Origin of the sequence: Bacillus sp. FJAT-22090, from assembly GCF_007676755.1 — a bacterium.
In the GTDB taxonomy this organism is placed as follows: Bacteria; Bacillota; Bacilli; order Bacillales_A; family Planococcaceae; genus Psychrobacillus.
Map to the genome: position 1 here is coordinate 115,344 of NZ_VEBK01000004.1, position 115,343 is coordinate 230,686.

Annotated in this window: 125 protein-coding genes, 1 riboswitch and 3 other annotated features (2 of these 129 cut by a window edge); of the genes, 40 read left to right on the forward strand and 85 right to left on the reverse strand. The window is 36.0% G+C overall.

The window, feature by feature from the left end:
- A protein-coding gene (abc-f, locus tag FS486_RS07595; protein WP_144510736.1) for a ribosomal protection-like ABC-F family protein crosses the window boundary here: on the forward strand, positions 1–1,312 show its 3' portion. It extends 344 nt beyond the left edge of the window; the window shows 1,312 of its 1,656 coding nt (coding positions 345–1,656); the start codon falls outside the window, past its left edge; the stop codon is at positions 1,310–1,312.
- Positions 1,313–1,397: 85 nt separating this feature from the next.
- Here the strand turns inward: abc-f and FS486_RS07600 are convergent, their stop codons facing one another.
- Positions 1,398–2,027 carry a nitroreductase family protein gene (locus FS486_RS07600; protein WP_144510737.1) on the reverse strand — a complete coding sequence of 210 codons (630 nt, stop codon included), beginning with the start codon at positions 2,025–2,027 and terminating at the stop codon, positions 1,398–1,400.
- A gap of 130 nt (positions 2,028–2,157) precedes the next feature.
- Between FS486_RS07600 and FS486_RS07605 the strand changes: the two genes are divergently transcribed.
- On the forward strand, positions 2,158–2,502 hold the full coding sequence (locus FS486_RS07605; RefSeq protein ID WP_144510738.1) for a winged helix-turn-helix transcriptional regulator: 345 nt from the start codon (positions 2,158–2,160) through the stop codon (positions 2,500–2,502).
- Between the two features lie 166 nt (positions 2,503–2,668).
- Here FS486_RS07605 and FS486_RS07610 read toward each other — a convergent pair whose 3' ends face one another.
- The 8 genes from FS486_RS07610 to FS486_RS07645 all read right to left on the reverse strand — a co-directional run bounded on the left by FS486_RS07610 (position 2,669) and on the right by FS486_RS07645 (position 8,630).
- Positions 2,669–3,130, reverse strand: a complete 462-nt coding sequence (locus FS486_RS07610; RefSeq protein ID WP_144510858.1) for an NUDIX hydrolase — start codon at positions 3,128–3,130, stop codon at positions 2,669–2,671.
- A 6-nt stretch (positions 3,131–3,136) separates the two neighbouring features.
- Positions 3,137–3,589, reverse strand: a complete 453-nt coding sequence (locus FS486_RS20095; RefSeq protein WP_186321388.1) for a hypothetical protein — start codon at positions 3,587–3,589, stop codon at positions 3,137–3,139.
- Between the two features lie 236 nt (positions 3,590–3,825).
- A complete protein-coding gene (locus tag FS486_RS07620; protein ID WP_144510739.1) occupies positions 3,826–4,545 on the reverse strand; it encodes a YebC/PmpR family DNA-binding transcriptional regulator in 720 nt (239 codons plus the stop codon).
- Between the two features lie 78 nt (positions 4,546–4,623).
- Positions 4,624–5,028 (reverse strand): DUF1801 domain-containing protein, encoded by a 405-nt coding sequence (locus FS486_RS07625; RefSeq protein ID WP_144510859.1) that lies wholly within the window; start codon positions 5,026–5,028, stop codon positions 4,624–4,626.
- Positions 5,029–5,173: 145 nt separating this feature from the next.
- Positions 5,174–5,686: a DUF2179 domain-containing protein gene (locus tag FS486_RS07630; protein WP_144510740.1), complete on the reverse strand. Its 513-nt coding sequence runs from the start codon at positions 5,684–5,686 to the stop codon at positions 5,174–5,176.
- A gap of 181 nt (positions 5,687–5,867) precedes the next feature.
- On the reverse strand, positions 5,868–6,302 hold the full coding sequence (locus tag FS486_RS07635) for a GNAT family N-acetyltransferase (protein WP_144510741.1): 435 nt from the start codon (positions 6,300–6,302) through the stop codon (positions 5,868–5,870).
- 58 nt (positions 6,303–6,360) lie between these two features.
- A complete protein-coding gene (locus FS486_RS07640) occupies positions 6,361–7,014 on the reverse strand; it encodes a metallophosphoesterase family protein (RefSeq protein WP_144510742.1) in 654 nt (217 codons plus the stop codon).
- The gene (locus tag FS486_RS07645) at positions 7,011–8,630 is read right to left on the reverse strand and encodes a DUF2339 domain-containing protein (protein WP_144510743.1); all 1,620 of its coding nucleotides are present in this window, start codon (positions 8,628–8,630) and stop codon (positions 7,011–7,013) included. The genes FS486_RS07640 and FS486_RS07645 overlap by 4 nt, the downstream gene beginning before the upstream one ends.
- A gap of 264 nt (positions 8,631–8,894) precedes the next feature.
- Here FS486_RS07645 and FS486_RS07650 point away from each other — a divergent pair, with 264 nt between their 5' ends.
- Both FS486_RS07650 and FS486_RS07655 read left to right on the forward strand, forming a co-directional pair.
- A complete protein-coding gene (locus FS486_RS07650) occupies positions 8,895–9,275 on the forward strand; it encodes an NUDIX hydrolase (protein ID WP_144510744.1) in 381 nt (126 codons plus the stop codon).
- A gap of 84 nt (positions 9,276–9,359) precedes the next feature.
- Positions 9,360–10,223, forward strand: a complete 864-nt coding sequence (locus FS486_RS07655; protein WP_144510745.1) for an AraC family transcriptional regulator — start codon at positions 9,360–9,362, stop codon at positions 10,221–10,223.
- A gap of 52 nt (positions 10,224–10,275) precedes the next feature.
- Here FS486_RS07655 and FS486_RS07660 read toward each other — a convergent pair whose 3' ends face one another.
- Positions 10,276–10,668 (reverse strand): VOC family protein, encoded by a 393-nt coding sequence (locus FS486_RS07660; RefSeq protein ID WP_144510746.1) that lies wholly within the window; start codon positions 10,666–10,668, stop codon positions 10,276–10,278.
- Between the two features lie 98 nt (positions 10,669–10,766).
- Here FS486_RS07660 and FS486_RS07665 point away from each other — a divergent pair, with 98 nt between their 5' ends.
- On the forward strand, positions 10,767–11,240 hold the full coding sequence (locus tag FS486_RS07665) for a VanZ family protein (RefSeq protein ID WP_144510747.1): 474 nt from the start codon (positions 10,767–10,769) through the stop codon (positions 11,238–11,240).
- A gap of 20 nt (positions 11,241–11,260) precedes the next feature.
- Here the strand turns inward: FS486_RS07665 and FS486_RS07670 are convergent, their stop codons facing one another.
- From FS486_RS07670 to metG, 8 genes are all read right to left on the reverse strand, one after another.
- Entirely contained in the window at positions 11,261–12,382 is a 1,122-nt protein-coding gene (locus tag FS486_RS07670; protein ID WP_186321389.1) for a DUF2812 domain-containing protein, read from the reverse strand.
- Positions 12,375–12,707 carry a PadR family transcriptional regulator gene (locus FS486_RS07675; RefSeq protein WP_186321390.1) on the reverse strand — a complete coding sequence of 111 codons (333 nt, stop codon included), beginning with the start codon at positions 12,705–12,707 and terminating at the stop codon, positions 12,375–12,377. The genes FS486_RS07670 and FS486_RS07675 overlap by 8 nt, the downstream gene beginning before the upstream one ends.
- A 152-nt stretch (positions 12,708–12,859) precedes the next feature.
- Positions 12,860–13,243, reverse strand: coding sequence for a spore germination protein GerW family protein (locus tag FS486_RS07680; protein WP_144510750.1), 384 nt, complete (start codon positions 13,241–13,243; stop codon positions 12,860–12,862).
- Positions 13,244–13,304: 61 nt separating this feature from the next.
- Positions 13,305–13,808, reverse strand: a complete 504-nt coding sequence (locus FS486_RS07685) for a GNAT family N-acetyltransferase (RefSeq protein ID WP_144510751.1) — start codon at positions 13,806–13,808, stop codon at positions 13,305–13,307.
- Positions 13,809–13,811: 3 nt separating this feature from the next.
- Positions 13,812–14,609 carry a nucleotidyltransferase domain-containing protein gene (locus tag FS486_RS07690; protein WP_144510752.1) on the reverse strand — a complete coding sequence of 266 codons (798 nt, stop codon included), beginning with the start codon at positions 14,607–14,609 and terminating at the stop codon, positions 13,812–13,814.
- Positions 14,606–15,160 (reverse strand): GNAT family N-acetyltransferase, encoded by a 555-nt coding sequence (locus tag FS486_RS07695; RefSeq protein WP_144510753.1) that lies wholly within the window; start codon positions 15,158–15,160, stop codon positions 14,606–14,608. Before FS486_RS07695 ends, FS486_RS07690 begins: the two co-directional genes overlap by 4 nt.
- Before the next feature lie 76 nt (positions 15,161–15,236).
- Positions 15,237–16,439, reverse strand: coding sequence for a threonine--tRNA ligase (thrS, locus tag FS486_RS07700; RefSeq protein ID WP_144510754.1), 1,203 nt, complete (start codon positions 16,437–16,439; stop codon positions 15,237–15,239).
- Positions 16,440–16,495: 56 nt separating this feature from the next.
- Positions 16,496–16,720, reverse strand: a binding site (T-box leader).
- Positions 16,721–16,759: 39 nt separating this feature from the next.
- Positions 16,760–16,989 (reverse strand) — a binding site (T-box leader).
- A gap of 78 nt (positions 16,990–17,067) precedes the next feature.
- A complete protein-coding gene (metG, locus tag FS486_RS07705) occupies positions 17,068–18,705 on the reverse strand; it encodes a methionine--tRNA ligase (RefSeq protein ID WP_144510755.1) in 1,638 nt (545 codons plus the stop codon).
- A 46-nt stretch (positions 18,706–18,751) separates the two neighbouring features.
- Positions 18,752–18,996, reverse strand: a binding site (T-box leader).
- 107 nt (positions 18,997–19,103) lie between these two features.
- Here metG and FS486_RS07710 point away from each other — a divergent pair.
- Entirely contained in the window at positions 19,104–19,652 is a 549-nt protein-coding gene (locus FS486_RS07710) for a hypothetical protein (RefSeq protein WP_144510860.1), read from the forward strand.
- 44 nt (positions 19,653–19,696) lie between these two features.
- Here FS486_RS07710 and FS486_RS07715 read toward each other — a convergent pair whose 3' ends face one another.
- The 3 genes from FS486_RS07715 to fabI all read right to left on the reverse strand — a co-directional run bounded on the left by FS486_RS07715 (position 19,697) and on the right by fabI (position 22,856).
- Positions 19,697–21,733, reverse strand: coding sequence for a catalase (locus tag FS486_RS07715; protein ID WP_144510756.1), 2,037 nt, complete (start codon positions 21,731–21,733; stop codon positions 19,697–19,699).
- A 147-nt stretch (positions 21,734–21,880) separates the two neighbouring features.
- Entirely contained in the window at positions 21,881–22,072 is a 192-nt protein-coding gene (locus FS486_RS07720) for a helix-hairpin-helix domain-containing protein (protein WP_144510757.1), read from the reverse strand.
- 4 nt (positions 22,073–22,076) lie between these two features.
- Complete coding sequence (fabI, locus tag FS486_RS07725) at positions 22,077–22,856, reverse strand: enoyl-ACP reductase FabI (protein WP_144510758.1); 780 nt, start codon at positions 22,854–22,856, stop codon at positions 22,077–22,079.
- A gap of 194 nt (positions 22,857–23,050) precedes the next feature.
- Between fabI and FS486_RS07730 the strand changes: the two genes are divergently transcribed.
- The 5 genes from FS486_RS07730 to FS486_RS07750 all read left to right on the forward strand — a co-directional run bounded on the left by FS486_RS07730 (position 23,051) and on the right by FS486_RS07750 (position 28,218).
- Positions 23,051–23,734: a response regulator transcription factor gene (locus FS486_RS07730; RefSeq protein ID WP_144510759.1), complete on the forward strand. Its 684-nt coding sequence runs from the start codon at positions 23,051–23,053 to the stop codon at positions 23,732–23,734.
- Positions 23,727–24,956, forward strand: a complete 1,230-nt coding sequence (locus FS486_RS07735; RefSeq protein WP_144510760.1) for a sensor histidine kinase — start codon at positions 23,727–23,729, stop codon at positions 24,954–24,956. The genes FS486_RS07730 and FS486_RS07735 overlap by 8 nt, the downstream gene beginning before the upstream one ends.
- Positions 24,957–25,087: 131 nt before the next feature.
- Positions 25,088–25,765, forward strand: a complete 678-nt coding sequence (locus tag FS486_RS07740; RefSeq protein ID WP_144510761.1) for a polyphosphate polymerase domain-containing protein — start codon at positions 25,088–25,090, stop codon at positions 25,763–25,765.
- An 18-nt stretch (positions 25,766–25,783) separates the two neighbouring features.
- The gene (locus FS486_RS07745; protein WP_144510762.1) at positions 25,784–26,467 is read left to right on the forward strand and encodes a DUF4956 domain-containing protein; all 684 of its coding nucleotides are present in this window, start codon (positions 25,784–25,786) and stop codon (positions 26,465–26,467) included.
- 14 nt (positions 26,468–26,481) lie between these two features.
- A complete protein-coding gene (locus tag FS486_RS07750) occupies positions 26,482–28,218 on the forward strand; it encodes a CotH kinase family protein (protein WP_144510763.1) in 1,737 nt (578 codons plus the stop codon).
- A 110-nt stretch (positions 28,219–28,328) separates the two neighbouring features.
- Here FS486_RS07750 and tatA read toward each other — a convergent pair whose 3' ends face one another.
- Positions 28,329–28,526, reverse strand: coding sequence for a twin-arginine translocase TatA/TatE family subunit (gene tatA, locus FS486_RS07755; RefSeq protein WP_144510764.1), 198 nt, complete (start codon positions 28,524–28,526; stop codon positions 28,329–28,331).
- 407 nt (positions 28,527–28,933) lie between these two features.
- Between tatA and FS486_RS07760 the strand changes: the two genes are divergently transcribed.
- From FS486_RS07760 to FS486_RS07770, 3 genes are all read left to right on the forward strand, one after another.
- Positions 28,934–29,704, forward strand: a complete 771-nt coding sequence (locus FS486_RS07760) for a gluconate 2-dehydrogenase subunit 3 family protein (protein WP_144510765.1) — start codon at positions 28,934–28,936, stop codon at positions 29,702–29,704.
- Between the two features lie 21 nt (positions 29,705–29,725).
- Positions 29,726–31,441, forward strand: a complete 1,716-nt coding sequence (locus FS486_RS07765; protein WP_144510766.1) for a GMC family oxidoreductase — start codon at positions 29,726–29,728, stop codon at positions 31,439–31,441.
- Between the two features lie 196 nt (positions 31,442–31,637).
- Positions 31,638–32,828 carry an aminotransferase class I/II-fold pyridoxal phosphate-dependent enzyme gene (locus FS486_RS07770; RefSeq protein ID WP_144510767.1) on the forward strand — a complete coding sequence of 397 codons (1,191 nt, stop codon included), beginning with the start codon at positions 31,638–31,640 and terminating at the stop codon, positions 32,826–32,828.
- Between the two features lie 183 nt (positions 32,829–33,011).
- Here the strand turns inward: FS486_RS07770 and FS486_RS07775 are convergent, their stop codons facing one another.
- The 14 genes from FS486_RS07775 to FS486_RS07840 form a co-directional block, all read right to left on the reverse strand.
- On the reverse strand, positions 33,012–34,394 hold the full coding sequence (locus FS486_RS07775; protein WP_260858057.1) for an MATE family efflux transporter: 1,383 nt from the start codon (positions 34,392–34,394) through the stop codon (positions 33,012–33,014).
- A 154-nt stretch (positions 34,395–34,548) separates the two neighbouring features.
- Positions 34,549–35,823, reverse strand: a complete 1,275-nt coding sequence (locus tag FS486_RS07780; protein WP_144510769.1) for an Nramp family divalent metal transporter — start codon at positions 35,821–35,823, stop codon at positions 34,549–34,551.
- A 160-nt stretch (positions 35,824–35,983) separates the two neighbouring features.
- Complete coding sequence (locus tag FS486_RS07785) at positions 35,984–36,361, reverse strand: hypothetical protein (RefSeq protein ID WP_144510770.1); 378 nt, start codon at positions 36,359–36,361, stop codon at positions 35,984–35,986.
- Positions 36,362–36,416: 55 nt separating this feature from the next.
- A complete protein-coding gene (locus FS486_RS07790; RefSeq protein ID WP_144510771.1) occupies positions 36,417–37,295 on the reverse strand; it encodes a DMT family transporter in 879 nt (292 codons plus the stop codon).
- A gap of 110 nt (positions 37,296–37,405) precedes the next feature.
- The gene (locus FS486_RS07795) at positions 37,406–38,074 is read right to left on the reverse strand and encodes a response regulator transcription factor (protein ID WP_144510772.1); all 669 of its coding nucleotides are present in this window, start codon (positions 38,072–38,074) and stop codon (positions 37,406–37,408) included.
- Between the two features lie 2 nt (positions 38,075–38,076).
- A complete protein-coding gene (locus FS486_RS07800) occupies positions 38,077–40,386 on the reverse strand; it encodes a sensor histidine kinase (RefSeq protein WP_144510773.1) in 2,310 nt (769 codons plus the stop codon).
- Between the two features lie 32 nt (positions 40,387–40,418).
- Entirely contained in the window at positions 40,419–40,577 is a 159-nt protein-coding gene (comX, locus tag FS486_RS07805; RefSeq protein ID WP_144510774.1) for a competence pheromone ComX, read from the reverse strand.
- A gap of 10 nt (positions 40,578–40,587) precedes the next feature.
- Positions 40,588–41,493, reverse strand: a complete 906-nt coding sequence (locus FS486_RS07810) for a polyprenyl synthetase family protein (RefSeq protein ID WP_144510775.1) — start codon at positions 41,491–41,493, stop codon at positions 40,588–40,590.
- A 189-nt stretch (positions 41,494–41,682) separates the two neighbouring features.
- Complete coding sequence (locus FS486_RS07815; RefSeq protein ID WP_144510776.1) at positions 41,683–42,204, reverse strand: tubby C-terminal domain-like protein; 522 nt, start codon at positions 42,202–42,204, stop codon at positions 41,683–41,685.
- Positions 42,205–42,262: 58 nt separating this feature from the next.
- Complete coding sequence (locus FS486_RS07820) at positions 42,263–43,168, reverse strand: NAD-dependent epimerase/dehydratase family protein (RefSeq protein WP_144510777.1); 906 nt, start codon at positions 43,166–43,168, stop codon at positions 42,263–42,265.
- Positions 43,158–44,087, reverse strand: a complete 930-nt coding sequence (locus FS486_RS07825) for an NAD-dependent epimerase/dehydratase family protein (protein WP_144510778.1) — start codon at positions 44,085–44,087, stop codon at positions 43,158–43,160. The genes FS486_RS07820 and FS486_RS07825 overlap by 11 nt, the downstream gene beginning before the upstream one ends.
- Positions 44,088–44,254: 167 nt before the next feature.
- A complete protein-coding gene (locus FS486_RS07830; protein ID WP_144510779.1) occupies positions 44,255–44,875 on the reverse strand; it encodes a hypothetical protein in 621 nt (206 codons plus the stop codon).
- Positions 44,859–46,112, reverse strand: coding sequence for a glycosyltransferase family 4 protein (locus FS486_RS07835; protein WP_144510780.1), 1,254 nt, complete (start codon positions 46,110–46,112; stop codon positions 44,859–44,861). The genes FS486_RS07830 and FS486_RS07835 overlap by 17 nt, the downstream gene beginning before the upstream one ends.
- An 80-nt stretch (positions 46,113–46,192) precedes the next feature.
- A complete protein-coding gene (locus FS486_RS07840; protein WP_144510781.1) occupies positions 46,193–46,561 on the reverse strand; it encodes a DUF4183 domain-containing protein in 369 nt (122 codons plus the stop codon).
- A gap of 166 nt (positions 46,562–46,727) precedes the next feature.
- On the opposite strand from FS486_RS07840, the gene FS486_RS07845 reads away from it, so the two are divergent.
- From FS486_RS07845 to FS486_RS07855, 3 genes are all read left to right on the forward strand, one after another.
- A complete protein-coding gene (locus tag FS486_RS07845; protein WP_260858058.1) occupies positions 46,728–47,099 on the forward strand; it encodes a DUF4183 domain-containing protein in 372 nt (123 codons plus the stop codon).
- 219 nt (positions 47,100–47,318) lie between these two features.
- Entirely contained in the window at positions 47,319–47,942 is a 624-nt protein-coding gene (locus tag FS486_RS07850; RefSeq protein ID WP_144510783.1) for a DUF1796 family putative cysteine peptidase, read from the forward strand.
- Between the two features lie 32 nt (positions 47,943–47,974).
- Positions 47,975–48,940 (forward strand): polysaccharide biosynthesis protein, encoded by a 966-nt coding sequence (locus tag FS486_RS07855; RefSeq protein ID WP_144510861.1) that lies wholly within the window; start codon positions 47,975–47,977, stop codon positions 48,938–48,940.
- A 93-nt stretch (positions 48,941–49,033) separates the two neighbouring features.
- Here FS486_RS07855 and FS486_RS07860 read toward each other — a convergent pair whose 3' ends face one another.
- The 4 genes from FS486_RS07860 to FS486_RS07875 are packed head-to-tail and all read right to left on the reverse strand — an operon-like array spanning position 49,034 to position 52,665.
- On the reverse strand, positions 49,034–49,777 hold the full coding sequence (locus FS486_RS07860; RefSeq protein WP_144510862.1) for an IucA/IucC family C-terminal-domain containing protein: 744 nt from the start codon (positions 49,775–49,777) through the stop codon (positions 49,034–49,036).
- Positions 49,778–50,590 (reverse strand): ABC transporter ATP-binding protein, encoded by an 813-nt coding sequence (locus FS486_RS07865; RefSeq protein WP_144510784.1) that lies wholly within the window; start codon positions 50,588–50,590, stop codon positions 49,778–49,780. It abuts the gene before it with no gap.
- 18 nt (positions 50,591–50,608) lie between these two features.
- Positions 50,609–51,664, reverse strand: coding sequence for a FecCD family ABC transporter permease (locus tag FS486_RS07870; RefSeq protein ID WP_144510785.1), 1,056 nt, complete (start codon positions 51,662–51,664; stop codon positions 50,609–50,611).
- Positions 51,661–52,665, reverse strand: a complete 1,005-nt coding sequence (locus FS486_RS07875) for a FecCD family ABC transporter permease (protein WP_144510786.1) — start codon at positions 52,663–52,665, stop codon at positions 51,661–51,663. The genes FS486_RS07870 and FS486_RS07875 overlap by 4 nt, the downstream gene beginning before the upstream one ends.
- A 194-nt stretch (positions 52,666–52,859) precedes the next feature.
- On the opposite strand from FS486_RS07875, the gene FS486_RS07880 reads away from it, so the two are divergent.
- Positions 52,860–53,849: an ABC transporter substrate-binding protein gene (locus FS486_RS07880; RefSeq protein ID WP_144510787.1), complete on the forward strand. Its 990-nt coding sequence runs from the start codon at positions 52,860–52,862 to the stop codon at positions 53,847–53,849.
- Positions 53,850–53,899: 50 nt separating this feature from the next.
- Here FS486_RS07880 and FS486_RS07885 read toward each other — a convergent pair whose 3' ends face one another.
- The 9 genes from FS486_RS07885 to FS486_RS07920 all read right to left on the reverse strand — a co-directional run bounded on the left by FS486_RS07885 (position 53,900) and on the right by FS486_RS07920 (position 61,446).
- Positions 53,900–54,787 carry a DMT family transporter gene (locus tag FS486_RS07885; protein WP_144510788.1) on the reverse strand — a complete coding sequence of 296 codons (888 nt, stop codon included), beginning with the start codon at positions 54,785–54,787 and terminating at the stop codon, positions 53,900–53,902.
- Positions 54,788–54,895: 108 nt separating this feature from the next.
- Positions 54,896–56,344, reverse strand: coding sequence for a magnesium transporter CorA family protein (locus tag FS486_RS07890; protein ID WP_144510789.1), 1,449 nt, complete (start codon positions 56,342–56,344; stop codon positions 54,896–54,898).
- Between the two features lie 120 nt (positions 56,345–56,464).
- Positions 56,465–56,641: a hypothetical protein gene (locus FS486_RS20100; protein WP_186321391.1), complete on the reverse strand. Its 177-nt coding sequence runs from the start codon at positions 56,639–56,641 to the stop codon at positions 56,465–56,467.
- Positions 56,642–56,706: 65 nt separating this feature from the next.
- On the reverse strand, positions 56,707–57,207 hold the full coding sequence (locus FS486_RS07895) for a YndM family protein (protein ID WP_144510790.1): 501 nt from the start codon (positions 57,205–57,207) through the stop codon (positions 56,707–56,709).
- A gap of 30 nt (positions 57,208–57,237) precedes the next feature.
- Positions 57,238–57,411, reverse strand: coding sequence for a hypothetical protein (locus tag FS486_RS07900; RefSeq protein ID WP_144510791.1), 174 nt, complete (start codon positions 57,409–57,411; stop codon positions 57,238–57,240).
- A 15-nt stretch (positions 57,412–57,426) separates the two neighbouring features.
- Positions 57,427–58,224 carry a cytochrome c oxidase assembly protein gene (locus FS486_RS07905; protein WP_144510792.1) on the reverse strand — a complete coding sequence of 266 codons (798 nt, stop codon included), beginning with the start codon at positions 58,222–58,224 and terminating at the stop codon, positions 57,427–57,429.
- A 19-nt stretch (positions 58,225–58,243) separates the two neighbouring features.
- Entirely contained in the window at positions 58,244–58,723 is a 480-nt protein-coding gene (locus tag FS486_RS07910) for a DUF2243 domain-containing protein (RefSeq protein ID WP_144510793.1), read from the reverse strand.
- 168 nt (positions 58,724–58,891) lie between these two features.
- Complete coding sequence (locus FS486_RS07915) at positions 58,892–59,929, reverse strand: ATP synthase beta subunit C-terminal domain-containing protein (protein ID WP_144510863.1); 1,038 nt, start codon at positions 59,927–59,929, stop codon at positions 58,892–58,894.
- A gap of 767 nt (positions 59,930–60,696) precedes the next feature.
- A complete protein-coding gene (locus tag FS486_RS07920; RefSeq protein WP_260858059.1) occupies positions 60,697–61,446 on the reverse strand; it encodes a MerR family transcriptional regulator in 750 nt (249 codons plus the stop codon).
- Between the two features lie 91 nt (positions 61,447–61,537).
- Between FS486_RS07920 and FS486_RS07925 the strand changes: the two genes are divergently transcribed.
- On the forward strand, positions 61,538–62,233 hold the full coding sequence (locus tag FS486_RS07925; RefSeq protein WP_144510795.1) for a CPBP family intramembrane glutamic endopeptidase: 696 nt from the start codon (positions 61,538–61,540) through the stop codon (positions 62,231–62,233).
- A 101-nt stretch (positions 62,234–62,334) separates the two neighbouring features.
- On the opposite strand, the gene FS486_RS07930 is transcribed toward FS486_RS07925, so the two are convergent.
- From FS486_RS07930 to FS486_RS07960, 7 genes are all read right to left on the reverse strand, one after another.
- Positions 62,335–63,285, reverse strand: a complete 951-nt coding sequence (locus tag FS486_RS07930; protein WP_144510796.1) for a hypothetical protein — start codon at positions 63,283–63,285, stop codon at positions 62,335–62,337.
- Positions 63,286–63,360: 75 nt separating this feature from the next.
- Complete coding sequence (locus FS486_RS07935; protein ID WP_144510797.1) at positions 63,361–64,128, reverse strand: hypothetical protein; 768 nt, start codon at positions 64,126–64,128, stop codon at positions 63,361–63,363.
- A 61-nt stretch (positions 64,129–64,189) separates the two neighbouring features.
- A complete protein-coding gene (locus FS486_RS07940; protein WP_144510798.1) occupies positions 64,190–64,969 on the reverse strand; it encodes a hypothetical protein in 780 nt (259 codons plus the stop codon).
- Between the two features lie 60 nt (positions 64,970–65,029).
- Entirely contained in the window at positions 65,030–65,452 is a 423-nt protein-coding gene (locus FS486_RS07945) for a hypothetical protein (RefSeq protein ID WP_144510799.1), read from the reverse strand.
- Positions 65,453–66,218: 766 nt separating this feature from the next.
- Positions 66,219–66,794 carry an ATP-dependent Clp endopeptidase proteolytic subunit ClpP gene (gene clpP, locus FS486_RS07950; RefSeq protein WP_144510800.1) on the reverse strand — a complete coding sequence of 192 codons (576 nt, stop codon included), beginning with the start codon at positions 66,792–66,794 and terminating at the stop codon, positions 66,219–66,221.
- 15 nt (positions 66,795–66,809) lie between these two features.
- Entirely contained in the window at positions 66,810–67,625 is an 816-nt protein-coding gene (locus FS486_RS07955) for an RNA polymerase sigma factor (RefSeq protein ID WP_144510801.1), read from the reverse strand.
- Between the two features lie 86 nt (positions 67,626–67,711).
- Entirely contained in the window at positions 67,712–68,269 is a 558-nt protein-coding gene (locus FS486_RS07960) for a cysteine hydrolase family protein (RefSeq protein WP_144510802.1), read from the reverse strand.
- Between the two features lie 192 nt (positions 68,270–68,461).
- Here FS486_RS07960 and FS486_RS07965 point away from each other — a divergent pair, with 192 nt between their 5' ends.
- Positions 68,462–69,118, forward strand: coding sequence for a nucleoside/nucleotide kinase family protein (locus FS486_RS07965; protein ID WP_144510803.1), 657 nt, complete (start codon positions 68,462–68,464; stop codon positions 69,116–69,118).
- A gap of 97 nt (positions 69,119–69,215) precedes the next feature.
- On the opposite strand, the gene FS486_RS07970 is transcribed toward FS486_RS07965, so the two are convergent.
- The 3 genes from FS486_RS07970 to FS486_RS07980 are packed head-to-tail and all read right to left on the reverse strand — an operon-like array spanning position 69,216 to position 71,145.
- Positions 69,216–70,004: an ABC transporter permease gene (locus FS486_RS07970; RefSeq protein ID WP_144510804.1), complete on the reverse strand. Its 789-nt coding sequence runs from the start codon at positions 70,002–70,004 to the stop codon at positions 69,216–69,218.
- Positions 70,001–70,909, reverse strand: coding sequence for an ABC transporter ATP-binding protein (locus FS486_RS07975; protein WP_144510805.1), 909 nt, complete (start codon positions 70,907–70,909; stop codon positions 70,001–70,003). Before FS486_RS07975 ends, FS486_RS07970 begins: the two co-directional genes overlap by 4 nt.
- Entirely contained in the window at positions 70,906–71,145 is a 240-nt protein-coding gene (locus FS486_RS07980) for a PLD nuclease N-terminal domain-containing protein (RefSeq protein WP_144510806.1), read from the reverse strand. Before FS486_RS07980 ends, FS486_RS07975 begins: the two co-directional genes overlap by 4 nt.
- A 137-nt stretch (positions 71,146–71,282) precedes the next feature.
- On the opposite strand from FS486_RS07980, the gene FS486_RS07985 reads away from it, so the two are divergent.
- Positions 71,283–71,822: a helix-turn-helix domain-containing protein gene (locus tag FS486_RS07985; protein WP_144510807.1), complete on the forward strand. Its 540-nt coding sequence runs from the start codon at positions 71,283–71,285 to the stop codon at positions 71,820–71,822.
- A gap of 98 nt (positions 71,823–71,920) precedes the next feature.
- Here FS486_RS07985 and FS486_RS07990 read toward each other — a convergent pair whose 3' ends face one another.
- From FS486_RS07990 to FS486_RS08000, 3 genes are all read right to left on the reverse strand, one after another.
- Complete coding sequence (locus FS486_RS07990; RefSeq protein ID WP_144510808.1) at positions 71,921–72,538, reverse strand: AAA family ATPase; 618 nt, start codon at positions 72,536–72,538, stop codon at positions 71,921–71,923.
- A 43-nt stretch (positions 72,539–72,581) separates the two neighbouring features.
- Positions 72,582–73,376: a GNAT family N-acetyltransferase gene (locus FS486_RS07995; protein WP_144510809.1), complete on the reverse strand. Its 795-nt coding sequence runs from the start codon at positions 73,374–73,376 to the stop codon at positions 72,582–72,584.
- A gap of 192 nt (positions 73,377–73,568) precedes the next feature.
- Complete coding sequence (locus FS486_RS08000) at positions 73,569–74,762, reverse strand: NupC/NupG family nucleoside CNT transporter (protein WP_144510810.1); 1,194 nt, start codon at positions 74,760–74,762, stop codon at positions 73,569–73,571.
- 129 nt (positions 74,763–74,891) lie between these two features.
- Positions 74,892–74,993: riboswitch (purine riboswitch) on the reverse strand.
- Positions 74,994–75,202: 209 nt separating this feature from the next.
- On the opposite strand from FS486_RS08000, the gene FS486_RS08005 reads away from it, so the two are divergent.
- Positions 75,203–75,685, forward strand: coding sequence for a nucleoside 2-deoxyribosyltransferase (locus FS486_RS08005; protein WP_260858060.1), 483 nt, complete (start codon positions 75,203–75,205; stop codon positions 75,683–75,685).
- Between the two features lie 62 nt (positions 75,686–75,747).
- Here FS486_RS08005 and FS486_RS08010 read toward each other — a convergent pair whose 3' ends face one another.
- A complete protein-coding gene (locus FS486_RS08010; protein ID WP_144510812.1) occupies positions 75,748–76,125 on the reverse strand; it encodes a nuclear transport factor 2 family protein in 378 nt (125 codons plus the stop codon).
- A 198-nt stretch (positions 76,126–76,323) separates the two neighbouring features.
- On the opposite strand from FS486_RS08010, the gene FS486_RS08015 reads away from it, so the two are divergent.
- The 3 genes from FS486_RS08015 (at position 76,324) to FS486_RS20105 (ending at position 77,667) form a co-directional block, all read left to right on the forward strand.
- Positions 76,324–76,884: a GNAT family N-acetyltransferase gene (locus tag FS486_RS08015; RefSeq protein WP_144510813.1), complete on the forward strand. Its 561-nt coding sequence runs from the start codon at positions 76,324–76,326 to the stop codon at positions 76,882–76,884.
- Positions 76,885–77,008: 124 nt separating this feature from the next.
- Positions 77,009–77,368: an ion channel gene (locus FS486_RS08020; protein ID WP_144510814.1), complete on the forward strand. Its 360-nt coding sequence runs from the start codon at positions 77,009–77,011 to the stop codon at positions 77,366–77,368.
- A gap of 149 nt (positions 77,369–77,517) precedes the next feature.
- A complete protein-coding gene (locus FS486_RS20105; RefSeq protein WP_186321392.1) occupies positions 77,518–77,667 on the forward strand; it encodes a hypothetical protein in 150 nt (49 codons plus the stop codon).
- Between the two features lie 331 nt (positions 77,668–77,998).
- On the opposite strand, the gene FS486_RS08025 is transcribed toward FS486_RS20105, so the two are convergent.
- On the reverse strand, positions 77,999–78,901 hold the full coding sequence (locus tag FS486_RS08025; protein ID WP_144510815.1) for a TetR/AcrR family transcriptional regulator: 903 nt from the start codon (positions 78,899–78,901) through the stop codon (positions 77,999–78,001).
- Between the two features lie 190 nt (positions 78,902–79,091).
- Between FS486_RS08025 and FS486_RS08030 the strand changes: the two genes are divergently transcribed.
- A complete protein-coding gene (locus tag FS486_RS08030) occupies positions 79,092–80,567 on the forward strand; it encodes a DHA2 family efflux MFS transporter permease subunit (RefSeq protein ID WP_144510816.1) in 1,476 nt (491 codons plus the stop codon).
- 142 nt (positions 80,568–80,709) lie between these two features.
- Positions 80,710–81,489, forward strand: coding sequence for an ABC transporter substrate-binding protein (locus tag FS486_RS08035; RefSeq protein WP_144510817.1), 780 nt, complete (start codon positions 80,710–80,712; stop codon positions 81,487–81,489).
- Between the two features lie 73 nt (positions 81,490–81,562).
- On the opposite strand, the gene FS486_RS08040 is transcribed toward FS486_RS08035, so the two are convergent.
- The 6 genes from FS486_RS08040 to FS486_RS08065 form a co-directional block, all read right to left on the reverse strand.
- Positions 81,563–82,183: an NUDIX hydrolase gene (locus FS486_RS08040; protein ID WP_144510818.1), complete on the reverse strand. Its 621-nt coding sequence runs from the start codon at positions 82,181–82,183 to the stop codon at positions 81,563–81,565.
- A 79-nt stretch (positions 82,184–82,262) separates the two neighbouring features.
- On the reverse strand, positions 82,263–82,802 hold the full coding sequence (locus FS486_RS08045) for a DUF2812 domain-containing protein (protein ID WP_144510819.1): 540 nt from the start codon (positions 82,800–82,802) through the stop codon (positions 82,263–82,265).
- On the reverse strand, positions 82,799–83,119 hold the full coding sequence (locus FS486_RS08050; protein WP_144510820.1) for a PadR family transcriptional regulator: 321 nt from the start codon (positions 83,117–83,119) through the stop codon (positions 82,799–82,801). Before FS486_RS08050 ends, FS486_RS08045 begins: the two co-directional genes overlap by 4 nt.
- Positions 83,120–83,287: 168 nt before the next feature.
- Positions 83,288–83,557, reverse strand: coding sequence for a YqhV family protein (locus FS486_RS08055; protein WP_395940843.1), 270 nt, complete (start codon positions 83,555–83,557; stop codon positions 83,288–83,290).
- A 117-nt stretch (positions 83,558–83,674) separates the two neighbouring features.
- Complete coding sequence (locus tag FS486_RS08060; protein WP_144510821.1) at positions 83,675–84,625, reverse strand: coiled-coil domain-containing protein; 951 nt, start codon at positions 84,623–84,625, stop codon at positions 83,675–83,677.
- Between the two features lie 295 nt (positions 84,626–84,920).
- Positions 84,921–88,007, reverse strand: a complete 3,087-nt coding sequence (locus FS486_RS08065; protein WP_144510822.1) for an efflux RND transporter permease subunit — start codon at positions 88,005–88,007, stop codon at positions 84,921–84,923.
- Positions 88,008–88,105: 98 nt separating this feature from the next.
- Between FS486_RS08065 and FS486_RS08070 the strand changes: the two genes are divergently transcribed.
- The 6 genes from FS486_RS08070 (at position 88,106) to FS486_RS08095 (ending at position 93,582) form a co-directional block, all read left to right on the forward strand.
- A complete protein-coding gene (locus FS486_RS08070) occupies positions 88,106–88,942 on the forward strand; it encodes a TetR/AcrR family transcriptional regulator (RefSeq protein WP_144510823.1) in 837 nt (278 codons plus the stop codon).
- Positions 88,943–89,114: 172 nt separating this feature from the next.
- The gene (locus FS486_RS08075) at positions 89,115–89,450 is read left to right on the forward strand and encodes an ArsR/SmtB family transcription factor (RefSeq protein WP_144510824.1); all 336 of its coding nucleotides are present in this window, start codon (positions 89,115–89,117) and stop codon (positions 89,448–89,450) included.
- Positions 89,451–89,485: 35 nt separating this feature from the next.
- Entirely contained in the window at positions 89,486–90,421 is a 936-nt protein-coding gene (locus FS486_RS08080) for a cation diffusion facilitator family transporter (protein ID WP_144510825.1), read from the forward strand.
- 122 nt (positions 90,422–90,543) lie between these two features.
- Complete coding sequence (locus FS486_RS08085; RefSeq protein WP_144510826.1) at positions 90,544–90,867, forward strand: metal-sensing transcriptional repressor; 324 nt, start codon at positions 90,544–90,546, stop codon at positions 90,865–90,867.
- 20 nt (positions 90,868–90,887) lie between these two features.
- Positions 90,888–91,094 (forward strand): copper chaperone CopZ, encoded by a 207-nt coding sequence (gene copZ, locus FS486_RS08090; protein ID WP_144510827.1) that lies wholly within the window; start codon positions 90,888–90,890, stop codon positions 91,092–91,094.
- Between the two features lie 76 nt (positions 91,095–91,170).
- Complete coding sequence (locus FS486_RS08095; RefSeq protein WP_144510828.1) at positions 91,171–93,582, forward strand: heavy metal translocating P-type ATPase; 2,412 nt, start codon at positions 91,171–91,173, stop codon at positions 93,580–93,582.
- Positions 93,583–93,643: 61 nt separating this feature from the next.
- Here the strand turns inward: FS486_RS08095 and FS486_RS08100 are convergent, their stop codons facing one another.
- Positions 93,644–95,251: a thiamine pyrophosphate-binding protein gene (locus FS486_RS08100; RefSeq protein ID WP_144510829.1), complete on the reverse strand. Its 1,608-nt coding sequence runs from the start codon at positions 95,249–95,251 to the stop codon at positions 93,644–93,646.
- Positions 95,252–95,392: 141 nt separating this feature from the next.
- Positions 95,393–96,025, reverse strand: coding sequence for an FMN-dependent NADH-azoreductase (locus tag FS486_RS08105; protein WP_144510830.1), 633 nt, complete (start codon positions 96,023–96,025; stop codon positions 95,393–95,395).
- A 185-nt stretch (positions 96,026–96,210) separates the two neighbouring features.
- Here FS486_RS08105 and FS486_RS08110 point away from each other — a divergent pair, with 185 nt between their 5' ends.
- Together FS486_RS08110 and FS486_RS08115 are read left to right on the forward strand one after the other, a co-directional pair.
- Positions 96,211–96,915 carry a response regulator transcription factor gene (locus FS486_RS08110; RefSeq protein WP_144510831.1) on the forward strand — a complete coding sequence of 235 codons (705 nt, stop codon included), beginning with the start codon at positions 96,211–96,213 and terminating at the stop codon, positions 96,913–96,915.
- Positions 96,916–96,921: 6 nt separating this feature from the next.
- On the forward strand, positions 96,922–98,358 hold the full coding sequence (locus FS486_RS08115; RefSeq protein ID WP_144510832.1) for a sensor histidine kinase: 1,437 nt from the start codon (positions 96,922–96,924) through the stop codon (positions 98,356–98,358).
- A gap of 38 nt (positions 98,359–98,396) precedes the next feature.
- Here the strand turns inward: FS486_RS08115 and FS486_RS08120 are convergent, their stop codons facing one another.
- Genes FS486_RS08120 through FS486_RS08130 form a run of 3 tightly spaced genes read right to left on the reverse strand, consistent with a single transcriptional unit; the run spans position 98,397 to position 101,429 of the window.
- Positions 98,397–98,756 (reverse strand): YxeA family protein, encoded by a 360-nt coding sequence (locus FS486_RS08120; protein ID WP_144510833.1) that lies wholly within the window; start codon positions 98,754–98,756, stop codon positions 98,397–98,399.
- Between the two features lie 5 nt (positions 98,757–98,761).
- Positions 98,762–100,675, reverse strand: coding sequence for an ABC transporter permease (locus tag FS486_RS08125; RefSeq protein ID WP_144510834.1), 1,914 nt, complete (start codon positions 100,673–100,675; stop codon positions 98,762–98,764).
- Positions 100,662–101,429, reverse strand: coding sequence for an ABC transporter ATP-binding protein (locus FS486_RS08130; RefSeq protein ID WP_144510835.1), 768 nt, complete (start codon positions 101,427–101,429; stop codon positions 100,662–100,664). The genes FS486_RS08125 and FS486_RS08130 overlap by 14 nt, the downstream gene beginning before the upstream one ends.
- 225 nt (positions 101,430–101,654) lie before the next feature.
- Here FS486_RS08130 and FS486_RS08135 point away from each other — a divergent pair, with 225 nt between their 5' ends.
- Positions 101,655–102,899, forward strand: coding sequence for an aminopeptidase (locus FS486_RS08135; RefSeq protein ID WP_144510836.1), 1,245 nt, complete (start codon positions 101,655–101,657; stop codon positions 102,897–102,899).
- A gap of 71 nt (positions 102,900–102,970) precedes the next feature.
- On the opposite strand, the gene FS486_RS08140 is transcribed toward FS486_RS08135, so the two are convergent.
- Together FS486_RS08140 and FS486_RS08145 are read right to left on the reverse strand one after the other, a co-directional pair.
- Entirely contained in the window at positions 102,971–104,143 is a 1,173-nt protein-coding gene (locus tag FS486_RS08140) for a sensor histidine kinase (RefSeq protein ID WP_144510837.1), read from the reverse strand.
- Positions 104,133–104,828, reverse strand: coding sequence for a response regulator transcription factor (locus FS486_RS08145; RefSeq protein WP_144510838.1), 696 nt, complete (start codon positions 104,826–104,828; stop codon positions 104,133–104,135). Before FS486_RS08145 ends, FS486_RS08140 begins: the two co-directional genes overlap by 11 nt.
- 178 nt (positions 104,829–105,006) lie before the next feature.
- On the opposite strand from FS486_RS08145, the gene FS486_RS08150 reads away from it, so the two are divergent.
- Positions 105,007–105,960 (forward strand): D-alanyl-D-alanine carboxypeptidase family protein, encoded by a 954-nt coding sequence (locus tag FS486_RS08150; protein ID WP_186321393.1) that lies wholly within the window; start codon positions 105,007–105,009, stop codon positions 105,958–105,960.
- 309 nt (positions 105,961–106,269) lie between these two features.
- Here FS486_RS08150 and FS486_RS08155 read toward each other — a convergent pair whose 3' ends face one another.
- The 3 genes from FS486_RS08155 to FS486_RS08165 form a co-directional block, all read right to left on the reverse strand.
- The gene (locus tag FS486_RS08155; protein ID WP_144510840.1) at positions 106,270–106,890 is read right to left on the reverse strand and encodes an FMN-binding negative transcriptional regulator; all 621 of its coding nucleotides are present in this window, start codon (positions 106,888–106,890) and stop codon (positions 106,270–106,272) included.
- Between the two features lie 175 nt (positions 106,891–107,065).
- Positions 107,066–107,392, reverse strand: coding sequence for a four-helix bundle copper-binding protein (locus FS486_RS08160; protein ID WP_144510841.1), 327 nt, complete (start codon positions 107,390–107,392; stop codon positions 107,066–107,068).
- A gap of 68 nt (positions 107,393–107,460) precedes the next feature.
- Positions 107,461–108,042: a DUF1541 domain-containing protein gene (locus tag FS486_RS08165; RefSeq protein ID WP_483861231.1), complete on the reverse strand. Its 582-nt coding sequence runs from the start codon at positions 108,040–108,042 to the stop codon at positions 107,461–107,463.
- 305 nt (positions 108,043–108,347) lie between these two features.
- Here FS486_RS08165 and FS486_RS08170 point away from each other — a divergent pair, with 305 nt between their 5' ends.
- On the forward strand, positions 108,348–108,851 hold the full coding sequence (locus tag FS486_RS08170) for a DUF2798 domain-containing protein (protein ID WP_144510843.1): 504 nt from the start codon (positions 108,348–108,350) through the stop codon (positions 108,849–108,851).
- Positions 108,852–108,939: 88 nt separating this feature from the next.
- Here FS486_RS08170 and FS486_RS08175 read toward each other — a convergent pair whose 3' ends face one another.
- Together FS486_RS08175 and FS486_RS08180 are read right to left on the reverse strand one after the other, a co-directional pair.
- Entirely contained in the window at positions 108,940–109,683 is a 744-nt protein-coding gene (locus tag FS486_RS08175; protein WP_144510844.1) for an SDR family NAD(P)-dependent oxidoreductase, read from the reverse strand.
- A 113-nt stretch (positions 109,684–109,796) separates the two neighbouring features.
- Positions 109,797–111,029 carry a helix-turn-helix domain-containing protein gene (locus FS486_RS08180; RefSeq protein WP_144510845.1) on the reverse strand — a complete coding sequence of 411 codons (1,233 nt, stop codon included), beginning with the start codon at positions 111,027–111,029 and terminating at the stop codon, positions 109,797–109,799.
- A 147-nt stretch (positions 111,030–111,176) separates the two neighbouring features.
- On the opposite strand from FS486_RS08180, the gene FS486_RS08185 reads away from it, so the two are divergent.
- Complete coding sequence (locus tag FS486_RS08185) at positions 111,177–111,935, forward strand: SDR family NAD(P)-dependent oxidoreductase (protein ID WP_144510846.1); 759 nt, start codon at positions 111,177–111,179, stop codon at positions 111,933–111,935.
- Between the two features lie 137 nt (positions 111,936–112,072).
- Here FS486_RS08185 and FS486_RS08190 read toward each other — a convergent pair whose 3' ends face one another.
- The 3 genes from FS486_RS08190 to FS486_RS08200 all read right to left on the reverse strand — a co-directional run bounded on the left by FS486_RS08190 (position 112,073) and on the right by FS486_RS08200 (position 113,367).
- Complete coding sequence (locus FS486_RS08190) at positions 112,073–112,360, reverse strand: spore coat protein (protein WP_144510847.1); 288 nt, start codon at positions 112,358–112,360, stop codon at positions 112,073–112,075.
- 20 nt (positions 112,361–112,380) lie between these two features.
- The gene (locus tag FS486_RS08195) at positions 112,381–112,584 is read right to left on the reverse strand and encodes a hypothetical protein (protein WP_144510848.1); all 204 of its coding nucleotides are present in this window, start codon (positions 112,582–112,584) and stop codon (positions 112,381–112,383) included.
- Between the two features lie 405 nt (positions 112,585–112,989).
- Complete coding sequence (locus tag FS486_RS08200) at positions 112,990–113,367, reverse strand: SET domain-containing protein (RefSeq protein ID WP_144510849.1); 378 nt, start codon at positions 113,365–113,367, stop codon at positions 112,990–112,992.
- A 253-nt stretch (positions 113,368–113,620) separates the two neighbouring features.
- Here FS486_RS08200 and ltaS point away from each other — a divergent pair, with 253 nt between their 5' ends.
- Positions 113,621–115,343, forward strand: the 5' portion of a protein-coding gene (ltaS, locus tag FS486_RS08205) for a lipoteichoic acid synthase (protein ID WP_186321394.1). The gene runs 242 nt beyond the window's last position; only the first 1,723 of its 1,965 coding nucleotides appear in the window; its start codon is at positions 113,621–113,623; its stop codon lies beyond the right edge, outside the window.

Here is a 115,343-nt window from a genome sequence, read left to right on the forward strand (position 1 = left end):
GCGACTGTCAAGTGTCTTTACCGAAAAATCTCAACTACTTCTGCTAGATGAACCAACCAATCATTTAGACCAGGAAAGTCTGTCATTCCTAAAACAACAAATACGCACCTACCCCGGAACCATTATTTTAGTATCTCATGATCGTTACTTCCTAGATGAAGTAGCTAGTTGGATTTGGGAAGTAGAAAATAAGAAACTAACCGTCTACGCTGGGAATTACACTGCGTATCGGCAAAAGAAAGAAGAGTCACGTCTAACACAACAAAGGCTTTATGATGCACAACAATCTAAAATCCAACAAGTCGAGAAACAAATATCTGAGCTTCGAAACTGGTCATCCAAAGCTCATGCAGACTCCACAAAGCATGAATTTAATAAAGAATATTACCGTGTGAAGGCAAAGAAAATGGATGTTCAAATCCGTTCTAAAAAGAAACGATTGGAACTCGAACTTTCCAAAAACTCAATTGAAAAACCAGGGGACGAAAAGGAAATCGCGTTTTCCATTGAAGGAAGCAAGAAAAAAGGGAAGCGTGTAATCGAAGCTAAAAAAGTTAGTAAAAGTTTTGACGATCAACCACTTTTCCAAAATGCATCCTTTACTATCCAATCTCAAGAAAGAATTGGAATCTTAGGATCTAACGGAAGCGGGAAATCGACATTTTTCCGTATGTTATTGGGAGAAGAAAGTACCCAAGGAGAGCTTTGGAAGTCCGAAGCAATGAATATCGGCTACTTACGTCAAACCGTCTTCGATTTGCCTGAAGAAAAAACACCTTATGAGTTTTTTGGACCGACAGATTATGAAACTCGCGGTTTAATACAAACTCTTATGATTAATTTAGGTTTTTCAAAGGAGCACTGGTCTCGTCCTATCTGTACAATGAGCATGGGTGAACGGGTAAAGCTAAAGCTAATGGAATTTATGTTAGAACAAAAAGACGTTTTGCTGCTGGATGAACCTACAAATCATTTAGACCTCCCATCACGTGAACAATTGGAGAAAACCCTGTCTACTTTTCCTGGCACCATTTTGTTAGTTACGCATGATCGTTATTTTTTAGAAAAGCTAACGAATAAACTGCTTATCTTCGAAAACAAAACCATTCGGAAAGTGGAAATGGGATACAATGAATGGATGCATAAGGACGATGAGTCCATTATTGAAAAAGAACTATTAAGCTTAGAAACCGAGCGACAAGCAGTATTAGGTAAATTAAGCTACTTGCAAAAAAACCATCCTAACTACAGCGATTTAGATCAACAATTTTTATCGCTGACAAAACAGATTAATGAACTAAAGAAAAAATAAATAGAAAACAGCTATCCAAGGAAGGATAGCTGTTTTTATCGATTTTTGTCAATTTCCCGGGAAATATAGGGAAGATTGTTTTCTCTTAAATAAATTGAACAATATCTTTTACTGGAAGACGAGATGAACCATATGCCGGGGCAGCAGCCTTACCTAAAGCGATAAGTGCTATTGGAAAAATATGATCAGGTAAATCAAATCTTTCCGCAAATTTCACCTTATCGAAGCCGCCCATCGTTACGGTGTCTAACCCTTTTTCTTTTGCCACTAACATCAATTGCATTGCAATAAGGCCAGCATCAAAAGTAGCAATATTCTTTCTGGCTTCCAGTGGGGCGAACGGATAAGTTCGATTAGTGTTGTTAATCATTATATCCTTAGTAGCTTCGTCCATATAGCCCTCTGCTACATTTTGAGTATAAATTTGTTCAACGTTTTTATACATTTCCGCATTTCCTAACACTGCTATAACAGCTGAAGATGTTTCCACCTGTTCCTGATTATTCGCAATCTCACGAAGCTCTATTTTTGTTTGATCGTCTTGTATGACAAGAAATTTCCATGCTTGTAGATTACTAGAGGAAGGTGCAGTTGTTGCTTCCGTAATAATCTCCTCTATTTCTTTTTGTGAAATTTTAAAATTAGGATCATACACTCTCACTGACTTTCTTGCATGCATGATGGAATATAAATTTGAATCTCTTTCTGTTGGCATAATAATTCCTCCTGTAACTTACTATTAGTAAGTTTAGTAACAAAAAGAATCTTACCATTAGTAAGTTTATGAGTCAATAATAAAAGCTTTTATGATACAATAAAAGAAATTGATCAATGGAGGTTTTTTGATGGCCAAACCAAATGATTTCAATACATGCAGTAGCTATTGCAGTAACTATCATCAAGCAATTGAATTCATAGGTAAACGCTGGATGGGAGTGATTATTTACACATTACTATCCGGTCCAAAACGCTATAACGAAATCCTTACCAATATCTCTGGTATTTCTGACCGTTTACTTACCGAAAGACTAAATGATTTAGTTAATGCTAAACTAGTCACGAAGAAGCTACTTGAATCCTCTACAAAAAAAGTAGAGTATGAACTAACAGCGAGCGGTATTGCTTTCCAGGAAGTGATCGTTTCTTTACAGAAATGGATTGATGTTTGTGAATTTGAGAAGGAATCTTAAAAATATAAATGACAGTCTGCTACTTTATTTTCACAATATACATTGGTTAAATTCCCACTTAATGAAAAAAAGCCTTCGATGAAAGGCTTTTTTATGATATTCTCTATTTTACCAATCTAATATAGCCATTTCTTCTGAATCATGTGTACGATAACGAGCGTGGTAACTAATATTCCATTCTACCTAGTAAATTATAGGGTTCTACTTCCCAAGACTCGTAAGGGACAAAGTTTACCGACCGCATTGCATCTAATGTACGAGATTTCATATGTGGGCGTGTGATATATTGGTCAATATTTTCCTCAGTCAACTGGATAAACTGTGCTTCTTTTATTTCCTCTGGTTGCAGTTTCAACGAACCGCTAATATAGATCGCTTTAAAAACAACAGATAAGATATGTCTTGTTGTATTATAGTAAACACCGGTTATTCCTAAAGGACGTATAACAATTCCCGTCTCTTCTAGTATTTCTCTAACCACTGCCTTATCTAAGGGTTCTCCGATTTCTACCTGGCCACCAGGGGCTTCCCAAGTGTCTAAACGCCAATGTGTTTTAACTAGTAAAGCCTCATCTTTTTCATTTGTGATATAGGCAGAAACGGCAATTATATGTTTCGGATGTTCGATCATTATTCAATTTCTCCTTTTACCATTTAAGTGAATACATAAAAAAACGACAGCGAACAATATGAAAATCCATGCGAATATAGAAGTGAAACTCATACTAAAAACATTGTTCTTTACACCAGCATACTCCCCGTCACGTTTAGCTTTTAAATAGTTTCCAGTATCAACTTCCACAGCTATCGCTTCATCTGTACTAATTTCTTTTATTGAATAATACCTAGTCCCTTTTGGATAAGTATTTGAAAAGTTTCCAGAATACGTCCCCTCCCTATCGGAATACTTCGTCACATGACCAATTTTTTTATCTACGTTATTTACTACTTCATTCGTCATGACATACACATATCCGTCCCATACCACAAATGCATATGCCCATGACGCGAGCGACTTAACTGGAAATAAAATTGAAAAACCGAGCAAAAAAACAATAGCATACGAAATCAAGTGATTAGTTTTCAAGCCATTCACTCCTCTTTAAATAATGGACGTTTTATAGTAAATTCTGTTCCATTTTTCACTAATACTGGATGATAAAAAATATGTTTCCAACTAAATACGTGAAATTTACAAGTTAACGATCAATTAGTACAACTAAATGCCCCCATTTTACAACTAACTAGAAAGCTTCTGCTCAAAATAAAAAAAGGTCACCTGCAAGTAGAAACTCTACTCACAAGGCAACCTTTTCTTCTCTTTTATTCTCCTAAGTCTACGTTATGGTAAACTTGTTGCACATCTTCCAAATCTTCTAATGCATCAATCATTTTTTCAAATTGTGCTTGTGCATCCGCATCTAAAGTGATGTCATTTTGGGCAAGCATTGTTAGCTCTGCTACAGTAAATTCTGTTACGCCAGCTGTTCGTAATGCTTCCTGTACTGCATGGAATTGATCAGGTTCAGCGTAAACGATCACTGAACCGTCCTCTTCTAAAATATCACGAGCGTCTACATCCGCTTCCATTAATAGTTCAAGTACTTCGTCACCAGTTTTTCCTTCCAAGCCGATAACAGCAGTTGCATCGAACATATAGGCAACAGAACCACTCACACCCATGTTTCCACCATTTTTCCCGAACGCTGCACGCACATCAGAAGCAGTACGGTTTACATTATTAGTTAGCGCATCCACGATGACCATGGAACCGCTTGGACCAAAGCCTTCATAGCGAAGTTCATCATAGCTTTCTTCAGATCCACCTTTAGCTTTTTCAATTGCTTTATCAATAATATGCTTTGGTACACTGTATGTTTTAGCACGTTCCAATACTACTTTTAATGCTTGGTTTGAAGTAGGATCAGGCTCACCTTGTCTTGCTGCTACGTATATTTCACGACCAAACTTTGCGTAAATACGACTAGTATTAGCATCTTTGGAAGCTTTCTTTTCTTTAATATTGTTCCATTTACGACCCATAAGTCCCACTCTCTTTCGATTCATTTTCTACTTTTAGTATTATACATTAAATTCTTCTCTTCTAGCAAAAGAAATACATTAACTTCCATATGTTTCTTGTAAAAATGCGATAGACTTTTCAATTAATTCCCTTAGCACCTCAACATCAATATCCGCTACTTTATTAATATATACACATGCTTTTCCAGAAGTATGCTTGCCGAATCTTTCTAGGATGACGTCGCGCTCTGTATCTCCCGTAGCAAAATATAAACTGATCTTTGCTTTACGTGGAGAAAAGCCAACAAGGGGTGCATCACCTTCATGTCCAGTAGCATATTTATAATGATAGGAACCAAAACCGATTATACTCGGTCCCCACATTTTGGCTTCATAACCTGAGGTTTCACTGAAAATCTCTAATAGTTTATATGCGTCCTCTCTCTTTTTAGGACTATCCACATTCTCAATAAATTCAATAACACTACGATCCGTTTCTTTCATCTTTTGCTCGTATTTTGCCAAGTCATTGTCACTCCCATGCAATCCTTTCTTTCTATTTTACAGATACTTTTCCTTTTTTACGAATAAGTATATAACATATTTAAAAAGAACCTTTCCCGATTTCTCGGAAATGGCTCCTCTGTTACTATTTTGATGGTCTTATCAAGAAACCACCATTAAATCTCGTTGGCTCATAAGAGATGATAAAAGCTTTAGGTGACAATGACAATATATAGTCTCTAAGTTTTAATTCGTTTTTCCGTTTTGCCAATACTTTCATACAAAGTCGTTTTCCATCTTTTCCGTCCGCGACCCATGACGTAACACCATAGCCTTTCGAACGAATATGAATAGGTATTTCAATTTCCAATGAGTCTACGATTACGTCAAATACAACATAGCCAAGTGCCAAACGACCTTCAATAATACTTCCGCAATATACTCCAAGTCCCCAACCTACGCAGTATGCAGCGATATTTATCGGGTTATCTAAATTATCTAAAACCATCGTCAATCCCATTAGATATATAAATACTTCCGCCATGGACAAAAATGAAGCTACTACTCTGTAGCCTTTGATCACTAAAATTAGTCTTAATGTAGTTAAAGTCATGTAGGCAACATTAATAATTATAATAAGTAAAATGATAGAACTCATATGTACTTCCACCTTTCTTCCGTGATGCCCTGGCTTCCTTCAAGTTTTGCACTCATTATACATGATATCATTTAAAATACGATTGACTTCCCTTTAACAGTATTCTCCATGCCATTAGTAGAAAAAAACTTACATGTAGATTTAGACATGTAAGTTCCTCTTTATTATTCTTTTATCTTCCCTATAATTCTTTTTCTAAAACAATTTTATGTGTTCCTTTTTCGCTTATAAAAGTTTCTATGACATCAAAACCAAATTTAATATTCAGCAGCAGCATCTCTCGTCTTTTATTTCGAGAAATAGTTCGAACTTTAGTGTACCCCAAAGATTTTAGGAGATTATGTTGCCGGCGCATAAGTTCTAAAGCAATCTTTTTTCCACGAAAATCGGAATGGACACCACCTAACCAACTATAAAATGAATGCTCACTAAATGAATAGCCAATTTTAAAGCCCACAATATGTTCATCTTTCTTTGCCACGAGGATTAGCAAATTCTTTTTCTCTGCCAACTCTTCTATAGTTAGTATTGCACCTTCAAAAACATGTTTATGGAGCTCGAGGATGCCAGTTAATATATCTTTCTTTGGTATTTCATGAAAGTACAAGTATTCCATCTTATCTGCCTCATTCTTTTTATAGTCCATCTAATAATAAATTCATTTGAAAGTACTTCTATAATCCCTTCCTATCTCCTTTATCGGTTTTTACTTTTACCCACTCTAAAATTTCACCGTTTTGCTTTATTTTCATCCCTGTTAAATAATTGCCAAATACCGCTGCTGTATCAATATTCCAGGAATTGCTCTTAGCTTCGTATATCGGTGAATCATGCGGCGTGTGTCCAATAACTTGCAACTTTTGTATATTCTTCAACGGTCCTCGATTCCATAAGATACCAGATACATCCATTTCATTAAACGGATTACTAGATAATCTTGAAATACCCGCATGACTCACAAACACAGTTTCGTTTTCCCAAAAAAGAGGCATTGTATGAAACCAGTTTACGTCGTCCTTTATGTCTCTACCGATTTGTACATATTGATCCAGTGTTTCAATTCCACCTTGCTTTAACCAATTATGATTAGGCGGATGAACAATATGCTCTATTATCTCATATTCATGATTACCCTTTAAGAAGACAGCTTGATACGGGTATTTTCTCTTTAACTGTCGAGCTAGCTTTACTACTTCTGGAGATTTATTTCCACGATCTATTAAATCCCCTAGTTGAATCAGTACCTCCTGCTCTTTATCCCAATGCGTTAACATTTTTAAAAATGTCTCATAGCAGCCATGAACATCACCAATCACAAATAGGTTCAATTAGATTTCTCCCCATCGTCCATTTTTTTATAATAAATGCGGGACACGAACAGCCCGACTATGCCGAGAACGATAAATAATAATGCTTTAATCGGGACAGAGACGAATGGTATATCAAATAATATAATTTTGGCTAGCGTAAAGAACAGAATCCCTACCCCTACATACTTTCCTTGTTGCAAAGAAAAACGGTTATTTAGTAACATCATTAAGATTGCTACTACAATCCAAAAAGAACTAGTGAAAACACGTTCCATATTACTGCCTGCTTCTCCTGAAACTAAAATAGCAATCATGTGGAGAAAGTATAGAAGCAAAACCCCTATATATGGGACCCCAATATTAAATATAAAATGTTTTTTCTGCCAGTTAATCGCTGCAATAAGATAAATACCATAAATTGTGGCAATGATAAACACTATCCAGTGGAACATCTCCCAAGAAAACCAGGTTATAGCGGTATTTAAGAATACATAATTGCACGCAACAAAATAAGTGATACCACAAAGAATCGCATGTAAAATATGATGTAATTTTTTATACACTAGCAAATAGATAATACTTAAACCAATGATTCCTTCAACGAACAAATCATTCATTTGGAGTTGCATTAGGTTCAGCAAGGCAAGCGATCCGTTCGCAATCATAATAGGTACTCGAATCGGATCTTTTCGGTATATATACACACCGGCTCCGTATATAGTGGCAAGAATCATCATTAATAGGGACGCTTCGCTTTCAGTGAAGACCATACGAATCCATATGGCAGTGAGAATCATTACAGAAAAGAGTGTATATGCCTGTTTCGGTATCATCCATTTGGTTTTTAGGAAACTAATTAGTAGCGCTCCATGCTGAATAAATACCGGCAACATAGCAATCCATTTATATTCTTCTGCAACTTGGGTGAAGACAAAGAATGCTAATATAGCAATTTGTAAGAAGATAATAGATATGAAGTATAAAACCTTATAACTATATCGTAACGCAATCCATAAAAACAGTGTGAAAAGCATTGCTTCATAAATAGAAAATAGTGGTATGTTTGGTGAAGTGCTTTTAATCAGAAATGGAACAAATACGCCTCCTACTGTTGCGACAATTCCAATTCCTTGTGATTTGTATTTATACGTTAAAAACATGCCTAAAGCAATCCAAATTACATTTAAAACAAATGATAAAAAGGGACCGGTCATACTATATAGTTGATGCATTGCAAATGTGGTCAACATTAAAATCGGAATTGCTCCACCTAACAGCATATGTCCTAAACTTTTTCGACTTTGCTTCACCTGCCAAATCCCTAGTCCAATCAATGCAAAACCCACCACAAATCCTAGTGAAATTTTTACTCGCTCATTTAAAAGACCGTAATCAGAGACAGCTTTAAACCCCCAAATGACCCCCACAATAAATACGAGAATAAACATAGGTGGTAGTATTTTTTGAAAGATAAGAACATCCCATTCTATCCCTTTTTGCTGAGACGGTTTACTATGAATGACCGGTTGTTGAGGACGAGCAACTGCATTTTTCAATTGTATTTGCTCTTCTAAGTAACGAACACGTTCTTCCAAACGTTCGACTCGATTTTCTAGAACCTCTTTCTCTGACATTTGATCCCTCCATAGCAATGGCTTCTACTCATAGTATTAGACAAATGACGAAAATATCCTTTAAATGCAATGTTAAACTTGAAAGAGCTCCCACTAGATAGCTCTTCCACTCGTTCACCCCATTAGTTTTATGTATTCATCCTCATATAAAAAAATTAGCTTCCTTCGTTACATCTTTCATTACCAGAATTGTTATATAATAAGCATAATATGTTTAAGAATGTTCTGTCTAGTAAAGCAACATGAATTGGAAGGTGAATACAGATGAGAAACCGAGGGGCAATTGTCATTATCGAAAATGGTCGAGTAGCATTAATTAAAAGAAAAAAACCGAATACCACTTATTACGTATTTCCAGGTGGTGGGATAGAGGCCGGTGAAACACCTGAGCAAGCAGCCATTCGGGAAGCATATGAGGAACTGGGAGTGCATGTACGTATTCAACGCCTACTCAAAGTATTAGATTTCAATGGTAAACAATATTTTTTCCTTGCTGATATTATAGGGGGCAAATTCGGTACAGGCACAGGTGAAGAATATACACATACATCCATTGAACGGGGAACGTATGAACCGATATGGATTGATATTGATGACCTCCCTTCTTTAGAAGTTCGTCCTAAAGAAATAGCACATATACTATAGCTTCATGAAACTGTCCAAAGTGAGCATAAAATGACAGGATTACTTTTCAATTGTTATTTATGATATATACAAGGAGTGAGGGACATGGGCTGGGTAGAGTCGATTCAGAAGGCAATCCATTATATCGAAGAACATTTGCTTGATGAGTTGGACATGGAGCAAATTGCAAGAGAAGCAAGTTCTTCTGTATTTCATTTTCAACGAACATTTTCAATTTTAACGGATATGTCCATTGCAGATTATATTCGCCGTAGAAGATTAACATTAGCAGCACAGGAATTAATAAATACTGATATTAAAATTATCGATCTCTCCTATAAATATGGCTATGACACTCCCGAAGCATTCGCAAAGGCCTTTCGTAAGCAGCATGGGGTAACGCCAACTGATGCACGAAAGAAATTAGGAATTCTACAATCATACAATCGCCTGGTAATTCAGGTAAGCTTGAAGGGAGCAGAACCGATGAAGTACAAAATTGTGGAAAAAGATAGTTTTCAAGTAGTAGGCGTGAAGCGAACATATTCTTGTGTAAATGGAGAAAACACGCAGAAAATCCCTGGCTTTTGGGACGAGGTAAACGCAGACGGCACAGATGATTTGTTATTTAGCTTGAACAATGGGGAGATTAAAGGTGTATTAGGTGTGTGCGTAGCAGATGACGCATTTAAGGAGAATAGCTTAATAGACTATTGGATTGCTACAGAGCATGTAGGAGATGTACCTGAAAACTTACTAGCAATGGAAATACCCGCATCTAAATGGGTAGTATTTGAAGTCCATGGTCCAATGCCACACGCCATGCAAAATACTTGGAAGCAAATTTTTTCTGAATGGTTTCCTTCCAATTCTTATGTTCAGGCAGGTACACCTGAACTAGAGGTTTACTCAAACGAAGATCCCTCTAGTCCTGACTTATATTCTGAAATTTGGATTCCTATTAAATAAGAAGAGAAGCCATAAAAGACATTCATCTTTTATGGCTTCTTTTGTATATACATTATTGTAGGTTTAGCTGCCATGAAACCCCAAACTTGTCCTGTACCCAACCAAACTTTTTGCTAAATCCATAATTATTTATTGGCATTAAGGCTTGCCCGTCTACCAAAAGAGCCGCATAGGATTGATCTAGTTCTTCTTCCGAGTCGCATTCAACAAATAACGAAATAGATGGTGTAAAAGTGAATGCATGTTGAATAGTGCTGTCCATACATAAAAATTCCTGCCCGTTAATAACGAATGCCGCTTGAGAAACTTCACCTTCTTTACCAGGCTCTCCTTCGCCAAAGCGAGCTAGTCGAGTAATCTCTGAATCCTTGAAGATGGAAGTATAAAAATTGATTGCTTCTTCTGCTTTCCCTTCGAACATTAAGAATGGTGTAAGTGTAGACATCTTGTCTTGACCTCCAGTTTTTATTATATTCTAACATAAGACCATAGATTCATCCTTTTAGCAATGAAAACTCCCTGTTTTTGTGTTACTGTTTTACTATGAAAAAGATAATTCCTCTTCTAATTGTACTTATTATTGTGTTTATATCTTCTGGCCAAACAGCCGAACAGCAATCTCTTATTCCAACACTTGAAAAGTGGTTGCCTAATCAGCCATTGGAATCTTTCTTGTCTATTTTTCAAATTCCTTATTGGGGCATTCTCGTTTCGATTGATGAACGTGGTTATTATGCATTCGTCGAGTTTTTGATCCGAAAAGGGACTCATTTCTTTTATTTTGGAATAATTGCACTTGCTATTTATACTGCTTTGCCTAAATTTAAATTTCGTATATTAGCTGCCGCTATATTGACGATGCTTTTTGCTATTGCGGATGAATTCCATCAGTCATTAACAAGTGGGCGCACTGCTTCTACACAAGATGTGATGCTCGATACATTCGGTGCAATCTGTTCACTACTTTTACTAACATGTATTCAAATGATGAAAAAAAGAAAATCCGCCAAGATATAACCTAGCGGATTTTCTTTATATTAAGCCTTTCGCATACGCATAGCATACCGGAAAGATCGAAAAATAAGTAGTGCAGGAATAAGCGAACAAATAAATAAGAATCCTAATAGGATTTGGTCAAAAGTATTTCTTTCCTGCATATGATAGTTCGAAAGATTAGTCCACCAAACAAAAGACAAAATCACTAATAGATAACCGACATAACTAGCATTCACTAACATTACTTTTCGAACTTGTCCCTTTTTCTCTGTCGCGTCGTACGTAAACTGCGGTATTTCTTCACCGAGTTCATATTCTTTTTGCCATATAGAGTATTTCGCAAACCAAGATGAGGAGGTAAATGTTAAACTCCACCCGGCACTTTTATGGACTTCGTAATAATTTGGAGAAGCTTTCAATTGAAAATCGTACACATACGAGACAAGCTTAGGAGTGCTTTTCTCAAAAATAAATTTCGGACCCATTTTACTAACACGGACAAGATGATTTCCTTGCATCGCCATGTCAGAAAGCCAGTTTTCCAATAAATCTGGTGCATACATCCAACCAAAATTCCACTTTGCAAAAGTATTTCCAATAGATGATATCGTATCAACAGATGCACTAAAATATCTCTGATCGAACGCCCGTAATTTTTGTGTCATACGTATTGTAAGAAAAATAACAACAATTACTTGTAGAAAATAAAGGATTGTAATAGACCATAACGGACTTGGTACAAATCTTGATTCTTCAGGTGAGAGAAAAAGTGAAAGCATCGCCGCTATAAATGATGTCAATTGAATTCCATATATTAAAGCAATACATGATAACACGAAGGAATGTATCCTATTCCTTTTTAAAACAGACTCTCTGGATGGATATGTATGAATCATTCCATTATTATTTCTAACAAATTTCCACTTGCCTTGTGACACTGCATTTTCCCACCCAGCGTCTATAAGCCTTCGCGGTAATTCACTTTTTGATGTACTATATATTATTTGATACTCCTCTTCCATCCGTTCCGCTTCTTCGAATAAAAACGTACGTGAAAGCAAATGAACATCGACTAGCTTTTTTCCTTCTAATGCATACGATGAAAGCCAACGTTCCGTCTTTTCCATATCATAACTCCAAAAAGGCCTCCACTTTTTAATCATTGAATTCCTCCTCATGTCTTAAGGCATTTTTGTGCAACTCTTTCAACCTGCTAATTTCTTTTTTCATTAATTCCTTTCCAATAGAAGAAATTTCGTAAATTGTTTTTCTTTTTTCATCTGCATAAACTGTAACAATCTCATCTCGTTGCATTTTCTTTAATGTCCCATAAATTGTTCCGGACCCAAGAATAATTCGCCCTTCCGTTAACTCTTCCACATGCTTGATAATCCCATAGCCATGACGTGGTATAGTAAGTGACAATAATATGTAAAAAGCTGTTTCTGTCATTGGAATATAGGATTTAATAATTTTATCTATTTTCAACTGGATCACATCCACTCTAATTTTCCACTATGTCGCACCTCGACTATATCACAACGTGACATATCGAGTCAATTCAATCTTTATCATCCGACTTAGATTTATAGCACAAAAAATCCACCAAGTTAAAGTCTTAGTGGATTTTCTATCTGTTATTATTTTATTTTACGTGGCCTCTTCAATAAAAAGCCCAGCCCAAGTATAACAACACTGATTATCGTCAACAGAAAATGTATATTTATTATCGGTTTAAACGTAACTTTCTCAGGTGTGATTTCGAAAACTCCTACTGGTTTAACAGAAAAATGACCGCCTCCCCCTTCACCTTGAGAAGCTGATTCTGTTTCACTTGTTTCTGCAAATCCGCCTCCGCCACCAACATAATAGTTCACTTTGGCAACTGGAAGCACTTGTTTACCAACAAGTTCGATCGGATCTCCATAAACCAGTGAAGCATCCTTCGTACGAGAAAACTTTTCGAATATAGATCTAATTGGTGAACGGTAAATTTCAGTTTCACTTATCTGTTTTGTTTCCATAATTATCTACCTCCTTGTATGATTGATAACTACTTCGACACTTTTCAAGCAAACCCTTCCATTATAGAGTGAGTACCATATGATCTTCATCGTAATATGTATTTTCCACTTTTAATGCTTTTTCTTCTACACCAAATACTTTAAAGCCTAATTGTGTATATAGATTCTTTGCTTTTTCATTAGTGGAGACAACAGATAAGTTCACTTTTTCTATTTCTTCAATCTCTCTCGCTTTATTAATCGCTGCAAGTAGCAAACCTTTACCTGTTCCCAATCCGCGTGCCTCTGGACTCACATACATAGCAAAAATATTTGCTCTGTGCTTCATTTTAAGAAAACTTTCTTGGGATAAGGTAACCATACCTATAAGCCTATTTTGATCGAATGCCCCATATGTGTAGTTTCCTTCTGTTCTCAGATTATTTTCCACTTGTCCTATTGGATTTGTCCTTTGCATCGCTTCTTCAAAGCTTGTAGCAAAACTTTCGGGACTTTGTTGCAAAGCTTCTAGCCTTAATTCCCAGTAGGCACTAGCATCTGCTGGTGTTAGTAATCTTATCTCCATAGCCTACTCCTCCAAGAAATATTTTTTATTACATAATTCATGTGTGTATAATATGAAATCTCTACAATCTTTAGCTCTTTTTATTTTGCTTTTATATAATGATTTCTTATTGTCTTTATTTCGAATACGAGAGCCTTCCTGTAAAAGAAGATGCCATCTTTCAGGTAACAAGTCTTTACATATATCAAGTGCCTGATCTTTTGATACAATCTCCCTTCTCTCAAGGGAGCAAATAATTCTACTAATTGTACATATTGTAAATTCAACCATGCTATCAAAGAAAAAGGGATTCCTCTTTTGAGACTTACTAAACCAATATTGATTGATATTGTATTTCAGCGTCTCCAAAACGTCTTCCCATTTAGTAGGAATAGGTAGTTCTACAATGGGTGCACCTTGTAACGTAATTCCATATTGTTTTAATACCCACCAGGTTATATGATTCACGTCCCAATGTCCGATACTTACTTTTCCTTCTGTGCAAAATGGATAAGGAGGCAGTTCTTCATTTGTTTTCCCTACTAAATTAGCTTGAATATATACTCCGTCCATTCGTCTCCCGAATTCATGATTATTCAGTTGTGAATGGATTACTTTAATCGCATCTATTTCTTCTTCATTAACGGAACGTTTCAATAAAACAATGAAATCAATATCACTATTCTCTTCTTTAAAAGCACCTAAAGAAATAGAGCCATATAGATAAACACCCTCAATTAAATCTTTCGGCAAATGCTTGTTTAGTAATTCAATATATATGTTCATAAATTCTTCTACACTTTTAGAAAGACGGGCATTCATTTTATGTACTCCTCTTTTAAAATAGAACAAATGGCTGCATCACAAAAACGTCCTTTTTCAAATGAAGATTTTCGTAAAGTTCCTTCATACGTAAATCCACTTTTTTCTAGCGTTCTTTTTGATGCTTCATTTGCTGGGTCATAAAGCGCTTCAATACGATATAGTCCCATTTGGTGAAATCCATATCGTAATACTTCCTGTAGAACCTCCGTCATAACCCCTTTTTGCCAATACGCTGGGGTCACTTCAAATCCTACCTCTGCCTTAAAATGTTCCTTTTCCCAATTGTGAAACCCGCAGCTACCAATTAGTTTGTTATCCTCTTTCGTTGCAATTCCCCAACGAATTCCTTCATTGTTTACAAATCTTGTTTGCCAGTTTTCTATTAATCGAATCGCTTCATTTACTTCCACAAATGTATCCAAGTCATAATACTTCGTCACTTCATCTTTTGAAAAATAATGAAATATTTCCTCCGCATCGCTCATTTCTATCGCACGTAATAGATAGCGATCTGTTTCTATTTCGGGAAAATTCTTTAACCTATTCATAAAATCCCTCCTACAAGGTTCTATTCGTCAAGAATAATGAAAAACCCTTTGTAGGAGGACTAAAGCTTGTTATCCGTTATATTCTTTTTTCACTTTTTAAGTGTTCTACAAATTCACTAATATTCATTTCACCAATAACTCCAACTTTATGCTTCCTCACGGAAAGTTTACCTTGCTCCATTTCTTGATCTCCTACAATGAGCATATACGGGTGTTTTTGCAAAGCAGCCTCTCGGATTTTCAAACCAATTTTCTCCACACGATCATCGATTTCCACACGATAGCCTTCCCGTTGAAGTTGCAGCTTTACTTCCTCTGCATATGAAACATGTGCATCTGCAATTGGTAAAATTTCTACTTGTACAGGGGCTAACCAAAGGGGGAAGCTTCCTTGGAAATGCTCCAATAAAATAGCCATAAAGCGCTCAATAGATCCATATATAGCTCGATGAATCATAATTGGTTGGCTAGGTTGATTGTCTTCGTCAATATACCGACAGCTAAACTTCTCTGGCATTTGGAAATCGAGTTGAACTGTTCCACATTGCCAGCTGCGCCCTAGGGAATCTAAAATATGAAAATCGATCTTCGGTCCATAGAAAGCTCCATCTCCTTCATTTACTTGATAGTCCACTTGTTTTTTCTTAAGCACTGATTCTAGAGCTTGCTCTGCTTTGTCCCATACTTCAACTGCTCCCATAAAATCTTCTGGTCGAGTTGAAAGTTCTATTTTATAACTAAATCCAAACTCCGAATAAAATTCATCTACTAAATCGAGCACTTTATCAATTTCACTTTCTATTTGATCCTCGCGCACAAAAAGATGTGCATCATCTTGTGTAAATGCTCGAACCCTTAAAAGTCCATTCAGTGAACCAGATAACTCATGACGGTGCACTAATCCCAACTCACCATAACGAATTGGTAATTCTCTATAACTTCTTCTCTTGCTATTAAAAATAAGGACTGCGCCAGGACAATTCATCGGTTTAATAGCATATTTTTGTTCATCCACATTTGAAAAGTACATATTTTCATGGTAATGATCCCAGTGTCCTGATTGCTCCCATAGTTCTTGTTTCATCATAATAGGAGTTTTAATCTCCTGATAACCCGCTTTTTGATGCTTCTCTCTCCAAAGATTTTCAAGTTCGTTTCTTAATACCATGCCCTTAGGCAAATAAAATGGCATTCCCGGTGCTTCCTCACTAGACATAAATAATTCCAACTGCTGACCTAATTTTTGATGACTAATTCTTTCTTCTGCTTTTACTGACATGTTTAATTCCTCCTGTTAGTTAATTTAAAATACAAAAAGACCACACCCATCCCTGGTAAAGGGACGAGTGTGGTCGTGGTTCCACCCTAATTTTTGCAACACAAAGCATTGCTCTCATAAGAAGTTAACGGTTCTCCCGATTATGGATAATTGCAAGTTTCGCTTTCCCCATAATAGCTCCAAGGTGGTAAATCAGCTTTTTTTCTTCAGGGCTCTCAGCCAATGACCCTGTTCTCTGATAAGAAAATAAAGATAATTCATGTCCTTTTCTGTGCTTACACTATTGAATTTTGAATATAAAAAAACCACACCCATCCCGGTAAAGGGACGAGTGTGGTCGTGGTTCCACCCTAATTTTGCAACACAAAGAATTGTATTGCGCTCATAATAAGATAACGGTTTTCCCGATTATGGATAATCGCAAGTTTCGCTTTCCCCATAATAGCTCCAAGGTGGTAAATCATTCTTTTTCCTTCGGGGCTCTCAGCCAATGACCCCGTTCTCTAACAAGAAAATATCGAATGAATCATGTCCTTTTCTGTGCTTGTTTATAACTTTTAAAATATTTTTATCAGTATATGCAAGAAATATGAAATAGTCAACATCCAAATTCTATACTTTTTAAATTTTAACTAATAATTTGTCTTTTCAAATAATCTAGCTCTTCACCAATTTGCTTAGTGTCTATCCGTTCGAATAAAGGTACGACAGGTTTCAATGAATAACTTGTTTGTTGAATTATTTCCCATTTATAGTCACCAAGGTTCAGCATTTCTTTTACCGCTGCACTCGAGAATGGAAGAAAAGGAGCTAGTAATTGAGCTATATTTGCAACGATAAATACACAAGTCAATAATGTATTATCACAAGAATCATGATCCTCATTAATTTGTTTCCAAGGTTGCTCCGCATCAAAGTATCTATTTGCAGAACGTATAAATTCAAAGCTAGCATCTATTGCTTGTTTAAAATGTCCAGATTCGATTAATGAGCCGATTTCTTTATACAACTCTTCTACCTTTTTTTGTATATCCAAATTTATTGTTCCACTTGTAATAGTGTTACCATATGACTTTTCGATAAATTTTAATGTCCTATTAACAAAGTTTCCATATGCACCAAGTAACTCAGAATTGTGACTTAAAATAAACTCTCTCCAAGAAAAATCTGTATCCCTGTTTTCCGGTGCATTCGTTGTTAAAAAGTATCTAATCGAGTCTGGATGATACTTTTCCAAAATATAAGGCACCCATACCGCCCAATTTTTACTTGTAGAAATTTTCTTTTTCTCTAATGTCAAGTATTCATTGGAAATGATATTTGTTGGTAATGACGTACTATTAATCCCCAATAAAATTGCCGGCCAAATAATCGAATGGAATGGAATATTGTCTTTTCCATGTACATAATAGGAAGTTGTATTTTCTTTCCAAAACTCGTCATCATTCGTCTGCTGAAGAAATGCCCATTCCTTGCTTGCGGAATAATAACCAGAAACCGCTTCAATCCATACATAAATCTTTTTGCCTTCATATCCTTTCACTGGCACACTAACACCATTAGGCAGATCTCTAGATACCCCTCGATCATGAAGTCCTTCACGAAGATATCTTTGTGATAGGTTCAATGCATTTTCTCTCCAGTTACTTTCAGCTTTTGCGTTATATACATAAGACTCTATTTTCTTTTGAAACTTGCTTAGTTCAAAATAAAAATGCTCTGTTTTTTTTACTATTGGTTTATTCCCACAAATTTTACATAGAGGTTCTATTAAATCTAAAGGATCTAATATAGTGGAACAATTATCGCATTGATCCCCTCTTGAAGGATGAAAGCAATTAGGACAAATACCCTCCACATATCGGTCAGGAAGAAATTGTTGATCGTACTCACAGTACGTTTGATCGATTTCTTTTTTATAAATGTGACCATTATCTAGTAACTTTAAAAATATTTTTTGTACAACCTCGTGATGAAATTTCCCATCTGTTCTCGTATATAAATCATAGGTAAATCCTAGTTGAGAAAAGCACTCTAAAAATTCTTCATGATAGCGATTCGCCACTTCTCCTATCGAAATTCCTTCTTGCTTTGCTTTTATTGATATTGGCGTTCCATTACAATCGCTCCCAGAGACATATAATACTTTTTCTCCTTTTAGGCGATAATACCTCGCCAATATATCACCTGGTAATAAAGCTGCAATATGTCCTAAATGCAGAGATCCGTTCGCATATGGCCATGCTCCTCCAATAAAAATACTCATGTAAAATTCCTCCTTTTCTAATAAAAAAACAAAAAACCCCGTCCTATAAAAGGACGAGGTTAAACTCGTGGTACCACCTAATTTTATAAACAACTTTTGTTAGTGAGTATCAAATATAATACCCCAGCTTTTATAACAAGTGCTGACTCTTGTCGTAGCCTACTAGTATTCAGACGTTCGGTACGAAGCTCCGAGACCATTTTCAAATAAGTGTTTTTTTACTTCTTTTCAGCAACCGAAGCTCTCTTTAAAAAAACATCATTATTTTACTTTTCTCTTCATAGCTTATAAAGGTATTTGATTTATAAGAATATACCAAAAACATATAAGTAAGTAAAGCATAATAGTATGGTTTACTTTATAATTAAAATAGTACTTTACAAAGAAGAGGTGTCATGTTGAATTTAGTTGCTTGGACGATACTTGCATGTGAAATTGGGTTTTGGATCGTTATTTTACTAGGTTTGCTCACTAGATATGTACTTAAAAAAGAACGACTTGGATTATTCTTCCTCGCCTTGACCCCTGTTATTGATCTAATTCTTTTAGCGGTTACTTCGATTGATTTATACAACGGGGCAACTGCAACTGGGGCACATGCTCTTGCTGCAGTTTATCTTGGAGCTTCTATTGCCTTTGGTAAAAGTATGATTCAATGGGCGGATCAAAAATTCCTATATTATGTTCAAAAACAAGGTACAAAACCAGTTCGGAAAACAGGAATGGACTATGCAAAACACTCCTTAAAGGGAAGCTTTCAACATTTACTTGCTTTCATCATAGGAGGAGGTTTACTTGTACTTCTAATTTACTTCATCGACGATTCTTCTAGAACAGAGGTTTTATCGGGAACCTTACAACTTTGGGGGCTTATCCTTGGAATTGACTTCGTCATTTCGATTACCTACTTTATTTGGCCTCGTGCAGCAAAACCAAATAACTATTAAGTAAAAGGCATGCCCAGCGTAAATGGCATGCCTTGCAAATTATATTATACAGCCCGATTCCAGAAACGATGGTTTGCTATTGCATCGATAAAGCTTTCTACAAAGCTAGCTCCAGTCTCTTTTGCAATAACTCCAACTTGTCCAGTATACCCAAGTTCATCTAGCAATTGATCTCCACTAAATATTGCTGCAATAGGCTTGAAATGAGCATATGCTTCTCTAACAAAGTATGAAGCTTCTTTTTGATACATAGGTGTCGTGCCTTGCGGGCTTGCAACGAGAACTGCGTCAAATAATACAGAATCTGCCGTAGAAAAAGTATTGTCTGCTTCTAACAAGGAACCATCTGCCCCTTTAATAGCTCCTTGATGTTCGCTCACTGTTTCTACCATCGTTCCATTCGCTTTTAATGTATCTAAAACTGCGACCAATTCGCCATCAAATCCTTCTGATACTAATACAGCAATTTTGCGTGTATTTGGTTTCTTCACGGTATTCAATTGGCTTAATGCTGGTGAAATTTTACTATAACCAGAAGAGTTACCTGCCTGCACAACCAACCCTAAATTTTTTGCAACTTGACTCGCTAAATCTATATCCACATTTACTAACATTTCTACTACTTGTTCGCGAATCGTTTTTTCCTTACACATACCAAGCTCAAAACTGAATGCATTTACAATATGGAGCTTCTCTGGGTCACTCATACTATTCCAAAACATCGTTGCTTGAGAGAAATGGTCTTTAAAGCTTTCGCTTCGAGCACGTATTTTACGTCCTTCTATCTTTTCTTGATAGTGGGCATAACCACCTTCCGCCTGACTTACTGGGGTCGGGGTATTTCCTGCCAATGAATTATTATGATAGCTTACTTGTCCAACATTGATCGTTTGTCTTCCATAGCCATCACGCTGGTTATTATGAAATGGACAAACTGGACGATTGATAGGAAGTTCGTGAAAGTTGGGTCCTCCTAGACGGATTAACTGTGTATCAGTATAAGAGAACAATCTTCCTTGCAAAAGTGGATCGTTTGTAAAATCGATGCCAGGCACAACATTTCCAGGGTGAAATGCGATTTGTTCTGTTTCTGCAAATACATTATCAACATTCCGGTTTAGAGTCATTTTACCAATAATCTTTACTGGTACTTCTTCTTCTGGCCATAGTTTCGTGGGATCTAGAATATCGAAATCAAATTGAAATTCATCTTTTTCTTCAATTATTTGTACACCTAATTCAAACTCCGGATAATTACCAGTTGCTATTGCATCATATAAGTCCTGTCTATGAAAATCTGGATTTTTCCCGTTCAACTTCTGTGCTTCATCCCATACAACTGAATGTACTCCTAAAACTGGTTTCCAATGGAACTTAACAAAATGGGATATACCTTGATCGTTGACTAAACGAAAAGTATGGACACCAAATCCTTCCATCATTCGAAAACTTCGTGGGATTGCTCGATCTGACATTGTCCACATCACCATATGAGCTGATTCTTGATTGTTCGCAACAAAGTCCCAAAAAGTATCATGTGCAGTTGCTGCTTGTGGTATTTCATTATGTGGTTCAGGTTTAATCGCATGGACTAAATCAGGAAACTTAATGCCGTCTTGTATGAAGAAAACAGGAATATTATTCGCTACTAAATCATAGTTTCCTTCTTCCGTGTAAAACTTCGTCGCAAAGCCACGTGCATCTCGTGCAAGTTCACCGGAACCACGTGAACCCGCAACGGTCGAAAACCTTACAAAAACAGGTGTTTTCGTACCCGGAGTTTGCAAAAATTTAGCCTTTGTATAAGATTGCATAGATTCATATACTTCAAATTCACCATGTGCCCCGTAACCTCGTGCATGTACAACGCGTTCCGGGATTCGTTCATGGTCAAAGTGAGTCATTTTTTCCCGAAAATGAAAATCCTCTAAAAGAGTGGGACCACGCTCACCGACTTTTAAAGAAAACTCATCCTCCGAAACCTTTAACCCATGGTTCGTGGTCATCGCTTTATCTTTATCATCTGCACGAAACTGTTCTAGCTGTTGATCTTTACTGTTTTCATTTACTTTTTTATCCAAATTTGATTCCTCCTCTTTTATTGGTTAATGCTTCTTCTATTACTTTTACCCTGTAGCTCTTTCAGAAAACATTTTTTGAATAAGAAGTGGAAGTTTCATAGAAAAAAAACCGGATGAAGATTTTCTCTTCAACCGGTTTCTGTATGTTTATGGAGCAAATGACAAACCTTTTTCACCTAGTGCGATCCGAAGTTTTTCCACTCCGTTTTTTCCCATTCCATGTAATGCCATGATTTCTGTTTCCGTAAACTTTGTTAATTGCTCCAGATTTTCAATGCCGGCTCCTGCAAGTGCTCTTTGGGCAGGTTTTGCTATTACTTTTTCGAATTCATTTGGCATGATATTACCCCATAATATTATAGCCAGAATCTACATAAACGATTTCTCCTGTCACTCCTCTAGATAAATTCCCTAGAAGTCCAACAGTCATATCGCCCACTTCTTCTGCTGTCACATTTCGTTTTAATGGTGCCGTTTCTTCGATTTTATGTAAAATAGTATTAAATGAAGAAATACCTTTTGCTGCCAATGTACGAACCGCTCCAGCTGATATTGCGTTCACACGAATATTATTTTTACCAAGATCAAGTGCCAAGTATTTAACAGAAGCCTCTAATGATGCTTTTGCAATTCCCATGACATTATATCCATCCAATACGCGCTCTGCTCCTAGATATGTCATAGTGACAATAGAACCCCCTTCGGTCATGAAAGGTGCTGCCTCGCGTGCTGCCGCGATTAATGAATAAGCGCTCGTGTCTTGAGCAAAGGCATAGCCTTCTCTAGTCGTTTGGATGAAGTCATTTTTTAAGTCTTCTGCGTTTGCAAAAGCAACTGAATGGACAACCCCATGGATTACTCCAACTTCTTTTCCGATCGTTTCAAATGCTTTTTTAGTACTCTCATCGCTATTAACATCACATTCTACTACAAGCTTTGCTTCCAAATTGTTATCTGTTAATGCCTTTTCAATTTTTCCTAAAGAACGCTCTTTTCGGTAAGTGAAAATAACATTTGCTCCTACTTCAAATAAGGACTTCGCTACTCCCCATGCAAGGCTACGTTCGTTTGCAACACCCATTACTACAATGTTTTTGTCTTTAAGTTGGATTAAATCTTTCATATAAACCTCCATTTTATTATTCGAATATACTATACCTATTATTAGTACCAGTTACTAATTTTATCATACCATATTTCTGCCCTTTTGCACTATCCTCTCGTGATTTGGGTTTTGATTTTTCATCATGTTGATGTATTATTATGTAAATTACGAAAGTGATACAGGGAAAAAGACAGAGAAAGAGGTGACTTCATATGAGATTATTAATAATTGAAGATGATATACGTTTGGCAAAAAGTGTACGAGATATGGTCAGTGATTGGTATCAGGTGCGCATGGCCCATGATGGAGAAGAAGGGCTCTTCATGGCAGAACAAGATATCGATGACATCATTATTTTGGATGTTATGATGCCAGGTATGGATGGCTATGAAGTGTTAGAGACTGTGCGTAAAAACGGAATAAGAACTCCCATTCTTATGTTAACTGCAAAGGATGGGATATCTGACAAAGTAAAAGGATTTGAAATTGGAGCTGACGATTACTTAGTAAAGCCCTTCCATCGAGATGAACTCCTTGTACGTCTTCAAGCTTTGGTTAGAAGAAGTACTAATCAAGTAAAAAATAATATGCTATCCTTTCTCCATTTACATCTAGATCTGACCTATAAGCAGGCTACTATCAACCAGGAAGAAGTACAACTTAATGGTAAACAATTTGATGTATTAGAATTCCTCGTAAAAAACCAAGAAACGATTGTCACTAAAGAGCAGTTGTTTGATCGTGTTTGGGGATTTGATTCGGAAACTTCTCAAACAGTTGTGGAAGTATATGTGAGTCACGTCCGTAAAAACCTAAAACCCTTTGGATATGATGTGTATTTTCGTACATTTCGGGGACTTGGTTATATGCTGAGCAAGGGTGACGCACATGTATAGAAAACAAATGCTCAAGAAACAGCAAAATAGACTTGTGTTGCTGAACTTCATTGCTTTCACTATTATTTTTTCGGTTTTTTCATTTATTATTTATCAATTAGTCGAAAGAACACTATACACTTCAGTCGACAGAGAGCTAATGATGGCAAAACAGATGGACGAAAAACCTGGAACTAGACCCCATGCACCCTTCAATCCGCGAATGATCGTATTAATACGGGATGATAAAGGAAATATACTGAACGGTGAACAAATCGGTACAAGGTTTTTAAATGACTTTTCTGAAAGCATCCCTTTCTCGCCCGATACATTAAATACTATACAAACGACAAAGCTTGAGGATGACTATGTATTTCGAACACTTCTTCGTAAAAATGAAAATGGAACATATACAGAATTTTTGATCAGTATCGAGGCGGAACAAAACGTTGTAGAAAATTTTATAGAGATTCTCGCAATTTGTACCATTATTTTTGTTCTGTTTTCGATTACTGCAAGTTACTTTCTCGCAAAGCGGTCCATGACCCCCATTATTAACTCTTGGAATAAACAATCTGAGTTTGTCGAAAATGCTTCACACGAATTGCGTACTCCACTTACTATTATTCAAAGTAAGCTAGAGTATTTGTTAACAAAGCCACAGAATACTATCATGGAACAATTTGAATCGATTGGACTTAGTCTTTCGGAAACACGAAGAATGACGAAAATGACGAGTAATTTGCTCACTCTTGCCAGGGCTGATTCATTGGAACAACAACTCCAAAAAGAATCGGTTAATATTAGTGAACTTGTATCCGAAGTAGCCCAACCATTTATAGAAATGGCAGAGCTGGAAGGAAAAGAACTGATTGTTCAAACGCATTATAATCAGTCTATACTAGTGGACAAAGAGCGTATTTATCAACTATTGGTTATTCTGTTAGACAATGCACTAAAATACACAAATGCCAATGACAAAATTCATATTGTCGTAAAAAAGGATTCTGAACAAGCTATCATAGAAGTAAGTGATACGGGAATCGGTATTAGACCCGAAAACCTTTCAAAAGTATTTGATCGTTTTTATCGTGAAGATAAAGCCAGATCATTTGAATCTAGCGGTACTGGTCTTGGCCTCTCTATCGCACAATGGATTGTGGAAAGTCATAACGGAACCATCCAAGTATCTTCTGCAGTTCCAGAAGGAAGCATTTTTCAAATTAAATTACCTAGAAAATAAAGAAAAGATTATTCTAAAAGCCATGTAAAAAGGTCTTAGAATAATCTTTTTCTTTTTTTAAGCTTTCTTTAAGGTTCACTTTTTATACTTCTATTCAGGAAGTATATTCGCCCACTGAAGGAGAGAAAAAAATGAGAGGAAGACATGAACTTAAACATGAAATGACTAAAGCAGATTGCTATTTGCTAAAGCAAAGGCTTCAACATGTAATGTTGCCAGATCCGCATGCAGGACCTGATGGAAAATACTTTATTCGTAGCATCTATTTCGATAATTTTACAAACAAAGTGCTAACAGAAAAAAAAGAAGGCTACTATAATCGAAGCAAATTTAGAGTACGGTTGTACAACCGCGATTTCAACTACTTGAATGTTGAAAAAAAATCAAAAGTAAACAATATGACGTTTAAAGAAAAGTGTTCACTTACTCCCGAAGAATTCGAAAAGATTCGGCTAGGAGAGATTGAATGGATGCAATATGATTCACGAGAATTGTTGAATGATTTATTTCTGCATATGACCTTGTATCAATTAAAACCTGTCACAATTATTGATTATACCCGTGAAGTTTTTATCAAAGAAGAGGGAAATGTACGAGTTACATTCGATAGTGACGTTAAAACAAGTTTTCATAACATAGATTTTTTGAACCCACATGCCCCTATGGTGGATGTACTCGATTATGGAACAGTCATTGTAGAAGTGAAATATGACGGATACTTATCAGATGTTATCAAAAAGCTACTCCAGATAGGGGACAGACGTAGTAGCGCATTTTCAAAATACCAACTTGGACGCATGTTCGGTTAAATAATGGAGGAAAATCTAATGGAAAAAACAACTTTTCAAGATATATTCAAATCTAGTTTTCTAGAACAAACGACCAGCTTTTCACTAGTCGATTCGCTCATTGGGCTATTAGTCGCTTTCGCAGTCGGATTATTTATATATGTAATCTATAAAAAAACGTTTTCTGGCGTTATTTACTCGCATACTTTTAATATCACGCTAATCGTTATCACGATGACCACCGCTCTTATTATAATGGGAATTTCAACGAATGTTCTATTGTCATTAGGTATGGTTGGGGCACTCTCTATCGTTCGTTTCCGTACTCCTATTAAGGATCCAATGGACTTAGTATACTTATTTTGGGCTATTGTTGCAGGCATTTTATGTGGCGCTGGATTTATACCACTTGTTATTTTAGGATCAGCAATGATTGGGCTCGTCCTCGTTCTATTTGTAAATCGTATTACGATAAATAATCCGTATCTGCTTGTTATTAAGTACGACAATATAAAATCAGAAGATTTGCTTGAGAAACTAGTAGGTAACTTATCTAAAAAGCATATTTTAAAATCCAAGTCTGCCGTTGGTAAGCAATACTACGAAGTTACTTACGAAGTTCAGTTAAAAAAGGAAGAACAAAATATAATCAATTTAATTGCTGAGGTAGATGGAGTCTCCTCTGCTGTAATGCTTAGCTACGACGGAAACTTTACTGCTTAAAAGGAGGAAAACACATGAAGAAAACGCCAGTTATCTTAGTGTTTGTCATCCTAATAGTCCTATTTTGTTCTGCCGTATTCGTGTATCCGAAACTTGGGCTCGAATCGGCAAACACGGGCTATAAATATATGGACACTGTCTTTGACCAAAGCCAAGTTACAAATGTGGATATCGAAATGGAGGATGAAGACTTTAATTCGATGATTGAAAATGCTGCTGATGAAGAAATTTTTGAAGCTAATGTAACTGTTAACGGGACTACCGTCAATAATGTCGGAATTCGAACAAAAGGTAATCTTTCCCTTCGCTCTGTAGTACAAATGGAAGATTCAGATCGCTATAGTTTTAAAATTGATTTCGACTATTATGACAGCACAAAAAGTCTAGATGGTTTGAAAAAGTTGAATTTAAACAACAATTATAGTGACGCTTCTCAAATGCGAGAGTATATGTCCTATAAAATGATGGATGAATTAGGTATTGCCACTCCTGGTTACTCCTATATGTATGTAAAGATTAACGGTGAAGAAAGAGGGCTATATCTTGGAGTGGAAGCAATTGAAGAAACATTCCTCGCTCGTACCTTCGATAAAGGTTCAGGATCCCTTTATAAACCAGATGGAACAGGGAGTGATTTAAAATACATTTCCGATGCATACGAAGACTACACTGGTATTGATCCTAAAACAAGCATCGGTGACAAAGATGAGGAAGAATTTATTGACTTTATCACTGCGATAAATAAAGAAAGTACTGACTTAGAGTCTGTTTTAGATGTCGATGAAATGTTACGCTATTTCGCCGCCAATACAGCACTTGTAAATTTGGATAGTTATCAAGGGAATATGAAGCATAATTACTATCTATACGAAGAAGATGGTATTTTCTCTATATTGCCTTGGGATTATAATATGTCCCTAGGTGGTTTTGGGGGTGGTGGTAACCGTGGTCAAGGAGGATTTCCGAAACAGGGTAATGAAAATACTTCTCCCCCAGAAAACAATGAGGTCATTGATGCTGCTCAAGGACAAACTCGTCAACAAATGGGAATGATGGGTGGCAATGCATTAAATGACAGTAATATTAACTTCAGCATATATGAACCTGTTAGCGGAATGAGTATAGAAGAACGCCCGCTTATCAATTCACTATTATCTAGTGAAGAAAATGTATCCAAATATGAAGATTATATTTCTGAAATTGCAAGTACATTTTTAGCGAAAGAAAAATTCACCCAAATGGTCGACGAAGTGTATAACTTGATTAGACCATATGTAGAGAAAGATCCTACTGCTTTTTATACAACTGAAGAATTTCAAGCCGATGTTTATGGTGATACTGGAATCATCGAGTTTGCTAGCAAAAGAAGCGATTCAATCCTTGCTCAGATCTCTGGAGATTTAGTAGTTGAAAGTACCGATAATCTCAATGGTTCCAGTTCAGAAATTGGATTGGAAAATTTCTCTGCTCCTCAAAGTGAATTCCCTCCCAACGACGGTAAAATGCCAGAAGGAATGGAACCCCCTAATGGCAAACAATTGCCAGAGGGTATGCAAGGTGGTCCCGACAATCGACAAATGCCAGACGGGAATGGTGAAAATACTATTAGGGCGAAGTTTGGGGAAAAAGGAACCGCCGATAAACAATCTACTGGATATTCAAAAACAATGATTGTCACTACCGCTGTAAGTTTAGCCTTGATGCTTCTACTTACCTTTGGAATTAGTCGCTTTAGACGACGGAAGGTATGAAAATTCTATTTTGAATCTACTTCCCTTGTGGATGAAGATTTCTCCCCGTACTATTTCTAAACGATAAAAGCCAACTATTTTTTATAAATAGTTGGCTTTTTGTATGAACTTTACTTTTTAATCTTTGTTTCTTTATCATCTAATTTAAATTCATCAGCTACTTCATCCACAATGTCTTTTGTGGAGTTTTTAAACTCTTTTAACGTCTGACCGACTGCTTTTCCCAATTGAGGTAATTTAGACGGACCAAAAACTATTAAAGCTATAACTAGAATAATAATCAATCCTGGTACTCCGATATTTGGCATAACTCTTCCTCCTCATAGATGTGCATATATAATGATCATGTGGCAAATAAGTAATAGACATTGTTACAAAAATATAAGTTGTCCTGTATCAATGACTCATTATACTCCTTCCTTCCAATTTGTAAACATTTGAGTTATTAACACTATTTTCAGAAAAATGGATAATTAAAAACTTCAAAGAAAGTGTAGACTTTTTATGAACAGAAGGAGTAAAATTGTTTCTGTTGTTTTGTATCACTATTTTCATACAATCTTTGCGACCATTAAGTTGATTAATCCTATAGACAGGAAAATCTTTTTACATTAGATAAGACACCTGTCCTATACTTTAAATCAATGTTTTTTTCGTTTCATATTTACCTAGTTAAATAAGGTATCTCATTTTTCTATTTTTAGGAGGTTTTTAAATGTCAGAACAAGAAAAAAAGGAACCTATTTTGGAAAAACGTTCTTCTAGACGTACGTTTATCAAAAATTCGGGACTAACAGTCGGTGGAGTTGTTATCGGTGGTGCATTAGGCAGCCTTTTAACAAAAGACTCCACTACAAAAACTACTGAAACGCATGTTCACTCGGCGGCAACTGCTGTAAACTTCAATCAAGCTCTTATGTATTTTGACAAAGCCCAATTTGATACAATTGATGCTGCTACAGAGCAAATATTCCCAAAAACTGAAACAGGACCCGGCGCTAAGGAATTGCTAGTTGCTTACTATATCGATCATCAACTTGCAGGTAACTGGGGTCTTAATACAAAAGAATATATGCATGCCCCATTTAATCCGACAGCTTCCCCATTGTTTGGGCATCAAACACATCTAAACAGACAGCAAATCTTTGACCTGGGTATCGAAGCATTAAATACAGAAGCAATGAAAAAACATAAAGCAAAATTCAATGAAATAACAGAAGAAGAACAAGTTGCTATTCTAAAAGCATGTGAAGAAGGAGAAGTGACACTAAATGGTGCAGTAACTTCTACTTACTTTTTTAATCTGCTAAAAAGCGCGACTATCGAAGGTGCTTATGCAGATCCATTGTACGGCGGCAATAAGGATATGCAAGGTTGGAAGATGAAAAACTTCCCTGGTCACCAAATGAGCTATGCAAATATTATTGACAAAGATGAATTTGTAAAAATTGAACCGACAAGCTTGAATTCACAACATAAACATTAATCGAAAGGGAGCTAATGAGATATGGCTAAGAAATTACCAAAAACAGATATAGTATTAGCAGGAGTTGGCTGGACAGGTGGTATCATTGCAGCTGAACTGACTCGCAAAGGATACAAAGTAGTAGGTTTAGAACGTGGGAAAGAAAGAAAAACAGAAGACTATCTAATGGTTCATGATGAGCTTAGATATCAGCAAAGAAACGAAATGATGCAAGATCTTTCTAAAGAAACTTTGACAGTGCGTCATGACCGTTCTCAAAAAGCTCTACCTTATCGCCAGCATGGTTCATTTTTAATCGGTGATGGTGTAGGGGGTTCTGGAGAACACTGGAATGGCCTAACATATCGCTTTTTGCCTTATGATTTTGAAATTTACTCAAAAACAGTTGAACGTTATGGAAAAGATAAAATTCCAGCAGACATGCCACTCCAAGACTGGGGTATTACATATGATGACTTAGTACCGTATTTTGAGAAATTCGAAACAATGGCTGGTATTTCAGGGGAAGCTAATCCACATCCTGACGTACCAGAAGTTAAATATCCTACTGCTCCGCTTAAAGAAACACCTGCTATGAAAATGTTTAAGGAAGCATCTAAAAATTTAGGGTACCATCCTTACATCGCTCCCGCAGCTACTCTTTCTGAAAGCTATACAAATCCGGATGGTATTGCACGTGGTGCATGTCAATATTGCGGTTTCTGTGAGCGCTTTGGCTGTGAATACGGGGCTAAAGCATCACCAGTAGTCACCGTTTTACCAGTTGCAAAAGAAACAGGCAATTTCGAAGTAAGAACTCACTGCGTTGTTCGTAAAGTTCTACATACAAACGGAAAAGCTACTGGTGTTTTATATGTCGATACACGTACAGGAGAAGAGTATATTCAAGAAGCAAACGTTGTGGTTGTCTCTGCTTATGCTCTTAACAATATTAGAATTCTTTTAAACTCCCAACTTGGACGCCCATATAATCCTGAAACAGGAAAAGGAGTAATTGGGAAAAACTATGCATATCAGCTTACATCAGCTGCATCCACTGGTTTCTTTAAAGAAAAAGAATTCAATTTATATGCAGGAACTGGTGCACTTGCTGGGGTTCTTGACGATTTCAATGGCGACAACTTTGATCACTCCGATTTGAATTTTATTCATGGTGGTAACATTGCACTCGGCCATTACGGAAAACGCCCTATATCAAATAATTCTGTACCTAAAGGAACACCAGGTTGGGGTAAAGAATTTAAAGATGAGTCCATTTATTGGGCGAACAAAAACTTATCAGTAGGTTCTCAAGGTTCTGTTATGCCAAATAGAGAAAACTATATTGACCTAGACCCTACGTACAAGGATCAATTCGGTGATCCATTAATGCGTATGACATTTAACTATAGAGACAATGAAAGAAATCAACAAAAATATATAAAAGAAATAACTACTAAGATTCTTGAAGAAATGGGTGCAGATATCATTAATTCCCCAGGTGATCAAGGTGACTGGGATACGACGAAATATCAAACTACCCATAACACTGGCGGAGTTATCATGGGTGCAGATCCTGAAACAAGTGCCTTAAATAACTATCTTCAAATGTGGGATTGTGAAAATGTATTCGTTCCAGGTGCATCTGCTTTCCCTCATAATTCTGGTATGAACCCTACAGGAACCGTTGGGGCTCTTGCGTATCGTGCAGCAGAAGGTATTGAAAAATATCTTAAAAACGGTGGATCTTTAGTTTAATAAATAACGAACATCTTTTCATAGAATTAGCCAACAACTAAAAGCTACTAGCACTTTCCTTTAAGTGCTAGTAGCTTATTAATTTTTAAATAAAGTTTTAAATCAAAACGCCTGCATTCAAATTTTTCACAATATTGATGTAACTTGTGATAGAATGGTAGATAAAATTATTTTCTTACGCGAGGAGTGCTTTTAATTGAATATCGAACCATCTAGAAAAATGTCCATATTTGAACCTGCTATTTTCGGTGATTTAAAAGCAGCCGCCGCGGCTAAAAAACAAGCTGGTTTTACATTATATGATTTAAGTTTAGGTAGCCCAGACCTACCACCAGATGAAAAAATAAGAAAAGTTTTATCGGAGCAAAGCTCTATGACCACCTCTTACGGCTACACGCTAAGCGGCATACAACGCTTTAACCAAGCGGTGGCGGATTATTATAAAAGAAGGCTAAACGTTACACTAAATCCACAAACAGAAGTTTTACAAACAATGGGTTCACAAGAAGGTCTTGTTCATCTTCCGATAGCCTTTTGCAATGAAGGTGACATCGTGCTGACAACCAACCCAGGGTATGTCGCTTATGACGCTGGTATCAAACTCGCAGGAGCGGTTCCTTACTACATGAACCTCTCAGAAGAGAATGGTTATTTACCAGATTTAGATGCAATTCCTACAGAAATCGCAACTAAGGCAAAGCTAATGATATTGAATCTTCCGGGAAATCCTGTACCGGCAATGCCAGATAAAGCATTTTTTGAAAAAGCGGTAGCTTTCGCCAATACATATAACGTTATTATTCTTCATGATGCAGCTTATTCTGAATTCTATTTTACTGGGGATTCTCCAAGTAGTTTTTTAACTACACCTGGAGCAATGGAAGTAGGAATGGAGATTAATTCATTATCTAAAAGTTTTAGCCTAGCTGGTACTCGGATTGCATACATTGTTGGAAATGCTGAAATGATTGCTATTATGAAGCAGCTCAAATCTAATCTAGACTTTGGGATATTCGAGCCTATACAAGAAGCTGGGATTACAGCATTAAATAATGCGGAAGAAATCACAGATCGTTTACGTAAAGTGTTTGCCGAGCGTCACCAAGTATTAATGCAAGGATTATCAGAACTTGGTTGGACGGCAGCACCATCTAGTGGGGGCATGTTCGTATGGGCAAAGTATCCGTATGACATGGACGACAAAGAATTTGCTTTTGAAGTGATCAATCAAACAGGAGTTGTTCTGGTGCCTGGTACCGTATTCGGTTCTGAGGGTGCTGGTTTTGTTCGAGCAGCACTAGTTCAAGATGCGGAAACGTTGAAAAGTGCAGTTGAACGGTTGAAAACGTTAAAACTTGAAACCTACAGGACTTTGGTAAACAATTAATATTATCAGAAAAGCGCAAGTGACCTTTAAGATTTAAACCCGTATCTATTTCGAAGTGCTTTGGGAAGACTTTGCTATACCGTTTTTAAGAGATGTTGATCATGACTGATGTCATGATCAACATCTCTTTTCTAAATAAGTATAATTTTATATTTTAAAAAAAGATCAAGTAAAAGCAGATGTTTAGCTTTCACTTGATCTTTCTTTTTCTTCTGCAGGACGTACTAACGCAAATTTTTCCCATCTTCTGCTTTTCCATCTAAAGTACATGATAATAGCTCGTGTCCACTCATCGGCTGTGATTGCCAACCAAATACCTGGTAAGCCTAAATCTAATACAAATACTAAAAAGTACCCTAGCGGTAAACTCATCATCACCATGGACAATGCACCCATCGCTACCGGGAATTTTGCATCCCCAGCTGCTCGTAATGAGTTAATGATAACAATATTCATCGTACGGCCAGTCTCTAACAGAATACTTAAGACTAATACCGATGCTCCGATTTTAATAACTTGTTCGTTATCTGTAAACAAACTTATAAGTGGCACTCGGAAGGTCATTACAATAGCAACCATTACTAGTGTAAATAGTAGAGCCCATTTCACGCTAGACCATACTGATTTGTACGCCTCATCTTTTTCATTTGCCCCAACAAACCGGCCAACAATTATTGCTGTACCCATACCAATTGCAATAGCAAATAAATACGTGAACATCGATATATTCACCGCATATTGCCTTGCTGCCAATGATTCTGCTCCTAAGTATGTTACATAATAAAGGAACACAATTTGGCATCCTTGATACAAAATTTGTTCAAAAGCAGATGGAAGTCCAATTTGTAAAATCTTACTTATATACTCTTTGGAAATAGTAAAGTAATACTGCACTTTCACACGATACTCCATTACTTGATAAAGCAACCAAAAGAATACAAGTAACGCAACAAATCTACTTAACACGGAAGAAATAGCTGCACCTTGTACACCTAGCTCTGGGAATCCAAACTTCCCAAAGATCAATACATAGTTTCCGACAACATGAATAATATTCATACCTAATGAAACAAACATTGTCTGCTTTGTATACCCGTGAACACGAATAATGGCTGCTAGTGCATTAATGACTGCTTGAAGGAAAATTGCTCCTCCTACAATGGACAAATAATGATGGGCATGAACGAGTACATCTCCTTGCAAATTCATTGCTGTCATCATAGTTTTAGAAAATAGTAAGAACCCAAAACTTAAAAGAATCCCTACTCCTAAATTCAATGTCACCGCTAAACCGGAGATTTTAGATGCTTCTACGAATCGCTTAGAACCTAGATACTGTGAAACAACAATTGCTGCACCGTTTCCGACTACCTCTAATATCAATAACGCAATTTGTATATACTGATTCGCCGCCCCTACTCCAGACACCGCATCGTCTGATAGTGCGCTAAGCATAAACGTGTCGGCGATCCCCATTAGCATAAATAAAAATACTTCTAAAAAAATGGGCCATGTTAAGTGAAATAAGCTTAACCTTTCCCCTAAATCTTTCTTACTTACTGCCACTTTGATTCCTTCTTTTTCGTTTCATTTTTTCATAAGATGAATCTTACCACACACATAGGCCTGATGCTAGTTAAAGTTGCATAATCATTCCATAGAAAAACAGTGGGAACAAAACGAGTTCACACTGTTTTTTCAACTGTCATATACCAACGAACTACATCATATCTAATATCGTTTGTATGATCAAAAATATATTCAGTACAATAATAACAATGGCGATAGCCCATGCAAACAAGGCTGTTATTTTGTGGTTAACTAAAGATCCCATAATTTTCTTGTTACTCGTAAAAACGATTAAGGGAACTAAAGCAAATGGTATACCAAACGATAAAATAACCTGACTTAGGATAAGTGCGGTTGTCGCATTTACTCCCATCGCAATAACAATAATAGGAGGAATGATCGTTATCGCCCTTCTTAAGTAGAGAGGAATACGTCGTCTAATATATCCCTGCATAATAACATCCCCTGATAAAGTACCTACAGAAGAGCTTGCTAACCCAGACGCTAGTAAAGCTATACCAAATAATATAGCTGCGAACGGTCCAATCATTTCTCCAAATAATTGAAAGGCTACGTCTAGACTATCTACTCTCAATCCCCCTTTGAAAAATAATGCAGCAGCGACGATCAGCATACTGGCGTTCACAGTTCCAGCAATAACCATTGCTATTAAAATATCTACAAATTCAAAACGAAAGATTCTTTTTTTCTCCGATTCTGTTCTGCCAACAATTCTATTTTTAGTTAAAGCTGAATGGAGATAAATTGCATGAGGCATTACGGTTGCCCCTAGTATCCCAGCAGCTAACATTACACTGTCCACTCCATCGAATTTAGGAGTAAAAAGACCAGCAACAATAGAGCCGGCATCCGGTTTTGCCAAAAAGACTTGCAAACCAAATGCAATAGCAACTATAAAAAGCATCCCAGTTATTCCTGCTTCAAATGAGCGTACACCTCTACGTTGTAATTCAAGAATTACGAAAGAACCTACAGCAGCAATTAGTGCAGATGGTAATAGTGGAATACCAAATAATAAATACAAGCCGAGTGCGGCACCGATAAATTCAGCGAGATCGGTCGCAATTATAATGAGTTCTCCTTGAATCCATAGTCCAATTGAAACGGCCTTTGGAAATCTTTCTCTCGATATCTCAGGAAGGTTTTTCCCTGTTGCTATTCCCAGTTTCGCAGATAAGGACTGTATAAGAATCGCCATTAAATTAGAAACAAGCACGACCCAAAGAAGCAAGTAACCATGTTCAGATCCTGCGCTAATATTAGTCGCAAAGTTTCCGGGATCAATATAAGCAACCCCTGCGATAAACGCGGGTCCTAGAAAGGGTAATAGTCTACTTATCTTATTGGGATTCGAATTTAGCTCTTCGTATTTTTTATATTCAACAGATTCTTGTTTATTTTCCATCAGATTCACCTCTATCATTCCAAAGGAGATTTAAGGATTTTAAATTTCCTTTCAACCAAAAAGTTTCCTTAAGGAAAATATATACCTGAATTTTAAAAAAAGCAACAGGTACGCTCAACTTTTTGAGCGTACCTGTTCAACTCTTATTTGGACTCCATCTTTAACTTGTTGTCACTTGATCAATTCCAACATGCTTATAGATATAATTTTTCAATTGGTCATCTGTAAATGCGATTTCATATGTCAGGAGGCTGTCTTTCACGTAAGCTAATTTATTACCATCTGTTGATTCTGATTGAATATGAAGGATATTATCTATATATATTACTCCTTCATTCGTTATATGTTCTTTATCGTCCTCTGGCTTTTGATTGACTAACCCTTCCTGTTTAAGTTCTTCCTCAGCTTTTGTATAGTTATCCTGCAAACTGGCTCTCATTACATGTTCCAAATCTTTCATTGATTGCTCTGTGTCCTCTATAAAGTTATAAACATAATAGGCAAGTAATACTTGTTCTTTTAACGTCAGCTTTGCCATTTGTTTTCCTCCTCTATTTACCCTGTATAACCATTATTCCTCTTTATTCACTTTTTCAAACTTCTCCCGCTGTATTCTTAGTAGGTTTAATTAATGTATAAATGATGCCACTAAAAATAAGGATAATTCCGATAGTTTGTAATGTAGACGGACGAAAATTCAAGATAATAGTATCGAGTAAAATTGCAACGACCGGATCAACAAAAACTAACGCAGATATGACCACTGTCGATAGTTTGCGTAGACTATCAAAAAATAAAAAATAGACAAACCCAGTATGTATCAAGCCAGTACCTAATATGTACAGCCAATTTTCCCCACTTAAACCATGAAACACAGCGAAGTCCATAAACGGGAATAGCATGAATATACCGACCGTCGTCTGGACAAACGTCATAGCATAAGCGCTTAAGCCGTTAATCCCTTTTCCTAATAACATCGTCATTGCATAACATAAAGCTGACAATAGTGCCCATATAAAACCGGAACCGAGAAAATCAGTTAATGTAGTGAAGTTTTGAATTCCAATGATGAATATACTTCCAAGAAAACAAATAATAATCGCTAGTAAAGAAGTAAGATTCATCCTTTCCTTTAAAAATAAACTCCCTAGTATCAGAACAAATATTGGAGCCAAATTATAAATTGAGATGGCAATTGTTATGGACATTTCTTCAAATGCTTTAAATAGAAATACCCAGTTCAATACTAAGAAAATCCCACATACAAGCGTTTGGATAACTTCTTTTTTTCTCCATATCTCCACTTTGTGCTGCCCTGAGATTAACCAACATAAACCTAAAAAGATGGTGGCACAAATACAGCGAACAAAAACTAATTCTTCTGCGGGAATGCCCGTTTTCCCTGTAAAAAATCCTATTGACCCAAAAATCGCCATCGATAAAGTCATCTTCAGCATTGCAGTCCCATTCATAAATCGTTACTCCTTTCTCTTTAAGTTTTGTGCATCTTTAACACTCTGCGATAAACGTTGATCATGACCAACATATTTCTAAAAAGAAACAGACGATTCCTTTTTGGGAATCATCTGTTATCTGATATACGGTCTACTGGTAGCAACTGATACTCTTTTGCTTTTAGTACAGCTTCCATTCTAGATTCTACTCCCAGCTTTGAGAAAACCTTCGTTAAATGATGTTCTACTGTTCGCTGACTCATCGTTAAATTTTTCGCTATTGCTTTGTTTGTATGGCCTTTTTCTATTTCTATTAAAATAGATTGTTCCTTTTCTGTTAAACGAATATTCACTAAAGGAGTTTCTACTACAGAGAAGTTGGTAGGAACATCGATTCTTTTCAATTGACGAAGTAAGGAAAGCGGAATAATTACTTCCTCTCTTAGAGCACAACGTATCGCCGTAATAATTTGTTCTCCCATTGCCGTTTTGCTTAAGAAACCGGAGACATTTGCTTCCATCAGCAAATTGAAATGTTGATCGATATCAAAACCTGTATAAATTAATATAATGGAATCGGGATCTTTTTCTCTTATCAATTGCAATAGTTCTAACCCATTCAGACCCGGCATGTACAAATCAATTAAATAGACCTGATAGCTTGCCTGCTGCAAATGATCCATAACCTCTAAGCTATTTGTCATAACAGTTACATTCATATCTTTTTCTTGGTCTATAAGAACTTTCGTTCCTTCACTAATAGAAGGATGATCATCCACAAGTAACACTTCAATCACTTTCAATCATCCTCCTTTTCAACCTCAATCCTAATTTTCATCCCTTGGCCTTTAGATGAAACAATTTCTAAATGGCCATTGATACTTCTAATTCTTTCATTTATGCCTACTAGACCCATTGAACTAAAAGAATAACCTTCTTTTAATTCTAAACCAACTCCATCATCCCTATATTTCAATATAATCGAGCTATCCTCTTGATAAAAGTCTAGATGTACTTCTTTTGCATCGGAATGTTTCATCGCATTATTGAATAGTTCTTGAAAAATTCGATAAAAGATGAGTTCCTTGTCCTTACTCATATGAATTTTCTCATCTAACGAAACGTAAAGAAGAAAATTACAACGTAGTTTTGTCTGCCGAATTAATTGGTGTAAAGATTCTGATAGTCCCCGCTCATTTAATAGCGGTGGTCGCAGTTCCATACATGTTTCCCGTATGAGGTGCACATTATCGAGCATTTGCTCCTTTATCTCATCTAATTTGCTTTTTATATCCTGATCGATAACTAGATGACGAATACTATCCACTTCTCTTAACAGTTGTAGCTGCTCTTGTAGGATAGAATCATGTAAATCATTCGATAGATTGGCTCGTTCTTTTTCAGAAAGTGCAAATAATAGTCTAGATAACCATGTCGGATGATCGTTTGTTTCTTGTAGCTTTAGTTCTTCAATTTGATCCACTAAACCTTCGATGAGTTTCATGTTTTCAACAACGACACTCGCAAAATAAGCCATCATTTCTATCCAGCTTTTCTCTTCTATGTTTAACTTTGTTCCAGTTTTTTTCTCATCGCATATTATAACTTTTTTGACTCCTACGTCACTACCGACGACAACAGCAAAACCCCTGGACAATGAAAGAATCGTTCCAACGGATTCATACTCCCACTTCACAATTTCCAACTCTTCTATATTTATCTTTTCTTTTGTTAATTTAGTGCTGACGCTCCAAGCCTTTGTAGTTTCCTGTTGGTATATCTCGACAAAAACTGCATATGGTACGTTTAAGGTGCTTTCCATCTCTTGCAGGATACGTTCTACAACGACTTGTACTTTATTTTCATCTTTCGTTTTATGAAAAAAATTATACATATTTGTTTGCATATCCCCTCTAGTTGAGAACATATACTTTCTATTTTTATAATCCATCCATTCTTTGATATACAAAAAAAGAATACTACTGACAAAGAGTACGATAAAAATAATGATCATTTCTACGGAAGATAATTTCCCTCCCATAGACAACAAAATTAAACCAAAAGTTAAAAATGAAAAAGGAAAGGCAAGTACCGAATAATACTTAAACCGGTCCAATATATACTCGATATCGAATAACCTCTCTGCTAATTGCAAATAGATGAAGCTAATTGGGATAAGTAATAAAAAGACGCAGACTATTTCTGCTTTCATAATATACTTTGAAAATAGTATGAGTGGCATTGCATAAAGTAATGCAAAAGGACTAAAAGCTAAAATAAAGATAGCAGCAAGCAATTTAACTGCCTGATTGCCTGGTTTGTCTTTATACTTAGAATAACTTTTAATAAGTAAAAAAAGTGTAAGAATTAATAGGAAGCTAAAAATGGACAATTCTACAAGAGACAGTATTTCTTTAAACCCCGGAACAATAAAAACAAAAACATTTCCAACGAAGATGACGATAAGAAAGCCATAAAGTTTTCTTAAATTTGATTGTTTAATAAAATTAATCTGTAATCGTTCCAAAAATGTATTTAAAAAACGTATATTTAAAATTAGACACCCTGCAAAAGTTAAAGCATTTACTAATCTAGCTAATATATCCCCTCGGCTAGATGCACCAGCACTGTCATATGCTATAGCTATACACAGTAAAAATTGTATAAGTATAAGAGCAGAAGGTTCTTCGCTTTTTTTTCTAAATATATAAATTACGGTATATAAGGTAAGAAGCATATAGAAAAATGGAATTATTAGATGGCCCAATAACTGTTTTAAGCCAAATTGATACGTAACAATTAACTCTTTTCTTTCTCCATTTTTGCTTAAAAAGGATATGACGTCTGCTGTTCTAATCATCCCTTTTTTTGCAACTTGATGATTGTTATCTGGATCTTCTCCGTCAATTTCCAAAATTACATCACCCAGTTCGATTGTCTGATGATATGCCCAACCATTATCTAATATTTCGTCCACTACCCATTTACCATCTTCACTTTTAACACCCAAAGCAACAAGCGGCCATTGGATAACAACAAATGCTGCATAACAACTAAATAACAGTACAACTATTATTTGAACTAAAAACTTCTTATTTTTTTTTTTCATATTTTATATTCTCTTTCTATCTACGATAGATATTAATCCCAAAACACTTCGGGTGATGCTATTTCGTTCGAATACACTTCTAAAATGGCCTCTAATTCATCTTCATGAATACCAACCAAACTCACCTTTTTCCCCTTTAGGAGTTCAATTACTTCAGGATTTATGTTTAAGTATTGAATTATTTTCAGCATTCATTATTCCTCATTTCATATACTTTTGAATAGTCTCCAATTGATTATCTGAGAAATCCATTTTAAGAAGGGCATTCATTACTTTCTTTTGATAAAGGTTTTTAATTACCAATGCATATTTCATCGCATCTGCATCAATCAATTTTTGTTGTATAACATGCTTATGCTCTAAAAATTGCTCTTTAGGCATCTTATTTTGATAGTATTTTGTCAATACCTGCTCATTATTTTTTTCCATGTCTAGTAAGTAAATAATCGGCAATGAGTATTTTTTGTTCACTATGTCATTTTTTCCATTCCAGTTTTTTAAATCTGCTAAGTCATTATTAATTTGTCCAATTATGCCTATACACCTTGAATAGTCCACTACCTCCTTAGGAAGATCAGCATTTGCAATCACGCAACCTACTAAACAGGCAAGGGAAACTAATGATCCTGATTTATCTTCCATCATTTCAATATAAGTCTTTTCTTCCTGACAAATATTCAGCAAATCCATATGTTGCCCTTCAATGGAGCACAAGGAAAATTGCTCCATCAAGGATATGGCTTTTTCTTTATGTTTAAATTTAGTTTTCCGAATTGCTGTCATGGATAGAAATAACAAAGCAGTGGCTCCATTTAACGACAATGCGGGATTTCGATTCCAAACTTTATTTTCGGTATCTTCGTCTTCTAAATCATCTAATATATCAAAAGAAAGTACCAATAACTCAATGGCAGCGGCAATTCTAAGTATTTCTTCGTCAAAAGAAACCGCAAAATGCGAATAATGGAAAATACATAGTTCACCAAAAAGATAATTTTTTTTAGAGTTTTTTTGAACGAATTTTATTAATAATTCTTTTAAATCCTGTTGTTGGATATTTTCAGCTATTATTTCTATCATGGAATCTGTAAAATGATTATTCTTCACTGTCAATCACATCCTATAACACAATACCCATATTAGGTAATATATCACATGGTATAGGTAAAAATAAATATTAGAAATTTTACCTTTAGGATTATTCTATTATTATTAAACTTCCTCGTTCAGTGTTTCTTTTACTTTCTATTATTATATCGGTCAATAGAAGATCACTTGCATTGGATCGTTTAGATGTTATCCTCCTATAAACAAAACACATTGGCTAATACCTATAAAAAACCCAGCATTTTGAATCGGGGAATCTTCTTCAATTTCTAATTGGATCAAAAACTCGCCTTCCATATTCGCTTTCCAGCGTGCAATTTCTTTGTTATTGTATATAAACCTTGACCAATCTTCCATGTCTTTTTGTATTTGAATATGTAAATCCCCGTCTGTAATCATTAAGTCAGGTATTAATTCTTTCCATTTATCGTAAGCAACCATAAACTTTTTCTGTTGCAAATAATCGAATGCCTCGTAATAGACGCGTCCTTTCCTCGAAACTTTCTTACAAGTGAAGATGGGATGGTCCTCCATATCATATACGTCATAGCGCAAAAAATATCTATAATCCATCAGTTTGTCGAAAAATCTTTTTAAATTATTCGAGTAGCACCTTTGGAATTTGTAGGAAATGGCATTCTCACTATTATATACAGATGTTATTGGGATTTCTTCTAGAGAAATCGGTTGTTTGTATGTGTATGTATACATCGTTATTCTCCTTTTTGTTTAACCATAACACAAAAAGAACCTCCTTTAGATATTAATTCTAAAGGAGAATTTTTCTTTGATAATTTAATATATCTTCTATAGATTTTTCGAATGAAATACTCGGTGACCATCCCAGGTTTCCTAACAGAGAGTGGGTAGCAACATCCAGTTTTTCCACTTCATTTGTTAATGTTTGTATTTCTATATTAACAATAGAAAGTGCTTGTAGGGAATCTGTTATTTCCTTTAAGTATCTTGGTTTGCCCGAGCACACCTCATATGTTTTACCAGATTCTCCAACATCCAAAATTTTTGCATATGCACGCACAGCATCTCTTACATCAATAAAATCTCTTTTTGCAAATAAGTTATTTACAGTGAGTATTCTCTCTGTACCGTGTAATTCCATTTCTGCTGTTTTCTTAGCTAATATAGAACATATTCCGTTAGACGGTCCCGGTCCTATTAAATTCGAAGGCTTAGCAATTAGTATATCCATACCGTAAAGAGCTTTCCATGATTGTGCAATTAATACTTGCATTGTTTTACTTAAACTATAAGGATTCTGAAGAGTAGAAATATCACCTAAGTCAAATTGTAGTGCTGAGCCAACGATTAATATTTTACATAGGGGATTTTCCTGTCGAATGGTTTCGATTAGAAATGCAGTGGATAGTACGTTTGCTTCGAAAGAAGTGATTGGGCTACTCCAAGATTCTTGCACATGGTTTTTTCCTGCTAGATGAATTACCTTATCCGGTTTTGTTTTTTGTATTAGACTTTTTACTTGCTGTTTATCAGTTAGATTACATTGTTCCATATGGATTCTATCGTCGGATACACTTGATGGATATGATCTTGTAACAGCGATAACCTCATATCCAGCTTTTTTAAAATATTTGCATGCATGAACACCTGTAAAACCAGTTGCTCCTGTTATCAACAATCGGGCTTTACTCGCCATCTGGAGTTTCCCTCATTTGCAAAGCATATGTTTCATTCAATCCATCCTCGATAGTATAAGTTGGATACCAATTTAGAAGATTTCTTGCTCTTTTATTGCAAAGACAGCTATGTTTTATGTCTCCCTCTCTTGGTGGGGTAAATTGTTTATTAATCTGTATACCATGTATATCTACCAGAAGGTTTAAAATTTCATTGATCGAGGTTCTTTGCGATGTACTGATTTGGACTGTTTCTTGATCTCCGCTCGCTAATGCTGCAATATTAGCCGCTACTATGTCTTGTACGAAGATGAAGTCCCTTGTTTGCTTTCCATCTCCGTGCACATGAATATCTCCCCCTTTTTTTATACGATCAAGGAAGACAGACACTACCCCTCCCTCTCCTTTTGGCAATTGTCTAGGTCCATACACATTTGCATATCTTAAAATAGTATAGGATTGTCTATAAAGCTCGTAAAAGAGCCTTATGTAAGACTCCGCAGTCAACTTAGACAGCCCATAATAGGAAGCTGGAACTGACATATCCTCTTCTGTGAGCAGTTCTTTGTTTAAGTTTCCATAAACTGCAGATGTACTAGCAAAAATGAACTTTCTTACTTTTGCTCTGTGGCAGGCTTCCAACATATTAATGGTGCCAATAATATTTACATCTGCGTCATATCTAGGGTGTAAAACAGATTTCCCTACATCTGCTTGTGCCGCTAAGTGGAAAAATGCATCTGGTCGGATTTCCATCACAATTTTTCTTGCTTCTTCGCTACATATATCCACAACATATAGATGAGCCTGCGGATTAACTTGCTCTGATCGTCCTGTCACTAAGTTGTCTAAGACATGAACTTCTAGACCTCTTGAAACAAGGGAATCCACAAGATGGGAACCGATAAAACCCGCCCCACCCGAAACTATTACTTTCATCCTTTAGTCTCCCTTTAGTTTTTCCTTACTATATGCTTATAAAAAAAGAGATGAAGGGACATGTGCCAAAGAAAAAGTTACTTAGAAAAAAATCGATGAATGAATGGCTGTCTCGCCTAAAAGCGAATTACCATTCATTCATCGAAATAGAAATAAGGCTTTATGGTTCACCTCTTCGACTGCTGTTTGATTAATATTGGTATATGCCCATTCCCTTGGGAGGGTCGCTTTAATATCTCTACATTCGGAGCAGGAATCGTATATGCATCTGGCAAGTTTTTCATAATAGGCTCCCAGACCTGGTTATCCACAAATACTTTCTTCGCCCCTAGCGAACGGGAGAATAGACTATCATAGTACTCACTACTCATGGGCTTCGTTACTCTTTCAAAAAGAGGAGCTGGCAATAAGTAGTTAGAGGGTAGGTTTTTTTCTATGTTGTTCCATATAGTGAGATCCACGTACACTTTTGAAGTCGAGTCAGGTTTTTGAAATAGGCTATCAAGAGTGTCTGATTCCATAGATTTTATAAGACCGACAGACTTTGGATTAGGAAAAACTGCTTTGTCAGATATCGTATGTTGAATCTTATCCCATACTCTTTCGGAAACGAGTATATCCTCATTCGTTTCTTTCGATGAAAACATGGAATCATATTTTTCGTGGGATACGAAGGATGTTTCTTCTTCGGTAATATTTTTAGTAAATAAAGAATTCCATATCCTCTTCCAAACTATCTTTCCTTTTACAAACCAAGAGATTATTAAAAGTTTAATGTATTGAATCATTCGCGACATTCTTATCACCATTCTTCCTTATGGAAATGGCATTATTATAAACTTCCATTAAACTTTTCATCCCTTGATCGATAGACCAGTGTGTCATTCCCCACTTTTTGGCATTGGATCCTAGATTTCTTCGTAGTAGCTCATTACTTAGTAATAAATCCATATTTTCATACAAAGCATTAGTATCCCCGGGTGGAGTTAACAAGCCTGTAACCTTATGTTTGACCATTTCAGGCAATCCCCCAACATCACTTACAATTGCCGCTTTCCCTGCTATTTGTGACTCTATAAGGGATAATGGCTGGTTTTCTAACAACGTAGGCAGTACATATATATCCGACTTTGCTAACAAGGATGGGACATCATCACGCTTACCTAAAAAGTACACATAATCCTCTAACCCTAGTGCCTTACTTTTAGTGCGCAATTTTGCCTCTTCATCTCCTGAGCCAACTATCCAACATACCCAGTCCTGCCTTTTTCTTTTAAGTTTTCCTAATGCTACAAGGAGATTTTGGATTCCTTTTAGTTCAGTCAACCTACCTGTATAAATAATTACCTTCTTGTTCCTTGGTGGTGTAATAAGTGTTTTAGCCTTCATTTGTTTAATAAAACTCTCCGTGTCGAATCCATAATGCAATACTTTTATTTGGTCTTCTGCTACATCAAACTCATCGGTAAGAATATTTTTTAGCCAGTTGTTCGCTACAATAGTCACTTCTGGCGAGGTAGCGCCAATCTTTTCAAGTTCCTCGTAATATGCTTTCGCCATAAAAGCATTAGGAGAATTATGGATAGTAGTCAATTGATGTTGTATCTCATGTGCTACAGATCCATGTAAAGTAGCAACTAGTGGAATTTGTGGAGGACGTATTCTATCTATGCAGGCTGTTGAAACAACATCTTGTGTGTGGATTAAATCGTATTTTTCTAAACCGAAATAGGCTACCCCCAATTCAAAAATATAGCGTTGAAATTCCGTGTATTCCACTAATTTATTTTCAAATAGCTCTGGATAATTTCGTTTGTTCATCTTGGCCTGTAATAACGGTAGCAACTTGTCTCTGCCCACTTTTTTTCCGCTATTTACCATGCAAATATCCAAGTTGTCCTCGTCATAACCAAGAACATCTACCTCATGCCCTAGTAATTCTAATCGTTTTTTAAGTTGGGTCATATAATTCCATACTCCACCTAAATGTGGAATAGGCCAATACGTGGCTAGCAATATTTTCAACTTATACATCTCCCTGTTTTAACCGAATACTCTATACTTATTGTAAATTTGAAAATTAGCCTAGGCGATTCGTGCATTTTTTATAAATCTTCCAGTTTAATCATTTGTAAAATGATAGGACACCCTTTAGTAGGGATGTCTTCTGTTTGTAAAGTAATTCTTCCCTCCGTGACTTCATAGTTCATGTTAGGCTGTAGAATTCCATTTATAAAAAGGCTCATATAGGCTATTCGAGAAGGATGCCATATTTTTTGCGAACCATATTGACTTAGAGCATCGCTATCTGTATAAACTCTTTTTATTCCATCCGATAAAACGAAAAATTCATAGCTGTTTATTTGTTTAGGACTTACAAATCTAGTTTTAGTACTATTATCAGTTAACGCTGTAAAAACTGTAGGTGGGAAAAATGCCGTGGATTTGTTTGGAATATAGGGACGGTTCCCCATTAGTAAACCTCCTATTTATATAAGTTAAAGTCATTGTATCCACGTTCAATAAATTGTGTGTATATCTTAGGTCCTTATTCTTATTTTATTCATTTTGCTTGTCCCCGTATAACTCCTTTTCCCTCTATTTCATATGTTGTTAAAGAAGTTAAAAGGAGGAACAATTTTGTCATTAAAAATTATTAAGCTCGCTTTAATACCAAATCAAACTGTTTCAACCTCTCCAACGGTAACTCGATTTTTCCATGAGGTGAAGGAGACAATTGAGGCTGTTAGTACGTATAGAATTGATGCAGCTGATTTTTTAGACGATCGGGGAGAAGTTGTACAGAACTTGCCTACCTTAAATATGAATAACAGTTATTTCAATGTGTACATCAATGGTGTACTACAGATGGACGATAACTTTGCCTACACAGCAGGAGAAGTTGAAGTCGGCTCCTTGCTTGTTTCCCTACCGGAAGATTCGGAGATTCCTATAGGCACTCCAATTATTATGGAAATCGTCAACTTTAATCCTGAAATACAGAACTTATAAGAAATGATAGCTTTTAGATGATCTCGATATAGTATCGTGATCATCTTTTTTGTGAACAAAATTAATCTACTTCCATCGGTTAATATAAGATAAATATTTTCAAAAAGTAGGATTACAGCCCTTGTTCTCTTTGTATCTCCGCATTAACTATTAAACAAGGGATATGTAGGAGTTTTCTGCTGCATTTCATACTTGTAGCTAGAAACAGGAGGTGAAAAAATGGATCTAAGTCAACTTAAAGGAAAATACGATGCAATATTCAGTTTAGGGGATCTTTGCCTAGCATCCATTCAACTAAAGAAGCATAATTTGAGACCTTATTCAGGAGTACTCGACTGGATGGCTAGTCTTGAATTATCAAAAGTAAATCTACTTTTAGAGAATCGATTCGTTGGTTTTATGAATTACGAAAATCTACGGATTATTGGATATGCGGATGATTGTATTTGTGTATCAGATGATGGCTATAACATGGTGTCCAATCATGACTTTAGCAAAGAAAAAAATACCCTTCAATATTTAGGATCATATGATGAGGTCATGGAAAAATACGAAAGAAGAATTCAACGATTTCTAAAGAAAATGAAAACTGCTAGACGGATTTTATTCGTCCGAACAGAAGGGACATTGGAAGAGGCAGCAGCTTTACAGGATGTATTAGCAAAATTAGTAAAGCATGATTTTAGTGTATTACTCATCAACCATGCACCAGTCACCGGAATAGTAGAAAAAAGTTGGCCTTTAGAAAAGGTTTGTTCGATTGAATTCCCTAATACGGAAAAATGGGAAGGTAATAACGAATTATGGGAAGAGGTGCTAAGTGGAATTCGCTTAACAAAATAAGTGAAAAAACAATAATCTGGGAGGAAAAAATGGTGTTTAAAAACTCAACAATATTAGTAACTGGGGGGACAGGCTCATGGGGAATTGAGTTAATCAACCAACTCTTATCTTTAAAACCTAGAAAAATTACTATTTTCTCAAGAAATGAGAATAGACAAGTTATTATGCGAAGAAATTTTGAAGATACAAGACTTCAATTTTGCATTGGCGATATACGAGACAGAGATGCTGTTAACTTAGCCTGCGCTGGCGTAGACTATGTGTTTCACCTAGCAGCTTTAAAACATGTGACCGTCTGTGAAGAAAATCCAATAGAGGCATTTAAAACAAATATTTTAGGGACGTACAATGTCATTGAAGCGGCCACAAACAATAAAGTGAAAAAAGTAATATATGTATCTACAGATAAAGCTGCGGATCCAGCAAATACTTATGGAATGACAAAAGCACTTGGAGAAAAACTAATCATTCATGCTAGTGAAACAAGCTCTGATACGAAGTTTTTATGTATTCGAGGTGGAAATGTACTAGGAAGCAGTGGAAGTGTTCTACCTTTGTTTATAAAGCAATTAGAGGAACAAAATCAAATAAATATCACAGACAAAAGGATGACTCGGTATTTTGTAACGCCTCAACAAGCAATTAAAACTCTTCTTCAAGCCGCTGAGTTAGGTAAAGGAGGGGAGATTTTTGTCATGCATATGAACGCTTGCAAAATTCTCGACCTAGCTGAGGTTCTTATCGATCATTTGCAAAAGAAAGACGTGGATATCGTAGAAATAGGTGCAAGAAACGGTGAAAAGCTTCATGAAGTGTTAGTTGCTCAAAATGAGGAACCACTTGCCAGAGTTTTTAATGAAGACTTAATACGAATCTCACCGACAAACGAGCAAGAAGGAAAGTCCCCTATACCTGCTGTTCTTTTAAATACCCAGCAAAGATTGATGACCAAGCAAGAAATAAAAGAGTTATTAGTGGACGGTGGATTTCTGAAATAGATATGAAGAGGGATGGAAAGTGGCAAACCGCTTCCCATCCCTCTTTATCGGTCATACTTCGTTAAGATTCTGCTAAGAAAACTAGTATTAAACTTATTTAGTTGCCATTCTTTTTTTACAAGACTTCGGACAAGTGGAACAGTACTCTCTATTGCTCGTTAAATAAGAATAACAACATGTACCCCTTTTCCTGACTTCATCATTGGATACTTCATAATAATATCTTGTTAATGGATTTACGTCATAATCTCCAAACAGATTACCTGTAGCTTCGCTAATGAGAAAATAAAAATCTTCCTTTGCTCGAAGTGCAATATCCACAGGAATATCGTCATCAGATAAAACCGTTTCGTAAAGCCAAAAAATATAAATTGCAATGTTCTCCCACAGGATTAGCTTGGACACTTTTGTCGTATGTGATAGAAGTTCCATTACTGGAGAAATATGTTCTTTGAATAAATTCTTTATACAATCTATTCTCCAACTTTCTCTATCTTCTTCCAGGCTTTCCATTCTCAAATGATGAAAATAGAATTTGGGTAACCATTGTTTTTCATTATCCTCTGTTTGTATTGATAAATTGCTGTAAGTAATATCTAGTTTTTCATTCCAAACCGTCATGACATATAAGTAAATTACCGGTAAAAACGCGTAGCGTTTTACAAATAGAGATGCCGCAACTTTATTGTTAGAAGCTTCTATATGATCGGAAAGTATATGAAGATAATTTGTTAAGCTCTGTTCATCTAAAAGTGCATTAACTTCTATAGAGAGCCGTGATTTCTTTTTTTCCGTAGTTAGACGTAGTTTACGCAGCTTATCGAGCCTTGGATTCACTTATAATCCTACTTCCTTTAAAATGCAACGACCTCTTCCATGAGGAATACATAATGGTGTTCCAAATAAAGGGTCCATAGAGATTTGACAGTCCATACCGAATACATTTTTTACTAAAGGACAACTAATGATATTCTCTGGTTTCCCTTGTTCATAAACTTTCCGGTCTTTTATCGCTACAATATTGTCCGCGTAACGGCATGCTAAATTTAAATCATGAAGCACCATCACAATCGTTCTCTTTTCTTTTTCGTTTAATTCATAAAGCAAGTCAAGAATTTCAATTTGGTGTGTCATATCAAGATAAGTTGTAGGCTCATCCAATAGAATAATGTCTGTATCCTGAGCTAAGGTCATCGCAATCCAAGCTCTTTGACGTTGTCCTCCGGATAATGAGTCCACTGGGCGGTCTTTTAAATCTTCTATAGCAGTCGCTTTCAAAGCTTGTGTTACTTTTTCTTCATCTTCCTCTGTCCATTGCTTTAACCATGTCTGATAAGGGTATCTCCCCTGCTTAACCAATTGAAGAACTGTTAGTCCTTCCGGTGCAAGAGGCGATTGTGGAAGAATAGCCATTTGTTTTGCAACGTCTTTAGTAGACATCTTTGAAATTGCTTTACCTTCTAATAAAACTGCACCCTTTTGAGGTTTTAACAATCGAGCAATAGAACGTAGAATGGTAGACTTTCCACATCCATTCCCTCCGATTAAAACAGTAATTTCACCTCTGGGGATTTGAAGATCTAGACTATCGATAATAATATTTTCCCCATATGAAAGAGTTAAATTTTTTGTCTCAATCACTTGTTCCATTTCAATCACTCCTTGTATTTAAGCATTACGAGTTTTAAATAATAAATAAATAAAATAAGGTGCGCCTATCCCTGCTGTAAATACACCTGCCGGAATTTCCAATGGCGAAAACAAGGTTCTTCCGATTAAATCTGCTGACATAACTAATATGCCCCCAATGAGCGCTGATACTGGTAATAATGCGCCAAACGAAGAACCGACCAATCTTCTAGCCATATGAGGCGCCATTAAGCCTACAAAACCAATTCCACCTGCAAATGCAACAGCACCTCCAACTAGTGCTGTACTGATTAATAACAATAGGAAACGTTGACGCTGAATCCCACTTCCAACACTAGTTGCAATGTCATCTCCAAGTTCTAAAATGTTAATATTCTTTACCATGAAAAATGCGATTAACGTAAAAATAATTGTCCATGGTACTAAAATCGTTACATTGCCCCAATTTGAGCCGTATACAGTTCCGGTTATCCAAATATTAGCCTGACTAGCTCTATATATTGGACCCATTATCATCATTAAAGTTGTCAAAGCTTGCATTAGAGCTGAAATTCCTATCCCAATAAGCACAATTCTTATGGGTGATACTCCGTTCTTCCATGCAAGAAAATAAACTAGCATCGCAACAACTCCTGCACCAGCAAAGGCGGCTAAAGGCATCCATTTTATACTTACAGTTAACGCACTATTTGTGTCGCTAAAAAAAGCTAAAAAACTTACCACTGCAACTGAAGCACCGCCTGTAAGTCCAAGAATATCTGGTGATGCCAGCGGATTCCGAATCATCCCTTGAAGAATACCGCCAGCAACTGCTAATGCTATCCCCACCATTAGAGCCACAATGATTCGGGGAAGACGAAACGATTGAACAACAAGCCGTTCCATTTCATCTCCACCACCGAAAAGCACTTGTAAAACTGTCAAAGGTGATAGTTTCATGTCTCCTGCACCGGTACTCAATATAAACATAGCAAAAGTTATTATTATTAAAGCGATTAATACTAGCAATGCCTTCTTATCTAACAGAAAAGAGATTCTTCCTTTAAATGTTCTAAAATTTTTGTATTGGCTCATCGTGCATTAAACCCCTTTCTTGCAATGTAGATGAAGAATGGAGTTCCTATTATGGCAGTCATTACTCCAACTGGAACCTCTTGCGGCATGATAATATATCTTGCCAATATATCTGCCGTAAGTAAGAGAATCCCCCCTAGTATGCCAGAAAAAGGTATAAGCCAACGATGATCAATTCCTATTATAGATCTCGTAATATGTGGAATAACAATACCAATAAATCCAATGGGTCCTGCTATAGCTACAGACCCACCCGCCAAAAGAATTACAATGACAGCTACTATTATTTTTAAAAGACCCGTATTTACACCTAATCCCTTAGCAACGTCTTCCCCCATCGATAGTACATTCATTTTAGAAGCGATAATAAGAGACCCTATCCATCCGATCACTAAATAAGGTAAAACAGTAGTTAAAATCTCCATTTTTCGACCTTCTATAGATCCAGCCAACCAAAACAAAACTTGCTCGAAAGCAGCTTCATTTATAACTAAAAAGCCTTGTGTAAAAGAAGCAAACATTGCTGAAATCGCCGCTCCAGCTAAAGTTAATTTCATCGGGGTTAGTCCTTCTCTTCCTGTAGAACCAATCATATATACAGCAATTGCCGCAACTGCCGCCCCTAGAAAAGAGATCCATGTAAACGCTTGAAGATTTCCGACTGAAAATAGCGTAACTGCAATTACTACGGCAAATCCAGCTCCCGCATTCACACCGAAAATGCCTGGTGAAGCAAGTGGATTTTTAGTAAGAGTCTGCATAAGAACTCCTGAAATAGCCAAGCTACTTCCTACCACAGCAGCTATTAAGGATCGTGGCAGTCGCACAGTTTTGATTATTATATGTTCATTTGAACCATTATTATTTTGAAAAGCATCTAGTATCATTCCCCATGTTGTGTCTGTATATCCATAAATAATGCTGGCACACATTAAAAGTAGCAGTAGAAAACTTGCTATTAATAAACCAAAAACTTTTTGCCCGTTACTTTTTAATAACATACGAAAAACCTTCCCAAACTCTTTTATTTAACGCAGTTTTACACACTTTAGTTTATTCGATGTTATATACACTGTCAACGAACTTGAAAATCATTTTCAATTAGTAATTGACATACTTATTGTATAGCTTTATTATAAAAAATGCATTGAAAACGATTATCATTAACGACGAAATACTCAGGAGGCACTATAAGATGAAATCTTTTAAGTTCTTATTCATTCTAATTTCTATTATGAGCATTTTATTATTAACTGCTTGCGGAAAAAACGAGGAAAAAACGGATAAAACGCAAGGTAATGGAAATGAAAAAGAAGATACAAGCTATACTATTGAACATGCAATGGGATCGACTACAATTGACAAAACTCCAGAAAGAGTTGTAATTCTTTCAAATGAAGGCACAGAAGCACTTCTCGCATTGGGAATTACGCCTGTGGGTGCTGTTCAATCATGGTTAGGTGATCCATGGTATGACCATATTTCCGATAAAATGAAAAACGTAGAAGTAGTCGGAACAGAGTCCGAAGTAAACTTAGAAAAAATTGCGGCATTAAAACCGGATTTAATAATAGGTACTAAAATCCGACAAGAGGCAGTGTATGACCAATTAAGTGCGATTGCTCCAACCGTCTTTTCTGATACATTAAGAGGAGACTGGAAAGAAAACTTTACCTTATATGCAAATGCTTTAAATCTTGAGGAAAAAGGTAATGAAGTGTTAGCTCAATTTGATAAACATGTAGAAGATGTAAAAGCAAAACTAGGAGATAAAACAAATCAAGAAGTATCTGTCATTCGTTTCATGGCTGGAAAGTCAAGAATCTATTTTACAGATTCGTTCTCTGGAGTTATTTTTGACCAATTAGGATTTAAGCGTACACCTCAACAAGCGGAATTATTCGCTGCAGATAACAAATTAGGAAATCTTGCAATTGAAGTAGGTAAAGAAGTAATTCCTAAAATGGACGGAGACGTATTATTTTACTTCACATATGCACCACAGGGTGACCAAGCCGCCCTTGACACTGCCAATGAATGGACAAATGATCCATTATGGAATAATCTAAATGCAGTAAAGAGTGGTAATGCTCATGAGGTTAGCGATGCGATTTGGAACACAGCAGGTGGTGTACTAGCTGCTAACTTAATGCTTGATGAAATTGATGCTATTTTCAACAAATAATATTCTTATCGAAAGATCCCTTCCATATTGAAAGGGATCTTTTCGTTGTATTACAACTTTTTATATCGATTGATTTGCTCCATTAAGAATAGGAAAACTCCTAATAACACTAGTAATCCACCTACAATTTGCCAACCAACTAGACGCTCACCTAAAAAGATAGCTGCAAGTATCGTTGCTCCTACCGGTTCTCCTAAAATACTCATGGAAATAGTAGTAGCGTTCACATAGTTTAATAGCCAATTATTAATCACATGAGAAATCGTTGGTACAATAGCAAGTAAAACGAAAATACCCCATTCTTTTATGTCATAACCACCCATTGCAACGCCTGTCACTAAATTATACATAACCAATGCAATTGCAGCGAATCCAAACACACAAAAACTATAAATCCAATGAGAAACTTTTTTGACTGTACTTTGTCCGATTAACAAGTATCCAACGACTGCAATAACACTTAAAAAGGAAAGAATATCACCGATAATAGCATTTTTACTTAGCCCAAAATCACCCCAACCCACCATTATTGCCCCAACGACTGCAATTCCCATCGTTATTAGAGCAGCTGGAGCTGTCCTTTCTTTAAATAAAATTACTCCTCCGATTAAAGCTATAATCGGTTGTAAAGCGAGAATAATTGTCGAGCTAGCTACCGTCGTAAGCTTTAATGACCCGAACCAAAGTGCAAAATGCAGGGCCAAAAATAAGCCAGCAAAAAATAATAAATACCACTCTCGTCTTTCTATTTTTAGAAACTCTTTTCTTTTAATCCAAACAACTGGCACTAATATAAAACAAGCTAATATCATGCGATACATACTTAAAATAGTTGCAGGTGCAGAGGACCATTTCACAAATATTGCGGCAAAAGAGATTGCAACAATTGAAATGATTAAAGGTAACACAATTGACTTTGGTGTATTTTCGTCACTCACTTTTTTACCCCATTCTCATAAATATCGTTATTTCTATCTTTTTATATAATATACTGTATATATTTCAATAAGGGAAACAGAAAAAACTTTCCATCCAAAGATGAAAAGTTATCTGAAGTTACTGCGCTTCCACTTTCTATATTTATTCCAAATTCCTTTTCCTCCTGTAGAGGCAAGCAGAACCGCCGATAAAGCGATTCCTGTTAATGCCGTAATAAGCGAAATCCACTCGAAAAAGGAGTATTTGAATACTTTGGACCAATCTGGGTCTCCCTTCCAATCTTCTATTGCCAAATTCATTCCATAAATTCCTGAAATGACGGTATATACAGTTAGCATAAATAATAACATGTTATGACGCTTACCCGATTGTTTTTCTTGTGCACGATATAAATCATCCACTGTCCGTTTTACTTCTTCAAATAATGGTCGTAAATGAAATGCCTTTCGCAAAAAGTTAGTAAATTCTTTTCCTTCCGTTCGGACAGAAACCTCTTCGAAATAGTAACGCGAATCAAACTTAGAAATTAGTTCGATTAGCTCCTCTACATATTGTTTATCTTTAGTCCACCCCACTTCACTATGCTCAAAAGACAGCTTCAACAACATAATTTTATAGTAAAAATGAAGCAGTAAGTTGTAATAGTGAATACTCATAAACTTAGATATATCTTTATTTAATCGTTCTCTATTCTTGACCGAAATAGTCGTTTGAGTATGCTCAGAAGTAACTGTGTATGTATTCGGTGCCCATCTATCATGTACCCGTTCCTCCAAATAGCGGTTTATATATGCTGGATTACTACTCGATATAAAATCCTTTCCTTCCGTATCTTTCCCATCTAATTGCCCCATTCGAAATAATTGATCATTCGTGATAGATTGACCTTCCGCTGCTATTAAAAATGCAGAAGAAAGCATACGTTCATCTTCAAAAAAAGGTAAGCTTCCATAGTAGCCTTCTAACTTTTTGTTTCGAATAATAAATGGTATTAGAGCAGGACATAAATAATCCAGCACAAGTTCACCCGTTGTAAAGTAGGTTTTGTTATGATGATAAATCTTTGCACCTTTTTCTTCTTCAAGTTTGGGATCCTGTACACGAAAATGACTCATAAAATCTAAAACATTCGTTAAACTCTCTTGTTTAGTAATCATTTGCGTCCGAATCGCTATCATTCCAATCCCAAATGGACATAATATTATATCTATACTATTAATGAGAAAGTCTAGCCTATTGCCATTCACCTCAAAAATGAAGGACTCTTTTATTTCTTTAGAGAAGCGTAAAAAACCTTTTTCTATTGTAGAACGCGGGAATAACTTGTCCTCTATGAAAGGTAAAAAGAACTGATCTAATTCTTCATGACTTATGTTAATGCCCTTGCCATAATATAGTTCTTGAAATGCGAGATCTTCTAAATCGAAAAAAGTAAAATGTTGTTTTTTCAACTGCCCCATTAACTCTTCGCTTTTCCTTTCATAAAAAGAAAAAGGAAATAAAAAATTCATGAAAGCATCCGTAATATCTAAATGCCGTATTTCTTCCCTTTCCATATAGACGACCTCCACACTTCTATCGATACTTCCTTATACCACCAACGTCTAGAATCGAAACAAAATACAGCCCTTCCTAATATTTAAATTAGGAAGAACTGCATTAAGCTACGCTATTTATTATTTGTTTTGGTTGTTTCGGTTGCTATTGCGGTTATTTTGATTGTTGTTTTTATTTTTTTCGTTACGGTCTTGATTGTTTAAATTATCAAAGTTGAATTCCTCACCGAACTCAATCCCATTATTTTGATTGTTGTTTTGTTTTTTATTATTATTGCGGTTGTTGTTGTTTCCCATGGCTGCTCACCTCCTTGACCTTTTTAGATTGGTCTGTTTGGAGATATTTATACTATTAAAAATTTTTACTTTCTTTTACCATTTCTTGTTTTTTTGGGCGATGGTTTTCCCTGTCTTTCTTTGATTTTTCTTGTTACTTCATCAATATCTACTTCTTCAGCAAACTCAGTTTGTAGATCCGTTCTTTGATAATAACCAGTTTTTCTTTCTGGATTTTTTATTTGCGGTTCAAAAATATGGCTTTCCATATATCGATGCAAATACAATTCTCCAATCATCAGAACAAGTGCAGATATAAACGAAGCTGTTCCTAACGCTATCGTTTCATCAAATATACTTGCACCTAGGATCCATACTATAACCATTACGAGAACAAAATCACTAATTGCCGCTAGAACATTTCCGATTTTAGGTAAAACGAACAAATCACCGAGAAACCCTACAACGGTTACAACTATACTTGTAATTAACACATCTGTGAAATTAACATGATAGAACATGCCTAATACAATCCATAAAGCCGCAGTAGTTATGACGAGCTTCATTAAAAAAGCTTTAATATGCAATTTCTTCTACACCTTTCTTGAAACTATTTTTTATTTATTTTTGCTACCTATGGATTCTTTAAAGCTTTTCGTACTTTCACTTTGCATTTTTTGAGCAAACCATTCGTTTAGTTCGTTATAGGACATCCCTGAATTTGCATTGAGCCTTTTTACTTCTTCAATGTCTGTACCAACAACCGTAAACTTTGCATGCTGATTTTTCATCAATCATTTTCCTTTCTAACTTTTTGTTATTTGTACATTAGTCCATTCCGCTTTAGATCGAGTACTTCTAAACCATTGATAACAGAGGATACAAACTAATCCCACTTCTATAGCATCCCCACCATAATACATAATCATCCCACCCAATTCTGCTTGAGCCGGAGATATACCACTTGGTGGATACGCATAAATATATTTCGATAATATGGAGTGCGCCGCTAAAGCGGTTAATAATACGATGGAACGATACATAAAGGTTTGTTGTTGAGGAGTGGGATCAATATAAATTATCGATATAGTAAATAGATAACCTGCCAAGAAAATGTGCAAATGAATAAATACATAGAGAAACATGTTTTCATGCATCATAGAAAATAAAGGAGTAGTATAGAGAAACCATAAAGCACCAACGTTTAAAATTGAGGTGAAGATAGGATTATGAAAAACTCCCGCTAGACGACTGCGCAAAAGATACGAGAGATTCCTTGCTAAACGAACAGGAAGAGTGCGTAAAATCAGCGTCATCGGTGCTCCTAAAGCCATAAGCAAGGGAGCGAGCATACCTAAAAACAAATGACCTATCATATGAACAGAAAAATCTTCATGAGAACGATCCGCCAATGGTCCAATAACAGCTAATGATGCACATACTACACCAACTATCCATAAAACCATTCGAAAAAATGGCCATTGTTTTTTCTTCCGATTTGATACAATTACTGCCTTCACATAAAAAATGCCTGCTAACACAAAAGGCATTACTAATATTAGTTGGCTAAGAAAAACTGTATGGGAAACATTATGAATATGCATAGGTATCAACTTCCTCCATTCAACTCTTTGTTCGATATAGCAAAATGATACCAATCAGAATCAGAATCACAGCTGTGATATTCCAAACTAAATCATATGGAACAATATCGACTTGATAGCGGATTTGATGCAGCCCCATAAACTTATGTTGAATAATCCCGTCATAAAGTTGAAACACTCCAGCGCCTAAAAAAATGCCTCCTAGCCATTTCTTAAGCCAAAATGCATGCCTGCGGTGTAGATCAGCTAGCAAAAACGAGGATCCTATCGTTGCAAAAAAGCTAAAAGCATGAAATAATCCGTCCGAAACAAGGCCGATACTAGTCGTGGATTTATCGTAAAAATGATGCCAATGCAGCAATTGGTGAAATACCGCCTCATCAATAAATGCTATGATTCCAAAGCCAAATAAGATACCTGTCCACATATTACGCGTTGCATAGGCCAATTGATTTTTAATCTTTTGAGTGTTTTTCGAATTGCCCAATATAGTATTCATTTAATTCTCCTTATGAACAATTTTAAGTAGAAAAAGTTAAATTTTTATCTAGTTTTACCCTGAAAGGTCTTGCTTAAACGCTTTTCATAAGAAAACAATACGCCCCACAAGCAGCAATCACCCTTGGAATAAAAAAATGGACGGAATATTTCTCCGTCCACTTCTTCCTTATACTAAACTTCCTTGGTATTTTAATTCTTCTATAGATAAACTATCTACTTTCCCATCTAAAATAGATTCTACATCATTTAATGTCTCAGAGATGGAGACCACTTCACCTTTCCCCGTATACGCTTCTGCTACAAAAAATGGCTGTGTAAAATACGCTTCTAAGCGTTCTCCACGTGCATACGTTACTAAATCAGCACTTGGTATTTTACTTTCCCCATGTACAGTGACAATCGACCGTAATTCTCTATAACGACGCAATAGTTTTTGTGCACGTTGTCTAAGATTAAAATGCCTTTGATCCAGATCTACACCTTCTATTATGGAAGACGTTGAATAAAGCGGATGAATTGCTGGATATAAATGACGTGTAGCTAAGTCCGCATCCAATTGCCATACAGTTTCCAAAGGACCATAAGGCATATCTTCATCCACTACTTCACCAGAAAGATCCAACAAAATAGTTGTGATGTTATCCATTCGTTCGTCCAATAATTTTTCTTGAAGATCTAAAATCTCTCCAGATACAATATAGCTTCTATCTGTTATAAAAATAATGTCACCACTTATTTCTACTAGTGTCGTAAAAGTCTCGTCGATAGACGATGTGATATAGTCGGCTAAATCCGTCGTGTCCTCCAATTCACTATGATCGGTCGATGGCAATAAGAACACAGTTGTATAATCACTATCTTTAAAACGATGCATTAGTTCCGCAAGAATAACAAGCTGCCCCATTCCCGGTCTTGCAACTAACCCGGTTGTTCCCCCTTTTACTAATGGTGCAAAGAAATCTAATGTTTTAATTTGTGTTTCAATCATATTCAACTTCTCCCCTCGTATTATTAATTCATCTACTGAACAGTTTGCGAGCGTTGCCAGTCCTACCAGAGTCTTTACCTCCGCTTTTCCTAAATCGATTTTACCTGTACATAAATTGGAGACAGTAGCAGGTCGAATACCCATCGATTTCGCGGCCGTCGTGAGATTTGGTACTTTTCTTCTTAATAAAGCAACATTCAAACGAATTTCTTCCATCATTTCCCCTCCCCGTTACTTTTAATAGTAATTTATTTTACTCTTTAATGCAATTACTTTTACTCCTTGGAGTAAAAATATTTACTTAATAGAAAACGCGGCAAGATGATAGCTCAATATATAGTGTAGTTGTAATTTGGACTGGTTTAGTTGTAAAAATCGTTCCCTTAGTTGTAATTTTGACCGACTTAGTTGTAATAGTATTATTCTTCCAGAACAAATGGACCTAAGGAGCATCCAAAACTACTCAAACTAATTTCAAACACACTCGTTTTGCAAGATAGCAATCCGATATCTCGTTTAGTTTTAAATTTGAATGCTTTAGTTGTAAAAATCATTCCGTTAGTTGTAATTTTGACCGATTTAGTTGTAAAATCAGACCACTTAATTGTAATAGTATTATTCTTCCAGAACAAATGGACTTAAGGAGCATCCCAAACTACTCAAACTAATTTCAAACACAATCGTTTTGCAAGATAGCAATCCGATATCTCGTTTAGTTTTAAATTTGAATGCTTTAGTTGTAAAAATCGTTCCTTTAGTTGTAATTTTGACCGATTTAGTTGTAAAATCAGACCACTTAGTTGTAATAGTATTATTCTTCTAGAACGGATTACACGGCTCTATAGCGTTTGCCTGCACTGGCGCATACTAAAAAGCACCCGGTTCATACACAATTAATAATTGTAGATGAACCGGGTGTCCTTCCTTAATTGCTACTTATGATACTTTAACGATTAGACCCATATTGAATCGTTATTTTGGATTCACCGCTTATTTGAAACGTTCCCTTTAAGTAAAGACATAGCTTCTTCTACAAAAAGTAGAACATCTTGCCGAATAGGATAAAGACCCATTTTCGCAGATTCACTTTCAGATTTGCGTACTTCCCAAAACTTTTCAGCTAAATCATTATCGCCAAACGTTAACTTAGTCAAGTTTTCCATATCTTCTGCTATCAGTATGCCTTCGAGCGAATTTGGTGATTTACCTTCTGCTATACAAAGTTCAATTCTTTTTATTATATTTATCCAGCTTCTTATATTTCCCGGTTCGTCCTCTAGCTTAGGTAAACTGCTCGTCAATAATTCCTTTTCCTCTTCAGTAAACACTGAGTTCCACATATCTTCTGAACTTGTTTTTGTCTTCTGAAAGAGTGGCATTAGCTCATCCCATCGAAGTTCACCTTCAAGTTTTATAATATTTAGCAATGTATTCGTATGCTTGAATGATTTTTCCATTTGCCGAATATCTGCTTTAAGACGCTCTTTGTGTAATTCAAGTATGCGCTCTATCGAGATCCGACCAATTATTTTTCGGATGTCCTCTAAAGAGAGCGAAGCAGACTTTAACAAAGTAATTTTCTCAAGCATCAGAAGGTCGTCATCGGAGTAAAGTCGTTTACCGCTCTCATTTTTTGAGGAAGGTACAAGTAGACCTATTTGATCATAATATCGGATTGTTCGGACAGAAATATTTAGTTTCTTAGACACTTCTCCTGTTGAATATTGAACCATCTTCATTCCCCCATAAAAAAATACTTGTAGATAACGTTACGTCACCATTTAATCTTAAAATAACATAAAAAATATATGGAGGAATGATAACGTGAATGAAGTTTCATCAAAATCAGTAATCTGGTCATCGAAAGAGCTTTTATTCTCACTTTTTCTTACATTCATCATTGTCCCGATCATAATCGAGAACTGGTTGCATGATTGGTTATACATCTTATTTGACGACGAATTGTATGCTGGTACGTTTACAGGATTAATAATGGCAATTATCTTTATAGCAGGAATCTATTTTGTTGCATTGAAACCAAAAGGTCTATCTTGGCGTGGGGTTGGATTACTCCCGTTCCATAAGTCTTACTGGAAATCGGTTATTTTGTGGACGATTGTCTTGATTATAACCAGTGTTGGCATTGTTGTTTTAATGGAAATGGCAGGTTGGACATCAGCAAATGCAAAGACAAGAAGCCTCCAAAACAATTTAAATGTATGGACGGTATTAATCGGTTTTGTATCTGCGGCTATTATTTCTCCTATTTATGAAGAAATTTTCTATCGTGGGTTTCTGTATAAATGGTTTAGGATGAAATGGGGAGTTCCAACTGGTGTTCTTTTCAGCTCTCTCATCTTTATGCTTGTTCATATTCCTACGTATAATACCTTACCAATCAATTTTCTATCAGGCATCATTTTTGCATGGACATATGAAAAATCTGGTTCTGTGTATCCAGGAATGATTGTTCATGGCGTCTTTAATGGTATAGCAGTTCTACTTACGGTAATTGGGTAGGTATCTACTAATACAAACTCAACCATCATCTTAAGAGCACCAGGTTCACACACAATTTGATGTTGTGGACGAACCTGGTGCTCTTAATTGCTAATCAATTATTAGATTGTAACCTTGCTCAATGACTTATTTAGTAAAAATAATACTTTTTCATTGAAGAGAGATGGAGCAATCCGAGACATTTCATCAATTGTTTTATATTGTATTAGATTAAATTGAGGATGGTTTTCGATGCCTCTTAAAATACTGTTCATGACTTCGTGTGCTTTTGGATTCATCATTATATCGGAAAATGTACATTCTGTAGAAAAAGTACCACTAACCTTTGGCAACTCTTCTATTGTGACATTTTGTACATTTGGCATCGCAAACCAATCCGTAATAGAGTATATGTCTATTTCTACAGGTTCTAGAGCACTAGGCGCTTCAGATTTTGATTCTGTAGATTGATTTGGTTCCGGATTTACTTCAGTTATTGGAGCAGATTCTACGCTACCTCCCTTTTCGGTTGCAGGAGTAGCTTCTGGGTTAGGTGTCGGAGTAGGTATAACTGGTTCTTGTGCTATTGGCACTTCTGGATTAGGTATCGGAACTAGTTTCAATTCCGTAGCTTGTCCATCCATTTGCGCTTTCGCTTGATTTATAATTGCATCCAGGTTTGCTAATACCGCTGCTTCCTGTTCACTGTTATCGATTTTCATGCCTACTTTCAAGTTGTTTGCGTATTCTTGCAATGCTGTAATACGGGTTTGTTTTTGAGAAGCGGTGAAATTAGCTAGTTCACTTTGAGCAGTTTTCATTTCTTCTTGTAGGTCTACCTCTAAACTTTTCATAAGGCGATCAGTTTCTAATGCAACTGCACCATCAATTTCTTGAACCGACTCTTCTTTTTTATTATTAAACCAATTTGTGAGTAATCCTTGGATATCTTGATCAGCTAAAGCGGTTTTTACGCCACTTCCGAGGCTGATACTTAAGAATAAAACCCCTGAAATAATCGTGATTTTTTTTAATGTTCTCGTTTTTTTATATTTCTCGACTCTACTTAGCATTTTGATTCCTCCAATTAGAAGAATAAGAACCTCTAATGGTCGAGGTTCTTATAGAATATTATTTGCAAGATAGAATTAAATTCCGTCTACTAAGTCCTTCATTTCTTTCTTAGCAATTTGTTCTAACCCCTCTGCTTGACCCATGATTATTCGATTATGACCAGCAACTAATTTAGTTGTTGTTAAATTGATATTTTTAATTAGTATATTTATTTTCGTATCAATTACACCTTTAAGTTCATTAACCGTCGCAGTCGATTTTGATTCCAATTCTATTTGGAGATCTAGCTTCGCATCGGCAATTGCCTTTTTCAACTCATCAACAGCAGAAGCGGTTGATGCTTTTATTTCTTTTTGTACAAATGCTAAAGCTTCTGCACCTTCAGTATTTGTATGTTTTAACATTTCTGCTTCGGCTGAATTTAACGCTTCATCTGCTGCTGAGTTAATCTTATTTTTTGCTGCGTCTGAGAGTGTTTTGAATTGGCTGTCCATATAGCCTTCTATTTTTGCCTTTTCACCTTTAATAGCATCAATATGTTCATTCTTTTGATCATTAATGTTTTTACTTTTATCTGCTATTTGCTTTGCTGCTCCCTCATCAATTTTCTTTGTTGCATTTTCCTTTAAATCTTTGACCTCTGTAGCAAAACCATCGAGTTTATCTTTTTGATATGCTTGATAGTTGGTTTCAACATTTGCAGAGGTTTTTCCAAATTGCACATCATACCAAGCTTTAATCTTAATTCCTGCATCAGAAGCACCGAATGCTACTCCGGATCCTGCGAATAGTGTTACTGCAACTGTTCCTGCGATGACTTTTCCTTTTACTGTTTTAATCATTTATATATCTCCCTTAGTTTATTGTTGTGGTTGAGTAATTCTTCTTGGCATTAGTTCTCTATTATTTTCCATTTATTAATTCTTTAACACGTTCCTCTAATTTCAGCTTAGATGCGGCTTCTAGTTCTCCAGCTTTTTTATTAATTGCATCTTGATGTGCTGCTACTAATTGTTCAGTTTTGGTAGTTATCAAACCAAGAATTCTAGTAATCTCATCATCCACAGTTTTATTAATTGATTCAATAGTAGCCCCACTTTTTTTATCTAATAGAGTTTTCAAATGAGCTTTTGTATCATTTATTTCTTTTTCAAGTTCTGATAATGCATTATTTGTAGCTTTATCAATTTCGTTATTCAAAAATTTTAGGGCTTCTTTTCCCTCAGCACTTGTATGTTTATTTAAATCATATTCAGCTAAACCATAAGCAACCTTACTCGTTGTTTTTAGCGCTGAATTAGCTTTATCTTCAATTTTTCTAAACTCATTTTCTATATTATTTTCTATTTCTTCTTTTTTAGTTTTAACTGAATTTATATATTTATCCTTTTCTACATTTATACTATCTGTAGCGGTAGTAGTAGCAAAATCTCTAGTTGTATTAATATCTGTCGTTGCATCCTCTTTCAAGTTTTGAGTCTCTTTTCCAAACTCTAAGAACTTTTCCACAGAATGTTTCCCTGTTGTTGTAGCTACCTCAATACTTGCTTTTCTGAATTGGGAGTCATACCAGCTCTTCAATCCAGCACCCGCATCTGTAGCACCGAATGCTACTCCCGTACCAGATAATAGTCCTACTACTACTGTTCCTGCAATTACTTTACGTTTTACTGTTTTTTTCAATTAAATATCTCCCTTTGATTTGCAATTTTTTGAATGAATTTATGATAAATAAATCAGTGCTTAATGGCTTAATACATTTGCCAAAATTTCTTCGATATCTTGACGGACATCCTCTTCAATTTCTACCTTGTCCACATATTCATCAAAGCTGACCTTCTCCAACTCAGTAACCGTTTCATCTATACGAATTTTAATATCGTTCGACCTAGCCCCGATTCTTGAATTTATTTCTTTGACCTGACCTTCTAATAAATCAGAAATGATACTAGCAAAACTCTCTTTAGATTCCGTTAAAAAGCCATTCATCTCCTTTAAGACTTCTTTCACACCTATTGAAGTGGCTTCCTTGAACTTTTCACTCTCCTTCTGAAATGATTGATCATACCATTTAGAAAGGGAGGTGCGTGGCAAGCCACTGGCGTAAATGGTACTAGATCCCAGTAAAACAAAAAATACTAAAACTATTCCTACAACTTTTTTCAACGTTAGCACCCCTTTCCAGTTGCCCTCAACCATTCTATCCATATACCTAAACTTTTATAACTAAAATTTTAGAAATAAAAACCTCCCTATAGTTCTATAGTTTATTTTCTACTTCACTTCAAGTTCACGTTTAATTAGATAGTGACAGAAGATTAACATAATTATACTTCCGCTAATTTTGCGGTCGATATTTTCTTCATAACTTCTTCTTTTTCTACAAACAAAGTCATAAGCTCTGAGCTTGCGACCAATATTATAGGTAAATGGTTATAAATATAACGCATTTTTCTTCAAAACATCTTAAAGTTAGTGACTAATTACATAAGTACATTTTTAAAAAACCTTTTAATAATATGCGCACCATCCCTTATACCTATTTAATTCACTTCTTTTTACTCACTAAATTTATTTAACCTATTGGTATTATCCAAATCTCTGTTAGTTGTAATTTGGACTAGTTAAGTTGTAAAATCAGACATCTTAGTTGTAATAGTATAATTCTTCCAGAGGTTTAATGCACAAAAAGCCTCTCACCAAGTAAGGTAGGAAGCTCTAAAAAGTTATTTAAACTAATTTCAAACAAACTCATTTTACCAAATCTCTATAGTTGTAAATTTGAGTGGTTTAGTTGTAAAAATCATTCCGTTAGTTGTAATTTTGACTGATTTAGTTGTAAAATCGGACGATTTAGTTGTAATAGTATAATTCCCCCAGAAAATTAGTACACAAAAAGCCCCTCACCAGTAAGATGAGGAGCTGTAGTATATTATACAATTTGATCGATTATCCCATATTCCATCGCTTCTTCTGCTGTCATGAAATAGTCACGGTCGGAGTCTTTGGCGATTTTGTCTATTGTCTGGCCTGTTCTTTCGGAAAAAATCCGATTAATTCTTTCTTTCATTAAGAGAATGCGTCTAGCACTAATTTCGATATCGCTAGCCTGACCTTGTACTCCTCCCAGTGGTTGATGAATCATGATTTCGCTGTTTGGCAAGGCAAAGCGTTTTCCTTTTGTACCAGCTACGAGTATTGTTGCTCCGAAAGATGCAGCCAATCCGGTACAAATCGTGCGCACATCCGGTTTAATAATTTGCATCGTATCGTAAATTGCAAATCCCGCACTTACCGACCCACCTGGGCTATTGATGTATAAGGAAATATCCTTTGTTGGATCTTCTGCCTCTAAAAACAACATTTGAGCGACTATATTGTTTGCGACGACGTCATTTATTTCTGATCCTAGGAAAATAATTCGATCTTTTAATAATCTCGAATAAATATCATACGAACGTTCTCCACGACTAGTTTGTTCCACTACATACGGAATAAGATTTGACATTTTTTATCCCCTTTTCTATGCTATAGCTGAAAATTCCTGCTTCAACCATGCTATCTGCGACAAAAGTGCTGATAGTTCTAATTGATAAAACGGTACGAATAATAATTCGCCATTTTTCTTTGGAATTGAGATAAGCACATAAGGAGTACTGCCACCCACAAAAGTTTGAAGTCTTGAGGTTGAAGAGGGTAAAGATTCATTTTTGCCAATACGCATAAACGATGCGTGTATTTCTTTTTGATAAAGACGTACCACTTCTTCAGGATTTCCATTGTTTAATGCGTTTATATAAGGAAATGATCGATCATCGTCCAACTCGTAATAGGAGCCAGGAAAATCTAGTTTGGTTAGAGCTTTTCGCGCCCGATGAAGTGCTGCTTTAATAGACCCCTCTGTAACGGAGAGCAAGTCTGCTGTTTGTTTTGCTGTGTAGCCAAATCCAAATATAAATAATACAATTGCTCTTTGTTTAGCGGTCAATTGGTTAAGCAAGACATTGATTGCTAGACTAAGCGATTCTGTTGCAGACTTATCTTCTGATTTTATACTGGATAAATCATATTTCATATCCTCTGCAACTTTTCGTTTACGATGTTTATCAATCCATGTATTAGATGCAATACGATATAAATAGGCTTTTGCCATCTGTTTTGGTTTCTTCATCCAGCTTTCATATGCTTTTAGCAATGTCTCTTGTAATAAATCCTCTCCATCCCACTTCGTATTCGCAAGGGATAAACAGTACTTTCTTAAATCGTGCGTATACGGCTGAATAGCCATCTCAAATTCTTCATTCATGTCTATGGGGGTATTTTCAACAAGCGGCCGCATGTTTTCCCTCCTACAAATTTGTCTTTCACTTATATAAACGAAAAAAGTATTTGAAAAGGTACGGTACAGGGATATAAATATGTTATTTATCGGTACGTATCGTGTATTGGTTGAAACAAGTCCTCTTTCGCGTCTCTTACTACAGAAAAATTATCCACATTATAATGACCATGTAGTATTTTATTGTGATGATTAATTATTTGCTCAGCAGACAAAATAGCGCTATCTGTAGTAGAGTGTCCATCCCCAACTAATGTGACGTCCAAATGATTTACTGTTGCTGTTCTCACTGCTGTGTCAATGCAATGCTCAGTTTTACATCCCATTATGACTACATGGTTAATTTCATTTTCCTCCAAGAAACTTTTTAGGCCTGTGCCATAAAATGAATTTGTAGCAGCTTTATCAAATACTTTATGTGCAGACGGAATTTTAATATCCCGATGTATTTGAAAACCTTCCCCTTCTCCTTCAGAAACATCTGTATCACGTACAAAGACAACTAAAGCCTCTGAATCTCGAGCTTTTTCAATCACTAAATTAATATTTTCCACTAATTCCTCTTTCTTAAAAACACTTTTTTCTTCCTGGTTTCCTTCAATTAATTCCTCTTGAGCATCAATGATTAGTAAAGCTTGCTTCAAATAAAACACTCCTTTTATTATGAGACTAATTTCCTTGCCTTAAGCACCTTATTCATTTTGTTTATCATAAAAACCGCCTCCTTTATAGAATAAAATACCATAAAAAAAGGATTTTCACTTGTTCTCTTGGACTTTCGTGAAGGATTTTTCATCTAGTTGTTCGAATAATGTAATAATAGAAAGGAGTTAATTATGTTAAGAGAAGAACTGATTTCAACATTAGCGAGTAGCATATTAAAACTAAAAACCAACCACCCGATTAGAGTGGGGATTAGCGGGATTACAGCTTCAGGAAAAACTACCCTAGCAAATGAGCTAACTAAGGAACTTCAAAGTATGAAGAAAAATGTAATCAGGACTAGCATAGATAATTTCCATCACCCCAAAAATCATCGATATCGACAAGGAAAAGAATCAGCTATCGGTTACTATGAGGATGCGCATGATTATGATTCCTTTAAAGAAAAACTCTTAATTCCCCTAGGTCCTGAAGGAGATCTGCAATTCCAAAGAAGCTCTCTAGACTTAGAAAGGGATGAATACGTTCAACCTAAGTTGCAATTAGCACCGAAGGATATGATATTAATTGTGGATGGGACCTTTTTATTTAAAAAGGATTTAATAGATCTATATGATTATAAAATATTTGTTAAAACTGACTTTGAGTTAGCTAGAACTAGAGGGGCCAAGAGAGAAGAAAAAAATTTTGGAGGCTACGAGATAGCCCAAGACATGTTTAAAAACAGATATCATGCTGCTTGCAAGCTTTACTTGGAACAACATTTACCAGAACTTCACGCGGATGTTGTAGTTCTTAATAATAATTTGAAAAACCCTGCTTTCGGATAACCTATTACATCAATAAAGTTACTTGTTTTCAGAAAAAAGAAAACAAGTAACTTTTTCTATTTATTTTTACTAAAGAGTTAATACTCCCCTACCCAGTTTAATCTTGCTGGAATTTTTTTTGAGCAATCCAAAAATGTGCAACGAACAATGTGAGCAAAATCCAGATAGACGTGGTCGCTATATTTCCAAATAAACTGGAGTCAACTGAACCTGTAAATAGCAAAGTCATTGCATGCTGACTCATTCCCGCTGGATTCACTAAGTCAATTGTGGGATGCAAACCAATTATCATTCTACAAAGAAGAAGAAACACAATCCCTATCAAAGCAATAACTCCTTGTCCCTTAAAAATGGTACTAATCATCAAGGTGAAAGAGACCATAAAAAGAACCCAGATTGAATAAATCAGAAGGGCTACAAGCATATGTGAAATAGATACTTCTGTAAAAAGGTAATTAACGTATAAGAACGAAATGAGGTAGCCGAACGCCACACTTACAATTACTAATAAATAATTGGATATAATTTTGCCAGTGACATAGGACCAAACCGTTACAGGTCTTGTTAAAATAAATGCAAGCATTCCACTTGTTTTGTCAGCTTGAATCATCCCCATCATAGAAATGACAATAATCATGATGCCAAGCTGGTCGAACTGAGATCCAAGTGTTGTTGCCAATACTTGTCCCCCTTCCTGCTGAATCATAGTGGGATCAATCGTAATACCTTGACCTCCGCCAAGTGCTTCCAAAATAGTTGGCAAGTAATATGTTAGCACTGGCTGAGTCATTCCTAAAAATATGAACACGATTGGCAACCAAACTAGTTTAAAATCACGTAACATTTGTGCAAATTCTTTATTCATCAAGATAAAAAAGGGACTCATGCGCTCACCACCAACTTTAAAAATATTTCCTCTAACGTTTCATTACCACCAACCTCAAAACGGACGATATCTACTTCATGATCCAGTGCATCCCGAAGCAGTAGTTGTTTATGTGCATCGATGTTATCAAGTGTTATTTTCACCTTATTTCCTATCACTTCTGTCTTTTTTACATAAGGAAGCCGACTAATTTGTTGAAGCCATAGCCGATCTTTTAGTTCAATTTCCATATTTACTACCGCCTCATGATTTCTGCTTAGCAACTCCGTTATCGTCGTATCTTCAATTTTCAAACCATTTTTGATAATAACAAATCGCTCGCATATTTCCTCCGCATCGCTCAAGATGTGTGTGGATAACAAAATAGTCGTTTCTTTTTTTATTTCATGTATCAGATTTAAAACCTCTCTTCTTCCTATGGGGTCGAGAGCGGAGACAGGTTCATCCATAACGATAAATGATGGTTTGTGAAGTAGTGCCTGTGCAATACCAAGTCGTTGCTTCATCCCTCCTGAAAAGGTGCCAACTTTTCTATATTGCTCATCGATAAGTCCCACTTTCCTTAAAATAACGGGTATGTCCTTCATTAAGCTTTTTTTAGAGATTCCTGAAAGCCGCCCCATAAATAGCAATGTTTCTTGCGCAGTCATCCACTGAAAAAAGTTTGGATACTGAGGTAAATAACCAATCTCTCGCTTCATTTTTGAGATTCTCTTACCATCGAGGAGGACTTCCCCTTCATCCGAACGTAGAATATCTGCAATGATTTTGATTAATGTAGATTTTCCTGCTCCGTTTGGACCGATAAGTCCTATACATTGACCAGTTTCAATTTCCATCGAAAACTGGTTAACAGCCGTTTTATCTTTAAATCTCTTCGTTATATTTTTTATTTCAAGCTTCATCGTGCTGTTTCATCCTTTCTTCCAACTGTAAAATACAATATCGGTCCAATTGTGTTAAAAAAGAAAATAATGAGTGCCCACATAAAAACATTTTTTCTAGTCTTCCGGTGTCGAAACAAATCTATCCATGCGATCAGGATAAGGATGAAGCCCACTGCTAAAAATGGCAGGACTAGCGGAAGTATTCCCGTCCAATCTATATCTCCTAATTCTTCTAAACCATAATGCAATTGCATACTTATCTCTCCTTTTATTATCATTATCGATAATGATAATAAAATTATTACTCATTTGCAATTGTTTTTTTCTACATGATATGATTATTATTAAAATTGATAATAAAAACATCAAAAAAGGAGGTTGGAGGAGAAAATTGATAAATAAAGCAGAAATCTTAATGCACCCTGTACGTATGAAGATTACCCAGGCACTCATGCGCAACAAAGAAGACGGTTTAACCCCTTTCGAGATGTTAGAAGTTATCCAAGATGTTCCACAAGCCACTTTATATAGACATATTCAAGTGTTATTAGAAGCAGATGTAATCCGGATATTAAAAGAAAAAAAAGTAAGATCTGTAACGGAGAAACATTATACGCTTAACGAAGAGGCCGCACGTCTTAATGCGGAAGAGTGGAAAAATTTGAACAAGGAAAAAAAGCTTAGCTATATATCCTATTATCAGCTTTCTTTAATGACTCAATATCAAAATTATCTGTTGAATTTGGAACAAAATAAGAGTGCAGAGGATCGGGCGACTTTCTCTCTATTAGAGTTAAAACTGGATGACCGGCAATTTGAAAATTTTCAAACTGAATTAAATAAACTCATGCTTAAATATTATGATCAAAAAACTGAGGAAACACATGTTTCGACACGAACTGTAGCGGTGACCATTATTCCAGAATCTTAAAAACCCTTTCGAGGCTATTAGTATTCACTCTGTTTCACTTCCAACTTAAAAACACCTTTTTAGAACAAGCTATCTAAAAAGGTGTTTTTACTGTTGTTCTATTGACTCTTTACAACCATATCTGAATTTTGAATTGGGTTTCTTTCTTTTACATAATAATCCTCACCCATCCAATATCTTCTTTCATATTTCTTTAAACGTTCATTCATATCACCTATATAAGTATCTCTAAGCAATACCCTTTCGTATCGCATCTCTTTAGGGCAGTCCAAGTAGATCATACAGTCAAAAAAAGCACTCCATTCGATTCTTTGAAGAAAAATCCCCTCAATAAGTATGATATTACATTGTGCCAAATTGATATCCTTCCAATATCTCTGATCTCTTTCTTTATCATAATATTTCAAATGGAGTTGATCTAATTTTTGATGAACCGCTTCAAAAAGATTTTCTTTTATATCAAGTGCATCCCATTGCAAATAGTAGTATTCGTACCATTCTGGATGCCCCGTGCTGTACCTTTTTGCTTGTTCCACTATTAAATCATCGATATGTATGACAACCACTTTATAACCTTCTGCAGTAAGCTCCTTTGTAATTGTTTCCGTTATCGTTGTTTTACCCGCTCCACTTAATCCATCAATACCGACAAGATAGGGTCTTTCCATTTTCTTAGGAGATTTCAACTCTTCCATTATTTTTTCTGTAATTAGCATTGGTTAATATCCATCTCTTTCTATTAAACTAGCACTTCCTCAATTAAAGTCTATTCCAAAGAGCCTTTGTATAAGCAAGTTGCAGACCTGACCTCTCCATATTTCGATAACTAGCACTTCCAAAAGCTGCCTCACTCGTAATATATTTCGCTCCTTTTTCAACCGCTACTTGTATACGCTTATGTATTAGTGCAGATTGTATACCCATATGACGAAATTCTGGCAACGTTCCTGCAGCTGCTAATGTTGCCATTTCATCTTGCACAAATAAGACTGCAATTCCAGCAGGTATACCATTGAAATATGCTATATAAAATTCCCACTCAGGTACGTCAAAGAGAACCTCATTATTTTGTTTGATACCGTCTTGAATAAATGAAGGAAGTCCAAAAGCATTCACATAAATGGACGCAAATAAATCAAATTCTTCCTTTTTTAAAGGACGTATCTCTATCTCAGAAGGAGCACTCTGCTTTCCTGCTTCTATTTTCATAGCTCTTCCAATAAAGGATGAATGAAAACCAGATTGGTAAAAGCCTTGTTTAGTTAATGCTCTGAAGAGTAATTCTGAGCTATTTAATGGTGTAATTTCGATTCGGAAGTTAATGCCGAGCTCCCTATAAAAATGTTCTATTTCTTCTAAATATGATATATCATTTTCGTTTAACCCTCTTACGGTATTAAATGCTGGACCCGGAATATGTTCAACCGCAAATGCATATGTCCTTCCTTTAACTAATTGATGTACCCCCATTGGATTACCTTCTATTGTTTGTATTGCTGAGAGTCTAGAGTGCAGGGTTTGTATTTCTGCTTGTTCTATAAGAAAAAGATCCATTGCATATCCTCATTTCGTTTGTTCGTTCATTTTAGTAAAGTAAGCTTAGTTACTTCTCTTATTTGAAAACAGCCTTCAAGCTCCACCCATATCTATTCGTCACTCATTGTTTATTTCCTTTTATTTTGTTTTCAATTTGCTTCCTAAACAAAAAAAGATGACCCGAATGTTTTCGAGTCACCTTATGTTTTATTACCAAACAAATAAACCAACAATCATAGCACTTAATAATGATACGGCTATACCACTTACAAGAAGCTTCCAGACGTTTTTACCAATAATTGCTGACTTGCCTTCCGACAAGACAGAATTATATGTTCCATAGATCATACCAACTGTACTAAAGTTGGCGAAAGACGTTAAGAAAGTCGTCGCAACGGCTATAGTATGTGGTGGTAATGTATCTAAGTTATTTTTTAAGTCCATCATCGCCACGAATTCGTTCGTTGCCAATTTAATACCCATCAATTGGGCGACGTACAGGGCATCATGCACGGGTAAACCAAGTAAAAAGGCAAATGGGCTAAATATAAATGAAAAGATTTTTTGAATTGTAAGACCATGTACAATAACACCCAAAATCCCATTAAGACCAGCTGTAAGGGCAACATAACCAATAACCATAGCTAAAATAACAATAACCATATTCATCCCAACCAACATGCTATTGGAAATTGTAGAGAAGAAATCCTTTTTCTCTGACTTCGGAGGTGTATAAATAATGTCATCTTCTTGTGGTACATGGACCGGATTTAATATGCTAACTAAAATCAGCGCATTTAAACAGTTTAACGGAATTGCGCTAAACACGTATTCTGCTGGAACCATGGAGAGATATGCGCCAATAATGGATCCACTTATACTGCTCATACTCATAATTCCAAAAGTGAGCAATCGATTGTCTTTTAAGACGGATAGCTGATCACGAATTACAGCCAATGCTTCTGTATTCCCAAGGAACATCATTTGAATGGAGAAAAAGCTTTCTAGCTTAGGCAAGCGGGACACTTTTGAAATAATCCAACCACCCTTATCGATAATCCATGTTAAAACACCAAAATACGATAGAATATCGAAGAAAGTGACGATAAATATAATTGGAAGTAACGCACTGAAGAAGAAGTCTACCGTTTCATTTGCCATAGCAGTTGGAAATACAAACGCGATACCTTCACTTGCACATGCGATTAACCATGTAAAGAAGGATGCTATTTTACCAATGACCCAGCTACCTATTGTCGTACCTAACATGAACCAAGTGATAAACAATTCAACAACGATAAGAGAAAGAATCGGTCTCCATTTCACTGCTTTCTTGTTCGGTGAACATAAAAATACAACACCCATCACGACAAAAACGCCTAAAATATTCAACAAAAAATACATAAATGCAACTCCTAGATGTGAATTTAATCAATAAAAAACCCTATATTTTTCATCATTTCTATAGAAGAGAAAGAATGAAAAATAAGGGTTTAGGGGAAGAGTATTTTATACTACCTCCACTTTCATACTAAATTTATTCAAGCTCCCTGTAGTCTAGCTGTTTACGGTTACTAGGTAGAAACAATCAGTCCATATTACTGATCATATACAAGAAAAGTATTGACTATATCTATAGGTATTAAAAAATACTACTCTTTCCCTTTTTATTAATCAATACATTCGTCCATATTCCAAACAATAAAATTAACCTAAATATTCATAAAGATCTCTCGGATTCAGTATTTACATAATTCCTTTTTTCATACTACGCATGGACATATCAAAGATTGTATCAATACTCATTTTCACCTAAAATAAAATAGATGAATGGAGGAGTAGTTTTGAAAAAAGGATATTTAGCTAATGGATTATTTGGCTTAGGAGATAGGTTGGTTAATGAGTTGGTTGCAAAAGAAGTTCGAGCAACGATTCCAGGGGTTGATCTATACGTACCTCAAGAAAATATGGCCATTAACGACAAGTCAGCTTATGCGGATAGTTTAGCAATTGCCGAGGCAGATATTAACGCTTTAAAAGAGAGCGACTTTTTAGTGGCGATAATAGATGGAGTTGAGATAGATGCAGGTGTAGCCGCGGAAATCGGTGCATTTTCTATGTTGAATCGTCCTATTTTCGCTCTTTATTCAGATACACGCTTACAAGGTCGTGACAACACGAAAAAAATCAATGCACTAGTAGAAGATGGTACTGAAAACCAATTTATGTATCGTAATCTCTTTGTCGTTGGTTTGATTAAACAAAATGGAATGATTGTGGACTCTATCGAACAATTAGGGAAAGCATTGAAAAATGCAAAACTTTAAAAGCTAAAATCCTGCGTTGCGGTAGAACACAGGATTTTTGGCATCTTAAAAAAATCAAGGATTTATCTTTCTAATTCAATATATTCTCTTAACAGCTTCCAACCTTCCTCCTCATCTCTCCATACAAACATGCATTGAGCTGTATAAGGTTTCCCTTCAATTACATTAGTTTCTCTACCTAGAACTAGACATTCTTTTCTGTTTTTTCTTTCTACAATAGAAACTGGTACAAAACTTTTTTCCGCTTGTCCATACTGTTGGAGTACTCCATCCAAGTCATAGTCATAACCATACTCATCGGGTTTTTCCATATTAGAATGTGCCCAATAGCCCACAAAGTTTTTAGACATAAATCGCCTAATTTCATCTCCATCTTTACTTATTAAACCATTATTCCAAGCCTGAAAGTACTTCTTTAATATGTTTTGTATATCATCCATATTAGCCTCTCCTCAGTTAAATATTCTATACTTACTATACCATTTTCTGAATGTTATAATTATAATGTGTTATATAAAGTTGAGAGGAGTGTTCAAAATGAAAAACAAACAAATGGTGATTGAAAAGTAAAAGGTGTTTGTCCTCTCTTTTCAATCTATTTCCTATATCTAAAATTAGAGAATGAAAAGAGGAAATCTATGTTTTATCAAGATAATGATTTGATTATACGTCCACTTCAACCGGAGGATCTACCGAGACTATGGGAATTAGCTTTTAAAGAAGAATCTCCTGAGTGGAAAAAGTGGGATGCACCTTATTATGAACACAAAGCGATTCCGTTCAACACCTTTATGGAGGAGAAAGCAGATTCGTATATCTCTCAAGATAGTTTTTGGGCAATTGAAGTTGATGGTATCATTTGTGGGACCGTGTCCTATTATTGGGAGCATAAGCCTTCCTATTGGCTAGAAATGGGAATCGTGTTCTATGAAGCCCCTAGTTGGGGAAGAGGTTTAGGTACACGTGCCTTAAAACTTTGGATGTCTCACTTGTTTCATACAATGCCCCTAGTCCGCGTAGGATATACAACATGGTCTGGCAATAGGCGCATGATTCGTGTTGGAGAAAAGCTAGGGATGACAATGGAGGCACGAATCCGTAAAGTCCGTTTATATAACGGACAATATTACGACTCTATTCGGATGGGAATATTGAGAGAAGAATGGGAAAAAGAAAAAAACACAACTCTGTCCCTATAATTTAACTGTCTTGAACCAGTTTAGCGTGCGCTAGTCTGGTTTTCTGTTTTAGCTTTCTCTTAGTACTTTTGCTTGTTTTTTGCTATACTACCTGAATAGATTCTATTTGAAGGTGAGCACAGGTATGTTGTCCTTTATATTAACCCTAAAACGATTAATAGAAGCTTTTGTCAAAGCTTTTAAAAGTCCAATTTTTTTATCATTATTTACTACCTTATTTTTTATCCTTCTTTCCGGTACTCTCTTCTACACGAAAAAGGAAGGTTGGGGTGTGTTAGACTCTATTTACTTTTGTGTAGTAAGCCTTATTCCAACAGGTGTTGAAACAAACCTTTCACCAGTTACAAACCTAGGTAAAGTATTTACCATGTTTTATTTAGTTGTTGGTACAGGGGTCATGTTTATCACCCTTCTTTCTTTAGGTAAAACGATGATTAATACAGAAGCATTAGAAGAAAGAAGAAGAACAAAGAACGAAAAATAATGCATTAAAAAGCCAAGGATTCTAAAATTCTTGGCTTTTTATATGCCCTGTTAGTCTCTAAACCCAAATAGCCCTTCCCGCCAATAGTTTATATATTAGTCTGTTGGGTAATTAGATTATAAGAACATATTTGGGAGGAGTAGATGGTTATGGATGAGGAAAAACGCGTAGAAGTTCATAGGGAAGAAAAAACAGATTCTGGATTGGTAGGCGCAACTTTTATCAAATATGCTGCCTATATAATTATCTTTTTCGGTATACTCTGGTTCTTAATCTCTTATGTTTTTCCAAAGTTTTAATCTATATCAAAGGCCTACATTCTTTTACGGGAGTGTGGGCCTTTGTTATAGAATCTCCACTTAATTAAATAAGAATTGTAACTGCGCAACACACTAAAAGAATTTCCATAATAATGGAAGTGACCGAAGAGCTTTTAACAGTACTTGAAGCCGACCTTACTATACGGGTAAATAGCAATGAATATACGTTGAAAAATGGAGACTCAATCCGTTTTAAAGCCGATATACTTCATGTTTACCATAAAAAAGAGCTATCGTGCAATCGAAAATTACCGACTGACGGATAGCTCTTTACTAATTTTTTAAATCAAAATGAAAGATTCAAGTATAGTTATGAAATCGGATGATATTTCATACTTGCTAGGGATTGTTCATATTGTATATATTCCTCTAAACTATTGAACTCCTCACTATTCTTTAATGTAGATAGTGCGCTTTCAATTAAGAACTTTCTCGGCTCTTTTTTGTTCATAATCTCCTCTTGGATAAAATACAACAAGCTTAAACAAGCTGCCCTCTTCTCCTCATCCGCTCCGAAACTCTTTTCTATCATCTTTTTCAAATTCAAAGTTGCAATGGAAAGACCATTATTAAAAAAGTTATTGTAATCCGATTGAGGTAGTAATGTATTAATATTTTCGGATGCAAAAAGGTGAATTCCTTCTGCACTTATATCCTCTAGCATTACAATAACGCGATCCATTGTATAGTTGACGATTTGCTTCACTGAAATTGTTTTCTTCAATGCATGACTGGTATGTAAAATATGTTGAATGATTCCAGTGAACATAACAGCACAATCTATTAAGTAGACTTTCTTATCCGAAGGGAAAATATCTAAAAAACGTTCATATACCCAATGAAAAAATAAAAATCTAGATTGTCTAATAAACTTAATAAGTTCTGGATCATTTGAAACGAGTACATCTTCTATTAGCTGATTTAATCTATTTCGTTTATTGAAATCCACCATAAAACTTATCTGCTCTTTGAATATATTCATATCTTTAATATCTTCTCCGATAAGCAGCTTATCTCTTTCCATTTCCATATTGACTTTAATGAGATTGAAGACAGCTTTAAATAATTCACTTTTGGAAGAAAAATAATTATAAAAAGATCCTTTCGAAATACCACTTCTATTTATAATATCTTGAATGGATGTAGCATGATAACCCTGTTCAATAAATAATTCATGGGCTTTATCTATAACATATCTCTTTTTCTTATTCATCGTCTGTACTCCTTAAAGGTTAATCTCTCCTATTATTGATTATATCACAAGCTATTTATACCACAGGTTTAATTTTGTACTGTCAGTATATTTTACTTGCTAATTGAATTTTACGGGTGTATTATAAACTTTGTTGAACGAAAGGTTCATAAATGAACTATCGGTACAAAAGATAAAAGGAGAATACTATATGGCTGAAAAACAATCAAAACCTTCCTATGGTTTGTTAGCAATATTGATGACTGGAGCGTTCGTTGCTCTCTTAAGTAATACACTACTAAATATAGCTTTACCTGCTATTATGAACGAATTTAAAGTCAGTCCCTCCACTGTGCAATGGTTGTCCACTGGTTATATGCTGGTTAATGGGATACTAATTCCAACAACGGCATTTTTAATACAAAAATACACAGCCCGACGATTGTTCTTAATCGCAATGGGTTTATTTACAGTCGGCACTATCATTGGTGGCTTTGCACCAACTTTCTCAATACTCTTAGCTGCCCGTATGATTCAAGCTTCAGGAGCGGCATTGATCATGCCATTATTAATGAACGTCCTGTACACTACATTTCCTGTTGAAAAACGTGGGTCTGCAATGGGGATGTTCGGTATTGTAATGATTTTTGCTCCTGCTATTGGTCCGACACTATCTGGCTGGATTATTCAACATTATAACTGGTCCGTGCTTTTCTTAATGATGGTTCCTTTAATGGTAATAGTATGGATTTTAGGGTTCTTTAAATTACGTGATACGAAAGAAAAAAATGAAAAGAAAATCGATGCATTATCAGTTGTTTTATCAGCACTAAGCTTCGGCGGGATTTTATACGGATTCAGTTCAGCCGGAAACAATGGCTGGTCTGCTCCTAGCGTATACTTAACAATAATCGTTGGAGTACTTTCGTTAGTTTGGCTAATACTGCGACAATTTAAACTTAGCGAACCAATGCTAGACTTTAGAGTATATAAATATCCAATGTTTGCTTTATCATCTGCTATTTCAATTACATTAAATATGGCTATGTTTTCAGCCATGCTGTTAATGCCGATCTATCTTCAAAATATAAGGGGAATTTCTGCAATGGATTCCGGTTTACTCATGTTACCGGGTGCTTTAATAATGGGTATTATGATGCCGATTACAGGGAAAATCTTCGACAAATTCGGACCTAAAGCTTTGGCATATACAGGTTTAGTCATTGTTATTGTGATGACTTACCTATTTAGCCAACTAACGGATTCAACAGGGTATACACATTTAGTTGTTATCTATTCAGTTAGAATGTTAGGTATTTCTATGGTCATGATGCCGATTATGACAAATGGTTTAAACCAGATATCACCTGCCTTAATACCACATGGTACTGCGATGAATAGTACGATTCAACAAGTATCTGGAGCTATTGGTGCTAGTTTACTTGTTACAATCATGTCAAATCGCACGACCACACATGTGAAAGAGATGATGGCAGAAGCGATGTCTAACTCAGCAACCGCCCCAACAGGAGCAGCCTTACAACAATTACAGCAACATGTCACGATGGAAGCGACGATTTCAGGGATTAACGATTCGTTTTTAGTTTCCACTGGGATTGCAATAGTCTCGCTAATCCTCGCATTGTTCATCAAACGAACTACTGGAGGCAAGGCAGAAGCAAAATAATTTTGTATTTCTGTTTAGACAAAACACCTATCTATTAAACTATAGATAGGTGTTTGTTTTATATAGGGACAAATAAAGGATAACCTACCTCTCCCATCGAATGTAGTTACATGGCGGGAATATATGAACAAGGAGGAATTCCATGACTAAACTTATGACTGATCATACTGGGAGACAAGTAACTATTCCTGTTTCTCCAAAACGCATCATTTCGATTTGTCCAGCTATTACAGAAACGCTTTTTGCCTTAGGCCTTGAAAATGAAATAATTGGTCGTACAAAATATTGTATTTTTCCTGAAGGAATTGTCGAAAACGTGCCAATTGTTGGAGGGACAAAAGAAGTAAGCGAAGAAAAAGTGCGCGCGCTACAGCCAGATCTCATTCTAGCTGAAAAAGAAGAGAATACAGAAGCAATTGTGCATGCCCTAGAAAAAATCGCACCCGTTTTTGTGTTAGAAGTCCAATCCATTAAAGAAGCTTACCGTTTTACCCATACACTTGGAGTACTGACTAACAAGGAGAGTGAAGCAAATAAACTTATTGAAGCTTGCAGAGCGGTATTTCCTTCATTTAGTATACATAGTAAAAATGCCACTTATGTTATTTGGCGAAAACCATATATGGTCGTCGGGGGAAATACTTATATTAATGATGTATTACATACACTCGGCCTGCAAAATCCCTTTGCAACAGCAGAGTCTCGCTATCCCTCAGTAACAAAGGAGGAGCTGGCAAAAGAAAATCTAGATGTTCTATTACTAGCCTCCGAGCCCTTTCCTTTTAAAGAAAAACATGTAGAGGAATTTCAATCCTTTTTGCCAAACACAAAGATCATTTTAGTTGAGGGAGAAATGTTTTGGTACGGAGCAAGAATGGAAATAGCAGGACCGTATTTAAAGAAATTAGAAGAAGATTTGTGATGAGTAGTTTTTATCCCTGTGCGTTAAACGAAGGTTCATGTTTTCACAATCATTTGTACTACCTGATTGCTTTTTACACAGGGATGATCTCTTCTACAAAATGCTTCAATATACGAGCAGTTAAGCCCCAAATTGTGTACCCTTCATACTCATAGAACCACTCTTCTATCGCTCGAGGTCTCCATTGATATTTTTCACCATTGACTATCTTGTCATATGGGAAATCCATAGGAGGCATAGGTTGAACAGTGACTGTATGCATATAAGGTTCATAGTTCAATAACCAACTAATGGGGATAGTAAATACTTCCTCTACCTCTTGCTTGTTGAAAGACTGGATGTGGTGATGATCGATAGTCGCAACAAATGGGTAAACAACGAAAGATGGAGAGGCAATATAAGTACTCATCTGCCCTAAGACTCGGATACACGCCGGATCTACCCCAAGTTCCTCATGTGTTTCCCTTACCGCAGCAGCCATTGGGGAGGCGTCCGTTGAATCTATTCTCCCACCTGGAAAACTGATATCCCCCGGTTGTTTTCTCATAGTTAATGAACGCACCTCAAATAGAATATGCCATTCGTTATTTACTTGCACAAGAGGTATCAATATAGCAGAACGTAGCGCTGTCTCTTCTCCAATAAAAAGTGCTTGCTTATTATTCAGCTCATTTTTCAGCTGGTTCAAAAACATGGAATTCTCCCCTTTATTTAGTTTTCTTTTTATCATATCATCCCTATATTATCACTTTTCAACTAATTTCTAATTATTATTAGTCATATAAGTTTCGGTTCTGCTGTAATACTTTTTTTCGTCTATACACTTTTACAATAGGAATTAATATAAGAAGAGAAACTGCCAAACCAAATATCCCTGTAATTAAATTAAACTTCCCTTGATATGGAGCAGAATCGGAAACAATCACATTAAAAATACCCATAATAAGATTAAAAAGAAACAGAAGACTAAAAAGATTAAGTATTCTATTATAATATGAAATCTTTGAAGCGGTGTCTGTATAAATCTCAAAAGGACCATCCGATGCCTCTTTACGAAAATATGCCCAGCCACCAAATTTACTTACTAATTCAATGCCACTTTCCTTTAAAAACTCTACATAGTTAGTCTCATCATTTTTGGAAAGTCCTTTAAGCATCTCATTTCGATAAACATAAGTTCCTGGTTCTCCTTTTACGAATGCAAAGCGAAAGAACTTGAAGGTCTCTAAAAACCAACCTTGCTGAGCCATTTCGTTGACCCATTGTTCCTCTTTTTCATAGTCTACATAAAAGCGGTATTTTACTTTTTTCATAATGGTTTCTCCCCTTTCGTTATTTTTAATCCATTTTCATATAACTCATTCAATCGGCGAATTTCATATTCAATGATTGTTTTCCCTAAATCTGTAGTAATATATTCTTTTTTACGCCCATCTTCCTCTAAAGCAACAATCCATTTTCGTTCTACTAGTGTTTTAATCGCACCATAAATCGTACCAGCTCCTAGCTGTACACGCCCATTACTTAGTTCTTCCGTAAGTTGCATTATGCCATACCCATGACGTGGTTCATAAAGTGATAACATAATATAATAAACACCTTCTGTTAACGGTGGATACTCTTGCTGCATATAATACCCTCCTATCGTCTATTGATATATCGCAGGCCGATATATTAACTATATCGTCTGCTGATATAATTGTCAACATTCTAATAACAAAAAAGACCGATTAGCATTTAAGCTATACCGGTCATTCCCTCTAAAACCAATATGTATGTTTCTTTTAAACAACCTAAATCATGAATTCGATTTTAAACTAATCAAAATGAGCACGATTCCACTAAAGAGGCAAACCATTCTCAAAAATGAAATCTTTTCTGCCAAACCAAATAGTGCTATCCCTGTCGTAATGATTAAAATAGATGGACCGACTAAAGCTAGTAGAGTATTGATGTAAAAAGCTTTTTCCAAATCATTAAATTTTAACATTAACATCGCAGCTGTTATTTCTACACTTCCCGAAAAAACTCTCAATATAATCATAAAAAGTAGTGCTTTTTCAATCAATTATAACGAGCCCCTTTCCATTTCTCCTAAATTATATGCACACTTCTCTCCTAATATTTTTCACACAAAAAATCCTGTGTATTGTATTTACACAGGATTTCGCTATTATTTAATGCTTTAACCTTCTATAATTCCTTGAATAGCGTTTTCTACTTCTTGCTGTTTTACTTCACTATCATGTTGAATAGCAGTTAGGTTTCGACTAACCTCTCCAAGCTCACTTATCGTGTTTTCAATTCGCTCAATGGAAGTTTGAATTTTGGAATGGGTAGACCATGCAGAGAAAATGTCATCAAATACATAATCGGCAAAAGTGACAAAACTATCTCTTTCTACCACCAAATTTTCCACTTTCATTTGTTGAACGTCTAATAATTCCGTTTGAAAACGCTGTAATGCAAGTTGCGCATCATGTATAGCATTCTCCGATTCATCCAGCCTACTATGTTTTACCGCTGTAGCAATAATACCACCGCCAAAAAAAGTGTCCCAAGTTGAATAGCCTTTTGCGCTATCAAGCAATTCTAACGCTCTTTTTAATGCAGCCTTCGCTCTTTTTCCCTCTAATAGGGCTTCTTCCACTTCTCTAATACACGTAATCACCTTCGTTTTTTCTTCGTATAGTTTTTCTAAACGTTCCGCCTCTACCTCACTGTTCCGATAAATCCATTGTTCTTTTTCTTTGATCAAATGCTCCCAGTCACTGTCAAGTGATTGCCATTCGGCACGTTGTAAATCTATTTCGTTGTTGTGCATATCCTGTTGTATATCTACGATCATCTTCTCTGTTTCACGGAGTTTAGCCTCTACAGCTGCAAGCTCGGATAATTCTTTTTCCCGAATTTCATCCTGTTTCCCTGTCCATGTTCTGATTGTATTTAATATGGAAAAACGATCTAAATTATCAACGTCTTTTTGTTCTTTCTTTAGCTCTTTTATGTATCCTTGCTTTTTTTGGAGTGCAGACTCTAATTGTCTTCCGAGTTGCTGTTGCTTTCGAATTTTTTTATCTCTTTTATTTATTTCCTGTTTTAAGACTGCTTGTTTTTCTTGCATTACGCTCCACATAATATCCCCTCCTAGTTAACATACGATTGAATGCAATAATAGTTTCTAATTTATTTCCCGCGGAATACTTTGTAAAGAGACTTTCCAAAAATAAGAGAAACCGGGCAAAAAGACGCCCGGTCCTTTAAAAACAAAATACAGAAATATCGTTGATTTCCGCTCCGGGTAGCCGCTTTTTCGTGGGCGGGGCTTTCAGTCCGTGCTGTTCCCACTGGAATCACCACCCTTTTTTCTATAGTTTATTATCATTGAAAAAAGCTCAACAAGGTAACTTATCACCTTGTTGAGCTTTCGATTAGTTTTCTTCTTCCTCTTTACGGTTTTTCTTGAACATCTTAGATAAGATTTCATAAACGATTGGTACAACAATCAATGTTAATAATGTTGAACTTATTAAACCGCCAATTACTGTGATACCAAGACCCTTCGAGATTAAACCGCCACCGCCGCCAGATCCAATTGCTAATGGAATCAGCGCACCGATTGTTGCGATTGCCGTCATAAGGATTGGACGTAGACGCGTTGCACCTGCTTCCAAAATTGCCTCACGCATTGTCATACCATCACGTTCCATATGAATAATACGGTCTACAAGAACGATAGCATTGGTGACGACAATCCCAATTAACATTAATAGACCCATCATAACAGAAACAGAAATTGTTTCGCCTGCTATTAGCAAACCAACAAATGAGCCAATTACTGCAAATGGTAATGAGAATAGTATCGCAAATGGTGCGACACCTTCACGGAATGTTACAACTAAGATGAAGTATACAATTGCGATTGCCGCAAGCATTGCTACACCGAGTTGTGTAAATGTTTCTGTCATATCAGCTGCCGCACCGGCAACGCCGACCGTAACACCTTTTGGTAAATCTAATTTATCAATTGCTTTATCTACTTCAGATGTAGCCTTTGAAATATCGGCACCTATAATCGTTCCAGATACCGTAGCGTAGTATTCACCCTTACTACGAGCAAGTGTATTCAATGTTGTACCTTTCTCAACTGTTACCAAATCAGAAAGTTTCATTGTTGTACCAAGAGCTGTTGGAACTTCTGTCGCCAAAATATCATCAATGGATTTTGGCTGTTCAGCTTGTTCTTTCTGTACAATTACTTTTAATGTATCTCCATCTTTTTCAACCGTTGTTAAAACTTCCTCTGCTTTCATTGGGTTTAACATCATGACTATTTGACCTGTCGTTAAACCATACTGCAGTAATTCGTCTTGCGTTACTTTGAGGGTATACTCAACGTACGCATCTTCTGCGCTAGAGGAAACCTTTTCTAAGCCTTTGTTTTTGTTCATGACGCCTTCTACCATTTGCACAGCTTCATTTAGTTTATCTAAATCTTCACTGTAAAATGTATAGCTGACTTCATCTGTAGCCATTGACATAGAAGAGAAGTTTTGGCTCTTCCATTCACCTGATTGACCGATATCAAATACATAGTCTTCAATTTCTGTCCGTACTTCTGGGAAGTCTTTCATGTCTGGGTCAAAGATTAGGTACATTAAAGCACCACCTGCTCCGCCACCCATCATTGCTGACATCTCATCGCCGCTCTCTGTTACAGATAATTGAACGATATCGATATCTTTGCGTTTTAATAATTCTTGTTCCACCACTTCAATGTTTGCAAGTGTATCTTCTTTAAGTTCCCCAGCTTCTGGCGTATATGTTAAATACATAACTTTTTCTTCTTCGCTACCCATAAAGCTAAAACCGATTAATGGTGTTAATGCTAAACTACCGCCCAATAAAACAATCGCAATCAGTGAAGTAATGATTTTATGATTTAGCGTCCAGGCAAGGATTCCTTTGTACCAGTTAGCTAATTTACCAGCCTCTTTATGACTGCTTTCCGTTTTTTCACCGTATAGTTTTTTCTTAAATAGGAAGTGAGATAATGCTGGGACTATTGTAATTGCCACAACTAGCGATGCACCAAGTGCAAATGTCATTGTTAGTGCAAACGGCATAAATAACTCACCGACCATACCACCAACGAAGATAAGCGGTGCAAATACCGCAACTGTAACTAATGTGGATGACATGATTGGTTTAAACATTTCGATGGTCGCTTCTCTTACAAGTGCTCGACCTGTTAGTTTCTCTGACTTTAAATGTAAACGACGATAAATATTTTCCACTACTACAATGGAGTCATCGATTACACGTCCGATGGCTACCGTTATCGCACCTAGCGTCATAATATTTAACGTAATATCTAACCAGTGTAGTAGCAATAAAGCCATAAAAATGGAAACTGGAATAGAAACAATTGAAATAATAGTAGATTTGAAATCTCGTAAGAACAAGAGAATGATTAATACAGCAATTAAACCACCGAATAATGCTTTTTCAATCATTGTAGAAACTGATTTCTCAATTGGCTCCCCTTGGTCAAGAGATACGTCGATCACAATACCATCGATCGCTGCCTCTTCATCCTCAATTAAATCCTTTACTTTATTTACCACATCTACTGTGTTCGCTTGCTGTCCTTTGATAACTTGAATCGCTATCGCGTTTTCACCATTCGTACGGGAAACCGATTGAACTTTACCAACAACTTCAATTTTAGCAATGTCGCTAAGCTTTACGAATGGAGATGGATTTGTTGCAGATGGTGTAACAGGAACTAGCATCCCCTTCAATTCATCCGCTGTCATAAACTTCCCGTCAATCGCTACAGCCTGCTCTCCTTCTTCAAACTCGTAAAGACCTAATGAAACAGCAAGGTCACTTGCTTGAATCATTTGTTTTACATCGTCTTCTGTTATACCTAGTTCGGTCATTTTTGCTTCATCATACGTAAGCTGGACCTCTTCAATATGCTGACCCGTAATAGTTGCAGATGCAACCCCATCGATTTTCTCGATTTTCGGAAGGATTATATCCTCTACTGTGGACGTTAAATCCACTATATCTTCTGTTTTACTACTCACACTCAACGCAACAACAGGCATCATATTCATACTAATTGCTGTAATCGTTGGTGCTTGTGCTCCTTCTGGTAAAGTTACTGCATCTAATGCGGAAGTTAATGCACGCTTTGCCTCATCCATATCTATTCCATATTCGTATTCTACTTGAATACTTGACATATTAGAGTATGAATTGGAGTATACAGCTTTCACATGCTCTAGATTATCTACCGCTTTTTCTAAAGGCATGGATACGTCTTCCATCACTTGTTCAGGAGTTGCCCCTGGATATACTCCCATTACCATCAGATAGGGAATAGAGATATCTGGAAGCGTCTCTGTTTTCATTTGTGTACCCGAGTATATACCCGATACAGTAATAATAATTGTAAGTAGCCATACCGCTAATTTATTCTTCAAGACAAAATTGACTAAACCTCTCACTTTTACACCTACCCCAAATTGACTTATAAAACTCAATTATTTATACTAATGACTAATTAGTCATTTGTCAACGAATGTACTTAGGAGAGATGAATAAAATGATTAAAAAACAACTAATTATGGAAAGTGCTTTAGAACTCTTTGCCAAGCAGGGTTTTAAAGATACTTCTGTTCAACAAATAACAGAGCATTGTGGTATTTCTAAAGGGGCATTTTACTTATCATTTAAGTCAAAAGATGAACTGATCTTAGCTATAATTGACCATTTTATGACGCAATTCACATCTGATATTGACTACGAGGTCAAAACGACTGAAAATGAGCAGGATCTTTTGTACAAGTTTTACTACACGACGTTTCATTCGTTCCATCAACATTCGGACTTCGCCAAGATTCTTATGAAAGAGCAAATGCACTCATTTAATGAAGAATTCATTATAAAAATGCGTTATTATGATAAATCAATGGAAAAAGTTATATTATCAATGGTTGAACGATTGTATGGAGAAGAGATTAAGCATATAAAATATGATTTAATCTATTGTATTAAGGGGTTTATGAAAACTTATTCAGAGTTATTTTTATTCTATAATTTGCCGTTAGATTTAGACTTGCTAGCAAAATCACTTGTCGAAAAAACAAATTTACTGGCAAAGTATATTACCGTCCCTTTTATAACACATGAGCTTGTAGAAATGTTCAAACAGCCCGAGAGCGAAGTAGAAACGAAGGAACAGATTCTTAATATTATGGATCAAAAGTTAGAAGAAATGAACGAGTCCATTGAGAAAGATTCGTTAATCTTGTTAAAGCAAGAGTTAATCCAACCAACTCTGAGTCCGGCGATAATAAAGGGCTTATTAGAAAACATACGGAATCATGCACATTGTAAATGGATCTCTTATTTACTACGTAGTTATTTTAACGTTTCATAAAAATATTCAAGGTACCTATACAAGCATTGAGGGAGGAACAGTGACTATATCACTGTCCTCTCTTTATATTTTGCCTGTTAAGTTGACATTTGACATAGTTACGCATACATTATGTATATATGAACATATGGTCATATTGTGATTAATACCATCATCGGAGGTGTATAGAAAGATGAAAGAGGATATAAGTAAAGAAACTACAAAAAATAAGAACAATGCATATTTAGACGAAGAAACACTATTTGTTGTATCGCAAACTTTTAAAGCGCTTAGTGATCCTACAAGAATACGTATTCTAAACTTATTATGTTCAGCAGAGCATTCAGTCAATGATATTGCCGAAACATTAAATTTAGGTCAATCGACTGTATCCCATCAATTGCGCTTTTTAAAAAATTTACGTCTGGTCAAGTTTAGAAGAGAAGGAACTACCTTATATTATTCAACAGATGACGATCACATTATGAATTTACTAACACAAGCAATTGAACATGCAACACATACCTAGGACACTTTATTTAATAAAAAAGAAGGAGGGTTTATATGGGGCACGATCATACACATGGAGCGAACAAAAAAGTATTACTCATTTCATTTATCATCATTACAAGTTATATGGTTGTGGAAGCTGTTGGAGGCTTTTTAACAAATAGTCTGGCGCTTTTATCGGATGCAGGACATATGCTCAGTGACTCAATTTCGTTATTGATTGCACTCATTGCTTTTATGTTGGGTGAAAAAGCTGCAAGTCCTAGCAAGACATTTGGTTATAAACGATTTGAGATTTTAGCAGCTGTATTGAATGGAGTCACTTTAATTTTAATTGCTCTTTTCATTTTTTATGAAGCCATTAAACGTTTCGCTCATCCACCAGAAGTTGCAACTACCGGAATGCTTGTTATTAGTGCGATTGGTTTAGCGGTCAACATTCTCGTTGCTTGGATTATGATGCGCGGTGGTGATACCGAAGATAACTTAAATATGCGTGGTGCGTTCTTACATGTGCTAAGTGATATGCTAGGTTCTGTCGGAGCAATTGTGGCCGCACTTCTAATCATGTTTTTGGGTTGGGGCTGGGCCGATCCATTAGCAAGTGTAATTGTTGCGATAATCGTATTAAGGAGCGGTTATCATGTTACGAAGGTAGCCATACACGTACTCATGGAAGGAACCCCCGAAAATATAGATATAACTGATGTGACCCAAACGATTGAAAAAGTAGAAGGTGTTCAAAGTATTCACGATTTACACATTTGGACGATTACTAGTGGACTTAATGCGCTTTCCTGCCATGCAGTGGTCGACGATCAACTTACAATTGCTCAAAGTGAAAGTATATTACACAAGATAGAGCATGAACTTGAACACAAAGGAATCATGCACGTTACTATTCAAATGGAGACAATGGCACATCAACACGACAATTCCATCCTTTGTCAAATTAAGAGTGAATCTTCCCATGAACATCATCACCATTAACAAGTATAATTTTAGGAAAGTTGTAAAAGGTATAGCTAACTTTTTAAAAATAATCAAACTAATTACTTTACATACCCTAATGGGGTATAGTATATTAAAAGCATGATAGGAGGCTAAAGCTAATGGAGCATATAGAAGAAGTTGCTTGTCATACAGAAGAGACATGTAGAAAGAGTCATCATCCTGAACATGTAAAGAAGGATTTAACAACCCGGTTAAATCGTGTAGAGGGGCAAATTCGCGGCATCAAAGGCATGATTGAGAAAGATGTATATTGTGATGATATTATTACACAACTATCCGCAACACAATCTGCTTTAAATAGTGTAGCTAAGATTCTGTTAGAAGGTCATTTAAAAGGCTGTGTCGTTGATCGACTAGCAGAAGGTGACGAAGCCGTGTTAGACGAATTGGTCATCACTATACAAAAACTTATGAAAAAATAAACTCGAAGGAGAGAGAAAATATGCAAAATATTACATTAAACGTACAAGGAATGTCATGTGGACATTGTGTTAAAGCAATCGAAGGCAGCGTCGGTCAATTAAATGGTGTGGAGCAAGTAAAAGTGGACCTAGCAGATGCTAAAGTAGAAGTAGCTTTTGATGAAGCACAAATATCATTAGATCAAATTAAAGAAACGATTGACGACCAAGGCTACGACGTAAAATAACAGAAGAGTGCTTTTTCAGCACTCTTTTATTTTCAAAATAATATACCCCCAAGTGGTATACGAGAGGTGAAAAAGAATGAGTAAAGAAATAAAAGAGACTAATCTTCAAATTACAGGTATGACATGTGCGGCATGTGCGACTCGTATTGAAAAAGGCTTAAATAAAATGGATGGTGTCGAAATGGCAAACGTTAACCTGGCACTTGAAAAGTCCTCCATCAAATACGACCCGTCTAAGCTTAAAGAAGAAGATTTTGAAAAGAAGATTGAAGACCTTGGTTACGGAGTCGTGAAACAAAAAGCGGAATTCGATATTACAGGCATGACATGTGCAGCTTGTGCAACACGTATAGAAAAAGGTTTAAACAAAATGGACGGAATTGCGAACGCAAACGTCAACTTAGCATTAGAAAAGGCAACAATTGAGTTTAATCCATCAGCTATCGCGATTGCTGATATTATTGCAAAAGTAGAGAAACTCGGTTACGGTGCACATCAAAAACAAGAAGATATAAAGCAAGTGGATCATCGCGAAAAAGCAATCAAAGATCAGCAACGCAAATTCATTATTTCAGCGATTTTATCATTACCATTATTATGGACGATGGTTGGTCATTTCTCTTTTACTTCATTCTTATACGTACCAGACTTTCTAATGAATCCATGGGTGCAATTAGTATTAGCGACACCAGTTCAATTCTTTATCGGAAAACAATTCTATGTAGGTGCATATAAAGCCCTTCGTAATGGTAGCGCGAATATGGACGTACTCGTTGTTATGGGAACTTCAGCAGCTTATTTCTATAGCGTGTATCAGGCGATCATCACGATGGGTTCACATCATGACGCACATCTATACTTTGAAACAAGTGCAGTGCTGATCACATTAATTCTTTTAGGTAAACTATTTGAAGCAAAAGCAAAAGGTCGTTCTTCTGAGGCCATAAAAAAACTAATGGGACTTCAAGCAAAAACAGCACTCGTTGTACGTGAAGGTATAGAAAGAGAATTGCCATTAGAAGAAGTTGTAATTGGGGACACAATTATAGTGAAACCTGGTGAAAAAATTCCAGTGGATGGAAAAGTATTGGAAGGAACGACAGCTGTTGACGAATCCATGTTAACAGGGGAAAGCTTACCAGTGGATAAACAGACTGGTGATGTATTATATGGTTCTACGATTAATAAAAATGGTTTCATCAAAATGACGGCAACAAAAGTTGGGCGTGACACAGCATTAGCGCAAATTATTAAAGTTGTTGAAGATGCCCAAGGTACAAAAGCACCGATTCAACGTTTGGCAGATCAAATTTCGGGTATTTTCGTTCCAATCGTAGTAGGCATTGCAATCCTCACATTCCTCGTTTGGTTTTTGTGGATACAACCAGGCGATTTTACAAAAGCACTTGAGGTATTAATTACAATACTTGTTATTGCTTGTCCATGTGCGTTAGGTCTAGCAACGCCAACTTCCATCATGGCTGGTTCAGGGCGCGCAGCAGAATTTGGGATTCTATTTAAAGGCGGAGAGCATTTAGAGCAGACGCAAGGTATTGACACGGTAGTAGTTGATAAAACAGGCACAGTAACACATGGTAAACCTGTTTTAACGGATGTTGTATTAACGAGTGACCAAGATGAAGAGAAATTTCTGTCACTAATTGGCGCAGCAGAAAAACAATCCGAACATCCATTAGCAGAAGCAATCGTTCAAGGGATTACTGACCGCGGAATAGAACTCGGGAATGTCCAGTTCTTCGAAGCCATTCCCGGATACGGAATTCAAGCAACTGTGTCTGGACAAAGTGTAGTCTTCGGTACACGTAAGCTAATGGCGCAATATGGAATTGAAATCACGGATGTATTACCGACAATGGAAACATTAGAAAGTGACGGTAAAACAGTGATGTTAGCTGCGATTAACGGACAATATGTAGGAATGGTTGCCGTTGCCGATACGATTAAAGACACTTCACGAGAAGCAGTACGGCGCTTACAGGAGATGGGAATTACAGTTATTATGATGACTGGTGATAACCAACGTACGGCACAAACAATTGGTAAACAAGTGGGCGTTGATACTGTAATTGCAGAAGTTCTACCTGAAGGTAAAGCGGAAGAAGTGAAAAAACTACAAGCACAAGGCAAAAAGGTCGCAATGGTCGGTGATGGCATTAATGATGCTCCCGCATTAGCAACAGCTACTATCGGTATGGCTATTGGAACAGGTACAGATGTTGCTATGGAAGCTGCGGATGTTACACTTATTCGCGGGGACCTAAATAGCATTGCAGATGCCATTCTAATGAGTCGCAAAACAATGCGTAATATTAAACAAAACTTATTTTGGGCATTTGCATATAATACGATGGGCATTCCAATCGCAGCAATGGGATTACTTGCTCCTTGGTTAGCAGGTGCAGCAATGGCCTTCAGTTCAGTATCTGTTGTATTGAATGCGCTTCGATTACAACGCGTGAAATTGTAAATAGTCAAATAGAGCTGGTTCAAGGATTTCTCTGGAACCAGCTCTATTTTTTTGTTTCTGTCTACTCTGTTTCTGGAAAGAAAGCTTGGGCTGTTGGAATATCCACTAAAGTTGGACCAGCAATATGAATAGCTTCTTGAAGTATAGATTCCAAATCTTTATCTGAATCTGGTCGTAAACCTTTCCAACCACATGCTTTAGCGACTTGGACAAAATCTGGATTAGTCAATTGTGTTCCTAATTCTTTATCTCCAGATGCTTTAATTTTATCGCTTTCCATCTGTAGCGCTCCATTATTAAAGACTAGAACCGTAATATCAAGATTATAGCGGGTTGCAGTTAAAAGGTCAGCAAGTGTCATCTGTATTCCTCCATCTCCAACGATGGCGATGACTTGTTTTTCAGGTTTCTCTAGTTTGGCCGCGATGGCTGCGGGAAGACCAAAGCCCATCGAACGCCAATATCCTGAAAACAGGACAGTTTGCCTACTTTGACGGAAATTGCGGTTCATCCAAACCGTTATATCCCCAGTATCTAATGTTAGAATCGCATCTTCTGCGACAGTATGTTCAATTGCTCGAACAATACGAGACGGATGGATAGGAGAACCTGTTATTTGTCCTTCCTCCTCATTTTGTGCCGCCCATTTCTCTTTTGCCTTTTCTATGTGAGTTTTCCAAGAAGAATTCTTTTGGTTTCCTTTTAAACTTGAAAGCAAAAGCGGAACGATTTGCTCTGCTTGGCCATTTATACCAAGTTCCGTTGGTATGCCTTTATGAGCGGTTGCAAAGTTATTATCAATTTGAACAATCCTTGCATTTTTTGGCACGTACCCTTCTGGCCACCAAGTAACACCTACTAGAAGGACGACATCAGCTTCTTTAAAGACCTCCGCTGCATGAGGATTTCCTCCTTCTCCAATCCCTTGTAGAAGGAAAGGGGTAGATTCATCAAAAAGTCCTTTACCACCCAAGCTAGTGAGAATACCCGCCCCCCATATTTCAGCAAGTTCTTCAATAGCAGAAGCTGCCTTTTTTGCTCCTGCTCCAGCTAGGATCATTGGCTTATTAGCCGACTGCATCACAGCCGCGACTCCCGCTATATCTTCCATTTGAAAAGAGGATGTGCCTTCTATTACTGTCGGCAACGAACGTGCTTGCATATTGGTTTTTATCTGAAACAAATCTTTTGGTATAGACAAATGAGTGACCGCACGTTGCTGGAGGGATATTTGAGCTGCTTTTTGAAGTAGGTCTACGATGGCATCTTCACTAGCTAAATTTGCTGTAAAAGATGCGAAGGGCTTAAACAATTCTTGTTGGTCGATATATTGTTGATAATCTGTACCGATTTTGTTTCGTGGTGCTTGACCAGTTATTACTAGCACGGGTGCTTTATCCGAATAGGCATCACCTAGTCCGTTTAGTAGATTAGTTGCTCCCGGCCCCATAGTAGCAGTGCATACTGCAAGTTTCCCTGTTAGCTTTGCTTCAGCAGAAGCCATGAATGCCGCCACAGACTCATGCTTCACGGGAACAAATTGTATCTTCTCTTGTTTAGCCAATGCATCTATCAAGCCAATGATTGCGTCACCGACAACTCCATAAATTCGCTTAACACCTAACAGCGATAATTGATCCAAAATCGTCTCAGCGACCGTTTTACTCATAAATTAATCTCTCCTTTAGCTATCCATTTATTCGATAGTTTTCCCTAAATAGAATGTGCTAAACATACTGTCTTTTATATAACAAAAAGGTGTTCATAAGTCATTAGAGAGACTTAGTGAACACCTTTTTCAATATGAAACTTATACTAATTGTTTTGAAAGCTTAGCAGCTGCTTCTTTAACTTTTTCTAGACCTGCTGCAATAATCGCTACGGCTTGGTCAGGCATTGCATTATGCCCTTCAATGATTACTTCTTCCATGATTTCCATACCGAATACGCCGCCTACTACATTTTTAATATAGTTAGCTGACATCTCCATTGGTGCAGTTTCCGGAGTTGAATAAATGCCACCGCGTGCATTTAAAATAATTGCCTTTTTATCAGTCATTAAGCTTACTAATTGACCTGCTTCGTTATATTTGAATGTGAAACCTGCTTGGTACACATAGTCGATGAACGTTTGTAATGGTGCCGGAATAGTTAAGTTCCATAATGGGAATGCAAACACTACAACATCAGCTGCAGTTAAAGCATCCATCGCTTTTTGTTTAGCCGCCAAAAGACGAGACTCTAAGTCTGTTAGTTCCTCACCATTTTGTACTTTTCCAAAGGCGTTGAAAAGATCTTGTCCAAAATACGGCATATCTTCAGCAAATACGTCAAAAGTCGTTACATTTGCTCCTTCAATAGCTTCCATAAATGTTTCATACATCTTGCTAGAGATTGCTTCCGTCGCTGGACGGTTGTTTGCTTTTACTACTAATATATTCACTTGTAATTCCTCCAAAGTTTAAATTGTAACAAATGATATATTAACAGAGACTCCAATCCTTTGTAAACTATTTCGAACTCAAGACAATTATTATTATTGTGCTTGGTAATCTTCCTTTTCTTTTTGCTTAAAAATTAACCCATACTCTATACTAAGGATAAAAACTATTATTTTGAGGTGAAAAAATGACTAATGAGCAGTGGATTTTAATCATTGACGATGAGGAAGATTTGGCACGTCTCCTAGAGAAAGTTTTACATAAAGAAAATATTATTAATGTAGTAACGGCGGGGACTGTAGCAGATGGTTGGAAAAAATTTCAGCACTATAATCCGGCACTTGTATTGTTGGATATTATGTTACCAGACGGAGAGGGCTATGACTTATGTAAGCAAATTCGTGAAGTTTCCAATGTACCGATTTTATTTTTGTCTGCAAAGAATGAGGAGATTGACAAAATTTTAGGACTAGCGATTGGTGGAGACGATTATATTACGAAACCTTTTAGTCCCAAGGAAGTAGCCTATCGAGTGAAAGCACAGTTGAGACGGGCAGGTTTTTCAGAGGCAAAAGAGGCTCCAGAAAGTTTACAAGTTGGACCTTTTGAGCTTAGTCCCAATGAAACAGAATTGAAGAAGGATGGAAAAACGATTGAACTCACAGCGAAAGAAATCGGGCTTATGAGCTGTTTTATGCACCATCCAAATCAGATTCTAAGCAAAGAGACTTTGTTTGAACATGTCTGGGGTGATGACTTTTTCGGTTCAGATAATACAGTGATGGTACATATACGCCGATTACGAGAAAAAATTGAGGCAGAGCCTTCTAACCCTACGTTTATATTAACTGTTAAAGGACTTGGGTATAAACTAATGCATACCAAGGGGTGAAGGAATGTGAAATGGAAATTGACACGACGCTTTTTAGGATCCGTTGTTACGATTGTCGTGATTGTCGGGATTATGAATACAATGATACTATTCTCCTTACTCTTCTATCGATCAATAAATAATTTCGAAACAGAAGAAGGATCTGCGGAAAACTTTAGTCGAACTTTTTCACAATATATAGAACTACAAAATGACAAACCTGTGATTAAAGAATCTGGGTTAGAAAAACTGAGAGAAATGAATGCCTGGATACAATTATTGAATAATAAGGGGGATCAAGTAGCAGCTTTTTATACGCCTGAAAACCTCCAGAAAGAGTATTCTCCAATTGAACTTGTTCAAACGTATAAATATCAAGAAGTGGCCGGCACGACTGTCTTTGTTGGAGAGGCACATAAATTTAGTTATTTAATAGGAGTAAAAAATAAGCAAATAGAACGTTATGTATTCACTTTTGATTATGAAAAAATGTTAAAAAATATTAATATCTTGCTTTTACTAATTTTAATCGTCGATATTATCATCGCCTTAATAGTTGGATTTATTTTTGGAAAAAGATTAACTGGTCCCCTTCACATATTAATAGATGGAATCCAACAGTTACGTGAAAGACGTTTTAAAAAGATGACTATACCAAATGGTGTGTATGAAGATGTATTTCGCAATATGAATGAACTTTCGATAAAGCTGGATCAATATGAGAAAGAACGAAATCAACTTGACCAAATGCGTGAGGAATGGATTAGCAATGTTTCGCATGATATGAAAACCCCACTTGCCTCTATTCACGGATATGCAGAATTGATGCAGGATAATGCCAACGATTTAACACAACAAGAATTGAAGGAGTATACATCTATTATCAATAGACAGTCGAAGTATATGAGTAATCTATTAGATGATTTAAATTTAACAATGCGTTTGCGCAATCAAAAATTACCACTACATTTAGAAACTGTGAATATGGTTGCATTCATACGTGAAATAACGATTGAACTTTTAAATGATCCACAATTTAGTGATCGAGATATTGAATTTGTTGCTATTGTGGACAAAGCGGTGCATAAAGTGGATAAAAGATTATGGAAACGAGCAATTGTTAACTTTATCTACAATGCACTTGTGCATAACGATGAACAAGTCGTTGTAAAAATTCAAATTGATCTTGTTTATCCACAATGTGGACAACAACAAAAGTCAAGCGACATATCCACAATTTCCGCATACCATACACAAATTACAATTACCGATAATGGACGAGGCATACCTTCGAAAGATTTAGATCAAGTTTTCGAACGTTACTATCGAGGTACAAATACTACTAGTATACATGGGACAGGCTTAGGAATGGCCATTGCTCGGGACATCATCTTAGCCCACAGTGGAAAAATACACTTGAATAGCATTGAAAATGAAGGAACAACTATCTCAATACTACTATAAAAAAGGCTGTACTCCATTTATTGGAGACAGCCCTTCTTCTATTTTAATTGTTCTTGTGCTTTTTGTGGTATATCTTCTAGTTTCACTTCATCATATGACGATACTTGATCGTCCTTTTTTACGTACATTTTTAAGTAAGCACCTTTACGAAGATTTTTTTGTGCAGTGAATTCAAGCGGAATCGTTTTACCATCCGCATTTGTAGCGTCTAGTTGATAAGAATAGGTAGTCATAACTGAACCATCATCCAGTTTGTCCTCGTGTGGTACTCCATCCTCCGTAATTTGCAAATAATAATTATCAGCGTTCATGCGGTTAAAGTCTAGTTTTGTAATTGCAAAAATCCCTACTACCCCTAATGCAAACAATACACCTATTACTATTAAAAATTTCTTCATTTCTATCATCCTTCTGTTTTATTATTTTGTGTGATAATTCGATTGTAAGAAGCCACTGTTAAGATATAATACAGTCCGTAGATCACTGTATAAGCAATCATCCAGATCAATACAGGTCTGACTAAGTCCATCATTAGTAAACTAGAGAAAGCTTTTAAAGCGATCGCACTATGCAATAGTCCTACTGCTAGTGGTACAAAGAAGATGACAAAAACTTGAGATCCAATGGACTTGCGTATTTCCTTTGGACTAACCCCCATTTTATGAAGCATATTGTATTGGGACTTATCCTCTTCTGCTTCTGTTAAAACTTTAAAGTAAATGATGCTGCCAGTTGCCGCTAAAAACACTAGGCCAAGGAAACTCCCGATAAACAGCAAAGAGCCTACACTTTCGATACCTGTTTGCAAGTCTTGTGGAGCGCTTGAAAATTGCGCTTCTTCCGGTAAATAGTTTGCAACTTTCTCGGATAATTCTGTAGAAGCTTTATCTACACCAATGACCCGGTAATTTAATACCTCTCCTTCTTCTTTTAGCACTTTATAATAGTCATTTGAAACGACTACTGTAATGCCTGCCGTACCAGTATTTAATATGTTTTGAGTTTGAAAGCTTTGGAATGTGAGTATAGTATTTTCCTCAGTTGAGATAGTTTTACCCTTATATTTAGGAGAAAACCTTTCATCGTATCCAATATCTAAAATCACAGCATTTGCTTTGTTAACATCTATTTTTTCCTTTGTTTGAATTGATGCTAATCGGTTATATGTTTTTTCGTTGATAATCGTATAAATTCTTTTATCAGAGTTATTGAATGATGAGTTTAATTGTTCCGTATGAAAGGTGACAGACAATGCTTCGATATTTTCATCGTACTTTACATCCGGCAACACACTGCTGACTTTTCGATCGAGTTTTGCATCTGTTTGCTCATACATAAAAGTATTCGGATTAGCGGTTAAGACCTGATCGTTTATGTTGTAATAAAGACCATACACTGCTCCTCCTGCCGTTACAGTAGTGGCACTTAATATTGCAATAACGGTCAATGTACGTGCATTCCCTCGTATACGATATAATAATTGGGAAATTGTCATTAAATGTAGACCTTTCCACAGCCATTTTTCATTTCTCTTCATCATAGCTAAAATAAAACCAGTAACACTATGGAACAATAAAAAAGTACCTACAATAACGGTTGTTAAAATAAGCAATGCTACTATTAAAAATCCCATTGCCATCCACACTTTTGAAGTAAAAATATCTTGAAGCGCCAACCAATAACCAATCGAAACTAGTAACACTCCCAAAATAGCTACCATCATAGAAGGCTTTGGAATCACTTCCCCTTTTTTTGAAGCATGGAATAAATCAATTAGTTTAAACTGATAAATTAAGCGATATCCTTGGAATGATGTCACTAAGAAGATTGCCAAAAATACAATTGCAGTATTTAAGGCTGCCGAACTTGAAAATGTAAATGGTGCGATAACATCATAGCCCATCAAATGGATTAAAATAGTCATAAATCCTTTGGAACAAAGAAATCCAAGAATAACTCCAACTACTAGTGAAAACAAACCTAATAATAAATTTTCAAAGAAGAGCATGAAGCCAATTTGGCGGTTACGTACACCTAGCAAAGCATATAACGCAACTTCTTTTTTTCGTTTCTTCATAAAGAATGAGTTTGAATAAGCAATAAACACGGCAACAAAGAGTAGGAGAATGACGGCAGCACCACTCATTAGAGAATCTAACTTTTGAGAGGAAGCCGTTTTTTGGGCAATCGTATCGCTATATTTTAATGTCACAAATGTAAAATAAATAACGATACTAAAAACCATCGATGCGATGTATAAAAAGTATTGAGAAAAGTTTCGTGCTATGTTTTTTCTCGCTAGACTAAATAACGTCATCTACCTCACCCCCAATTGTTGCAAGGACTTCCAAAATCTCTTGAAAGAACGCTTTACGCGTCTTGTCACGTCGATAAATTTCTGTAGAAAGTGTTCCATCCTTGATAAAAATAATACGACGACAAAAACTCGCTGCATATGCATCATGCGTCACCATCAGGATGGTTGAATTATTGTTTTCATTTAGATTACTTAAGCTTTCCAGTAAATCTGTCGCTGACTTAGAGTCAAGTGCACCCGTCGGCTCGTCTGCCAGAATCATCACAGGTTCTGTCACAAGTGCTCTAGCCGCCGCTGTTCTTTGCTTTTGACCTCCCGATAATTGGTATGGATATTTTGCTAGTAAATCTCCTATACCAAATACGCTAGCAATTCGAGTCACCAAGTTATTAATTTGTTTAGCTGGAGTTTTCGCTATCGCTAGTGGCAATAGTATATTTTCCTTCACTGTGAGGGAATCCAACAAATTATAGTCTTGGAAGATGAAGCCGAGATTCTCACGTCTAAAATCCGCTAATGCGTCTTCTTTCATATCGTGGATACTCGTATTGTTCATATATATTTTCCCTTCTGTAGGAGAGTCAATTGTTGCTAACAAGTTAAGCAAAGTGGACTTCCCTGCCCCAGAAGGTCCCATAATTCCTACAAACTCTCCTTCCTGAATATCGAATGATATATTTTCTAATGCCGTGTATGCTGCATTGGATTTGCCATATGTTTTTTTTATATTTTCTACTTTTAATAATGGTTCCATTTGTTTCACCTCTTCAATTTTTGTCGATATGTATACTATAAATGCTCATCCTTACAACAGTTTTATGCCAACCTTACAGCAAGCTTAAATCGAAAAAATAGACTTCCTGACCATTTCAACAAAGAAAAGACAAAAAAGTTATCAGATATTTTTTAATGTTTATATAAAGATGTTTCAGTTTAAGCATGGTAAAATAGTTAATGAAGAAAAAATATTGGAGGTCAAATGATGTTAGCTAATTTTGAGAGTAATTTACATAAGTATGCAAAGTTGTTAGTTGCAAAAGGAATTAATGTTCAACCTGGTGATTGGGTAAAAATGACTATTACCGTCGACCAAGCTCCATTAGCCCAACTAATCACGAAAGAGGCTTATAATCTAGGTGCTGAAAAGGTCATTATTAAATGGTCCGACGATGAAATTAGCAAACTACATTATTTACATCAGCCTGTAGAAGTATTGACAGACATTCCAGACTACGAAATTCAAGAATCCGAAGATCATGTTTTAAATCATCGAGTAAGTCGTCTTTCTATCGTTTCAAGTGATCCAGGTCTATTAAATGAAGTTGATCCTGCTAAAATCGCAGCATATCAAAATGTGGCTGGTAAAGCATTCCAAGCACAACGCAAAGCAACTCAAAATGATGACTTGAAATGGACTGTGGCTGCTGCCGCTGGAGCTAGCTGGGCTGCGAAAGTATTTCCTGATTTAGCAACATCTGAGGAGCAAGTCGATGCATTATGGGACCAAATTTTCAAATCTAGTCGTGTTTATACAGAAGATCCAATTGCCGCTTGGGATGAACACAAAAAAATATTGAATGAAAAGGCAGCAGTATTGAATGAAGCACAGTTTGATGCTTTACACTACACTGCACCTGGGACTGATTTAACTTTAGGTTTACCAAAGAACCATATTTGGGCTTGTGCTGAAAGTTATAATCCTAAAGGGGAAGAATTTATTGCCAACATGCCTACAGAAGAAATCTTCACTGCTCCTGATACGCACCGTATGGAAGGAGTCGTACGAAGCACAAAACCGTTAAGCTATGCTGGGACTCTAATTGAAGGTATTGAAGTACACTTTAAGGATGGTAAAATCGTGGACATTTCTGCTGAAAAAGGGGATGAAACCATTAAAAAGTTGGTTCATGACAATGAAGGTGCAACTGGCCTAGGTGAAGTAGCGCTTGTTCCGGATCCATCTCCTATCTCTCAATCAGGTGTTACTTTCTTTAATACACTATTTGATGAGAATGCATCCAATCACTTAGCAATCGGTTCCGCTTACCCTACTACGATTCAAGGTGGGACAAAAATGAGTCAAGAAGAATTATTAAAGAATGGGATGAACACTTCCATTGTTCATGTTGACTTTATGATTGGTTCTGACAAGATGGACATTGATGGCATCAAACAAGACGGCACCATAGTTCCAATCTTCCGTAATGGAGACTGGGCATTTTAAAGCTCTTTATAATCGTAAAAGCCCAAGGGATAAAGCTTCATTTTTTGAAGCTATCTTCCTTGGGCTTTTTTCTAAACACTGTCGATATGAATAAAGCGCTTAAGATAAACGGAAAAAACTGTTTTTTCCTCATCGCTCATCACCTGAATTTTACCCTCATGTATTTCAACAATGCTTTTAGCGATTGCAAGTCCCAATCCTGAGCTTTCAGTATGCAGACCGCGTGATTTGTCGACTTGATAAAATCTTTCGAATATATGTTGTAAGTCTATAGCAGATATCTGGTTTCCATAACTTGTTACTTCTACTACAATGTTATTATTTTTTAAAAAAGCAGAGATATCAATTTGTTTTTTCCTTATTCCATATTTTAAAGCGTTTGACATTAGGTTCTCAAACACACGAATAAGAAGATTACCATCTGCTTCCGTAATAAGTTGTTCAGAACTATACGTCTCATTACAAATATACTGCTTCTGTTCTAGCTCAATACGATAATGTTCCACGAGCTGTCCAAGCATTTCCTTTATGTTTAAAGGTTCCTTTATTACTTTGAGCTGATGATTTTGTACTCTCGTATACTCAAACAAATCCTGAATTAGCCGATGCAATAAGGTAGATTTCTCATAGGCAATGTCAATGTAATGCCTTAGTTCTACTTCATCTCTATATTTGTCTTCCGTTATAAGTGACAAGTAACCAAGGATGGAAGTTAAGGGAGTGCGAAGGTCATGGGAGACATTCGTAATGAGTTCGTTTTTTGTCCTCTGAGCCTTCCTTTCTTCCTCTATCAGAGTATCCATTTTACTGAAAATCATATTTATACTTTCTGTTAACTGCAACAAATTCCTATCTTGATAAACAGGTTCGAACACCGTACTCGGAATACTTACATATTTTTTTATATCAGTAATTAGCTGGTTGAGAGATTTTAGAAATAGTCTACTTTTTTCATGTCGGTAAAACAAGAAAAAGTAAAACATGAATACGATAAAAAAACTTACCTGTTTAAGAAATACAGACCAAGGGGAATATAGGATATTATAGACTCTCCTCTTACCAAATAAATTTACAAATTCAGTAACCATTCCACTACCAACTACCGAGGAATTAATATATCCTACCACAGCATTTTTAATTAAAAACAAAGAAACTACTGACAAAATTGCGGACAGAATTATTCCAGTAATCAGACGCCACTTTGGGAAGAGTCTAATCTCTATTAATAACGATTTAATAGTCAATTTTATAACCAACTCCCCAAACGGTCACAATCAGTTTTTCTCCATTTAATGCACGATCAAGTTTTGCTCTTAAATTACTTATATGAACCATAACAGTTTTGCTTGAATAGATCTCCTGCTCATTCCAAACCAATTGAAATATATCTTCTGAACTAAATACCCTGCCTGGTTTATTACATAGCAGGCACAATATATCAAATTCAATTGCAGTCAGTTTCAGCGGATTACTACCAATATACACAGTATGATTTTGTTTGTTTATTTCTAATGGACCACAACTTAAGATTTCTTTAGAGGATTCTATATTTCTTTGTAAATACCCTGATCTTCTTAACAATGCTTTCACTCGAGCTATAAGTTCCAATGGATTAAAGGGTTTAACCAAGTAATCATCCGCACCTGTTGTAAGACCATATATTTTGTCCATATCCTCCGCTTTTGCACTTAACATTAAAATCGGAATCGTGGGATTATCTTGTCGAATTTCACGACAAACTAGAATACCGTCTTTTTTTGGCATCATTACATCTAAAATGATTAAATCGGTCTTATGCCTTGCCAGCATTTTCATGCCTTCTTCCCCTTCATGGGCTACGTGAACCTTGTAATGTTCCGCCTCTAAGTAAATCCGCAATAAATTCGTAATATCTTTATCGTCATCTATTATTAAAATAGCCGCTCTCACAAGACATCACCACCTACTTTTTCTAAATTCTTCTTATATTATAAACATAGACTTTTTCGAAAAACTATCTATACCTTAATCTTAAGAAATTCTTTAACTTTTCTTTCCTTTAAATTAATATCCACTCACTACAATAAAAGAAATGAAAAATTATTCACGAGAAAAGGTGGAGGACCCGATGAAACGCAGAAAGCTAAAAAGAAAAACTCGATTACTAATTATTCTTATCTCTTTGTGTGCCTGTTATATAGGCGCATACAAGTTCAGTCAAAGTAACTCAGTCCAAGGTTTTATAAACGAGATAATAGAGGTATCTGGTCCATTAACAGACTTTACAGATTCATCATTAGAAGCTCCAGACATAAAAGGTCACGCAGCAATTCTACTGAATGCATCTACAGGAGAAATATTAATGGAACAAAATGCGGATAACCCTTTTCCTGTAGCAAGCATGTCCAAAATGATGACTGAGTATATAGTACAGGAGCAAATTAAAAATGGAAGTATGGACTGGGATGATTTGGTAGTAATGTCACACGCTGCGAACAACATGGATCCTCAAGCGGTGAAAATTTATGTCAAAGAAAATGATTTACTAACAGTTCGTGATTTATATAATGCGATGGTCATTTATTCTGCAAATAACGCTACTATAGCTTTGGCAGAGCATATAGCAGGATCAGAAAGAAAATTTGCTAAGCTAATGAATAATAAGGCTAATAAAATTGGCCTTTCTTCCAAAACGAATTTTGTAAACTCTACGGGCTTATTTAATACAGATGGTTCTGAAAACGTTATGACAGCTAGAGACGCAGCATTATTAGCTAGCCAATTATTAAGTGATTTCCCAGATGTACTCAACACAACCAAAATGCTTGAATACAAATTAGCTTACGATGGGACAACCTTAAAGAATTCGAATGCAATGCTTGATCCCCAAAATCGAAATTTATACGATAACCTGGTAGATGGATTAAAAACGGGTTTTACTGAAACTGCAGGATATTGCTTTACAGGGACTGCACGGAAAGGGGATAAACGACTCATCTCGGTGGTGATGGGTACTAAAAGCGACGATGCTCGTTTTCTTGAAACACAGAAACTACTCTCATTTGGATTTGGACGTTTTTAATTGATCAAAACAGAAAATAATTAAAAGAGGCGGTCGGATTGAATGCTGCACCGTTAGCAATTCAATTCCAACTGCCTTTTTGATTTTATAACTCCGCTTGAGTCCCCTTTCAGATCTCCCCCCAAATGCACTTGCGTTCTTATACTTTTTATCCATTAAAATTTAGGAAACAGGTAAGGAAGAACAATTGTCTCTTATTTTAGGCTTAATAAAATTCGATAAAGTGTGCATTTTTCTACAAGCGAGCCGAAACACAAAACATGTGCGGTAGAATAAGATGGATAATCAACAGACAAGATAAAATACTTATTAAGTTTCTCTATTTTTCTTCGCCATCAATTGTGCCATTTGTTTTGAGTCTAAATCGTCTTCCTCCTGTAGCTTTTCAATGATATTATGATAATCTTTTTCATTACGATTCTGACTTAATTTGTAGGCAGCTTGAATTTCTTTCACTTTAATTTTAAAACCTACGATTCCTTTTAATTCTTTTTCTAACACTTGCGGAGAAAGAGTGTCCCATAAAACTGGATTTTCACGATGTTGTTCGTATTTTTGCAGCAGCCTTGTAAGCTCTTGTTGTAACTCCTCTTCATTCATAATACTAGCTGATCCATACATATGTACTGCCTGATAATTCCATGTTGGAACATTTTCATGCTCATACCAAGAGGACGAGATATAAGCATGTGGTCCTTGAAACATAACTAAAATGTCTTCCTCATTTTCAAAGGTTCTCCATTGTGGATTCCCATACGCCAAATGTCCAGTTATATAGTAATCCTCCTCTATCTTACTGAGACTCAAAGGTAAATGAGTAGCAATCGGTTTCCCCTTTCTAGTTGTAACGATTGTACCAAAGGAGTTCTGTTGAACAAACTCACTAATTTCATTTACATCTGTGGCTTTAAAATATTTTGGGACATACATATTAGCTTCCTCCTCAGTTCATATATGCAATGCGATTTAAATTAATCATATAATACAAACCGACATCTAAACAGATACGTTATGTAAAAATTCTATTTTCATAAAAAAGGGTACAGCCAAAGTAATATTTACTTCTTTGACAGTACCCTTTTTTTAGTTGAATTTATAATCTTTCTTACTTACTCATTTCACGACATGCTACGGCACATTTTCTGCATGCCTCGGCACATTTTTGACAGTGATCATGTTCATGCTTCTCACATTCTTCTGCACAACTTTCACAAATATCCGCACAAAGCTTGCAAATTTCTTCCAAAAATGGGCTATTCGTGGTCATTGCTTGTATGGTAAACGCACATATATCTGCACAAGCACGATCTAATCGGATACATTCTACCATCATGTTAACATTGTCTTCTTTTAAACAAGCATCAAAGCATGTATTACATGCCTCTAAACATTCTAAACAAGCCTTAAGACATTCTTCATATTTTGGATTCATCGAAACACCTCCTACATATAATTATCTGTCATTAGTATCATTTTTCCCCTAGCGTAATAGGTTCAAACCTATTTAGGAGTTAGTTCACTTTCTGTTACCCATTTATGGTTTTTTACCACTTCCCCGCCGGTAGTCGGGGTGTAATCTATCATGTATACAGTTGTTTGTTCGGCTCTATCTATTTCTCCAGTAGCACCTTTCATGCCTGTCATGTGATCAGCCTCAATGGTAACTTTTGTCCCGGGTGCTAATACTTTTTCTCCCGCATCTTTAATCTCTTCTTGAATAACCCATTTATGATTGTCCACTTTTTCTCCACCATGGGTAGGAGTGTAGGAAATGACATAGGCAGTGGTATCATAAGCACCAACAACAGTTGCTTCCGCACCTTGCATTCCTTCCATATGGCCTGTTTTAAGAATGACTTTGCTTCCTACTTCAAAGGTAGGATTCTTCGCTTCACCCAAACCCTTAGGAACTTCACCTGTATTTGTATGGTTCATATCCGAATGAGGCATGTCTACATTTTCTTCTGTATTAACATTCACGTTACTTTCTTCCTCTGTACTTATCTCTTTTTTACTACTATTACATGCCGATAATGTAAATGCAGTTGCAAACGAAATAAATCCAATTATTATTTTCCTCATCATTATCCTCCTAATTCCTAGTCTCCTCTTTGTTTAACCATTCCCTTTCCCAATTATTCGTAAACAGTTGACCAGTTGGGGTCATTTTTTCAATCCTCAACGTCTCTTTGTTTACAAGGATATGTCCTATTTGAGGAAACAATAAAAATATATGTCTAAACTATGAACACTCTTTTTTTCTTAGAGACAAAAAACTCTTACATCATAGAGAATTGTTTTGCTATACTAACCAACAGACTAATTGGTATGTTTTTGTATTTTAGCCTATTGCTAAGGTCTAAATAAGTTTTGAGAGGAAGGCATATATGAAACAAGAAGCAAGATTACCTAGAAACGGCAAGGAAGGTGCATTGTATGGTGCGATTATTTGTACATTGACAGTTCTATTTATGACTTCCTTAAATATCATTCTAGCAGTCGGTGATTTTAATAAAGAGGTTGCCTTTACAATACTTAAGGCGTTACCGATTATTTGGATTATTGTCATGATTATTGAGCCAGTTCTTATTGGCCGAATTGCAGAAAAACTGGTTGTTAAATTTACAGAACCAACAGATAGCTTTAATGCTAAAATTCTATTTCGCATCTTATTTACTGTATTAGGAATGTCCATTACCATGACGATTATCGGTGACATTGTAGGAAATGGTTTTCATTCAGAAATTTTTAGCAACTTCTTATCAAATTGGCCAAGAAATTTCTTGGTCGTCCTTATTGCAGAAAGCTTAGTAATTCAACCAATTGCACGATTTGCAATGGTTAAATTACATGCCGCTCAGGATAGAAAAAATCAGGTCATTACGATGTGAAAGTTAAAAAGAGGGACAGTATGTAGCAAGCCACATACCGTCCCTCTTTTTTGTTATTGCTGTCGTCTGCCTTCGTTTTGCCTTGTTATCAATGTGCAGTATACCCGCCATCAACTAGTAGCGTTGTGCCATTTACAAAACTAGCATCATCACTTGCTAAAAATAACACTGCTTTTGCTATTTCTTCTGGTTTTCCAAGTCTTCCTTGTGGATGAAGAGACGCTAAGTATTCCTTCGTTTGGGAATCGACCGCAGCAAGTAATGGTGTTTCAATATACCCTGGACAAATCGCATTAATACGTATCCCATCTTTTGCATAAGCTGTACATAGATTTTGAGTTAAGAGCTTAACTCCACCTTTGGCAGCAGAATATGCAGTTGGGTTTGGTAACGAAACAAAGCTATGAATCGAACCAGCATTAACAATGACACCACCTGTTCCTTGTTTAAGAAACTGCTCGATTGCATACTTATCAGAAAGGAAAACACCCGATAAGTTAATATCGATCGTTCTTTTCCACTTTTCATAGGATAATTCATGAGCAGGGGCATCATCAGCCACTCCGGCATTTGCATACATAATATCAAGCCTGCCGTATTTATTTACAGTTTCACTAATCATATGTTTAATTTGGTCTTCGCTAGTTACATCCGTTTCTACGAATAGAGTATCCTGTCCTTTTGTATTTAATTCTTCTGAAATACTTTTGCCACGTTGAGAAAAATCGGCAATGACTACTTTTGCTCCTTCTTCAGCAAATAGACGTACTGTTGCTTCACCTATTCCACTTGCTCCACCTGTAACAATCGCTACTTTGTCTGTTAATCTCATCTTAATCTCTCCATTCCATGAAACGAATAATTATAATTCACTTCTTCCTATCTGCTACATGTGGAAACTACACAGTCTAAATTATTCTTCTCCAGTCATGTTGATTTAATACCCTAAGTAGGATTGTTCCTAAACTGCCTTGGTGTTAAACCAGTGTATTTTTTAAAAACTTTTATAAAATAACTTTGATCGTTAAAGTTTAGCCAAGTGCTTATTTCTGAAGTTGAATAATTCGTTAAAAGTAACAGTCTCTTCGCTTCCTCTATACGTTGTCGCTGAATATACTCACTTATTGGCATACCAACTTCTTTTTTAAAAAGAGATGATAAATAATTTGGACTTAAACTACATATTTCTGAAAGCTCATCAAGCGTGATATCCCCATACAAATGCTTAAAAATATAATCTCGACATGTAGTGATTGCTGCAGAATACTTCTCTATATTCAATTGATGCACTCGTTTCGTAAAATCTATTATCGCTTCTTCCATTAAGTTTAATATCGCCTTTAGGTTTCTTAATTCCTCAAGTTGTTGAATGTAAAAATCACTTAAGGTAAATGCTGTTTCCTCATTTAAGCCACCTTCAATTGAAGCTCTGCAAACAAGCGCGATTCCAGTTATCATTAAATTTTTTTCACTTCTTAAGCGGTTTCGCTTCGATAATAAGCCCAATTCTGCCTCTCCTACAATAGAGTAGTCAAAGGTATCCTTTAATTTGTCTAATCGCCCATTCTTGACATAATCAAGCAAAACCCTTTCGTATGAAAGATTTGAATGGAAAATGAAATTCATTCTTCCTTTAGAAAGCTCGAGTTCCAATTCTTCCGATTCCATCACGTCATGACTTAACGCCTTGTTGTTTTGTACAACAATCGTTTCCTCTAACATTTTACGATACGCTAAATAATAAACCAAAAGGCTAATTGCTAGAAGTTGTTGTTTATCTATAATTGGGACGAATCGATAATATTCTAGGAGCTTTCCTTTATTCACGTTTCCTTTAAAAATATCCAGGATCTTGGAAATATCTTCTTCGGATATTTCCGACTCCAGTGTAGGTCCAACAATAATAGTTCCCAAAAATTGATTGGTTTCTCTAAGATTGATAAAAAAACAATTCAAATTTGAATTCGAGAAGAAGATAGGAAAATCATGTGGGTCCTCCTCGTAACTATATACTCTGATCTGCTCTTTGAATGGCTCATAGTATGGATTTTTCCGCAGTTCTGTTTTTGAAAGCTCATATTCAAATTCGCCAAATTGATTGACATAATAAACAGGGATTTGATGAATGTCATAAATAAGCTGACAAATAAATTGTAAATCCTCTTTGAATACTTTCATCTGCGTATATTCTCCTTCCACTTTTCACCGGTTACATTCTATTAATAATAAAAAAGTACCATTATCCGTAAGATACTACAATCAATAATTCTTTAGGCGCTATAAAATAAGAGCTGTAAGATATTAAAAAACAAAGGGGAGCTAAACATGGAATTAACAAACAAAATTGCATTAATTACCGGTGCTGGAAGTGGAATCGGAAGAGCAAGCAGTTTGAAACTTGCTCAAAACGGCGCAACTGTTGTATTAGTAGATTACAATAAGGAAACAGGTGAAGAAACATTAAAGCTAATTAAAGAGCAAGGTGGCGAAGGAATCTTCGTTCCAGCCGATGTATCTAAAAGTGAAGATGTGCAAAACTATGTAAATAAAGCAGTTGAAGTCTACGGACGTATCGATATATTTTTCAATAATGCAGGTGTAATCCAAAAATTCGCACCTTTTACGACAGTAGAAGAATCTGAATTTGATCGTATTATGAATATCAATGTAAAAGGAGTATTCCTTGGATTGAAATACGTGTTGAAAGTTATGGAAGAGCAAGGAAGCGGATCTATTATTAATACTGCTTCTACTGCCGGAGTTCGTCCTGAACATAGCGTAGCTGTATATTCTGCAAGCAAACATGCAGTTATAGGCTTAACTAAGGGTGCTGCGATGGAATATGCAAAAAAAGGAATTCGTATTAATGCCCTTTGTCCAGGTGGCGTTCAAACGGCGCTAACAGCAGGTGTTGCTGACCAGTTTGCAAAAGGTGGTTATATTCCTGAAGAGATTTCAAATATGAGAATGGGACGATATGCTGAGCCGCAAGAACTAGCAGAAATGGTAGCTTTCTTAGCTTCAGATAAAGCGAGCTATATGACTGGCTCGGTAGTACTTGTAGATGGCGGGTTAACGTTATAATCTATTTGGATAACCGTAAAAATAAACAGCTTGTGATTATTTTTAAATAATCGCAAGCTGTTTATTTTACTTTCCAATTCTGAAAACCATTATTCCATCGCCGAAACTATGTTAGTTGATTTTCTTCTACGATCTGATTAGTCACCTGGATGCAGGTTAATTCGCATAAGTTCCTGTACTTTCTCAACCTGCTCTTTTGATGCAAGCTCGGTTTTATACCAACCTCTATTGTTCATTATTTCAAAAAGCTTATAATGGTTGGAACTCGCATTTTCAAAACATTGCTCATAAATTTCCCGTAGCGGCTGATGTGTGGTCTCTAACAACGTATTGCTGATGCTTCGGCAGCGTCCCTTCTCTAGCTCTAGACAAAGCTGAAGCATTTCACGGTCTGTTAAGCCACGACCTGCGATATTATTTGGCATTATGAACCCACCTTTTGCATTTAATGAGCGTCGTTTGTTCTATTAAAGTATTGGGCGAGGTCAGCAATTTTTAACTGATGTTTCTCTGCCATATCCTCGAGTATTTTTCTTAATTCTTGATCGTTGCATTGTGCTGCACACCAGTTCATCGTTTTCCCGGTTATCTCCTCTGCACGGATTTCATCCTCCATAAATGCCAATTCCTTCATCGTTAGGACGGTCATCTACTTTCACCTCCCACAAAAAATATAATGTAAAATTAGTATTGTTTGTATGGTGTGATTTTATCCTTTACAAAATAAAAAAGACTTTTGAGAATAAACTCTTAAAGCCTCCTTGATTTATAGATTAATCAATTCTTGAGCTGTTATTTCATTCTGCGACTTTTGCCGTCACGAGTAATCAGTAGCAATTGCCTGATCAGCAAACATAGGGAATTTATATTATTTCGCTATAGTTGATTCATTATCATTTTTTTAAACAATTATTCATCCTCTCCTTTTTCAAACCTTAAAGGAGAATTCATTTTTGGGAAATGTACAAGGGTATGTAAATAGAAAGACCATGGAGCTAATATGTCCATGGTCTTAAATGTGTACTCTTTTGGATGATCAAAGGATTCTCAGCACCTAATCTTGATTAAACCATAGTGGGTCTTGGTCATCCACATCTCCATTATAATTAATCAGAATTTCTTCTCCTGCTTTAATATCGGTGAAAGCATAGAAATCAAATGTATGATTTTTAAAATTGATATCATAAGTTGCATTAGGCTCATAAGAATGGTTGAATAACATGCCATAACCAAGAAGGATAGCAGAATGATTTATCCCATACTCGAAAGCATAATCAGCTAATATAGTTTGCTCTATGTGCTGATGCTGGTCATTTGGATAGGAAATGACTGGGGCTTCATGTAAAAGCTCTCCTTTTTTAATATCACGTGTCGCAAATACTCCTCTATTGAATTCTCCATCACTTAGTGGAGATGTTTTTACCTCTATCATATCGGTTCGCCTACTCACTTTTAAAATTTTCTTTCTTACTGTACCATTAAATTGGTCATGAAGGGTTATTTTATTAAGGAAATTTATACTCAGCTACAAGTGTGGGAGGACGACATATGGAAGTCCTCTTACTTGACATAAGTTAAAAAAAGAGGTAGGTTATATTAGCTTTATAAATTATATTAAGATCACTTTTTAATAAATTTCTCTTATTAATTTAAGCTGAAAACTAGTCTAATAGGAAGGTGAGGAAATGGGAATTTTAAATAATAAAAAAGCTGCCTTTTCAAGCAGTTTCGGTAGTCTATATTTTTTAGCCGTTTTCATGTTATGGATCAAAACATATATAACACAAGTAACTCAATTTAACTTAGGGGTAGAAGGACTTCTTCAACAATTCCTTTTGCTTTTAAATCCACTTGGCTCTGCCATGTTATTTCTTGGATTTTCTTTTATTTTTAAAGGGCGGGCAAAATATATATCACTTGTTGTAATTTACACTCTTATGTCCATTCTTTTATATGCAAATGCAGTTTACTATAGATTTTTTAGTGACTTTATTACATTACCAACGATTACTCAAACGCAGAACTTTGGAGACTTAGGTGGCAGTGTAGTTTCCTTATTAAAACCTTACGATATATTGTTCTTTGTTGATATACTTTTGTTAACTTATCTTTGTCTATCTAAAAAAATATCAAAAAGTACTAGCAGAGTTGGATACAAAAAAGCAATTGCAGGGCTTGTTTTTGTAATAGGAATTTTTGCTTTAAATTTAGGATTAGCTAACTTAGATCGTCCCCAGTTATTAACTCGCGGCTTTGATAGAAATTATATCGTTAAGTACTTAGGAATGTATAATTACACTATTTATGACGCTACGGAAACGATAAAAGCGTCTTCCCAAAGAGTTTTAGCTGATAGCGATGATATGACAGAAGTTATTAACTATGCAAAATCTAACTATGCTGAACCAAATCCAGATTATTTTGGTAAAGCAAAAAAAATGAACGTCATCTATATCCATTTGGAGTCATTCCAAAACTTTCTGATTGATTATAAATTAAACGGTGAAGAAGTTACACCATACTTAAACTCATTAACTAAAGATCCGAATACACTGTACTTTGATAACTTCTTCCATCAAACGGCGCAAGGTAAAACTTCGGATGCTGAATTTATGCTTGAAAACTCTTTATTTGGTTTACCGCAAGGTTCTGCATATATTACAAAAGGTCAAAACACTTATCAAGCAGCGCCTGCAATCTTAAAAGAGTCTGGTTATACATCAGCTGTATTTCATGGTAATAACGGCACGTTCTGGAATCGTAATGAGATTTATAAATCATTCGGCTACGAACATTTCTTTGATGCTAATTATTATGACACTAATTCGGAAGATATGGCTGAATATGGTTTATTGGATAAGCCATTCTTTGAACAATCATTAGATCTTTTAAACACGTTACCACAACCTTTCTATACTAAATTTATTACGGTCGGAAACCATTATCCGTATAAAATAAATCAAGACTTAACAACAATTGGGAAAGCCGCTACTGGTGATGCAAGTGTAGATAATTATTTCCAAACTGCTCGCTATGCGGATGAAGCAATTGAACAGTTTATCGGTGAATTAAAAAAATCTGGCTTATATGATAACAGTATGCTTGTTTTTTATGGGGATCATTATGGTATTTCCGAAAATCATAATAAAGCCATGGAAAAAATTATCGGAAAAGAAGTTACTCCTTACGAAAGTGCTAATTTACAACGTGTACCATTAATCATTCACGTTCCTGGAATACAAGGGGGCACCCATCATACCTACGGTGGACAAATAGACCTTCTTCCAACCTTATTACACTTACTTGGAGTCGATTCACAAAATTATGTTCAATTTGGCACCGATTTATTATCAAAAGAGCATAATGATTTAGTAACGTTTAGAAATGGTGATTATGTTAGTCCTACTA

Bases quoted from the DNA above. Each gene is read 5' to 3' on its own strand.
- FS486_RS07600 (WP_144510737.1), bottom strand. From the start codon at position 2,027: ATGCCAACAGAAAGAGATTCAAATTTATATTCCATCATGCATGCAAGA.
- FS486_RS07605 (WP_144510738.1), top strand. From the start codon at position 2,158: ATGGCCAAACCAAATGATTTCAATACATGCAGTAGCTATTGCAGTAAC.
- FS486_RS07620 (WP_144510739.1), bottom strand. From the start codon at position 4,545: ATGGGTCGTAAATGGAACAATATTAAAGAAAAGAAAGCTTCCAAAGAT.
- FS486_RS07625 (WP_144510859.1), bottom strand. From the start codon at position 5,028: ATGAAAGAAACGGATCGTAGTGTTATTGAATTTATTGAGAATGTGGAT.
- FS486_RS07630 (WP_144510740.1), bottom strand. From the start codon at position 5,686: ATGAGTTCTATCATTTTACTTATTATAATTATTAATGTTGCCTACATG.
- FS486_RS07635 (WP_144510741.1), bottom strand. From the start codon at position 6,302: ATGGAATACTTGTACTTTCATGAAATACCAAAGAAAGATATATTAACT.
- FS486_RS07645 (WP_144510743.1), bottom strand. From the start codon at position 8,630: ATGTCAGAGAAAGAGGTTCTAGAAAATCGAGTCGAACGTTTGGAAGAA.
- FS486_RS07650 (WP_144510744.1), top strand. From the start codon at position 8,895: ATGAGAAACCGAGGGGCAATTGTCATTATCGAAAATGGTCGAGTAGCA.
- FS486_RS07655 (WP_144510745.1), top strand. From the start codon at position 9,360: ATGGGCTGGGTAGAGTCGATTCAGAAGGCAATCCATTATATCGAAGAA.
- FS486_RS07660 (WP_144510746.1), bottom strand. From the start codon at position 10,668: ATGTCTACACTTACACCATTCTTAATGTTCGAAGGGAAAGCAGAAGAA.
- FS486_RS07665 (WP_144510747.1), top strand. From the start codon at position 10,767: ATGAAAAAGATAATTCCTCTTCTAATTGTACTTATTATTGTGTTTATA.
- FS486_RS07670 (WP_186321389.1), bottom strand. From the start codon at position 12,382: ATGATTAAAAAGTGGAGGCCTTTTTGGAGTTATGATATGGAAAAGACG.
- FS486_RS07680 (WP_144510750.1), bottom strand. From the start codon at position 13,243: ATGGAAACAAAACAGATAAGTGAAACTGAAATTTACCGTTCACCAATT.
- FS486_RS07685 (WP_144510751.1), bottom strand. From the start codon at position 13,808: ATGGAGATAAGATTACTAACACCAGCAGATGCTAGTGCCTACTGGGAA.
- FS486_RS07690 (WP_144510752.1), bottom strand. From the start codon at position 14,609: ATGAATGCCCGTCTTTCTAAAAGTGTAGAAGAATTTATGAACATATAT.
- FS486_RS07695 (WP_144510753.1), bottom strand. From the start codon at position 15,160: ATGAATAGGTTAAAGAATTTTCCCGAAATAGAAACAGATCGCTATCTA.
- thrS (WP_144510754.1), bottom strand. From the start codon at position 16,439: ATGTCAGTAAAAGCAGAAGAAAGAATTAGTCATCAAAAATTAGGTCAG.
- metG (WP_144510755.1), bottom strand. From the start codon at position 18,705: ATGAGTATTTTTATTGGAGGAGCATGGCCATATGCGAACGGATCTCTG.
- FS486_RS07720 (WP_144510757.1), bottom strand. From the start codon at position 22,072: ATGCCAAATGAATTCGAAAAAGTAATAGCAAAACCTGCCCAAAGAGCA.
- fabI (WP_144510758.1), bottom strand. From the start codon at position 22,856: ATGAAAGATTTAATCCAACTTAAAGACAAAAACATTGTAGTAATGGGT.
- FS486_RS07730 (WP_144510759.1), top strand. From the start codon at position 23,051: ATGAGATTATTAATAATTGAAGATGATATACGTTTGGCAAAAAGTGTA.
- FS486_RS07735 (WP_144510760.1), top strand. From the start codon at position 23,727: ATGTATAGAAAACAAATGCTCAAGAAACAGCAAAATAGACTTGTGTTG.
- FS486_RS07740 (WP_144510761.1), top strand. From the start codon at position 25,088: ATGAGAGGAAGACATGAACTTAAACATGAAATGACTAAAGCAGATTGC.
- FS486_RS07745 (WP_144510762.1), top strand. From the start codon at position 25,784: ATGGAAAAAACAACTTTTCAAGATATATTCAAATCTAGTTTTCTAGAA.
- FS486_RS07750 (WP_144510763.1), top strand. From the start codon at position 26,482: ATGAAGAAAACGCCAGTTATCTTAGTGTTTGTCATCCTAATAGTCCTA.
- tatA (WP_144510764.1), bottom strand. From the start codon at position 28,526: ATGCCAAATATCGGAGTACCAGGATTGATTATTATTCTAGTTATAGCT.
- FS486_RS07760 (WP_144510765.1), top strand. From the start codon at position 28,934: ATGTCAGAACAAGAAAAAAAGGAACCTATTTTGGAAAAACGTTCTTCT.
- FS486_RS07765 (WP_144510766.1), top strand. From the start codon at position 29,726: ATGGCTAAGAAATTACCAAAAACAGATATAGTATTAGCAGGAGTTGGC.
- FS486_RS07780 (WP_144510769.1), bottom strand. From the start codon at position 35,823: ATGGAAAATAAACAAGAATCTGTTGAATATAAAAAATACGAAGAGCTA.
- FS486_RS07785 (WP_144510770.1), bottom strand. From the start codon at position 36,361: ATGGCAAAGCTGACGTTAAAAGAACAAGTATTACTTGCCTATTATGTT.
- FS486_RS07790 (WP_144510771.1), bottom strand. From the start codon at position 37,295: ATGAATGGGACTGCAATGCTGAAGATGACTTTATCGATGGCGATTTTT.
- FS486_RS07800 (WP_144510773.1), bottom strand. From the start codon at position 40,386: ATGAAAAAAAAAAATAAGAAGTTTTTAGTTCAAATAATAGTTGTACTG.
- comX (WP_144510774.1), bottom strand. From the start codon at position 40,577: ATGCTGAAAATAATTCAATACTTAAACATAAATCCTGAAGTAATTGAA.
- FS486_RS07815 (WP_144510776.1), bottom strand. From the start codon at position 42,204: ATGTATACATACACATACAAACAACCGATTTCTCTAGAAGAAATCCCA.
- FS486_RS07820 (WP_144510777.1), bottom strand. From the start codon at position 43,168: ATGGCGAGTAAAGCCCGATTGTTGATAACAGGAGCAACTGGTTTTACA.
- FS486_RS07825 (WP_144510778.1), bottom strand. From the start codon at position 44,087: ATGAAAGTAATAGTTTCGGGTGGGGCGGGTTTTATCGGTTCCCATCTT.
- FS486_RS07830 (WP_144510779.1), bottom strand. From the start codon at position 44,875: ATGATTCAATACATTAAACTTTTAATAATCTCTTGGTTTGTAAAAGGA.
- FS486_RS07840 (WP_144510781.1), bottom strand. From the start codon at position 46,561: ATGGGGAACCGTCCCTATATTCCAAACAAATCCACGGCATTTTTCCCA.
- FS486_RS07850 (WP_144510783.1), top strand. From the start codon at position 47,319: ATGGATCTAAGTCAACTTAAAGGAAAATACGATGCAATATTCAGTTTA.
- FS486_RS07865 (WP_144510784.1), bottom strand. From the start codon at position 50,590: ATGGAACAAGTGATTGAGACAAAAAATTTAACTCTTTCATATGGGGAA.
- FS486_RS07870 (WP_144510785.1), bottom strand. From the start codon at position 51,664: ATGAGCCAATACAAAAATTTTAGAACATTTAAAGGAAGAATCTCTTTT.
- FS486_RS07875 (WP_144510786.1), bottom strand. From the start codon at position 52,665: ATGTTATTAAAAAGTAACGGGCAAAAAGTTTTTGGTTTATTAATAGCA.
- FS486_RS07880 (WP_144510787.1), top strand. From the start codon at position 52,860: ATGAAATCTTTTAAGTTCTTATTCATTCTAATTTCTATTATGAGCATT.
- FS486_RS07890 (WP_144510789.1), bottom strand. From the start codon at position 56,344: ATGGAAAGGGAAGAAATACGGCATTTAGATATTACGGATGCTTTCATG.
- FS486_RS20100 (WP_186321391.1), bottom strand. From the start codon at position 56,641: ATGGGAAACAACAACAACCGCAATAATAATAAAAAACAAAACAACAAT.
- FS486_RS07900 (WP_144510791.1), bottom strand. From the start codon at position 57,411: ATGAAAAATCAGCATGCAAAGTTTACGGTTGTTGGTACAGACATTGAA.
- FS486_RS07905 (WP_144510792.1), bottom strand. From the start codon at position 58,224: ATGCATATTCATAATGTTTCCCATACAGTTTTTCTTAGCCAACTAATA.
- FS486_RS07910 (WP_144510793.1), bottom strand. From the start codon at position 58,723: ATGAATACTATATTGGGCAATTCGAAAAACACTCAAAAGATTAAAAAT.
- FS486_RS07915 (WP_144510863.1), bottom strand. From the start codon at position 59,929: ATGGAAGAAATTCGTTTGAATGTTGCTTTATTAAGAAGAAAAGTACCA.
- FS486_RS07920 (WP_260858059.1), bottom strand. From the start codon at position 61,446: ATGGTTCAATATTCAACAGGAGAAGTGTCTAAGAAACTAAATATTTCT.
- FS486_RS07930 (WP_144510796.1), bottom strand. From the start codon at position 63,285: ATGCTAAGTAGAGTCGAGAAATATAAAAAAACGAGAACATTAAAAAAA.
- FS486_RS07935 (WP_144510797.1), bottom strand. From the start codon at position 64,128: ATGATTAAAACAGTAAAAGGAAAAGTCATCGCAGGAACAGTTGCAGTA.
- clpP (WP_144510800.1), bottom strand. From the start codon at position 66,794: ATGTCAAATCTTATTCCGTATGTAGTGGAACAAACTAGTCGTGGAGAA.
- FS486_RS07955 (WP_144510801.1), bottom strand. From the start codon at position 67,625: ATGCGGCCGCTTGTTGAAAATACCCCCATAGACATGAATGAAGAATTT.
- FS486_RS07965 (WP_144510803.1), top strand. From the start codon at position 68,462: ATGTTAAGAGAAGAACTGATTTCAACATTAGCGAGTAGCATATTAAAA.
- FS486_RS07970 (WP_144510804.1), bottom strand. From the start codon at position 70,004: ATGAGTCCCTTTTTTATCTTGATGAATAAAGAATTTGCACAAATGTTA.
- FS486_RS07975 (WP_144510805.1), bottom strand. From the start codon at position 70,909: ATGAAGCTTGAAATAAAAAATATAACGAAGAGATTTAAAGATAAAACG.
- FS486_RS07980 (WP_144510806.1), bottom strand. From the start codon at position 71,145: ATGCAATTGCATTATGGTTTAGAAGAATTAGGAGATATAGATTGGACG.
- FS486_RS07990 (WP_144510808.1), bottom strand. From the start codon at position 72,538: ATGCTAATTACAGAAAAAATAATGGAAGAGTTGAAATCTCCTAAGAAA.
- FS486_RS07995 (WP_144510809.1), bottom strand. From the start codon at position 73,376: ATGGATCTTTTTCTTATAGAACAAGCAGAAATACAAACCCTGCACTCT.
- FS486_RS08000 (WP_144510810.1), bottom strand. From the start codon at position 74,762: ATGTATTTTTTGTTGAATATTTTAGGCGTTTTTGTCGTGATGGGTGTT.
- FS486_RS08010 (WP_144510812.1), bottom strand. From the start codon at position 76,125: ATGGATGATATACAAAACATATTAAAGAAGTACTTTCAGGCTTGGAAT.
- FS486_RS08015 (WP_144510813.1), top strand. From the start codon at position 76,324: ATGTTTTATCAAGATAATGATTTGATTATACGTCCACTTCAACCGGAG.
- FS486_RS08020 (WP_144510814.1), top strand. From the start codon at position 77,009: ATGTTGTCCTTTATATTAACCCTAAAACGATTAATAGAAGCTTTTGTC.
- FS486_RS20105 (WP_186321392.1), top strand. From the start codon at position 77,518: ATGGATGAGGAAAAACGCGTAGAAGTTCATAGGGAAGAAAAAACAGAT.
- FS486_RS08025 (WP_144510815.1), bottom strand. From the start codon at position 78,901: ATGAATAAGAAAAAGAGATATGTTATAGATAAAGCCCATGAATTATTT.
- FS486_RS08030 (WP_144510816.1), top strand. From the start codon at position 79,092: ATGGCTGAAAAACAATCAAAACCTTCCTATGGTTTGTTAGCAATATTG.
- FS486_RS08035 (WP_144510817.1), top strand. From the start codon at position 80,710: ATGACTAAACTTATGACTGATCATACTGGGAGACAAGTAACTATTCCT.
- FS486_RS08040 (WP_144510818.1), bottom strand. From the start codon at position 82,183: ATGTTTTTGAACCAGCTGAAAAATGAGCTGAATAATAAGCAAGCACTT.
- FS486_RS08045 (WP_144510819.1), bottom strand. From the start codon at position 82,802: ATGAAAAAAGTAAAATACCGCTTTTATGTAGACTATGAAAAAGAGGAA.
- FS486_RS08050 (WP_144510820.1), bottom strand. From the start codon at position 83,119: ATGCAGCAAGAGTATCCACCGTTAACAGAAGGTGTTTATTATATTATG.
- FS486_RS08060 (WP_144510821.1), bottom strand. From the start codon at position 84,625: ATGTGGAGCGTAATGCAAGAAAAACAAGCAGTCTTAAAACAGGAAATA.
- FS486_RS08070 (WP_144510823.1), top strand. From the start codon at position 88,106: ATGATTAAAAAACAACTAATTATGGAAAGTGCTTTAGAACTCTTTGCC.
- FS486_RS08075 (WP_144510824.1), top strand. From the start codon at position 89,115: ATGAAAGAGGATATAAGTAAAGAAACTACAAAAAATAAGAACAATGCA.
- FS486_RS08080 (WP_144510825.1), top strand. From the start codon at position 89,486: ATGGGGCACGATCATACACATGGAGCGAACAAAAAAGTATTACTCATT.
- FS486_RS08085 (WP_144510826.1), top strand. From the start codon at position 90,544: ATGGAGCATATAGAAGAAGTTGCTTGTCATACAGAAGAGACATGTAGA.
- copZ (WP_144510827.1), top strand. From the start codon at position 90,888: ATGCAAAATATTACATTAAACGTACAAGGAATGTCATGTGGACATTGT.
- FS486_RS08095 (WP_144510828.1), top strand. From the start codon at position 91,171: ATGAGTAAAGAAATAAAAGAGACTAATCTTCAAATTACAGGTATGACA.
- FS486_RS08100 (WP_144510829.1), bottom strand. From the start codon at position 95,251: ATGAGTAAAACGGTCGCTGAGACGATTTTGGATCAATTATCGCTGTTA.
- FS486_RS08110 (WP_144510831.1), top strand. From the start codon at position 96,211: ATGACTAATGAGCAGTGGATTTTAATCATTGACGATGAGGAAGATTTG.
- FS486_RS08120 (WP_144510833.1), bottom strand. From the start codon at position 98,756: ATGAAGAAATTTTTAATAGTAATAGGTGTATTGTTTGCATTAGGGGTA.
- FS486_RS08125 (WP_144510834.1), bottom strand. From the start codon at position 100,675: ATGACGTTATTTAGTCTAGCGAGAAAAAACATAGCACGAAACTTTTCT.
- FS486_RS08130 (WP_144510835.1), bottom strand. From the start codon at position 101,429: ATGGAACCATTATTAAAAGTAGAAAATATAAAAAAAACATATGGCAAA.
- FS486_RS08135 (WP_144510836.1), top strand. From the start codon at position 101,655: ATGATGTTAGCTAATTTTGAGAGTAATTTACATAAGTATGCAAAGTTG.
- FS486_RS08150 (WP_186321393.1), top strand. From the start codon at position 105,007: ATGAAACGCAGAAAGCTAAAAAGAAAAACTCGATTACTAATTATTCTT.
- FS486_RS08155 (WP_144510840.1), bottom strand. From the start codon at position 106,890: ATGTATGTCCCAAAATATTTTAAAGCCACAGATGTAAATGAAATTAGT.
- FS486_RS08160 (WP_144510841.1), bottom strand. From the start codon at position 107,392: ATGAATCCAAAATATGAAGAATGTCTTAAGGCTTGTTTAGAATGTTTA.
- FS486_RS08165 (WP_483861231.1), bottom strand. From the start codon at position 108,042: ATGAGGAAAATAATAATTGGATTTATTTCGTTTGCAACTGCATTTACA.
- FS486_RS08170 (WP_144510843.1), top strand. From the start codon at position 108,348: ATGAAACAAGAAGCAAGATTACCTAGAAACGGCAAGGAAGGTGCATTG.
- FS486_RS08175 (WP_144510844.1), bottom strand. From the start codon at position 109,683: ATGAGATTAACAGACAAAGTAGCGATTGTTACAGGTGGAGCAAGTGGA.
- FS486_RS08180 (WP_144510845.1), bottom strand. From the start codon at position 111,029: ATGAAAGTATTCAAAGAGGATTTACAATTTATTTGTCAGCTTATTTAT.
- FS486_RS08185 (WP_144510846.1), top strand. From the start codon at position 111,177: ATGGAATTAACAAACAAAATTGCATTAATTACCGGTGCTGGAAGTGGA.
- FS486_RS08190 (WP_144510847.1), bottom strand. From the start codon at position 112,360: ATGCCAAATAATATCGCAGGTCGTGGCTTAACAGACCGTGAAATGCTT.
- FS486_RS08195 (WP_144510848.1), bottom strand. From the start codon at position 112,584: ATGACCGTCCTAACGATGAAGGAATTGGCATTTATGGAGGATGAAATC.
- FS486_RS08200 (WP_144510849.1), bottom strand. From the start codon at position 113,367: ATGATAGAGGTAAAAACATCTCCACTAAGTGATGGAGAATTCAATAGA.